The organism is Pseudomonas sp. SCT, from assembly GCF_003864275.1.
In the GTDB taxonomy this organism is placed as follows: Bacteria; Pseudomonadota; Gammaproteobacteria; order Pseudomonadales; family Pseudomonadaceae; genus Stutzerimonas; species Stutzerimonas stutzeri_AE.
Genome location: NZ_BDJA01000004.1, coordinates 390684 through 490130, shown reverse-complemented (window position 1 = coordinate 490130; position 99447 = coordinate 390684). Strand labels below are relative to the sequence as shown.

Sequence of the window (99447 nt, the reverse complement as noted above, 5' to 3'; positions counted from 1 at the left end):
TGGGGTCCGGGTGGCGAAAACGTAAGAAATACTCGTCGAATTGATTGTTTTTTGATCATTTGGCGAGTTTAAAAGTTGCGCTAGGTGGTATGCCGGGGAAATACATGGCTACTTCAGACCATCCCTAGACATGCTTGCCCGTGAAGATCGCAACGGACGCCTGTTCGTCGATCCCGGTACGGCGGCATTCGTCGATCTGTCCAAGGTCCGTTTGCTGCGCTGCGGCGTCGATACGGTCCGTCAGCTGTACCGCGGGCTGATCCGACCGGAAATCATGGCGCTGTTCGAGAAGCCGGGCGCGATGGTCGAGTTTGCTGGGGAGATCTGGCACGCCGGGCGTGTGGGCCGTGACTCTGGCTACCAGTACAAACTCCAGAACGCCGACCTTGGGTTCATCCTGCTCATCAAGAACTTCAACGCCAAGCTGGAACAGATCGGCCCTCACCTGAAAATCGAGGTGTCACCGCACGCGATCGACGCGCTGTCGCCTGAGCGCCTGCAAGAGCGGATGGACTACTACGCCGCCGCCGTGATGACCCACCGCGAACGCAACCAGTGCGCCGTCCATCTGGCGTTGGATCTTCAGGGCTGGAAACCGCCAGTGGATCTGGTCGCCCGCCTGCATTGCCGGGCCAGAACACATCGGGATATCTCGGGCATCAATCAGGTGGAGTGGGCGACCAAGTCCAGCGTCTACGGTCGCGGGGAAACGTCCATGTTTGGCTCGGCCGGTGGGGTGCAGCTGTGCATCTACAACAAGACCGAACAGGCCCGCGCAACGGACAAGCTCGACTACTGGGAAAGCGTCTGGCGTCGCCGGGATTCGTTCGATGCCAAAGATCCCGAGAACTACAACCCAGCCCAGGACGTGTGGCGCGTCGAGCTGCGTTACCACCATTCGATCATCCAGCAGTTCGCCAGCGGCTCGGTAGACGTGACGACTGGCCAAGCCATCGACACGGACTCCTTCGCAGCGTTCTCGGCACACCTCGACGGCCTGTGGCGCTATGGCCTGAGCCAGTTCAAGCTGCTCGCCCGCCCCGGCTACTTTGATCCGATCTGGACGCTGATGCGTGACGACGCGCGGGTCGATCTGCCGGTCGATTCCCTGGTCGATGAGACGGAGTACAAGCGGTACTACAAAACCTCTCGAGGCTTCTCAGGCAAGAACGTGGAACTGTTCCTGGGAAACTTCGTAAGCCTGCTGGCACGGGAGCGAGTGGGCGCTAAGAAAGCATTCGAGACCTTGAAGCAATGGGATTGCTGGCCGGTCATCCGGGATCACTACGCCGCCAAGGATATGAGCGAGCGGGATCTTTATAAGCACATCAAGAACCTGCTCGAGGAGCGGCATGTGAGGTGGGGCAGGGCGATCTGATGGCCATCGGGCAGCTGCCTGACGGGCGCTGGAAAGTCGATGTAGAGCCGATCAAGGGCAAGCGCTTCCGCAAGACGGTGAAGACCAAGGCCGAGGCGTTGCGATTCGAGGCAACCTGCCGTGCCAAGGTGATCGACAAGCCAGACTGGACGCCCAAGCCCAAGGACAGACGCCGGTTGCTGGATCTGATCGACCGTTGGCGGCTGCTGCACGGGCATGCGTTGAGCGATGTTGACCGTACGGAACTGGTCTTGAAACGGATGGCTCGGGAAATGGGCAACCCGATAGCCAGCCAGCTTACCGGCGCAACCTATACGGCCTATCGCGCGGCCCGTCTTGCCTCCGGCATCAGCGGCAAAACGGTGAACATCCAGTTCGGGCACCTGTGCGCTGTGTTCAACATGCTCCGCCAGTTGGGCGAGATCGACTACGAAAACCCGTTGGCCTCGGTGAAAACACTCAAGCTTCAGGAACGCGAACTGACGTACCTGAGTGATGCCCATATCGACCGGCTGTTTCGCGCCATCCAGGAACACTGCCGCACGCCTCACACGTACATGGTCGCCACCATCTGCCTCGCTACGGGCTGCCGCTGGGGAGAAGCACAAGCGCTCCGGCCGGAACGGGTGAGGGATGGTCACGTGCTGTTCGTGAACACCAAGGGCAAGCGCCGACGCTCCGTGCCGATCGATCAGGCATTGCATGACCGCATTCACCAGCACTTCCAGGAACACGGCCTGTTCACCAACTGCCGCGACAGCTTCGACTACGCGGTGAAAATGTCTGGCCTGAAGCTACCAGTCGGCCAGAAGACGCACGTTCTTCGACACACGTTCGCCTCTCACTTCATGATGAACGGTGGCAACATCCTCACCCTGCAAAAAGTCCTCGGCCACGCCTCGCTGAACATGACGATGCGCTACGCACACCTCGCGCCGGACTATCTGAAGGATGTGATTAAGCTCGGCCCGATTCGGGGTTTTCGACACTTCTTCGACACCCAAGCCGAGGCCGCTCCGTTCGAGTAGCTGGAGGCCGCGTAGTTCGGGGCTTTCAGAGCGGGAATTGGCGGAAGGCAGTGAGAGTCGAACTCACCCGGGAACGGCTGCCGTCCCCAACCGGGTTTGAAGCCCGGCCGCACCACCGGGTGCGATTGCCTTCCTTATCTTGTCGAGACGCCGAAGAGGAAGCGGCGACCAGCCTAACCCAGGCCAGACTGGATCGCCAAGGCGCAGTCTTGGCGGACTTTGCGTTCGTTGCCGAAGCGGCGGGTGAGGCCGATGCGGTCGAAGTGTTCGAGCAGCTGGATGCTGCGTTTGCGGCCGAGCTGGATGCGGTCGCGGAAGGCGGCGGCGCGGATGACGCCGCTTTGTGCTTCCAGTTGCAGTACATGCCCCGCGAGTTGGCGAATAGTGAACTCGGGGTAGAACAAATCTTTCACCACCTGTTGCAGCAGGCCGAGGCGGGCGAGTTTGCGTAGCAGGTTGCGCATCTGCGTTTCGTCGACGCCGAGGTCGCGGGCCAGGTCGCGGACCCAAGGTGGGTCGAACTGGCCGGCTTCGAGCAGCGGCCACAGGCGTTCCTTCAAACCTTCTTCCGCATCGCTCAGGCGCACCCGGTGATCGGGGCGGTGCAGCCACGGGCCGCTGGTTTCGATGCGGCCGGCGGCCAGTGCCTGTTCCAGCAGGGCGATAAATACCGGTCGTTCCAGCTGCGGCAGGGCGTAGCGACGCAGGCGGTCGCGGTCGGGGCCGAGTTCGTCGGGTTGTTCTTCGTGAAAACGTTGCAGGGCCGCGAGCAGGGTGGTGTCGAGTTCGCTCCAGCGGGCCTGATCGAATAGCCGCGGGCCGAGCCGGGTGCCGACTTCCACTACGCCGTGCGGCAGCCGCCAGCCTTCGCGCGGGCGGTTGAACTGGCGTTCCAGGCTTTGCGGATCGATGCCATTGGTGGCGCTGGCGAGCAGCGGCGGCAATGCCTGCTCCAGGCTCGGCTGGTCGAGGGCGCGAAGCTGTTCCAGCCGTGCGGCGCGGCGGCGATTGCGTGGCGGTGCGTACGGGTCGAGCACTCGGCCGCCGCCAAGGGTGCGCTGGGCGGATTGATCGCGCAGGACGATGCGATCGCCATGCACGGCGTGGCTCGGTGCGTTCAGCAGGAGCTGCGCAAAGGCGTGTTCGCCCGGCGCCAGGCTCGCATCTTCGAGCAGGGCGACGCGCGCGGTGACGTCCTGGGCGCCGAGATGCACGTGCACTGGCGCCCAGTGCTTGAGTTCGTGGGCTTCGCCGGGCAGCAGCTGGAAGTCGATATCGATGCGTTGCGTTGGCGCGTGCAGCAAGGGGTGCAGTAGCCAGTCGCCGCGATGGATCTGCTCGACGGCCAGGCGCTCGCCGGCAAGATTCAGCGCCACCCGCTGGCCGGCATAGGCTTCGTCCGCTTCACGGTTCTGCGCGTGCAGGCCGCGGACGCGCACGCGTTTGCCGGCGGGGCTAAGCAGCAGCTCATCGCCAACCTGCACGCGCCCGGCAAAGGCGGTGCCGGTGACCACCACGCCGGCGCCAGTGACGCTGAAGGCACGGTCAATGGCCAGCCTGAAGTGGCCGCTGTCGCCGCGGGCGGCGGTGCGGACGGCTTCTTCGATCAGCGCGGTGCGCAGAGCGTCGACGCCATCGCCGCGAATGCTGGAAACCGGAAAGATCGGCGCGCCGGCCAGTGGCCCGGCGACCAGCAGGGCTTCGATCTGCTGCTGCACTTCAGCGATGCGCACCGGCTCGACGCGGTCAATCTTGGTCAGCGCCACCAGTGCGCGGCGGATACCGAGCAGTTCGACGATGGCCAGGTGTTCGCGGGTCTGCGGCATGACGCCGTCATCGGCCGCAACGACCAGCAGCACGCAGTCGATGCCGCTGGCGCCGGCCAGCATGTTGTGCACGAAACGCTCGTGGCCCGGCACGTCGATAAAGCCGGTGAGGCTGCCTTCACCGAGCTCGGCGTAGACGTAGCCGAGGTCGATGGTAATGCCGCGCTCGCGCTCCTCGCGGCGGCGGTCGCCCTGTTGCCCGGTGAGGGCCTGCAGCAGTGCGGTCTTGCCATGGTCGATATGGCCGGCGGTACCGACGATCAACGGGCCAGCTCCTCTTGCAGGTGCGGTAATTGCTGGAGGAATGCCGGTTCGTCATCGAGTTGGCGCAGGTCGAGCCAGAGGGCGTCGTCATCGATGCGCCCGAGTACCGGGATCGGCAGGCAGCGCAGGGCTTCTTCCAGCTGGCGAAGGCTGCGACCGCGCAGGCGCTTGGGCTGCTGCGGGCGGATGCACAGCGCTGCGCTGGGTAGGCGTGCCACCGGCTGCGCGCCGCTGCCGATCATGCCCAGAGCATCCACAACAGCGACATTCCAGCTTTCCCCGAGCACGGCGGCCAGCGCTGGGGCGATGCGTTCGGCCTGGGCGCGGATCTCCGTCTGCGGGCGACTGAGCAGGCGCAGGCTGGTGAGGCGTTCGGCGAGGCGGTCGGGGTCGCGATAGAGGTTGAGCACCGCTTCCAGCGCAGCAAGGGTCAGCTTGTCGACACGCAGGGCGCGCTTGAGCGGGTTCTTCTTGATCTTCTGAATCAGCGCCTTGCTGCCGACGATCAGCCCGGCCTGCGGGCCGCCGAGCAGCTTGTCGCCACTGAAGGTGACGATATCGGCGCCGTCGCGCAGCGCTTCCTGCACGGTCGGCTCCTTCGGCAGACCCAAGCGTGAGAGGTCGAGCAGGCTGCCGCTGCCGAGGTCTTCCAGCAGCGGCAGATCGTGGGCATGGGCGATGCGCGCCAGTTCGGCGGTGGCGACGCTGGCGGTGAAGCCCTGCACGCTGTAATTGCTGGTGTGCACGCGCATCAACAGGCCCGAGCGCGGGTTGATCGCCGCTTCGTAATCCTTGGCGTGGGTGCGATTGGTGGTGCCGACTTCATGCAGCTTCACGCCGGCGCGGGCCATGATGTCGGGGATGCGAAAGGCACCGCCGATCTCGATCAGCTCGCCGCGGGAAATGATGCCTTCCTTGCGTGCGCCGAGGCTGTTCAAGGCCAGCAGCACGGCGGCGGCATTGTTGTTGACCACGGTGACGGCCTCGGCGCCGGTCAGCTCGCGGATCAGCCCTTCGATAAGGTCGTCGCGATCGCCGCGCTTGCCGGTGGCGAGATCGAATTCCAGATTGAGCGGATAGCGCGCGGCAAGGGTGATCGCCTCGATGGCTTCATCCGGCAGCAGCGCGCGCCCGAGGTTGGTGTGCAGCACCGTGCCGGTGAGGTTGAACACCCGGCGCACGCGGCTGCGGTGCTGGTTGGCCAGGCGTTCGCCGGCGCGCCCGGCGAGCACCGCTTCGGACAGTTCCAGCGCGGCCAGCTGGCCATGGCGAGCGGGCTCGCGCAATTCATCGAGCAGGTCGCGCAGGGTGTTCAGCAATGCCTGGCGGCCGTAGCGCTGCTGCAGCGGTTGGCAGGCCGGGTCACGCAGCAGCTTGTCGACCGAGGGCAGGTGGCTGCTGCTCATGCATCGTCCCCCGGTGCCAGCAGCAGATTGGGCGCGTGACGCTGGAAGCCCTGCTCGGCCAGCAGCATGTCCAGGTCCAGAGTGGCGAGGTCGGCCGAGAGGCTTTCACCATCCGGCGCCAGGTCGAGATAGAGCTGCTTGAGGTAGCTGTTGCACTCGGGGCAGACCTCGGCCTTGACGCCCTGAGGCGAGCCTTCGAAGTGCAGGTAGTCGAGCTTCTTGGTGCTGCGGCAGTGGCTGCATTTGACCCGCACGTAATGCCACTCGCAGGCACACAGCGAGCAGACCAGATAGCGCAGGCCGTTGAGCTGGCCGCGATGGCGGATGATGCCGGCCATGGGCGGCGCGCCGCAGCAGGGGCAGTGGGTCTGGTCTTCGCGCTCGCGCAGGTCGGAGAGGTCGAGCTGCAGCAGCCGGTGGCTCCAGGCCAGTTGCAGGGCGGCGCCGAGAAAAGGCACCAGCGCCGGCGGCAGGCTGTCGTACTGGCCGCTGACCAGTGCCACGGCCCAGGCCTTGCGCTGGCCGCTCTCGGCCTCGCGCAGTTGCCTGATGGCCGCGACTACCGCGGGATTTTCCGGCACCACGAAGGCATCCAGCCAGGCATCCAGCATCGTCAGCCAGGCATCGTCGCGGACCAGGGTGTCGGCAGCCAGCGGCGGCAGGTTGTGTTTGAGGCTTTCACGGGTGCGGTGTTCGTCCAGCGGCGGCATTGCCGGCGGGTTGTCCAGCACCTGCTGTTGCGCCTGGCAGACCGCGGCCAGCAGGCGCAGGTAGTCGGCGAATGGATGGCCTTCAGCGAGCTTGCTGAAACGTTCGCTGCGCAGAGCGAACAGATCGCGCGGCGGCAGGTTGGTGAAGGGTGGTTTGCTGGCCGCGGCTTCGATCTGCCCGGGCTCTAGAATGGTGCCTGCCACGCAGGACTCCTTTTCTTGTGGTTATGCCGAACAGCATAGTCCGTCAGCGGTTGTCGCTCGGCTTTCGATGGTGCGCGTCGCCGAAGATTCCCGCGCGCGCACGGGAATCTCCGGTTGAACAGCGGTGCCGCTTATTTGCGTTCGGTGATCTCCCGGTACCAGGCTGGATGGTGCTTGCGTGCCCAGGCGCGGCTGACGGTGCCGTAGAGCATCGAACCCATCGAACCCTTGATCCAGATGGCGGCGTAGATGTGCACGATGATGCTGACGATCAGCACGAAGGCGGCGATGGCATGCAGCAGGCTGGCCCAGCGCAGCGAGACGATGCCGAAGAAGCTGCTGAAGTACTCGCGCCAGATGACGATGCCGCTGAGCAGCAGCACCAGCATGCTGAGGATCAGCACCCAGAACAGCACCTTCTGCCCGGCGTTGTAGCGGCCGACTTCCGGCAGTTTGTCTTCGCGGTTGTGCACCACGTCGTTGATTTGCCTGAGCCACTGGCGATCCCGCGCCTCGATGCGGTTGTGCCCGGCGAAGCGGATCGCCAGCCAGAGGAAGAAGACGAACATCGCGACCCCGATGAAGGGGTGCAGGATGCGCGTCCAGGTGCCGCCGCCGAACAGCCCGGAGAGGCCGAACAGCGCCGGATGGAACAGTGCCAGGCCGGACAGCGCGGCGAGCACGAAGAGAATCGCAACGATCCAGTGGTTGGTCCGTTGCGAGGGGTTGTAGCGTTCGATCTCGTTGTTGTTCATCGTTGACTCCTTGAGCGAGCGGACTCCGAGGGCGGCCCCACGAACGGGGCCGCGCGGTCAGGGTCGCGGCTCCTTGGGATCGACCACATGCACCGAAGGATCGACCTGGTGCACCACGGGCTCGCTGAGTTCGGTCTTGTCCTCGTCTTCCTCGACGCGGATCGGGCCGACCCGCGTGTAATGGAAGAAGCCGGCCAGCACCGCCGCGCCCATGCCCAGCAGGGCTAGGGGCTTGGTCACGCCTTTCCACAGGCTGACCAGCGGGCTGATGGTCGGCTCGTTCGGCAGGTCGCTGTACAGCGAGGGCTGATCGGCATGGTGCAGCACGTACATCACGTGCGTACCGCCAACACCATCGGGGTCGTACAGGCCGGCCTGGTCGAAACCGCGCTCCTTGAGATCGGCAATGCGCCCGGCGGCATGCTCCTTCATGTCCTCCTTGCTGCCGAAGACGATCGCCCCGGTGGGGCAGGTCTTCACGCAGGCCGGCTCAAGTCCGACGGACACGCGGTCGGAACAGAGCGTGCACTTGTAGGCCTTCTTGTCCTTCTCGGAGATGCGCGGGATGTCGAACGGGCAACCGGTGATGCAGTAGCCGCAGCCGATGCAGTGGTCCTGGTTGAAGTCGACGATGCCGTTGGCGTACTTCACGATCGCCCCCGGCGCCGGGCAGGCCTTGAGGCAGCCAGGGTCCGCGCAGTGCATGCAGCCGTCTTTGCGGATCAGCCACTCGAGGTTGCCGCTGCCGGGGTTCTCGTACTCGGCGAACTTCATCACCGTCCAGGATTCGGCGGTGAGGTCGATCGGGTTGTCGTAGGTCCCGTTGCTGGTGCCGACATCGTCACGCAGGTCGTTCCATTCCGAGCACGCCACCTGGCACGCCTTGCAGCCGATGCACTTGGAGGTGTCGATCAGTTTCGCCACTTCGCCGATCTCGCGGATCGACGGCCGCTCGGTGGTTGTGGCGGAGCGGGCAATCACGTCTTGAGTAGCCATCATGCCTTCTCCACGTTGACCAGGAACGACTTGAACTCCGGCGTCTGGGTGTTGGCGTCACCGACGAACGGCGTCAGCGTGTTGGTCAGGTAGCCATTGCGCGCCACCCCGGCGAAGCCCCAGTGCAGCGGGATGCCGATCTGGTGCACCGTTTGCCCGTCCACCGTCAGCGGCTTGATGCGCTTGGTCACCACCGCTACCGCCTTGATATAGCCGCGGTTGGACGACACCTTGACCCGCTCGCCGGCGACGATGCCCAGTTCCTTGGCCAGCACCTCGCCAATCTCGACGAACTGCTCGGGTTGGGTGATCGCGTTGAGCCGGCAATGCTTGGTCCAGAAGTGGAAGTGCTCGGTGAGCCGGTAGGTGGTGGCGGCGTAGGGGAAGTCCTCCGCCGTGCCGAACAGCTCCATGTCGTTCTTGAACACTCGCGCCGCGGGGTTGCTGATCGCCAGCGCGTTGCCTGGGTGCAGCGGGTTGCGCCCGATCGGCGTCTCGAACGGCTCGTAGTGCTCGGGGAATGGCCCCTCGTTCATCTTGTCCACGGCGAACAGCCGCGCCACCCCTTCGGGGTTCATGATGAACGGGTTCATGCCGTCCTCGGGCCGCGAGTCGACCTTGAAGTCCGGCACGTCGGTGCCGCCCCACTTGCCGCCGTCCCACCAGACCAGGCGTTTCTTCTGCTTATCCCACGGATTGCCCGCGGGGTCGGCCGAGGCGCGGTTGTAGAGGATGCGCCGGTTGGCCGGCCAGGCCCAGGCCCAACCCAGCGTCTGGCCCATGCCGTAGGGGTCGGCGTTGTCGCGCCGGGCCATCTGGTTGCCGGCCTGGGTCCAGGAGCCGCAGAAGATCCAGCAACCGCTGGAGGTCGTGCCGTCGGCGCGCAGCAGGCCGAAGCCGGGTAGCAGCTCGCCGGCCTTGGCCACTTGTGCGCCGGTTTGCAGATCGAAGACGTCGCTCAGGGCTTTGCCGTTGTACTCCTGGGCAATTTCCTCGGCGCTCGGTTCTTCCGGCTGACGATAGCCCCAGTCGATGTTGAGCAGCGGTTCGGCATAGGCGCCGCCTTCCTTGCGGTACAGCTCGCGCAGCCGATGGAACAGCCCGCCCATGATCACCACGTCGGTCTGCGCCTGGCCTGGCGGCTCGGCGGCCTTCCAGTGCCATTGCAGCCAGCGTCCGCTGTTGACCAGCGAGCCATCCTCCTCGGCGAAGCAGGTGGTCGGCAGGCGGAACACCGTGGTCTGGATGCTGGCGGTGTCGACGTCGTTGTACTCGCCGGCATTGCGCCAGAACTCCGAGGTCTCGGTGGCCAGCGGGTCCATGATCACCAGGTACTTGAGCTTGGCCAGCGCGGCGCTGACCTTGGCCTTGTTGGGGAACGAGGCGATGGGGTTGAAGCCCTGGCAGAAATAGCCGTTCACCTGCCCCTGGTACATCATGTCGAACACCTTGAGCACGTCGTAGCCAGGGATATCCAGCTTCGGCAGCCAGTCGTAGCCCCAGTTGTTCTCCGCCGTGGCGTTCCTGCCGTACCAGGCCTTCATCAGGCTGACGTGGAATTTCTCGTAGTGCTGCCAGTAGGACAGCTGCCCCGGCCGTAGCGGCTTGGCGGTGCGCTTGGTGATGTAGGCGGTGTAATCCTGCTCGGCCTCCAGCGGCAGGGTCATGTAGCCCGGCAGCAGGTTGGAGAGCAGGCCCAGGTCGGTCAGGCCCTGGATGTTGGAGTGCCCGCGCAGGGCGTTCATGCCGCCGCCAGGCATGCCGATGTTGCCGAGCAGCAGCTGCACCATGGCGCCGGTGCGGATCATCTGCGAGCCGACCGAATGCTGCGTCCAGCCCAGGGCGTACATGATGGTCATGACCTTGCCCGGGGCCGAGGTCTCGGCAATGGTTTCCCAGACCTGCAACATCTTGTCCTGCGGCGTGCCGCAGATATTGCTGACCACCTCCGGCGTATAGCGGCTGTAGTGCTGCTTGAGCAGATTGAACACGCAGCGCGGGTGGGTGAGGCTCTTGTCGACGCGGGCAAAGCCGTCCTCGTCCAGCTCGTAGCTCCAGGCGGACTTGTCCGGATAGCTGCGTTTCTCGGCGTCGTAGCCGTTGAACAGGCCATCCTCGAAGCCGAAGCCTTCCTTCACGATGAACGAGACGTCGGTGTAGTTGACCACGTACTCGTGCTGGATCTTGTCGTTTTCCAGCAGGTAGTTGATCAGCCCGCCGAGAAAGGCGATGTCGGTACCGGTGCGGATCGGTGCATACATGTCGGCCACCGAGGCTGAACGGGTGAAGCGCGGATCGACCACCACCAACCGCGCCTTGTTGCGCGCCTTGGCTTCGGTGACCCACTTGAAGCCGCACGGGTGCGCTTCGGCGGCGTTACCGCCCATGATCAGGACCAGATCGGCGTTCTGGATATCACTCCAGTGATTGGTCATGGCTCCACGGCCAAACGTCGGGGCAAGACTTGCCACCGTCGGGCCGTGTCAGACACGTGCCTGGTTGTCGAACGCCAGTATGCCGAGTGATCGAACCACCTTGTGGGTGATATAGCCGGCCTCGTTGGATGAAGCCGAGGCGGCGAGGAAACCGGTAGTCAGCCAGCGATTGACCGTCTGGCCCTTGTCGTTGCGCTCGATGAAGTTGGCATCGCGGTCGTCCTTCATCAGTCGGGCGATGCGGTCGAGGGCTTCGCTCCACTCGATGCGCTTCCACTCGTTGGTGCCGGCTTCGCGGACTTCCGGATGGGTCAGGCGGTTGGGGCTGTGGACGAAGTCGAGCAGGCCCGCGCCTTTCGGGCAGAGGGTGCCGCGGTTGACCGGGTGATCGGAGTCGCCTTCGATGTGGATGATGTTCTGCGCGACGTTCTTGCCGCCGCTGCCCTGGCTGTAGAGGATCAGCCCGCAACCGACGGAGCAGTAGGGGCAGGTGTTGCGGGTTTCACGGGTGTTGGTCAGTTTGAAATGCCGGATCGACTCGGCATATGCCGTCGGTGGGGCCATGCCCAATGCCGCCATGCTCGACGCCCCAAGGCCTACACCGCAGACCTTGAAGAACTGTCGACGGTTCATATCCATCGGTGGTTCTCCTTTCTTATCAGGCTGGAACGCCGATGCTTTGCCGGCGTCTGCCAAAGAGCTTAGTCAACATTGGAAGAAGCGAAGGATTAATTCGGTCTTTCGCTTCTAGCCACTCCGCGCGGAGTTTGGTTCGGCGCGAAGTCCTGCGGTTCAGGGGTTGGCCGGCATGGACAACTGGTTCTTCCAGTCCCGCGGCGACAGGCCGGAGTGCGCCTTGAACGCCCGCGAGAACGCAGCTTCGCTGCCGTAGCCGACCTCGGCCGAGATCATCTTCAGTGGGCGGCCACGGCGCAGTGCCTTCTGTGCCAGCCGCACGCGCCAGCCCTGCAGGTACTGTCCCGGCGTGGTGCCGACCGTCTCGCGAAAGGCTGTGGCGAACACGCTGCGCGACATCCCGGCGACACCGGCCAGCTCCTCGAGCGTCCAGTCCTGCGCGGGCGCCTCGTGCATCGCCACCAGGGCATTGCGCAGCCGCGGGTGCGCCAGCCCGGAGAGCAGTCCGCCATTCACCGCGTCGCTTTCCATCAGCTGGCGCAACACCTGGATCATCACCACTTCGAGCAGGCGCTCGACCATCGCCACACGCCCGCAGCGCTGCTCGAAGGCTTCTTCGAACAGCAGCGTCAGCACCGGCTCGGCGCCCCAGACCTCGTCGAGCGGCAGGCAGACGACATCGGCCAGGCCTGACGCGATGGGGTTGCTGGCGCCGCCCTCGAACGACAGGTTCGCGCAGACCATGTCTGCCTGCTGCCCGGCGGCGACAACAAAGCGATGCGTCAGTGGTCGCGGAAACAGCAGCAGGCTGGGGCGCTCGACCTGCAGCTTGTCCCTGCCGTGATGCACCTCGACGGCACCGCTGCGCACCAGATGCAGCTGCCCATGCACACCATCGCTTTGCAGCGTGTTGATGCCGCACAGCGGCCCGGTATTGAACACCTGTGCGCTCATCGGGAAATGCGTCATCAGAGCGGCGAGCCTGTCAGCCATCTTCGTACTCCTGATCATGTTTTCCGGATTTTACGTCACCAATAGTTTTCCGTGGTGAGCAGAATAGCTCTCACCGGGCAACAACGCCCTGGCCTACCGACAGAACAGGAACCGTAGCCATGACCATCGAAAAGATTCTCTACACCGCCACTGCAACCGCCACCGGCGGCCGTGAAGGTCGCGCCAGCTCCTCCGACCAGGCGCTCGACGTGCAGCTGTCCACGCCGCGTGAACTGGGTGGCGCCGGCGGCCCCGGCACCAACCCCGAGCAGCTGTTCGCTGCCGGCTACTCAGCCTGCTTCCTCGGCGCTTTGAAGTTCGTCGCCGGCAAGCAGAAGGTCGCCCTGCCGGCCGACACCCGCATCACCGGCAAGGTCGGCATTGGCCAGATCCCCACCGGCTTCGGCATCGAGGCCGAGCTGACCATCGCCGCGCCCGGCATTGCCCGCGACGTGTTGCAGGGGCTGGTCGAACAGGCCCACGTGGTCTGCCCGTACTCCAACGCCACCCGCGGCAACATCGACGTAACGCTGCTCCTCGCTGACTGATCCAGACCGCCCCCAAACCTACGAACAGGAGACTCACGCCATGAATGCCATCATCCGCACCTTCACCCTCCCGCTGCTGGCCATCGCGATGCAGCCAGTTTTCGCCGCACAACCGGAACAGGCCACGCAACCGACATCCGGTGTCGCCAGTGCCCGCACCGCCAGCACCGTCACCACCGCCGACGGCGTGCAGCTCTACTACAAGGACTGGGGCCCGAAGGACGGTCCGGTGGTCACCTTCAGCCACGGCTGGCCGCTCAACTCGGACAGCTGGGAATCGCAGATGCTGTTCCTTGCATCCGAGGGCTATCGGGTGGTCGCCCATGACCGCCGCGGTCATGGCCGTTCCAGTCAGCCGTGGGAAGGCAACGACATGGATCACTACGCCGACGACCTGGCCGCGGTGATCGAAGCGCTCGATTTGAAGGACGTCACCCTGGTGGGCTTCTCCACCGGTGGTGGCGAGGTGGCCCGCTACATCGGCCGCCACGGCACCGAACGGGTAAAGAAGGCCGTGCTGGTCAGCGCCGTGCCGCCAATGATGCTGAAAACCGCGGATAACCCGGGTGGCCTGCCGCTGGAAGTCTTCGACGGCATCCGCAAGGCCTCGCTGGAGGATCGCGCGCAGCTGTATCTGGACCTCGCCTCCGGCCCGTTCTACGGCTTCAATCGTCCAGGCGCCAAGGTTTCCCAGGGGCTGATTGACAACTGGCGTGCCCAGGGCCTGCAGGCCGGGCACAAGAACACCTACGACTCCATCGCTGCATTCTCGGCCACGGACTTTCGCGGCGACCTGAAGAAGTTCGACGTGCCGACGCTGGTGATCCACGGCGACGATGACCAGATCGTGCCGCTGGACAGCTCGGGCAAGGCGTCCGCTGCATTGGTCAAGGGCGCGAAACTGATCGTCTATCCCGGTGCGCCGCACGGCCTGACCGACACCCACAAGGAGCGCTTCAACAACGATCTGCTGGCCTTTCTCAAGGAGTGATGTGGAGCGGCTCGCAGCACCGCGCCACTTGCCGCTTAGAAACGACAAACCCCGCCGAGTGGCGGGGTTTGTCTGTGGTCTGCCGGGGCAGACCGTTTCCTGCGTTACGTCGATCAGGCGTTCTGGCGGATACCAGCGACCAGCCAGGGCTGGTTCTCGCCCTGGGCACGCTCCATGCGCCAGCTTTCGCTGAACGGCTCGCCCTGGTCGAAGCGCGAGGTCTTCGACACACCGCTGAAGGTCAGGGTGGCAGTGGTCTTCTCGGCATCGTCGTCGACGCCGTCGAGCTGGATCTGCAGATCGTCGATGTAGGTCGACTGATAGGCATCACCGATCTCGGCGCGTTCCTGCTTGAGGAAGCCCAGCAGCTGCGGAGTGACGAACTCGGAGATCTTGTCCATCTCGTTGGCGTCCCAGTGCTGCTGCAGCGAGAGGAAGTGCTCGCGGGCTGCAGCGACAAAGCTCTGCTCGTTGAGCCAGGCTGGGGCGTTGATCACCGGAGCGGCGGCAACCGGGGCGGCGCTGCCACCGAAGATGGAGGTCGCCGGCTGCTGCGGCATTTCACGCTGCATCGGTGCATGGCCAGCCATGGCCGGCTGCTGCTGGCGACGGCGGGCGGCGAGGAAGCGGAACAGCAGGAACGCGATCACGCCGAAGATCAGGATATCCATGAACTGGATGCCTTCGAAGCCGTCGCCCATGAACATCGAGGCGAGCAGGCCACCGGCGGCCAGACCGGCCAACGGACCGAGCCAGCGCGAAGCACCGCTGGCGGCGGCGGGCGTCTGACGGCCTGCCTGATTCGGCGCGGCCTGAGTCTGCTGGGGCGCCTGGCGGGTCTGGTGGCTCGGTGCCGAGCCGAAGCTCTTGCCGCCGCCGAAGCGCTTGGCGTGGGCGTCGAGCGCGAAGGTCAGGCTGATACACAGCGCCATGAAAATGCTAAGCACACGTTGCATTGAGTGTTCCCGCTGAAAAGAGTGGAGTACGCGCGCCATCCTGCCGAGGCGGGCAGGGGTTGGCCAGGGGCAGTATGTTACCGGCTTTTGCTTGCGACCGTTGGTCGCGCCTGGACTGGCCAGATGGGGTGGTGCGGTTGCGAAAACGGAGCCTCGCGGCTCCGTTCTTCCGGCCGCTGGATCAACGCCAGTTGTACAGCTCCTTCTCGGAGATCTCGTGCATCGGCTTGACTTGCTCCTGGAAGGCCTTCATCGAGGCCCAGATGCGACCGTTCAGCTCGCTCTGCGCGGCCAGCTCGCCAAGCACCAGTTCCGATTGCTCCTGCATGGCGTCGAGCACTTCGTCGGGGAAGCGCTTGAGCTCGACGCCCTGCTGCTTGAGCTGCTCCAGTGCCAGGGCGTTGTTGTAGACGTAGTCATCCATCATGTCGCGGCTGGCCGCGCGGGTCGCCTCGGTGAGGATGGCCTGCAGGTCCTCGGGCAGGGTGTCCATTGCCTTCTGGTTGACCAGCAGCTCCAGCACCGCCTGCGGTTCCTGCCAGCCCGGGTAGTAGTAGTACTTGGCTGCCTTGTGCAGACCGAACGCCAGGTCGTTGTACGGGCTGACCCAGTCGGTGGCGTCGATGGCGCCGGTCTGCAGTGCAGTGAACACTTCGCCGCCGGGCAGGTTCACGGTGGTGGCACCGAGGCGCGCCAGCACTTCGCCGCCGAGGCCCGGCATACGAATCTTCAGCCCGCGCAGGTCGCCCAGCGCATTGATTTCCTTGTTGTACCAGCCGCCCATCTGCATCCCGGTGTTGCCGACCACCATCGGCTTCACGCCGAAGGGTGCATAGGCCTCTTCCCAGAACTTCTGGCCTTCGCCGCGGCTCAACCAGGCGTTCATCTCGATGGCGGACAGGCCGAACGGTACCGAAGTGAAGAACTGTGCGGTCGGCACCTTGCCTTTCCAGTAATAGGCGGCACCGTGACCCAGTTCTGCGGTGCCGCGGGAGACGGCATCGAACACTTCCAGCGCCGGGACCAGCTCGCCGGCGGCATAGACCTTGATGGTCAGGCGGCCGTCGCTCATCACCTTGACGCGGTCGGCAAGGCGTTCGGCGGCGGTGCCCAGGCCCGGGTAGTTCTTCGGCCAGGCGGTGACCATTTTCCAGGTGTAGGCCTTGGCGGGTTCGCTGGCGGCTTGTTGGCCGGCGTTTTCGACTTTCTTGTCGTCATTGCAGCCGGCAAGGCCGAGGGTCGCAAGCAAGGCAGCGGCAGCACCGAACAGATGGCGGCGTTTCATGGGTCGGTTTCCTTGGTCTTTCTTGTTGGTATGAGGCGTTGACGTTAGCGTCAACCTCATAGGGCTTCAAGTTTTGCGTAACTGAGCATCAGCCATTTGCTGCCCTCATCTTCGAAATTCACCTGCACCCGCGCCTGGGCGCCGGAGCCTTCGAAGTTGAGGATGGTGCCTTCACCGAACAGCGAATGGCGTACGCGCTGGCCGAGACTGAACGGCGTTTCCGGCACGCCGGCACCGTCGAACAGTGACGAGCCGCTCATGCTCTTGCCGCTGAAGGAGCGCGTTACGGTGTTGCTCAGGCGGACTTCCTGCACCAGCGCCGGCGGGATTTCGCGGACGAAGCGCGAGATCTTGTTATAGGTCTCGCTGCCGTAGAGCCGGCGGGTTTCGGCGTAGGTGATCACCAGCTGCTGCATGGCGCGGGTAATGCCGACATAGGCCAGGCGGCGTTCCTCTTCCAGACGGCCGGATTCCTCCAGGCTCATCTTGTGCGGGAACAGGCCTTCTTCCATGCCGACCAGGAACACCAGCGGAAACTCCAGGCCCTTGGCGCTGTGCAGGGTCATCAGCTGCACGCTGTCCTCGTGGTCGCCGGCCTGCTGTTCGCCGGCCTCCAGCGAGGCGTGGTCGAGGAAGGCGGCCAGCGGTGACTGGATGTCGTCGTCCTCTTCGCTGTAGCTGTCGAAGGCGCGTGCAGCGGAGACCAGTTCCTCGAGGTTTTCCACCCGCGCCTGGGCCTTCTCGCCCTTCTCGTCGCGGTGATAGGCCAGCAGCCCGGACTGCTCGATGACCAGCTGTGCCATGTTGTGCAGCTGCATGCCTTCGACTTTCAGCGCCAGGGTGTCGACCAGCTCGACGAAGCCATTCAGCGCACTGGCAGCACGGCCGGAAACCGCCTTGGTGCCGACCGCCTGATGCAGCGCCGCCCACATCGACAAGCCTTGCTCGCGCGCCAGCTGGCGCAGGCATTCGACGGTCTTTTCGCCGATGCCACGGGCCGGCACGTTGATCACCCGCTCCAGCGCCGCGTCGTTGTCGCGGGTCTGGATCAGGCGCAGGTAGGCCATGGCGTTCTTGATTTCGGCGCGCTCGAAGAAGCGCTGGCCGCCATAGATGCGGTAGGGAATCTTCTCGCGCAGCAGCGCCTCTTCCAGCACCCGCGACTGGGCGTTGGAGCGGTAGAGGATGGCGATCTCGCTGCGGCTCATGCCGTCGCGAATGGCCTTCTCGATGCTCTCGACCACGTAGCGCGCTTCGTCGTGCTCGTTGAAGGCGGCATACAGGCTGATCGGCTCGCCCTCGCAACCGGAGGTCCAGAGTTCCTTGCCGAGACGGCCCTGGTTGTTGGCGATCAGCGCGTTGGCGGCCTTGAGGATGCACGCGGTGGAGCGGTAGTTCTGCTCCAGGCGGATGGTTTCGGCGTCGGGGAAGTCCTGGCTGAACTGATGCAGGTTCTCAATGCGCGCGCCACGCCAGCCGTAGATCGACTGGTCGTCGTCGCCGACCACCATCAGGCTTTCGCCACCCTTGGCCAGCAGTCGCAGCCAGGCGTACTGCACGGCGTTGGTGTCCTGGAACTCGTCGACCAGTACGTGACGGAAGCGCCGCTGATAGTGCTCGAGCAAGCCCGGATGGTCGCGCCACAGGTCCAGAGCGCGCAGCAGCAATTCGGAAAAATCGATGACGCCGGCGCGGACGCAGGCCTCTTCGTAGGCTTCGTAGATCTTCAGCTGGGTGGCGAGGAAGAGGTCGCCGCCGGCCTGGATGTTGCGCGGGCGCAGGCCTTCATCCTTCTGCGCGTTGATCCACCATTGCGCCTGGCGTGCCGGCCAGCGCTGCTCGTCGAGGCCGAGTTCGCGGATCACCCGCTTGACCAGGCGCTGCTGGTCGTCGGAGTCGAGAATCTGAAAGTTCTGCGCCAGCTTGGCTTCCTGCCAGTGTGCCCGCAACAGGCGGTGGGCCAGGCCGTGGAAGGTGCCGACCCACATGCCCTGCGGGTTGACGTGCAGCAGCTGCTCGATACGCTGGCGCATTTCGGCGGCAGCCTTGTTGGTGAAGGTCACCGACAGGATCGAGTGCAGCGAGGCGCGTTCAACCTGATTCAGCCAGGCGATCCGGTGCACCAGTACGCGGGTCTTGCCCGAGCCAGCGCCAGCCAATACCAGTTGACGTCCCAGCGGCGCGGCCACGGCCTGGCGCTGAGCATCGTTGAGGGAATTCAGGAGGAGAGAGAGATCGTCGTGCATCGCGGCATTCTATTGGAAATGCCTGCGCTGCGCTCGCCCTGTGGTCTGTTGTCGCGCCGTTTTCAGGTCTGCAGAGCGCACCCTGTGGGCGGCTGAGAGGCATGCATCAGCCTGCGTCCACCGGTCGGCGAATGTGATGTTCAACACTTTTTCCGACGTGTCGCCGTATGACGCAACGCTAGCAACGTGCCATTATCGCCCGTGGTTCCGAGGAGCTTCATTCGGGTGCAGTCACTATTAGAACAACAGTCATGACCGATTCCATTCGAGCCGCTTGCCCTGCATCGGCCCAGCCTTTGCCAGATGCGCAAGCCCTCTGCGACCAGACCGCCGAGCGTACGCGTCTGCTCTATCGCGGTTCCCGCATCCCCGCCGTACTGCTGTTGCTGACCACTCTGGTCTGCGGCGTCGTGCTGTGGGGCGAGCAGGCCGGTGTCGAGCTAGGTGTCTGGCTGGTATGGATGCTCGGCTTGGGTCTGTTGCGACTGCAGCAGGTAATGGCGTTCAATCGCGCCAGCCCCGAGCTGCAGGCCGCGCCGCACTGGCGCTGGCGCTTCATGCTGGGCAGTGCGGCGTCTGCCCTGAGTCTCTGTTACGCCATGGTCGCGCTGGTTCCAGCCGATGCCTTTGTCACCCAGGCGCTGCTCTACGGATTGATCGGCTCGGTGGTGGTGGCTGCCAGTGTCGCTTATGGCGTCAGCCTGCCGGCTTTCTTCAGTTTCGCCGTGCCGAGCCTGTTGCCGACCGGTTTGCTGCTGATCAACAGCGGTCATCCGCTACAGCAGGGTTGGGGCCTTTTTGCGCTGATCGTGCTGGCGACGCTCAGCCTGATTGCCTGGCAGATCAGCCGTCTGCTCAGCGACGGCCTGGAGCAGCGCTGGGACAAGCTGCAGCTGATCGAGCGGCTGGAGAAGGTCGGGCGCGATTCCGAGCGGCTGAACGTCAGGCTGGCCAATGAGGTCGAGCAGCGTCGTCGCGCCGAGCAGCAACTGCAACGTGCTTATGACGGCCTCGAGCAACGGGTTGTCGAGCGAACCGCAGAGCTGGCTCGGGCCGCCGAAGAGCTCGGCGAGAGCGAGGCCCGGCTGAATCTGGCGTTGGATGCGAGCGGTCTCGGCTTGTGGGACTGGGATCTGCAGCACAACCGCGTGCATCACTCCCGGCTCGAGGTGGTGTTTGGCGTGGGGCTGGAGAAGCGCTACGCCGAGGACGGCTCGCCGCTGCCGGACGTTCACCCGCAGGATATGCCGACCGTGCACGCCACGCTGATCGCGCACCTGAAGGGCGAAAGCGAACAGTTCGCCGTCGAGTACCGGGCGGTGCGTGCTGACGGCAGTGAAATCTGTATCGAGGACCGCGGTCGAGTGATCCAGCGTGATGCCTCCGGCCGCGCGCTGCGCATGATCGGCACCCGCCGCGACATTAGTGATGTCCGCCGCCAGGCCGAGCAGCAACGCCTGGCCGCCACGGTGTTCGAGGCGGCCAGCGAAGGCATGGTGATCATGGACGCCAATTACCGGGTGCTGGCCGTCAATGACGCGTGCTGTGCGCTCTCCGGCTATGAGCGCGAGGAACTGCTCGGCCGCAGCATCGCGCGAATCGCCGGCACGCCGGAAAGCCAGCGCCAGTACGAGGCGATGCGCGACGCGCTGGAGCGCCATGGCCACTGGCAGGGCGAGCTGATCGAGAAGCGCAAGAGCGGCGAGGTCTACCCGCAGTGGGTGCAGCTGCGCGAGGTGCGTGATAGCGACGACAGCGTGACCCACGTGGTCGCCTTCATTTCCGATCTCAGCGTACGGCGCAAGATCGAGGAGCGCCTGCGCTACCTGACCCACTACGACGACCTCACCGGACTGGCCAACCGCGGCCTGTTCAAGGAGCGTCTGCACGAGGCCTGCCAGCGCGTACGGCGTAACGGACGCAACATGGCAGTGCTGTACATCGACCTGGATCGTTTCAAGTTGCTCAATGAGAGCCTTGGTCATGAGGCGGCGGATGCGTTGTTGCGCGAAGTCTCGCGCCGACTTTCCACGACCCTGGCTGAAGCCGACACCATCGCACGGCTTTCTGGTGACGAGTTCGTCGTACTACTGGATGCCTATGGCAGCCTCAGCAGCCTGGCGCACCTGGGTAGCCGGCTGCTGCAGCGAATCCGCAAGCCGATGGTCATTGATGAGCAGGAGCTGGTGATCAGTGCGTCCATCGGCGTCAGCCTTTTGCCGGATAACAGCCGCGACGCCGAGGCGCTGCTGCGCCAGGCGAATATCGCCATGCAGCAGGCCAAGCACCTGGGCGGCAACACCTTGCAGTTCTTCACCGATCGGCCACAGGCCTCGAGCATGCACTATCTGCAGCTGGAAAATCAGCTGCGCAAGGCGCTGGAGGTCGGGCAACTGGAGGTCTTCTACCAGCCGCGGCTGAGTCTTGCCGACGACAGCCTGGAAGCGGCCGAGGCGCTGGTGCGCTGGCGCCACCCGGAGCTGGGACTGGTTGCACCGGCGCAGTTCATTCCGCTGGCCGAGGAAACCGGGCTGATCATCCCACTCGGCGAGTTCGTGCTGCGCGAGGCCTGCCGTCAGGCGCGTCAGTGGCAGCTGGACGGGTTGGCCGAAATCCGCGTGTCGGTGAACCTTTCGGTCAAGCAGCTGCGCCAGGGCAACTTCGTCAGTCTGGTGCGCCAGGTGCTGGAGGAAACCGGGTTGCCGGCAACGATGCTGGAACTGGAGCTGACCGAAAGCCAGTTGCTCGATGACATCGACAACGCCATCAGCATCAGCGAACAGCTGCGCGCGCTGGGCGTGCGGCTGGCCATCGACGACTTCGGCACCGGCTTCTCATCGTTGAGCTACCTCAAGCGCTTCCCGGTGGACTACGTGAAGATCGACCGCTCCTTTATCAGCGAGCTGGAGCATTCCAGCCAGGATGCAGCGATCACCCGGGCGATCATCGCCATGGTTCACAGCCTGGAGCGCAAGGTGGTGGCAGAAGGGGTGGAAACCCAGGCGCAGATGGACTTCCTCAAAGCCAACCAGTGCGACGAGATTCAGGGCTATCTACTCAGCCCGCCGGTGCCGGCCGCACAGTTCGCCGAATTACTGCGCTAGCGGCGACGCGGTAACGCGCCGCTCGTAGCGGTCTCAGCCGCGGGTGGTGCTGCCTTGCAGCTCGCGCATCAGCAGCGCGTAGCGCAGGTCCACGTCTTCCGGCACCGGCAGGTAGACCGTGTGACCGTCGCCCGGAGCTACCTCGATGGCTTCGCCGCGCTTGTTCTCCAGCTGCTCCAGGCGCAGGTTGAGGTTGCCCTGCGGGGTCATCAGTTCCAGCTTGTCGCCAACCGCGAAGCGGTTCTTCACCGTCACTTCGGCCAGGCCGTTGCGGCGTTCGCCGGTCAGCTCGCCGACGAACTGCTGGCGCTCGGAGAGCGAGAAGCCGCGTTCGTAGTTCTGGTATTCGTCGTGCACATGGCGGCGCAGGAAGCCCTCGGTGTAGCCGCGGTGGGCCAGCGATTCGAGGGTGTCCATCAGCGATTTGTCGAACGGCCGACCGGCGAGGGCGTCGTCGATGGCCTTGCGGTAGACCTGCGCGGTACGTGCCACGTAGTAGTGGCTCTTGGTGCGGCCCTCGATCTTCAGCGAGTGCACGCCCATCTGCACCAGCCGCTCGACATGCTGCACGGCGCGCAGGTCCTTGGAGTTCATGATGTAGGTGCCGTGCTCGTCCTCGTAGGCGGACATGAATTCGCCCGGACGGCTGCTGTCTTCGAGCAGGAACACCTCATCGGTCGGCGCACCGACGCCGAGGGTCGGCTCGGAACGGCTAGGCTCGGCCGGTTGCACGACGATCGGCTCGTATTTGTGCACGATGTCGCCGACCTCGTTTTCCTTCGCCTCGTGGGTCTTGTACTCCCAGCGGCAGGCGTTGGTGCAGCTGCCCTGGTTGGGGTCGCGCTTGTTGATGTAGCCCGACAGCAAACAACGGCCGGAGTAAGCCATGCACAGCGCGCCGTGGACGAACACTTCCAGCTCCATGCCCGGCACCTGTTCGCGGATCTCGCCAATCTCCTCCAGCGACAGCTCGCGGGAGAGGATCACCCGGGAGACGCCCTGGCTTTCCCAGAACTTCACCGTGGCCCAGTTCACCGCGTTGGCCTGCACCGAGAGGTGGACGGTCTGCTGCGGGAAGTGCTGACGAACCAGCATGATCAGGCCGGGATCGGACATGATCAGCGCATCCGGCCCCATCGCCACCACGGGCTCCAGATCCTTGATGAAGGTCTTCAGCTTGGCGTTGTGCGGGGCGATGTTGACCACTACATAGAACTGCTTGCCCAGCGCATGCGCTTCGTCGATGCCGAGCTTGAGGTTGGCGTGGTCGAACTCGTTGTTGCGCACGCGCAGGCTGTAGCGCGGCTGCCCGGCGTATACCGCATCGGCGCCGTAGGCGAAGGCGTAGCGCATGGATTTCAGCGTGCCGGCAGGCGACAGCAGCTCGGTGCGGTAGGGGGTGCTCATGGCGCGTGACTCGCAGGAGGGCATCGGAGAAGCGCGGCATTTTACTGCGCTTGCCGGCCGATTGCGCGTCGTCCGCGATATTTGGAACGCGGCGAGGGTGCCCCGCCTGGGCGGGGCACCGAGGGTCAGGCGGCAGACGCTTCCTTGAGCATCTGATAGAGACGGTCCTTGAGCTGCAGTTTCTCCTTCTTCAGGTTTTCCACCTCGCTGTCGGTGCCGGGCACGATGTGCGCTTCGATATTCTTGACGCGTTGGTCGAGCTCGTTGTGCTCATCGAACAGGCGGGCAAAGGTCTTGTTGTCGGCCTTGAGACGGGTGATCAGGTCGCGGTACTCGGGAAACATGGCAACTCCTGTTTTATGGATGAGCCGGTGAGCAGATCAGGCGTAAAGCGTGACCTGCTTCTTGTCTCCATAGTCATCCTGCGCGGGCGCTGCGGTATTGATCGGCGTCATGCGCCGGACAGCGAAACGCCGGGACGAGCCCGGCGTTTCGGGTGACGCTGCGCTTAGGCTGCGGCGATCACGTCGCCGTGGTTTTCCGGCTCGATCAGCGCGCGGTGCAGCGCGGCGATGGCGGCATCGTAGTCCTCTTCATTGACCACGCACTGCATCTCCACCTGACGGATCGACTGGTGGATCGCCTGGATGCTGATGCCGGCCTCGGCCAGGGCGGCCACGGTCTTGGCGAGGATGCCCTTGACCTTGAGGTCCGAGCCGATCGCCGAGACGATGGCCAGGTTGTGCACCGTGACCTCGGCGGCCGGGTAGTGCTCCTCGATCAGCCGGGCGGCGCGGTTGATCAGCTTGCGCGAGCCGGAGGCGTAGTAGGTGATGCTGTTGGCGTCGGAGTCCTTGTTTACCACGTAGAGCTTGAGCTGCTTGAGCAGCTTGCTGATCTCCATGTCGTGGCTGATATCGCCGAGCATGTCCTGATCGAACACCTCGATGCCGAAGACGTCCTTGCGTCCAGCGATGATTTCCACGCAGGGCTTCTCGGACTTGTAGTCCTGGCTGATCAGCGTGCCGCCGTGCTCGGGCTCGAAGGCATTCTTGATGCGCAGCTCGACACCGGCACGGCGCAGGGTCTTGGCCGCGCGCGGGTGGATCGCTTCCATGCCGAGGTTCGACAGCTGGTCGGCGACGTCGTAGTTGGTGCGGCCGATGGTCACCACCTTGTCGGCACCGACCAGGTTCGGGTCGGCGGAAGAGAGGTGGAATTCCTTGTGAATGATCGCCTCATGGGCACCGGTGGCGGCGGCGATCTGGGCGAAGGTGATCTCGCTGTAGCCGCGGTCGTAGGTGTTCATCAGGCCTTCGGCGCAATGCGTGTAGCCGGTGGCGACGACCAGTTCGCGGCTCAGGTCGAAGCCGGCGAAATGGCTGGCGATCATCTCCTCGAACGGCAGCGGCGCTTCCTGCTGCCAGCCGGTGAGGTCGGCCAGGCGCGCGTTGACGCCGCGCTGCTTGAGCGCCAGCACCGAGTTGAAGGCGCTGTGCGCTTCGCCAAGGGAGGCAAGCATCTCGCGCACCTTCATCAGGTGCTCGGAGAGCTGGAAGTGGCCGTAGGCACAGAGCTTCTGCAGGCTGTGCATGCACTCGCTGGCATCGTCGATGCGCGAGTTGATGAACTGGTTGGCGGCGTGCAATTCGTACTCGGAGCTGAACAGCTCGGCGTTCTTTTCCAGCATGCGCTGGCGCACCTGTTCCAGCGCTTCGCGCCAGGCGCCTTCGTTCTGCGCATCGGCAAAGCGCTGGTAGACACCGGGTTCGCCGGTCTTCTTGTGTTCCAGCAGCAGGTTGGTCATGCCGCTGTAGGCCGACACGACGAAGATGCGCTGATACAGCGCCGCGCCTTCCCGGCGGCCGATGAGGATATTGTCGAGGACTTCCTCGAAGCGGCTCATCGACGTGCCGCCGATCTTTTCTACGGTATGCATCGTTATATTGCGTCCGAATCTGGCAGGCCGTTGACGGGCCCGGCGCGGCTGGCGCACCTGTCGATCAACGAGCTGAAAATGAATTCATCCCTGGGCCGGTATGAGCGTCGGCCTAACCGGGAAACGGGCCCGTCATCAGACGCGCCCGATCGCCTCAGAGATACTGTTGCGGCTGAATTTCCAGCGGCTTGAATTTCTCGCGCTCGGCGACGAAGGCCGGACGGGGTTTCTGCTCGCAGAATGGCGCCAGCACGGCATTATCCACGTGGTTGTAGACGTAGAACAGATTGCTGCGGGCGCTGGGAGTGATGTTGCCGTTGGAGCCGTGCATGGTGTTGCAATCGAAGAACACCACGCTGCCGGCCGGGCCGGTGGCGCAGTCGATGCCGAAGCGGCTGGCCAGCTCGCTCAGGCTGTTCTGGTCGGGGATGCCGATCTCCTGTTTGCGCAGGGATTTCTCGTAGTGATTTTCCGGCGTGGCACCGACGCAGCGCACGTAGTGCTTGTGCGAACCGGGCATGAGCATCAGCGGGCCGTTGTGCGGCTCGTTGTCGGTCAACAGGATCGAGCAGGACAGGCAGCGCATGCGCGGCATGCCGTCCTCGACGTGCCAGGTCTCGAAGTCCGAGTGCCAGTAGAACTCCTTGCCGGTGAAGCCGGGTTTGAAGTTCATCCGCGACTGATGCACGTACAGGTCGCCGCCGAGGATGAAGCGGGCGATGCCGGCGGTGCGCTCGTCAGCGGCCACGCGGGCAAACAGTTCGTTGTCGCTGTGGATGTCGAACACCGAGCGGATCGCGCCGCTGTCGGGTTCCTTGATGGTCTTGCCGGAGCCGGCGACGGCCGGGTCCTGGCGCATGCGCTCGAGTTCGGCGCGAAACAGCGCGACTTCGTCGGCGCTGAACAGATTGGGGATGACCAGGTAGCCGTCGCGCTCGAAGCGTTCGATCAGCTCTGCCGCGATCGGCGCATTCTCCAGGTCGCTGCGGTAGACGACCGGATCCAGGCGTTCCTGCCAGCTGGGCTGGTCTTCCTGGCGCGAGGGATACAGGTCGGCTTGCATAGGGTTCACGCATACCTCCTTTCTTGTAATGGCGGGGCGGCGCGGCGGCCGCCCCGGTTGACCGCTATCAGACGGTTTCGGCCTCCAGCGGATAGACGCCGCTTTCGTCATGCACTTCGCGGCCGTTGAGCGGCGGGTTGAACACGCAGGCCAGCTTCATGTCTTCGCTGCCGCCACGCAGCAGGTGCTCGTCGTGCTTGTCCAGCACATACAGCGTGCCTGGCTCGATCTTGTAGATCTTGCCGTCGGCAATGGTCTCGATCTCGCCATTGCCGCTGATGCAGTACACCGACTCGAAGTGGTTCTGGTAGTGGATGTGCGTCTCGCTGCCGGCGTAGATGGTGGTGATGTGGAACGAGAAGCCCACCTGGTCGTCCTTGAGCAGCATGCGCGTGCTGTCCCAGGTGCCGGTCTGGCTGTGGACCTTGCGGTCGGTCTTTTCGCACTCGGCGAGGGTTCTTACAATCATTGCGAATACCTCAGGAAGCTTGGTTTTCGGTCTGCTCGCTCATCACGGCGGCGAAGGCCTTGTCGAGGATGGCGAGTGCGCGGTCGATCTGTTCTTCGCTGATGATCAGCGGGCAGAGGCACTTGACCACTTCGCTGTGGGCGCCGCTGGTCTCGATCACCAGGCCGTTCTCGAAGGCGTGGCGGCAGACCGCGGCGGCGATGTCGCCATCCGGGCAGCTGATGCCGATCATCATTCCGCGGCCCTTGAGGTACAGCGAATCCGGGCCGTGGCGACGGATGATGCGCTGCATGCCGTCGGCGATGCGCTTGCCCTTGGCCTTCACGCTGTTGGCGAACGCGTCGTTCTGCCAGAAGTGCTCGACGGCCGCGGCCGCGGTGACGAAGGCATGGTTGTTACCGCGGAAGGTGCCGTTGTGCTCGCCCGGCTTCCACTGGTCCAGCTCCTGGCGCAGCAGCACCATGGCGAAAGGCAGGCCGTAGCCGGACAGCGACTTGGACAGGGTGACGATGTCCGGCTGGATGCCCATTTCCTCGAAGCTGAAGAAGGTCCCGGTGCGGCCGCAACCGGCCTGGATGTCATCGACGATCAGCAGCATTTCGTGCTTGCGGCAGAGCTTCTCGAGCTTGCGCATCCACTCGGTCGACGCGGTGTTCAGACCGCCTTCACCCTGCACCACCTCGACGATCACCGCGGCCGGCTTGTCGATGCCGCTGGACGGGTCGGAGAGCAGCTTGTCCATCATGCCGATGGTGTTGGTCTTGTCGCCGAAGTAGTTGGCGTACGGCATGCGGCTGACGTCGGTGAGGCTGATGCCGGAGCCACCACGGTGATGCTGGTTGCCGGTCGCGGCCAGCGCGCCGATGCTGCAGCCGTGGAAGCCGTTGGTGAAGCTGATGATGTTGTTGCGCCCGGTGACCTTGCGCGCCAGCTTCATCGCCGCTTCCACCGCGTTGGTGCCGGTCGGGCCGGTGAACTGCATGCGGTAGTCGCCCATGCCGCGCGGCTCGAGGATCAGGCGGTTGAAGGTTTCGAGGAAACGCTCCTTGGCCGCGGTGTACATGTCCAGGCCGTGGGTGATGCCGTCGTTCTCGATGTACTCGAGCAGCGCCTGCTTGAGTACCGGGTGGTTGTGCCCGTAGTTGAGCGTGCCGGCACCGGCGAGGAAGTCGATGTAACGCTTGCCGTCCTGGGTGACCAGTTCGGCGCCCTGGGCCTGGTTGAAGACCACGGGGAAGGAACGGCAGTAGCTACGAACCTTGGATTCATTCAGTTCAAAAGTTTTCATGCGTGCTCCTTGAGCTCTTCTTCTAGATGGGAAACGGTGAACGGGCCGGCGCGGTAGAGCACCTCGTCCTCGTGCTGACCGCCAAAATGCGCGGCGCGGGAAAACAGCGTGCGCGTGGTGCAGTCAGCGTCGAGGCGGTCGAAGGCCCGCTTGAACAGCGCCTGGGATGCCGCGTTGTCCGGCGAGATGGTGGTTTCCATGAAGCGCACGTCGTGCTCACGGGCGACCCGAGCGGTCAGCGCCAGCAGCATGCGCAGGGCCAGGCCCTGACCGCGCATCGAACTGTCGACGGCGACCTGCCAGACGAACAGGGTGTCCGGACGGGAAGGGGGGCGGTAACCCGAGATGAAACCAACCAGTTCGCCCTGAGCGTTCTCCGCGGCGATGCCGGTATCGGCGAAATCCGAACACTGCAGCAGGTTGCAGTAGACCGAATTGGTATCGAGGGGCTGGCAGCGCGCCACCAGCTGATGCAGGTTGTAACCGTCGCCGTCGGTGGGGCGACGGAGCACTACGGTGGGGAAACTCAAAACAATGCCTTTGGGGTTGTTGATTGAATTCCTTTTTAGGGTAGGCATATCGCGGACATATTCTCAACCCGAACTTCCCAATATGCGAAGTGCGGAGGCGTGTATATATCGCTGCAGCCCGCGTGATAGCGGCGATGGCGAGGAGACTGTTTCAGTCTGTTTCTTTTTGCTGCATCGGAGTTGCTCTGATACTTGCCGGGCTTGCCCGGGAAGTTCGATGGCGGAGAATTGCAAAAGTTCTTCGATAAACGAGCTGATGCCGCTGGAGGCTGCATTCGTGCTGGGTTGCGCCTTCAGGCTGGCGCCGCGAATGTCCCGTCGGTACGAGCAGTCATTGGTAGATCGAGAGCGACGGAGTGCAGTGCTCTATATCGGTGAGTAATCGGCTCCTGAGCGCTGCTAATTACGCACGGTGCGCGGCCGATTATATTCAGGAGATATGTCGTGAATATGAAGGTCGATAATGACGCGGCAATGCTAGTTGCTCAGGCTAGTTGCCGCTGTCATATTCACCGGCTTTCGGAAAGTACCTATATCCGCTCTATCCCGCGTAATACGGGCGCTGTGGCGAAGTTGCGAGCGAGTTGCTCAGGCCGCCTTCACTGCCACCAGCGATGACCCTGCCGCTCGATGAACTGATGGGCCTGTTCCGGGCCGTCTTCGCCAGCGGGATACGGCCGCGGTTTGCGGTAGTAGCTGCCCCAGCCGCGCAGAATCGGGTCGACCCAATTCCAGGCCGCCTCAACCTCGTCGCGACGCATGAACAGGGTCGAATCGCCTTCGATCACATCCAGCAGCAGCCGCTCGTAGGCTTCCCAGCGCCGCGTGCTGCTGAAGGCATGCGCCAGGTTCAGGTCCAGCTCCACGGGCTCGAGCTGCATGCCCTTGCCTGGCGCCTTGGCCATTAGCTGCAGGCTGATGCTTTCTTCCGGTTGCAGACTGATCACCAGGCGATTCACTTCGCCCTTGCTGAACAGCAGATGTGGCACCTGCTTGAAGGTGATGATGATTTCCGAGCGCTTGCGCGCCATGCGCTTGCCGGTACGCAGGTAGAAGGGCACGCCGGCCCAGCGCCAGTTGTCGATCTCGGCCTTCACCGCGACGAAGGTTTCGGTGTCACTGTCGTTGTCGATGTTGGGCTCGAAGTAGTAGGCCTGCACGTCGTGGCCGCCGATGCGACCGGCGCCGTATTGGCCGCGCACGGTCTTGTCCAGCACGTCGTTGCCGGTGATCGGCTTGAGCGCTTCGAGCACCTTCACCTTCTCGCCACGGATGTGTTTGGCGTCGAAACGCACCGGCGCTTCCATCGCCACCAGGCAGAGCAGCTGCAAGAGGTGGTTCTGCAGCATGTCGCGCATGGCGCCGGCGTTGTCGTAGTAGCCGCCGCGGTTCTCCACGCCGAGGGTTTCGGCGACGGTGATCTGCACGTGGTCGATGTGCCCGGCGCGCCAGATCGGCTCGAACAGCGCGTTGGCGAAGCGCAGCGCCATGAGGTTCTGCACCGTCTCCTTGCCCAGGTAGTGGTCGATCCGATAGATGCGTGACTCGGGGAACACCGCACCGATCGCTTCGTTGATCTCCAGCGCCGAATCCAGCGAGTGGCCGATGGGTTTCTCCAGCACGATGCGCGCATCGTCGCCGGCCAGGCCGGCGCTCTGGAGATTGACGGCGATCGGCTCGAACAGATCCGGCGCGGTCGCCAGGTAGTACACCCGGACACGACCTTCAGCCTGGCCGAGGTGCTGGGCCAGGCGCACGTAGTCGCCGCGCTGGGAGGCGTCCATGGCGAAATAGTCGAGGCGTTGGGCGAAGGCCTGCCAGGTGTCCGGGCTGAAGTCGGCACGAGCGACCTGGGCGCGGCAGTGGCGTTCGGCCAGGGCCAGGTAGCCGTCGCGATCGAGCTTCTTGCGCGCCAGGGCGAGGATGCGCACGTCGGCGTGCAGGCGACCGTCGCGGTGCAGGTGGTAGAGCGCCGGCAGCAGTTTGTGCAGAGTCAGGTCACCGGTTCCGCCGAACACGAGCATGTCACAGGAAATCGACACAGAAGCACTCCTAGAGGCCAAAAAATGGGCGGCATGGCGAGGCTTGTAGTATAACTACCGCCCCACTACAACCCGCTGACGACCGAGCGGCGCCTGTCGCGCCTGAATCGGCCCTCAGAGTGAGCATAGCGAGTCCGCAACGTGAATCTGCTGCAACACATCGCCCAGTCGAGAAGCCTGCTACGGAAGTCGGAGTTGAAGGTGGCCGACCATGTCCTGCTCGATCCGGCGTCGGTGATGCACAGTTCCATGGCTGACCTGGCCCATGTGGTCGGGGTCAGCGAGCCGACCATCGTGCGCTTCTGCCGCGCCATCGGTTGTCTGGGATTCCAGGATCTGAAACTCAAGCTGGCGCAAAGCCTGGCTGCCGGTGCCAGTTTCGGTCAGTTCGCCATCAGCGAGAACGACTCGGTGGCCGACTTTGCATTGAAGATCTTCGACACCACCCTGCACACGCTGATGGAAGTGCGCGAGCGGCTCGACCCCGAAGCGCTGCAGCGCGCCATTGCGGCGATGGCCAAGGCCGAGCGCGTCGAGTTCTACGGCTTCGGCGCCTCCGGCGCGGTGGCCACCGATGCCCAGCACAAGTTCTTCCGCCTGCTGCTGTCGGCTGCCGCCTATTCCGATCCGCACATGCAGGCCATGTCGGCGGTGACGCTCAAGCCCACCGATGTGGCGATCTGCATCTCGCAGTCGGGGCGCTCGAAGGATCTGCTGATCACCGCCAACGTGGTGCGTGAGTCCGGTGCGACGCTGATCACCCTCTGCCCGAGCCAGACACCGCTGGCCGAGCTGGCCACCATCAACCTGGCCATCGATGTGCAGGAAGACACCGAGATCTACACCCCGCTGACCTCGCGTATCGCCCATCTGGTGGTGATCGACGTGCTGGCGATGGGTGTCGCGATGGCGCGCGGGCCGAGCCTGGTCAACCACCTCAAGAGCGTGAAGCGCAGCCTGCGCAGCCTTCGTCTGTCGCCGCAGAAGGTCAAGTCGCACGACGACTGAGCGGTGCCGCGCTTTTTCATCGGCGCGTCATGGCGCTGACTTCAGGTTGTCATTCCTGGCGTCGATGCTGATCTCCCGTTACCTGTTCTGGGAGATCACTCATGCTCCGGCACACCGACGACACCAGCCAGCTCGACAGCAAGTCCCGCCGCAAACAGCAGGATGAGCGCCGCATGCGGTTTCGCCGCGCCATCGAGAGCTATACCGAGCAACGCCAGCTGCATGCCGAGCTGAACGACTACGCCGATGCGCTGGTGCTCAGCTCGTTGCGGCAGTCGTCGGCGAGCCGGCGAAGCGCTCCGCCAGCACACTGATCTGCGCGCGCTCTTCACGGAGGAAGGCGAAGAACGCCTGAGCCACCGGGCTCAGGCGTTTGCTGCGCGGATGCACCACGCACCAGCTGCGATACAGCGGCAGCTCCGCCACCGGCAGCTCGCGCAACAGCCCGCTGGCCAGTTCGAGGTGCACGGCGTGCCGCGGCAGCAGTGCCAGGCCAAGGCCTGCCACCACGCACTCACGCAGCGCGTCCAGCGACGCGACCTGGATGGTCTGGGCGAAATGCGCGCGCTTCTGGCGCAGATAGTCTTCGCCGGCCCGCCGTGTGCCTGAGCCAGGCTCGCGCACCAGCAGCGGATAGCCGGTGAGGTCCTGCAGGGAAAGCGTGGCTGCGTGGCACAGCGGATGTCCGGGTGGCGCCACGGCGATGATCGGGTTGTTCAGAAAGGGCATGAACTCCAGATCCATGTCGGTGGGCACCTGGGACATGATCAGCAGGTCGTCACGGCTGACCGACAGGCGCTTGACCGCCTGAGCATGGTTCACCACCACCAGTTGCAGGCTGACCTCCGGGTGCAGGCGCTTGAAGGCGGCGAACAGATGCGGCGTGATGTACTTGGCGCTGGACTCCACGGCAAGGTTGAGCTGGCCCTGCAGCGAACCCTGCAGATCCGACAGCTGCATGTCGAGGCTGTCCAGCCGGCCGAAGATATCGGTGCTGGCGCGCTGCAGCGCGTCGGCGGCATCGGTGAGGTAGAGCTTCTTGCCGACGTACTCGAACAGCGGTTGCCCAACCAGTTCTTCCAGCTGTCTGATCTGCAGGCTGACGGCGGGCTGGGTCAGCGCCATTTCTTCGGCGGCGCGACTGTAGGAGAGCGTCTCACAGACGGCGCGGAATACCTGAAGCTGGCGCAATGTCATGCGCATCAGTGATTTTCGCATCACGTTCTCTGCTTTTTATTGAATTTCGAAGCTGCATGCGGTCGCTACGGGAGCGTTGACCGTTCGGCCAGGAAAAGGCTTGTGTGCCGCTATGTATAAGTAATTACTTATTATCAGGCAAACAATTATTCATTTTCAGTAATCACCCCGTGGGGCGTAGGGTGAAGTGGCTCGTTGCAAATGCGAGTGATCATGACCCGCACGCGGGTTGCCTGCTCAACGATCCGAGGGAAGACAGCGTGATCAAGAAGCTGCTGATCGCCAACCGCGGGGAAATCGCGGTGCGCATCGTTCGCGCCTGTGCCGAAATGGGTGTCCGCTCGGTGGCGGTATTTTCCGAAGCCGACCGCCATGCCCTGCATGTCAAACGTGCCGATGAGGCACATTTCATCGGCGAGGACCCGCTGGCCGGTTACCTGAACCCGCGCAAGCTGGTGAACCTGGCGGTGGAAACCGGCTGTGATGCACTGCATCCCGGCTACGGTTTCCTCTCCGAAAACGCCGAACTGGCAGATATCTGCGCCGAACGTGGAATCAAGTTCGTCGGTCCTTCGGCAGAAGTCATCCGCCGCATGGGCGACAAGACCGAAGCGCGGCGCAGCATGATCAAGGCCGGCGTGCCGGTCACGCCTGGCACCGAAGGCAACGTCAGGGACCTCGCCGAGGCGTTGCGCGAAGCCGAGCGCATCGGCTATCCGGTGATGCTCAAGGCCACCTCGGGCGGCGGCGGTCGTGGTATTCGCCGCTGCAACTCGCAGGCGGAGCTGGAATCGGCCTACCCGCGAGTCATTTCCGAGGCGACCAAGGCCTTCGGCAGCGCCGAAGTGTTCCTGGAAAAGTGCATCGTCGAGCCCAAGCATATCGAGGCGCAGATCCTCGCCGACTCGTTCGGCAACACCGTGCACCTGTTCGAGCGTGACTGCTCGATCCAGCGGCGCAACCAGAAGCTCATCGAGATCGCCCCCAGCCCGCAGCTGACCCCCGAACAGCGCGCCTACATCGGCGATCTGGCGGTGCGCGCGGCCAAGGCGGTGGGCTACGAGAACGCCGGCACCGTGGAGTTCCTGCTCGCCGATGGCGAGGTGTACTTCATGGAGATGAACACCCGGGTGCAGGTGGAGCACACCATCACCGAGGAAATCACCGGCATCGACATCGTCCGCGAGCAGATCCGCATCGCTTCCGGCCAGCCGCTGTCGGTCAAGCAGGAAGACATCCAGCATCGCGGCTTCTCCCTGCAGTTCCGCATCAATGCCGAGGACCCGCGCAACAACTTCCTGCCCTGCTTCGGCAAGATCACCCGCTACTACGCCCCCGGCGGCCCCGGCGTGCGCACCGACACGGCGATCTACACCGGCTACACCATTCCGCCGTACTACGACTCGATGTGCCTGAAGCTGGTGGTCTGGGCGCTGACCTGGGAGGAGGCGCTGGCCCGCGGCTCACGCGCGCTGGACGACATGCGCGTGCAGGGCGTGAAGACCACCGCCACCTACTACCAGCAGATTCTCGCCAACCCGGATTTCCGCAGCGGCCAGTTCAACACCAGCTTCGTCGACAACCATCCGGAACTGCTGAACTACTCGATCAAACGCAAGCCGGGCGAACTGGCCCTGGCCATCGCCGCCGCCATCGCTGCCCACGCAGGCCTGTGAGGAACGCATCATGACTGCCCAGAAGAAAATCACCGTTACCGACACCATCCTGCGTGACGCCCACCAGTCCCTGCTGGCCACCCGCATGCGTACCGAAGACATGCTGCCGATCTGCGACAAGCTCGACCGCGTCGGCTACTGGTCGCTGGAAGTCTGGGGCGGCGCCACCTTCGACGCCTGTGTACGCTTTCTCAAGGAAGATCCCTGGGAGCGTCTGCGCCAGCTCAAGGCCGCACTGCCCAATACCCGCCTGCAGATGCTGCTGCGCGGGCAGAACCTGCTGGGCTACCGTCACTACAGCGATGATGTGGTTGAAGCCTTCGTCGCCAAGGCGGCGGCGAATGGCATCGACGTGTTCCGCATCTTCGATGCGATGAACGATGTGCGTAACCTGGAAACTGCGATCCGTGCGGTGAAGAAAAGCGGCAAGCACGCCCAGGGCACCATTGCCTACACCACCAGCCCGGTACACACCGTCGAGCTGTTCGTCGAGCAGGCGCGGGCCATGCGCGACATGGGCGTCGACTCCATCGCGATCAAGGACATGGCCGGCCTGCTGACCCCGTTCGCCACCGGCGATCTGGTCCGTGCACTGAAGGCCGAGATCGATCTGCCGGTGTTCATTCATTCCCACGACACCGCCGGTGTCGCCAGCATGTGTCAGCTCAAGGCCATCGAGAACGGCGCCGACCATATCGACACCGCCATTTCCTCCATGGCCTGGGGCACCAGCCATCCTGGCACCGAGTCGATGGTCGCCGCGCTACGCGGTACGCCCTACGACACGGGCCTGGACCTTGAGTTGCTGCAGGAGATCGGCCTGTACTTCTATGCCGTGCGCAAGAAGTACCACCAGTTCGAAAGCGAATTCACCGGCGTCGACACTCGCGTGCAGGTCAACCAGGTGCCGGGCGGGATGATTTCCAATCTCGCCAACCAGCTCAAGGAGCAAGGCGCGCTGCACCGCATGGACGAAGTGCTGGCGGAGATTCCCAAGGTGCGCAAGGACCTCGGCTACCCGCCGCTGGTTACGCCGACTTCGCAGATCGTCGGCACCCAGGCGTTCTTCAACGTGCTCGCCGGCGAGCGCTACAAGACCATCACCACCGAGGTGAAGTACTACCTGCAGGGCCGTTACGGCAAGGCGCCGGCCGCGGTCAGCGAGCACCTGCGCTTCCAGGCCATCGGCAGTGAGGAAGTGATCGAATGCCGTCCGGCTGATCTGATCGCGCCCGAGCTGGACAAGCTGCGCAACGAGGTTGGCGCGCTGGCCAAGAATGAAGAGGACGTACTGACCTACGCGATGTTCCCGGACATCGGGCGCAAATTCCTCGAGGAGCGTGAAGCCGGTACGCTGCAACCCGAGGTGCTGTTGCCGATTCCCGGCACCGCCGCGGCGCCGGCTCAGGGTGGTGTGCCCACCGAGTTCGTCATCGATGTCCATGGTGAAACCTATCGGGTCGACATCACCGGTGTCGGCGTCAAGGCCGAGGGCAAGCGACACTTCTACCTGTCCATCGACGGTATGCCGGAAGAGGTGGTCTTCGAGCCACTCAACGCCTTCGTCGGTGGCGGCGGCAGTCAGCGCAAGCAGGCCAGTGCGCCCGGTGATGTGAGCACCACCATGCCGGGCAACGTGGTCGATGTGCTGGTCGCCGTTGGCGATCAGGTGAAGGCCGGGCAGACGGTGCTGGTCAGCGAGGCGATGAAGATGGAAACCGAAATCCAGGCACCGATCGCCGGCACGGTGAAGGCGATTCACGTCGCCAAAGGTGACCGGGTGAACCCGGGAGAAGTCTTGATAGAGATCGAGGCCTGAATGAAGGGTTGCCTGGCGTTGCGATCACGCCAGGTCAGGGCTGATCCGGGCCATCGAGCCGCGCCGTGCGAGCCGCACGGCGCGACGAGCTGATCGGCGCTGGCAGCAGGTCCCCTTTGGGAGCCCGGGTGGCTCCTTTTTTTCGAGCCAATGTCTACCAGGGAGCGGTTCAATTTCCGAGCTGTGGAGAATGTAGATGGGTATCGACCCGGTAGTGCTGTTCTTCGTCTTCGGCCTGTTCGCCGGGCTGGTGAAGAGCGAGTTGAAATTGCCCCCGGCGCTCTACGAGACGCTGTCTATCGTGCTCTTGCTGGCCATCGGTCTGCACGGCGGGGTGGAACTCGCCGAGCAGGCCAGTGCCGCGTTGCTCGGCCAGTCGCTGCTGGTGCTGGCGCTCGGTGTGCTGTTGCCGATCCTGGCCTTCGTCCTGCTGCGCGGCCTGCGCTTCGACCGGGTCAACGCAGCGGCGGTAGCCGCGCACTATGGTTCGGTGAGTGCCGGTACCTTCGCGGTGGTAGTGGCCTATCTGGCTGCGCGGGAGATCTTCTTCGAGAGCTATATGCCGCTGTTCGTGGCGATCCTCGAAATCCCGGCGATCCTGGTCGGCATCCTGCTGGCCAAGGGCGTCTCGCGCGAAACCGACTGGAAGGAGCTGGGCCGCGAAATCTTCCTTGGCAAGAGCATCATGCTGCTGCTGGGTGGCCTGCTGATCGGCGCGATTGCCGGCAAGGAGGCGATCAAGCCGCTCGAACCCCTGTACACCAGCATGTTCAAACCGGTGCTGGCGTTCTTCCTGCTGGAGATGGGCCTGATCGCTTCTGGCCAGCTGGGTTCGCTCAAGCGTTACGGCATCAAGCTCGCCGCTTTCGCCCTGATCATGCCGCTGATCGGCGCGCTGATCGGTGCCATGCTGGCGCGCTTCATGGGCCTGTCGCTCGGCGGTACGGCGATGCTCGCCACCCTGGCGGCGAGTGCGTCCTACATCGCGGTGCCGGCGGCTATGCGTCTGGCGGTGCCGGAGGCCAATCCGTCTCTGTCGCTGACTGCTTCGCTGGGCATCACCTTTCCGTTCAACATCCTGATCGGCATACCGCTCTACCTGGCCCTGGCCGAGCGGCTGATCGCCTGGGGGTTCTGAGATGAACGCGCACAATCGAACGCTGCTGACCGTGATCTGCGAAGCCGCGCTGGAACACAAACTGGTCGCCGACCTGAAAACCCTTGGCGCGCCCGGCTGGACGCTGTCGGATGCCCGCGGTAGCGGCAGCCGCGGCGTGCGCAGTGCAGGCTGGGACACCGACGGCAATATCCGCGTGGAGGTGATCTGCAGCCGCGAGATCGCCGAGCGCATTGCCGAGCACCTGCAGGCCCGCTACTACGAACATTTCGCCATGGTCTGCTACCTCGCCGAGGTTGCCGTTTTGCGCCCCGAGAAGTTCTGAATCGTCTGTGATGCCCCTCGAACGGCGGACGTCCACCTTCGACCCAGGACCGATGGAGCTGCCGATGCAAGCCCTGCTGCAGGAGATTCTCGACGAGGTGCGCCCGCTGCTCGGGCAGGGGCGCGTGGCCAGTTACATCCCGGCGCTGGCGGACGTCCCGGCCGAGCAGCTCGGTATCGCCGTGTGCAGTGCCGATGGCGAAGTGTTCGAGGCCGGCGACGCGCAAACGCCGTTCTCGATCCAGAGCATTTCCAAGGTCTTCAGCCTGGTGCAGGCCATCGGACACCGCGGTGAATCACTGTGGGAACGCCTCGGCCACGAGCCGTCCGGCCAGCCGTTCAATTCGCTGGTGCAGCTTGAGTTCGAGCGCGGCCGGCCGCGCAATCCGTTCATCAACGCCGGTGCGCTGGTGATCTGCGACGTCAATCAGTCGCGCTTCGCCACCCCTGAGCTGTCGATGCGCGATTTCGTCCGGCATCTGTCCGGCAACCGGCAGATCGTCTCGGACACGCGCGTTGCCGAGTCCGAATACCAGCACCGTGCACGCAACGCCGCCATGGCTTACCTGATGCAGGCCTTCGGCAATTTCCACAACGATGTGGAGGCAGTGCTGCGCAGCTACTTTCATCATTGTGCGCTGCGCATGAACTGCATCGACCTGGCCCGGGCCTTCGCCTTCCTCGCCCGCGAGGGCAGCTGCCCGCAGAGCGGTGAGGTGATCCTGGCGCCGCGTCAGGCCAAGCAGGTCAATGCCATCATGGCCACCAGCGGTCTGTACGACGAGGCCGGCAACTTTGCCTACCGCGTCGGCCTGCCCGGCAAGAGCGGCGTTGGTGGCGGCATCGTTGCGGTGGTGCCGGGGCGCTTCACCGTTTGCGTGTGGTCGCCGGAGCTGAACGCTGCCGGCAATTCGCTGATCGGCATGGCCGCGCTCGAGGCGCTGTCGCAGCGCATCGGCTGGTCGGTGTTCTGATGCGCCGCAACCCGTTAACCCTATGGAGAGAACCGAGCAATGAATGACGACAGGAGGAGCGAAACCGCTCAGGAGGCCCTGGAGCAGATCGTTTCCGGAGTCCGGCGGTTTCGTGAAGAGGTCTACCCCGAGCAGCGCGAGCTGTTCAAGAAGCTCGCCCACGAACAGACGCCCAGGGCCATGTTCATTACCTGTGCCGATTCACGGATCATCCCCGAGCTGATCACCCAGAGTTCGCCTGGCGACCTGTTCGTCACGCGCAATGTCGGCAATGTGGTGCCGCCCTACGGGCAGATGAACGGCGGTGTTTCGACGGCCATCGAGTTCGCCGTGATGGCCCTCGGCGTGCAGCACATCATTGTCTGTGGCCATTCCGATTGCGGCGCGATGAAGGCCGTGCTCAACCCCGCCGAGCTGAAGCGCATGCCGACCGTGAAGGCCTGGCTGCGCCATGCCGAGGTGGCGAAGATCGTCGTCGAGCAGAACTGTGGCTGCGCCAACCACAACACCCTCGGCATCCTCACCGCGGAGAACGTGGTGGCCCAGCTCGATCATCTGCGCACCCATCCGTCAGTAGCGGCGCGGCTGGCCAGTGGTCAGCTGTTCATCCACGGCTGGCTGTACGACATCGAAACCAGCGCCATCCGTGCCTACGATGCCGAGCGTGGCGAATGGCGCGTGATCGGCGACGGTCCGTTGCCAATGGCCACGCCGCGGCCGCGCTACCAGCAGAGCTGAGGCGCAGCCGTAGGCCTCAGCGGCTGCCGGCGAGGGTTTTGCTGCGGTTCTGGATCAGGTAACACAGATCCGGTGTCTTGCTGCAACCGGCGTAGCCCTCGGCAATCACTTCGTCGAGGGCGTTCTGCAGGCGGCTGACGACCTCCTCCGGGGTGTCGGGACTGAGCGCCAGGTACATGGGCTCGCTGCGATAGCTCAGCACCACCTGCAGCTGGCTTTCATCGACGCCCTGCTGCTGGGCGTAATAGCGCCATACCGGATCGGCCACCGCCCACAGGTCGATGCGTCCGGTCAGCAGTTTGCGCAGGTTCTCCGCGTCGTTGAGGCTGTTGCTGGTGGTGATGCCCTGGCTTTCCAGGTGCAGGCTGACGCTGCCATTGGCGTGGCCGCCGATCTGGTAGCCCTGGGCCTGCGCCAGGCTGTCGAACTTCAGACCCTTGCCGGCCGGCGCCAGCAGCACGCTGTCATGGTGCGCCAGCGGGCCGACCCACTTGAACAGTCCGGCGTTCTGCGGCGTTCGCGCCACCGAGAACAGGCCGTGGGCGGACTGCTGGCGGGTCTGCTCGTAGAGCCGGTTCCACGGGCCGCGCAGGGTCAGGTTGTAGGCGATGCCGGCACGGCGAAAGATGTCGCGCACGGTATCGGCATCGATCCCCTGCACGTCGTCGCCACGGGCGAAACTCTTGCTGTTGGGACCCATGTTGAAGGGCGGGAAGGTATCGGTCTGCAGGGTGATTGCGTAATTGGCGGGCAGCTCGGCCTGGGCGGCGAACGCAGCGCTGATGAGCAGGGCGAACAGCGCCCCGGCAGTTCGGGATCTGGCCATGGCATCGGCTCCTTGACGCTTTTTTATTTGTTGTTGGCGCGAGCAAGGTTAGCGGTGCCGGGCCACTCCCGCCACCCGGCAGCACCCGCGCTGCGCGGCAGCGCGCATTCTGCAGTGGCGGTGGTTGTCAGTCGGCCATTTCGCCGCAAAGGTCACGGCAGAACCAGTGCTCGATCTGAGCCTGGTCGAGACCGGCGCCGAGCAGGGCGAAGAGCTTGCCCAGCGCCGCTTCGCGGGTCATGCCGCCGCCCGAGATCAGGCCGGCATCGCGCAGGCCACTGCCGGTGGCGTACACCCCGAAATCGACGTGGCCGCCCGGGCACTGGCTGATTGCCGCCAGCACCACGCCCTGTCCGTGCGCCGTGCGCAGCGCTTCGACGAAGTCGGCGTCACCGGCCGGACCGGTACCGCTGCCATAGCACTCGAGCAGCAGCGCCTGGGCACCACTGGCGACCAGCGCGCGGACCTGCGCAGCGCCGACGCCGGGATACAACGGCAGCACCACGACCTGCGCCAGCTGCTGCGGCAGCAGCAAGGGCGGGCGTTCGCCGACCACTGCGGCTGAGCGTTTGCGCGGCGCTTCGGCAAAGGCATCGAAGGCGTCGCTGCGCAGTTTGCTGACCCGCGCGCCGTGCAGCAGCACGTCATTGAAGAACAGACGCACGCCCTCAACGCGACCCGCCTGCAATGCGCGCATGGCGCCGAACAGGTTGGGCCAGGCATCGCTGCCCTCGCTGCCGGCCGGCAGCATGGCGCCAGTCAGCAGTACCGGTACTTCCAGATCGAGTAGCAGGAACGACAAGGCCGCGCTGCTGTAAGCCAGGGTGTCGGTGCCGTGCAGCAGCAGGACCGCGTCGCAACTGCCTTCAGTGACGGCCTCGCGAATGGTCCGTGCCATCTGCAGCCAGTGGCGCGGCTGCATGTCGGCGCTATCGAGCAGCGGCTGCAGTTCCTGAAACGTCCAGTTCGGCAGCGGCCCCGGCTCGCGGACCTGCTGCTCGCGCATGCGGGCTTCGAAGCCGGAGGCTGGCATCAGTCCGGCGGCGCTCTGTTGCATGCCGATGGTGCCGCCGGTGTAGAGCACCAGCAGGCGTTCGATTGATTGGTTCACACGCGCTCCTCGCTCGTTCGGCGCAGGCCATCAGGAAAACAGGCGGATGGGGCCAGCCCCGTGCGCAGTTGCGCAGAGGGCTGGCCGGTCGCGTCGGAGCGTTTAGCGGCGCTCGGTCTCTGGCGTGGCGGGCATGTTCGCCTTCCACACGGCCGGGTCGAGATCCAGGTCGGCGAAGTCTTTCGGGTCGAGCACGGGTTGCTCGATACCGGCGCGGATCTGCCGATCATAGTCGCGCATCAGGCGCAGGCCGACCTTGAACAGCAGGGCCACGGCGATCAGGTTGGCAATCGCCAGCAGGCCCATGGTCACGTCGGCGAAGGCGAACACGGTGCCCAGGTCCTGCACTGAACCCCAGAGCACGAGGATCACCACGAGAATGCGATAGATCACCACCGGCATGCGCTTCTCGGTGAAGAAGCCCAGCGCGTTCTCGCCCAGGTAGTAGTTGTAGATCAGTGTGGTGAACACGAACAGCAGGAGCGCGACGCTGACGAACACCCGGCCCCACTCGCCGACGACGGCGGCCATGGCGTTCTGGGTCAGCACCACGCCGGCCTGGTCCATACCCGGCTCGTAGACACCGGAGAGCAGGATGATCAGCGCGGTGCAGCTGCACAGGATGATGGTGTCGATGAACACCGAGAGCGACTGCACGATGCCCTGCGCCACCGGATGCTTGACCTCGGCAACCGCAGCGACGTTGGGCGCGCTGCCCAGGCCCGCCTCGTTGGAGAACAGGCCGCGCTTGACGCCCATCAGGATCGCCGCGCCGATGCCGCCGGCGAACGCCTGCTCCAGACCGAAGGCACTACGGAAGATCAGGCCGAAGGTTTCCGGAATCGCGCTGAAATTGCTGCCGATGACGAACAGCGCCATGGCCAGGTAGGAGAACGCCATGACGGGTACCAGCACGTCCGCCCACTTGGCGATACGGCGGATGCCGCCGAAGATGATGCCGGCGATCACCACGGTCAGCGCGATGCCGCTGGCCACGGTCGGCACGCCGAAGGTGTCATGCAGCGAGCTGGCGACGGTGAACGACTGCACGGCGTTGAAGCCGAAGCCGAAGGTCATCAGCAGCAGGATCGAGACCACGATGCCCAACCAGCGCTGACCGAGGCCATGCTGGATGTAGAACGCCGGGCCGCCGCGGTAGGTGCCGTCCGGCTCGCGACGCTTGTACAGCTGCGCCAGCGAACACTCGAAGTAGCTGGTCGCCATACCCACCAGCGCCACCACCCACATCCAGAAGATCGCGCCCGGGCCACCGAGCATGATCGCCACCGAGACGCCGGCGATATTACCGGCACCGACCCGGCCAGCGACCGAGAGCATCAGCGCCTGGAAGGAAGAGAGTTGTCCCGGCTGACGCTCGAAGGCGTGGCCGAAGATCGTGAACATGTTGCCGAAATAGCGGAACTGGACGAAGCCGGAGCGAATCGTGAAGAGCAGACCGAGGCCGATCAGCATGACGATCAGCAGCTTGCTCCAAATGAGGTCATTCAGAAGGTCGAGCATGGCAATGTTCACCTTGTTGTCGTTGTTAGGGTGCCGGCGCGCGCCGCTGCGCCGTGCAAGCGGGGGATGTTTCAACAGTAGCGGCGGTAGGACAATTTCGCAGGTGGCCGCGATGTGGCGCGACCTGATGCTAGAATGGCGGCACTCGCGCCAAACTTCAGGGCATCCCTGTGACTTCCCATCTCGCCGAAAACCTCAAGTTGCTCTGCAGTCACTACCGCTCGATTGCCGAGGTGTGTCGCAAGCTGGCCATCAATCGAGCGCAATTCAACAAGTACCTGGGCGGGCAGAGCCGCCCGACACCGTTCAATCTCAAGCGCATCGGCGATTTCTTCGGCGTCGAAGGCTACGAGCTGGAGATGCCGCCGGAACAGTTCGCCCGGCTGGTCGGCGCCCGTCATCCGGAAGCCCAGGCGCAGCCGCGAACCGACCCGCTGCTGGCGCTGCTGCAGCCACTGCGCGAGCACGCCACCAGCCTGTCGCGCTACTGCGGTTACTACTTCGAATACGCCAACTGCATGTCGGTACCGGGCAGCATCCTGCTGTCGCTGGTACACCTGCGCGAGGAGAACGGCCTGTACCTGTTCGAGCGCCAGGAGCGCCAGGAACGCGCCAGTCCGACCCTCGGCGACGCCGAGGACTGGGTGCGCTGCCGCTATCTGGGTGCCGCGTTCGGCCTGCAGGACCGACTGTTCCTGATCGACTACGAATCGCTGACGCTCAACGAGATGAGCCAGACCATCCTCATTCCCAGCTTCAAGAGCCGCATCACCCGGCTCAACGGCCTGAAGACCGGCGTCTCCTCGGGCGACCGCCGCACGCCGGCGTGCACCTCGGTGGTGTGGGAATACCTGGGTCGCGAGATCAACCGGGTCAGCGCCTATCGCCAGGTGATGCTCTACAGCCCGGACGACCCGCGCATCGACCTGGACATCCGCGAGCGCCTGTCGACGCCGCATGTGGAGAACGGGCTGTTCGGCATCGAGTGAAGGCTCAGAGGATCTTGCGGTACTGGATGAAGCCCGAGCGTTCGGCGATGCGGTCGTAGAGCATACGCCCCGTATAGTTGGTCTCCTGGGTCAGCCAGTGGACGCGCGAGGCACCAGCGGCTGCGGCCTCGGCGTAGACGTGCTCGATCAGCGCCCGACCGATGCCTTTGCCGCGGGTGCCCTCGGCCACGTAGAGATCCTGCAGGTAGCAGTAGTCACCGCGGGTCCAGCAGCTGCGATGGAAGATCCAGTGCACCAGGCCGATGGCGTGGTCTTCATGCCAGGCCAGTGCAGCATGCATAGGCTCGGCTGGATCGAGAAAGCGTTGCCAGGTGAGGTCGCTGGTCTGCTCCGCAATCGCAGCGGCGTAGAAGCGTTGGTAGTTCTGCCAGAGTTCTCTCCAGACAGCGTGGTCGGCAGCGGTGATAGGGCGGATGTCACTCACGGTGCATTCCTCTTCAGTCGGTGATGGGCATGCGCGCGGCCAGGGCCTGGTCGCGTGGATCGAGCGAGGCGGCCAGACCCTGGCGAACCCCGGCCTGGTCCGCCGGCGAGCGGTTCTGCCCGAGCTTCCACTTGCCCTTCAGCCGGCGAATCGGCAGGGCGAAGCCGACGATGGCGCGCAGCATGGCGTCCAGGTAGTCGTCTGGTGCATCGCTTACGGCCCAGGGCTGTGGGCGGCTGGCTTCATGCTGATCGCTGAGGCGGCTGACGATCTGCAGCAGGCTGTCGCGGTCGTCGATCAGCCGCACTGGGCCGCGGGCATGCACGGCGATGTAGTTCCAAGTCGGTACGACCTTGCCGTGCTCTGCTTTGGCCGGATACCAGCTGGGGCTGACGTAGGCGTCAGGGCCGCTGAACACGGCTAGCGCTTCGCAGCCGTCCGGCAGCTCGCGCCAATGCGGATTGGCCTTGGCGAAGTGCCCGTAGAGCGTGCCGAACTCGCCTTCGTCCGGTTCCAGCAGCAGCAGCGGCAGGTGGCTGGCGAGGACACCGTCCGCTCCTGCGCTGGTGAGCAGGGCGAACGGCGTGGCGCGCATCTGACGATGCAGTTCATCACGATCATCCTGGCGAAAGGCGGCGGACAGGTACATGGCGACAGTCTCTGGCGTGGTGGCGTCATGCTAGGCAGGATATTGGCCCGCTGTAAGATCCATTACTTGTGACTTTGATAGAGCCAATGCGACCTATGCCGACCACACCCCCATTGCCCGTCGATCTTTCCGGCATTTGTCTGGAGCGCAGTCAGGGGCTGACACGCCAGCTCTATCAGGCCCTGCGCGAGCGCATCCTCGACGGACGTCTGGCTGGAGGAAGTCGGCTGCCGGCCGGTCGCGATCTGGCGGCATTGCTGGCGGTGTCACGCAACACCGTTACCCGGGCGTTCGATCAGCTCTACGCCGAGGGCTACATCGAAGGCCGGGTAGGCGATGGCACCTACGTGGTGGAACTCGGCAGCGCGCGGCCGCTGATGCAGCCGCCTGCTTCCGGGGTAGTGCCGACCGAGGCGCTGTTGCGCCTGCAGCGCAATCACCTTGCGCTACCCGTGAGCGGTGCGCCGAGGGCCTTTCGCATCGGCGTGCCGGCCTTCGATCTGTTCCCCTTCGAAACCTGGGCGCGGCTCACGGCGCGCTTCTGGCGCAAGCCATCGCCAGCGCGCCTGGGTTATGGCGACCCGGCGGGTGAGCCTGCCTTGCGCGAACTGGTAGCGGCCTACCTGCGCAGCAGCCGCGGGCTGAACTGCGATCCGTCCCAAGTGGTGATTACCTGCGGCGCGCAGCAGGGCATCAGCCTCTGCGCCCAGCTGCTGGTGCAGCCTGGTGATCGCGTAGCGCTGGAAAACCCCGGCTACCGCGCCGCCGGCCATGCCTTCGCCGTGGCTGGCGCCGAGCTGTGTGGGGTCGCGGTGGATGGCGAGGGACTGGATACCGCCGCCCTCGCGCAGATCGAAGGCTGTCGGCTGGCCTATGTCACGCCCTCGCATCAGTACCCGACCGGTGTGACCCTGTCGCTGGCGCGGCGCCTGGAATTGCTCGCGTGGGCCGAACGCAACGAGGGTTGGATCGTCGAGGATGACTACGACGGCGAGTACCGTTACAGCGGCACGCCGTTGACGCCTTTGGCGGCGCTGGACCGGCAGGGGCGGGTGCTCTACGTCGGCACCTTCTGCAAGATCACCTTCCCCGCGCTGCGCCTCGGCTACCTGGTGTTGCCTCCCGGCCTGGCCGAGGCCTTCGCCCGTCGCCGCGCATTGGATATTCGTCACTCGGACATTAGCAGCCAGATGGTGATGGCGGAGTTCATCGCCGCCGGCCATTTTCAGCGTCACGTGCGCCGTATGCGCCAGGCCGCCCGGGTGCGCCGCGACACCTTGCTTCAGCATTGGCCAGAGGCGATCCCTGGTTGCGGCGCGTTGCCGGCGGTGGATGCCGGGCTGCATCTGTGCGTGCCGGTGCACGGCCAGACCCGCGAAGCCGAGCTGGTTGCCGCGGCGCGAGCGGCGGGGGTGGAAATGAACGGGCTGGGCGACTACTGGCTGGACGGTCAGGCGCCGAGAGGCGCACCGGGCGGTCTGGTGCTGGGTTTTGCGGCGGTTCCGGAAGTGGAAATCATCGCCGCGCTGCAACGCCTGCGTCACGCCTGGGACCTGCCGAGCTAGCGGCAGGTCTCCAGACGGCGCTCACTCCTTGTTGCTGGCGTCGTACACCGCTCGGTCGAGCTCCTGCTCGCTACGACCGACCAGGGTGGTGGTCATCAGGTCGCCGGCGACGTTCACCGTGGTGCGCGCCATGTCGAGGATGCGGTCGATTCCGGCGATCAGCGCCACGCCTTCCAGCGGCAGGCCGGCAGCGGTGAGCACCAGGCCGAGCATGATCAGCCCGGCGCCGGGGATGCCGGCGGTGCCGATGGAGGCCAGCGTCGCGGTGAGGATGATCATCGCGTACTGCCCGGCACTGAGGTCGATGCCGAAGGCCTGAGCGATGAACAGTGCGAGCACGCCCTGATAGATCGCGGTGCCGTCCATGTTGATGGTCGCGCCCACTGGCAATACGAAGCCGGCCACACCTTCCGATACGCCGAGGTTCTTGCGTGCGCATTCGATGGACACCGGCAGCGTGCCGGAGCTGCTCGACGTACTGAATGCCACCGCCAGTGCCGGGGCGATGCCCTGGAAGAAACGCAGCGGGTTGAGCCGCGCCAGCAGGCCGAGCAGGCCGCCGTAGACCAGCAGGACATGGGCGATGCTGGCCAGGTAGATCACGCCGATCACGCCCGCCAACGGCAGCAGTACTTCGGCACCGTGGCTGCCGACCACACCGGCAGTGAGGGCGAAGACGCCGATGGGCGCGACGCGCATCACCAGGTCGGTGAGCTTGTAGAAGGTTTCGGCCAGCGCATCGAACAGGCGCACCGCCGGCGCGCCGCGCTCGCCGATCAGGTTGATGCTGACGCCCAGGGCGATGGCGAAAACGATGATCTGCAGGATGTTGCCTTCGGCAAAGGCGGTGACCGGGTTGGCCGGTACCAGGCCGACCAGGATCGACACCAGCGAGGGCGCCTGCTTGGCCTGCTCGCTGCCACTGGCAACCATGTTCATCCCCTCGCCGGGGCTGAACAGCGCGCCGAACAGCAGGCCGATGCTGACCGCGAAGGCAGTGGTCACCAGATAGATGGCGATGGTCTTCAGGCTGATGCGGCCAAGCTTGGCGCTGTCCTGCATCGAGGTGATGCCAGCCACCAGCGAAACGAACACCAGTGGCACGATAAGCATCTTGATCGCATTGAGAAACAGCGTGCCGATCGGTGCCAGTAGTTGCGCGTCTGCGCCAAAGGCCATGCCGGCGGCGACGCCGAGGGCCAGGCCGATGAGGATCTGCTGCCAGAGCGGCAGGCGGACGAGCAGGCGCAGGGGAGCGGAGAGGGTCGTACTCTGAGTCATGGGTTTTCCTGTTGTTTTTATTGTGCGAACGGGCCGGGCTGGCGGCCCGTAAAGCAAGCGCCCGGCTATCTGCCGGGCGCAGTGTTGATCAGACCGCCAGTGGTGCCAGGCGTGGCGCGATCATGTTCTCCGGGCGCAGGATCTCGGCCAGCATGGCGTCGTCGAGCAGCCGCTCTTCGCGCACCAGCTCCAGCACGCTGCGACCGCCGAGCAGCGCCTCGCGGGCCAGGCGGGTGCTGTTGTCGTAGCCGATATAGGGATTCAGCGCGGTGATCAGGCCGATGGAGCTTTCCATCAGCTCGCGGCAGCGCGCTTCGTTGGCGGTGATGCCTTCGATGCAATGCTCGCGCAGCATGTCCATGGCGCGCTGCAGCAGACGGATCGAATCGAATAGCTTGTAGGCGATCAGTGGCTCCATGACGTTGAGCTGCAGCTGTCCGCCTTCGGCGGCCATGGTCAGCGCCAGGTCGTTGCCGATCACTTCGAAGGCGACCTGGTTGACCGCTTCGGGGATTACCGGATTGACCTTGCCCGGCATGATCGAACTGCCCGGCTGGCGCGGTGGCAGGTTGATCTCGTTGAAGCCGGTGCGCGGGCCGCTGGAGAGCAGGCGCAGGTCGTTGCAGATCTTCGACAGCTTCACCGCCAGGCGCTTGAGCATGCCGGAGAACAGCACGAACGAGCCCATGTCCGAGGTGGCTTCGATCAGGTCAGCGGCCTGGCGCAGCGGCTGGCCGCTGATCTCGGCCAGGCGCTGCACGGCGATCGACTGATAGCGTGGATCGGCATTGATGCCGGTGCCGATCGCGGTGCCGCCGAGGTTTACCTCGAGCAGCAGTTGCGGGGCGAAACCGCGCAGATGCTGCAGGTCCTCGCCGAGGGTGGTGGCGAAGGCGTGGAATTCCTGGCCGAGGGTCATCGGCACGGCGTCCTGCAGCTGGGTACGACCCATTTTCAGCACGTGGGCAAAGGCGTGGCCCTTGCCGGTCATTGCCTCGCAAAGGCTCTCCAGGCTGGCCAGCAGCGTATCGTGGCCGAGCAGCAGGCCGAGGCGAATGGCGGTGGGATAGGCGTCGTTGGTCGACTGCGCCATGTTCACGTCGTTGTTCGGGTGCAGGTACTGGTACTCACCCTTGGCGTGGCCCATGGCCTCAAGACCGAGGTTGGCGATCACCTCGTTGGCGTTCATGTTGGTCGAGGTGCCGGCACCGCCCTGGATCATGTCCACCACGAACTGCTCGTGGAATTCGCCGCGGATCAGGCGCGCACAGCCCTGGCTGATCGCCACGTGCTTGGCCTCGGGCAGGTAGCCCAGCTCGCGGTTGGCGTCCGCCGCCGCCTGCTTGACCATCGCCAGGGCGACGATCAGCTTCGGGTAATGTGCCAGCGGCACGCCGGAGAGGCGAAAGTTGTGCAATGCGCGCAGGGTCTGGATGCCGTAGTAGGCGTCGGAAGGAACGGGGAGGGTGCCAAGCAGGTCTTTTTCGACTCGCGATGATGCAACTTCGGACATGATGGTAATGTGGCTTCGGTAGGCGCAGGCAGTGCTGCAGTGCGCCTAAAATAAGGCTTTCAGGGGTTTGGCGGCCAATGCCGTTACCGGCTGCCCTATGCCGAAACGGCATAACGTGGCTGTGACTTTGTACTGGGCGCAATCGTATCGAGGGATGTTCAGGTGAATCTGGAAACCAAGTGGCTGGAGGATTTCGTGGCGCTGGCGGCGACCCGCAGCTTCTCCCAGGCCGCGCAACGCCGCTTCGTCACGCAGCCTGCGTTCAGCCGGCGCATCCGTTCGCTGGAAGAGGCACTCGGCCTGCAGTTGATCAATCGTTCGCGCACGCCGATCGAGCTGACCGAGGCCGGCCAGCTGTTCCTCGTCAGCGCACGCAACATGGTCGAGCAGCTCGGCGAAGTGGTGCGCCATCTGCACCACGTCGAAGGCCAGCAGGGCGAGGTGCTGCAGATTTCCGCGGCGCACTCGCTGGCGCTGGGCTTTTTCCCGGCGTGGATCGCCGGCCTGCGCCACGATGGCTTGAACATCGCCACCCGGCTGATCGCCACCAACGTCGGCGAAGCCGTGCATGTGCTGCGCGAAGGCGGCTGCGACCTGATCCTCGCCTACTACGACCCGGATGCCGCGCTGCAGCTCGATCCGGAGCTGTTTCCCTCGCTGCACCTGGGCCGCACCGAGATGCTGCCGGTTTGCGCGGTGGGGCCGGACGGTGTGCCGCTGTACGACGTCGACAGCGGGCAGACCGTGCCGTTGCTGGCCTACAGTGCCGGTGCTTTCCTCGGCCGCTCGGTCAATCTGCTGCTGCGTCAGCGCGCACTGCGTTCGACCACGGTCTACGAGACGGCGATGGCCGACAGCCTGAAGAGCATGGCATTGCAGGGGCTCGGTATCGCCTGGGTGCCGCGGCTCAGTGTCGAACCCGAACTGCAGCGCGGCGAGCTGGCGGTCTGCGGCAGCGAGCAATGGCGCGTGCCTTTGGAAATCCGTCTGTATCGCTGCTCGCTGATGCGCAAGGGCGCGGTGCGACTGCTCTGGCGGCGACTGGAGGCCCGGGCTGCCGCGCTCTCGTGAAAAGGCTCTATCTAGGCGGCTAGCGCGCAACAACGAAGCTTAAGTTCGCCTACGGTCTTGGAACGGGCGGTTATCGTGAGTCGAACTGCACACATTTTGTTGCGCAACATTGGGCAACTTTTCGCCGTCTCGCTGTCCTAGGTGTGCAATCCGTGCCATGGCCCGGCCGGATCTTAGCCAAGGACAGACAGCGTGACCCACGACCTAGATTTGGCCGTGCCCCGTTCGGGCGCGGCCTCCCCAGTGCTGGGCGATGCCGCAGCGAACGCCGGAGCAACCACCCTGTACGCTGCGCTCGCCCGTGCTGCCAGCATGAAGCCCGAGCAGCCGGCTGTGGTTTCGACCCGCTTCGCGCCGCTGGACTACCGTCGACTGCATCAGCTGATCGATGAAACCCGCCTGCAGTTGCGCCAGGCTGGCTTCGGTCGCGATGCACGGATCGGCATCATGCTGCCCGAAGCGCCGCAAGCGGCCGTTGCCATCGTTGCCATAGCTTGCGCTGCTGTTGCGGTGCCGATCGATCCGCGCCTCGGCCCGGCCGAACTGGACCAATTTCTCCAGCAGCTGCCGCTCGATGCGCTGCTGATCGGCAGCGACAGCGAACAGGGCCAACGGGCTGCCGAACGCCACGGGCTGGCATTGATCAAGGCGGAGCCGGCCGAAGATGGCACGCCGGCGCTGCTGCTCGACATGCCGGGCGCCGCGCAACCGGCCGCCGACGAACTGCCGCTGCCTGACGCTCCGGCATTCATTCTGCGCAGCTCCGGCACCACCGCCCTGCCCAAGCTGATTCCCTTCAGCCATCGCAACATGCTGACCGCTGCGCGCAAGTGGCAGCGCTGGTTCGGCCTGGATGGCGGCGACCGCTGCCTGTGCGTGTCGGCGCCGTATTATTCCCACGGGCTGAAGGTCACCATCCTGACACCCTTGCTCGCAGGCGGCAGTGTCGCCTTCCCGCTCAGCCCGGCGGTGGTGGACCTGCACGAGTGGTTCGACGCCCTGCGCCCCACCTGGTATTCCGCCGGTCCGGCGTTGCATCGAGCGGTCCTGGAAGCTGCCACTACCTACCCCGAAGGCCTCGGCGCGCACCGACCGCGCTTCGCCTCTTCCGGCGGCGCGCCGCTGGGACAGGACATCATTGATGCCTTCGAACAGGCCATGGGCTTCCCGCTGCTGGAGCATTACGGTTCCAGCGAGGCAGCGCAGATCGCCGTCAATACCCCCGCGGAGCGCAAGAATGGCAGCGTAGGCCGACCCTGGCCGGAAACGCTGAGCATCGTCGACGAGGATGGCCTGCCGGTGCCGACCGGCCAGCGCGGCGAAATCCGCGTGCGCGGCGCAACGGTCATGCCCGGCTATCTCGGCGATCCCGCGCTGAATGACATGCTGCGAGAGGGCTGGTTCCACACCGGCGACATCGGCAGCCTCGACGAGCACGGCTTCCTCTACCTGCACGGGCGCCTGCGCGAAGTCATCAACCGCGGTGGCGAGAAGGTCAGCCTGCCGGAAGTCGACGCGGCTTTGCTGCGCCATCCGGCGGTGGCGGATGCCGCCGCGTTCGCCGTGCCGCATCCGCGTCTCGGCCAGGACGTGGCCGCGGCGGTCGTGCTGCATCCGCAGATGGGTGTCTCGCCCAGTGAACTGCAGAACTTCCTGCGTGGTGAGCTCGTTTATTTCAAAGTGCCGCGGCGCGTACAGGTCGTCGATGCCTTGCCGCGCGGGCTGACCGGCAAGGTGCTGCGCCATCACTTGGCGGATGCATATGTCGAACAGCGCAGCGAGCGAGCCCGTCAGGCCGGCGCCAGCGAGGCCGCCTCGCCGCTGGAGCAGGAAGTGCTGGCGCTCTGGCGCCGCCTGCTGAAAACCGAAGCGGTAGGCCCGCAGGACAACTTTCTCGATTGCGGCGGCGATTCGCTGCTGGCTACCGAGATGCTGACCGAACTGGAGCAGATGCTCGGCCGCGTGATTCCCGAGTCGGTACTGGTGGAGGCCGAGACCGCACGAGAGCTGGCCGAGCGCCTGGAAAATCTCGCGGCGCACGTTATCCCGGTCATCGACTTCAACGCGCAGCCGGGGCGGACGGCGTTGTTCTGGTTCCACGGCGATTTCGCCCATGGCGGTTACTACATCCGCCGCCTGGCCAGGCTGCTCGGCTCTCAGCAGCCGCTGACCGCCATTGCCCCGCACGGCATGGGCGACGAGCCGATTCCCGAATCGGTGCAACAGATGGCCCGCGAGCGCCTGCCGCTGATCCTCGAGCGTCAGCCCGAAGGGCCGTATCGCATTGGCGGCTACTGCAACGGCGCGCTGGTGGCCTTCGAAGCGGCTCGCCTGCTCGTGGAAGCCGGACACCGCGTGGAAATCGTCGCGCTGATCGACCCGCCCACCGCCAATGTGCGGCCCTGGTCGCGAGCGATCCTGCGCACCCTCGACCGCGTGTTGCCGGATAGCTATCTCGCCCGTGCCTACGAGGCGCTGAGCCGCTTCGGCGAAACCAGCAAATGGCCCTACCCGAAGCGCCTGGCCAACCTGGCCTGGAAGCTCACGCACCGCGGTACGCGCATGGTGCAGCAGCGGCTGGCCGGCGAGGTGGCGCCGCCCCCCACGGCGCGGGACCGCGAAGTGCGCGTGCGCTTCCTGCAGTACTCGCTGGTGATGGCGCGCTACCTGCCGCAGCGCATCGATGCGCCGGTGGTCTATTTCTCTGCCGATTACACCAGCCGGGCCTGGCGCAACATGGGCGCGAGCTTCGAAAGCTACGACGTCCTCGGCGGTCACCACCGCTGCGTCAAGGATTACACCGCCTCGATCGCCACCCCGCTGCGCGCACTGCTGGAGGATTCGGCAGCGCCGATGCCAGCTCAGAGCGGTCTGAGGCATCCGGCCAAGCGTGATGGTCTGGTGCCTTGATCATGACTCTGGCTTCGCATATCCGTCGGCGGCCTGCACGGCCGCGGCCCCCGGTAACAGGAGTAACCGCATGAAGCGCTCCATCGCCACCGTGTCTCTCAGCGGTACTCTGCCGGAAAAACTCGAGGCCGCAGCGGCCGCGGGGTTCGACGGTATCGAACTGTTCGAGAACGATCTGCTGTACCACTCCGGCAGCCCGCTGGACGTTCGCCGGCGCTGCGAGGCGCTGGGGCTGGCCGTGACGCTGTTCCAGCCATTCCGCGATTTCGAGGGCTGCCCGCGCGAGCGGTTGCAGCGCAATCTCGACCGCGCCGAACGCAAGTTCGATCTGATGCAGGAACTCGGCGCCGAGCTGATGCTGTTGTGCAGCAACGTGCAGGCCGATGCGCTGGGCGACCGCGAGACGCTGCTCGGCGACCTCGGCCTCATCGCCGAACGGGCTGGCGCACGTGGTCTACGGGTCGGCTACGAGGCGCTGGCCTGGGGCCGGCACATGAAGACCTGGCGCGATGTCTGGACGCTGGTGCAGCAGGTCGACCATCCGGCGCTGGGCGTGATTCTCGACAGCTTCCATACCCTGGCCCTGGGCGACGACCCGAGCGGCATCGTCGAGATTCCCGGTGAGCGGATCTTCTTCGTGCAGCTGGCCGACGCGCCGGTGCTGGCCATGGACGTGCTGGAGTGGAGCCGACATTTCCGCTGCTTCCCCGGCCAGGGCGAGTTCGATCTGGCGGGCTTTCTCGCGCCGGTGCTGCAGGCCGGCTACAGCGGTCCGTTGTCGCTGGAGGTGTTCAACGACGGCTTCCGTGCCGCACCGCCGCGTGGCATCGCGGCCGATGGCTTACGTGCGCTGCGGCACCTGGAAGAAAAGACCGGCCAGCGACTCAGCGCTTCGGCGCCGTCCGCAGCCGTCGTACCGGCGCTGTTCACGGCGCCAGCGGCACCGCGCTACGAAGGCATCGATTTCCTCGAGTTCGCGGTGGACGAACCGCACGCGGTGCGCCTCGGCAGTTGGCTGCAGCAGCTCGGCTTTGCCCACGTCGGCCAGCACCGCTCGAAAGATGTGCAGCTGTTTCGTCAGGGCGAAATCAACATCGTGCTCAACGCCGAACCCTATTCCTTCGCGCACAACTACTTCGAGGCACACGGCCCCTCGGTGTGCGCCATGGCGCTGAAGATCGATGACGAAGCATCGGCGCTGGCGCGTGCCTGCGCCTTCGGCGGGCAGCCCTATCGCGGGCTTATCGGGCCGAACGAGCGGCAGATTCCGGCGGTGCGCGCGCCGGACGGCGGCCTGATCTACCTGCTCGAATCCGGGGCGCCAGGACAGAGCAACTACGACATCGATTTCCGCCTGCACGCCGTGACACCCGCGGGCGCCGGCCTGCAGCGGATCGATCACATGGCCACTGCGCTGCCGGCCGAGAGTCTGGCCAGCTGGGTGCTGTTCTACCGTAGCCTGTTCGATTTCGAGGCCGACGACGAGCTGCTGCTACCCGATCCCTATGGCCTGATGAAATGCCGCGCCATGCGCAGCCCTTGCGGCCGGGTCCGCCTGCCGCTGAACACCTCGCAGGATCGCGACACGGTGATCGCCCAGGCGCTATCCAGCTACCGCGGCGCCGGCGTGCACCATGTGGCGTTCGCCTGTGACGATATCTTCGCCGAGGTGGCCCGCGCGCAGGCGGCCGGCGTGCCGCTGTTACAGATCCCGCGCAACTATTACGACGACCTGGCCGCGCGTTTCGACTTCGACGACTCGCTGCTCGCCGAACTGGCGCGCTACAACGTGCTGTACGACCGCGACGCCGAGGGCGGCGAGCTGTTCCACGTCTATACCGAGCCGTTCGAGGGGCGCTTCTTCTTCGAGATTCTGCAGCGCTGCAACGGCTACGCCGGCTACGGGACGGCCAACGTGGCGGTGCGCCTGGCGGCGATGGCCAAGCAGTGTCGCCGCGCTGCACCGGCCGCGACCGCTCTGGCCAGCGCCTCCTGAAACCGCGGCGGTGCATGCGGCAAAGGTGATGGTTTGCCGCCGCGGCTGCGGTGCTATGATCGCGCCCCTGCCGCGCCTACTGCTGATGGCGTGCCTTGCGCGGTTGCTGGAGCCCAATCGTGCCCATCCCAAAACCAATCGGCTTGCGTCAATGGATCTGGCGAGCCTTCGTTCGCAGCGCGCTGATTCCGCTGGTCCTGGTGGAAACCGCGTTGATCGCGATCTATCTGCTGACCAACGGCGCGATCCGCGACGCGCAGATCGACCATCTGCGCCAGACCGCGCTCAATGACCTGCAGGCGTCGGCCAGCCTCGAATCGCGCCTGATCAGCGAGCAGCTTGCCCAGGTCGGCTCGCTTACCCAGCTGTACCGCAACCTTACCGCGAAGGCATTGCACGACGGTGCGCCTGCGCCGTTGCCGGAGCTCGCCCTCAGCCCCGACGGCGTGCGCTACAGCCCCGACGATAACGGTGGCGCGGCGGTGTTCTATTCCGGCGCGACGCCAGCCGAGCAGCATGACCTGCAGAAGATCGCCAGGCTGCGTCAGCTGGAACCGCTGATGAAGGAAATCGAGACGCGCAACCCACTGGTTGCCAGCCTGTATTTCAACAGCTGGGACAGCTTCAACCACATCTATCCGTGGTTCTTTACTCTCGAGCAGTACCCGGCAGATATGGATATCCCCAAGTACAACTTCTATTACCTGGCCGATGCCGGGCACAACCCGTCGCGCGATGTGGTGTGGACCGACGTCTACCTGGATCCGGCCGGTCATGGCTGGATGATGTCGGCGATTGCGCCGGTCTATCGCGATGACTTCCTCGAAGGGGTGGTCGGCATCGACATCACCGTCAGCCTGATTCTCGAGCAGATCGGCCAACTGCAGGTGCCCTGGGGCGGCTATGCCATGCTGGTCAGCGACGACCTGTCGATCATGGCGCTGCCGGAGCCCGGTGAAGTGGACTTTGGCCTCGCTGAACTCACCGATCACTCCTACCTGGAGGCGATCCGCAGCGAGATGTTCAAGCCGGAGGACTTCCAGCTCGATCGCCGTCCTGAAACGGCGGAGTTGGCCACGGCGATATCCGGCGCCCCGAGCGGTGTGCAACGGGTGATGCTGGGCGGCCGGCCGCAGCTGGTGGCCTGGACGACCGTCGCGCAAACCGGTTGGCATCTGCTCGCGGTGGTCGATGAGGCGGCGGTGTTTCGCCAGACCAACGCCCTGGCCAGCCGCTACCAGCAGATCGGCTACCTGCTGATCGCCGGGCTGGTGCTGTTCTACATCGGCTTCTTTGCCGTCATGTGGCTGCGCGCACGCCAGCTCAGCCAGGCGCTGCTGGCGCCCATCGCGGGGATCTCCCGGATGCTTGGCGATATCGGCCTCGGTCGCTGGCGACCGGAACCGGTGCATGCGCCGATCCTCGAACTCGACGAGATGTCCCGGCATACCCAGGACATCGGCAGTCGTTTGGCCCACAGCGAATCGGAACGCTGGGAGGCGCAGCGGCGTCTGGAGCTGGTGCTGGAGAGCGCGACCGAGAGCCTCTGGGAATACGACATGCCCAATCACACGCTGCGCGTGCGCGGCAGCATGCTGGGCCGTTTCGGCCTGCCGACCGGCCGCCTCAGCGACAGCGAATTCCGTCAGCGCATCCACCCGGATGACCTGCCGCAGGCGCTGGCGCAGATCGAGCGCGTCCAGCAGGGGCTGCAGCAGCGCTACGAAGCCGAATACCGCTTCGCCGATGCGCTGGGCGAGTACCACTGGCTGCTCAGCCGTGGCCGGGTCCTGGAGCAGGACCCGCAAACCGGTGTGGCGCGGGTGCTGGCTGGCACCCATGTGGATATCGATGCGCTCAAGCGCGTCGAGGGCGAACTGCGCGCGGCAACCCTGCAGGCGCAGGCCGCCAGCGAGGCGAAGGGGCGGTTGCTCTCGGGCATCAGCCACGAGCTGCGCACGCCGCTCAATGCGATCCTCGGCTTCGCCCAGCTGATGCGCATGGATTGCGATGACAGTGGCCAGTCCGAAGCGGCCGAGTACCTCGACGAGATCCTGCTCGCCAGTCGGCACCTCAACCAGCTGCTGGGCGAGATCCTCGAATGGTCCAGTCTGCAGAAAGAGCGTCCGCAGCTGGAGCTGCAGCCGGTGGGTGTGTGCAGCCTGATGCGCGAATGCGCCGAGCTGGTTGCCCTGGAAGTCCAGCAGCGGGGTTTGCAGCTTGATCTGAACCTGCCGGACGACAGCCTGCTGGTGCTCGCCGAGCCGCGCCGCCTGCGTCAGGTCCTGCTCAACCTGCTTTCCAACGCGATGAAGTACAACGTACCCAACGGTCATATCAGCCTGCGCGCCGAAAGCAGCCCGGAGCACGTGCGCATCCTGGTCGAGGACACCGGCCTGGGCATCGACCCGGCGCAGCAGGCGCAGGTGTTCGAGCCCTTCCAGCGGCTCGGGCGCGAAAACAGCATGATCCAGGGCACCGGTATCGGGCTGTCGCTGTGCCTGGAGTTCGCCCGGCTGATGAACGGTCAACTGGGGCTGCACAGCGAGCCAGGCGTGGGCAGCCGCTTCTGGATCGAATTGCCGCGCGTGGTGCCGGCGCAGCTCCAATAGCGCCGGTCGTGCGGGGTACTGGCCGGTCACGCCTTGCGCTATACTGCGCGGCTTTCGCGCGAGCGCCCGAGGCTGCTTGGCGACCACCCAGGCCACGCTCTTTTGCGTGGTTTGTTGTTCTTGACGCGCCCGCGGGCGCCCGATGAGAGGCACGACGATGAGCGCACTGGTAGGCGTGATCATGGGCTCCAAGTCCGACTGGTCCACCCTGAGCCACACCGCCGACATGCTGGAAAAGCTGGGCATCCCCCACGAAGTGACGGTGGTTTCCGCCCACCGCACCCCGGACCTGCTCTTCCAGTACGCCGAACAGGCCGAAGCCCGTGGTTTGCGCGTGATCATCGCTGGCGCTGGCGGCGCTGCCCATTTGCCGGGTATGTGTGCGGCCAAGACGCACCTGCCGGTGCTTGGCGTGCCGGTGCAGTCGTCGATGCTCTCCGGGGTCGATTCGCTGCTGTCCATCGTGCAGATGCCGGCCGGCGTGCCGGTCGCCACCCTGGCCATCGGCAAGGCCGGCGCGATCAACGCCGCGCTGCTCTCGGCGAGCATCCTCGGGCACGAGTTCCCCGAGTATCACCAGGCTCTGAAGAAATTCCGCGACGAGCAGACCCAGAGCGTTCTGGATTGCCCGGACCCGCGCGACTGAGCCGCCTGCGCCGGCTGTCTTCGCCAGACGCGGCGAGGTCTGTCGGCGGGTATAAACTTGCTTTCCTGCGCCGCAACGCGTGCGCTTGATCTGCCGCCTACTGAAGGGCCGTTGCTATGAAAATTGGTGTGATAGGTGGCGGCCAGCTGGGCCGCATGCTGGCGCTGGCGGGCACCCCGCTGGGCATGAACTTCGCCTTCCTCGACCCGGCTCCGGATGCCTGCGCGCAGGCCCTCGGCGAGCACATTCGCGCCGACTACGACGATAAGGATCATCTGCGCCGGCTGGCTGACGAAGTGGATCTGGTGACCTTCGAGTTCGAGAGCGTACCGGCTGAAACCGTGGCCTTTCTCTCGCAATTCGTGCCGGTCTACCCGAGCGCCGAATCGCTGCGCATCGCCCGTGATCGCTGGTTCGAGAAATCCATGTTCAAGGATCTCGGCATCCCTACGCCGGAGTTCGCCGACATCCAGTCGCAGGCCGACCTCGACGCCGCGGTGGCCAGCATCGGCCTGCCAGCCGTGCTCAAGACCCGCACCCTGGGTTACGACGGCAAGGGCCAGAAGCTGCTGCGCAAGCCGGCCGATGTGAGCAATGCCTTCGCCGAGCTGGGTAGCGTGCCGTGCATCCTCGAGGGCTTCGTGCCGTTCACCGGCGAAGTCTCGCTGATCGCCGTACGCGGGCGTGATGGCGAGACCTGCTTCTATCCGCTGGTACACAACAGCCACGAGGGCGGCATCCTGCGGCTGTCGGTGGCCAGCAGCAACCATCCGCTGCAGGCGCTGGCCGAGGACTACGTCGGTCGCGTGCTCAAGCAGCTGGACTATGTCGGCGTGCTGGCCTTCGAGTTCTTCGAAGTCGATGGCGGCCTGAAGGCCAACGAGATCGCCCCGCGCGTGCACAACTCCGGGCACTGGACCATCGAAGGCGCCGAGTGCAGCCAGTTCGAGAATCACCTGCGCGCCGTCGCCGGCCTGCCTCTGGGTTCGACCGACAAGCTGGGCGAGAGCGCCATGCTCAACTTTATCGGCGAAGTGCCGCCGGTGGAAAAGGTCATCGCCATTCAGGACTGTCATCTGCACCACTATGGCAAGGCCTTCAAGGCCGGGCGCAAGGTCGGCCACGCCACGCTGCGCTGCCCCGATCGCGCCACGCTGGACCGGCAGATCACCGCTGTCGAGACGCTGATCCCGCATTCCTGACGCCCGGCCGTCAGGCTTCGGCGAACCGCCGCAGAGCCCTCGGGTCCATTGGTTACCCACCTTCGGACCTGAGGAGATTATCCATGGGCATCATCGGCACCATCATCATCGGCCTGATCGTCGGTCTTATTGCGCGCTTCCTGAAGCCCGGCGACGACAGCATGGGCTGGATCATGACCATCCTGCTGGGTATCGGCGGCTCGCTGCTGGCGACCTACGGTGGCCAGGCGCTCGGCCTCTACCAGGCGGGTGAGGGCGCAGGCTTTATCGGCGCCGTGGTCGGTGCGATCATCCTGCTGGTCATCTACGGTATGGTCACCAGTCGCAAGCATTGATGCACCGCGGGGCCGCGCCCTGCGGCCCCGTTCTCTCTCATGTAGTTGCCCTATGCGCAAATCCCTCCTTTCACTGTTCTGCTGTCTCGCATTCGCGTCCACCGTTCATGCCGCACCGGCGGAGCTCGACTGGTTGGAACTGATGCCGCCCGAGGATCGCCAGGCGCTGGAGGAGATGCCCGAGATCGACCACGCGACGCCCGAGGATCTGGGTTTCAGCGACCAGGGCGGACTCAAGCAGGACGCCGGGCTGCCGGCGGTGATGTATTCGGCGAAGACCGTTGCCGAACTGAACGGCCGCGAGATCCGCCTCGGTGGCTATCCGGTGCCGCTGGAGAGCGACGAGCGCGGGCGCAGTACCGAATTCTTCCTGGTGCCCTATCCCGGGGCCTGCATCCACGTACCGCCGCCGCCACCGAATCAGATCGTGCTGGTGCGCTACCCGAAGGGCATCGCCCTGGAGGACATCTACGCGCCGCTGTGGGTCGACGGTCGCCTGCAAATCGAGCCGGTCAGCAACGATCTGGCCGATGCCGCCTATGCGCTGGAAGCCGCGGCAGTCGAGCTGGTCGACGAAAGCGACTTCTGAGCCACAGGCAATGACGCTTCCCACCGAGATACGTCAGGCGCTGCGCGAGGTTGCCGCGCACACCGATGGCATTGATCGACCGGTCTACCGGGCATTCGAGCGTGATCCGCTGGAGCCGATCATCGGGCTTGGCGACGCCGATGCGCCGCTCTGCTTTTTCGGCCGTGATCCGGGCCGCGAGGAGGTCCGCCATGGCGAGCCCTTCATCGGCGCTGGAGGGCAGATCGTCCGGCGTGTGCTGTATCGCCACCTGCACGGTGAGCAGATGCCGGATTTCGAGGCCGGACGGGCGCTGGGGCGGGACTATTTCTGGATCAACACCGTGCCGTACAAGCCGGTCGGCAACAAGGCCTGGTCGATGGCGGTGAAGCGCCGTTTCCATCCGCTGATGCGTCAGCTGCTGGTCGACAGCTGGCACGGCCGGCAGATCGTCACGCTCGGCCGCGAGGCGTTTTTCTGGTTCGGCATCGACCAGCCGCGCGCAGAGCGTCAACGGCTGGAGGCCTTCTGGCAGCGTGAGGAGCGCTTCAGCGCCAGCCTGGATATCGAGCTACAGGACGCGCAGGGGCGGAGCCGAACCTTCAGCCTGCATCCGCTGCCGCATCCCTCGCCGCTGAACCAGACCTGGTTCAAGCGCTTTCCGGAACTGCTCGAAGCGCGGCTGCGCCAACTCGACGGGCAGCTAAAACCTTAGTCGCTGACCTGATTGCTGGTCTGCCCGGCCTGCCAGGCCGCGACGTTGCCCAGGGTGGTCCCGGCGATGGCGGCCAGCGCCTCCTCGGTAAGAAACGCCTGATGCGCGGTGACGATCACGTTAGGGAACGACAGCAGCCGCGCCAGCACATCGTCCTGCAGCGGCAGGCCGGAGTGATCCTCGAAGAACAGCCCGGCTTCTTCCTCGTAGACATCCAGACCCAGATAGCCGAGCTGGCCGCTCTTCAGCGCGCCGATCAGCGCCGGCGTGTCGATCAGCGCGCCGCGACCGGTGTTGATCAGCATGGCGCGTGGCTTCATGGTCGCCAGGCTCTGCTGGTTGATCAGGTGGCGGGTCTGCTCGCTGAGCGGGCAATGCAGGCTGACGATATCGCTGCTGGCCAGCAGCGCGTCGAGCGCCACGTAGCGCATGCCGAGGCGTTCCAGTTCGCCATTGGGGTAGGGGTCATAGAGCTGCACCTCGCAGCCGAAACCGAGCATGATTCGCGCAAACACGGCGCCGATCTGGCCGCTGCCGACCACACCGACACGCTTGCCGACCAGATCGAAACCGGTCAGCCCCTGCAGCGAGAAATTGCCTTCGCGGGTACGGTTGTAGGCGCGTGGCAGGCGCCGATTGAGCGCCAGGATCAACGCTACGGTGTGCTCCGCCACCGCATGCGGCGAATAGGCGGGCACCCGCACCACCGGCAGGCCGAGGCGCTGCGCGCAGGGCAGGTCGACATGGTTGTAGCCGGCCGAACGCAGCGCGATCAGCCGCGTGCCGCCGGCCGCGAGCTTCTCCAGCACGGGGGCCGAAAGCACGTCATTGACGAACGGACAGACCACCTCGGCGCCCGCCGCCAGTGCAGCGGTATCCGGGTCGAGGCGCGCCTCGAGGAAATGCAGATCGAAGCCATGCGCCTGATTGGCGGCCAGGAAGCTGTCGCGGTCGTAGGCCTTGCTGCTGAACAGGGTGATGCGCATCGGGATGCCTCGCTGGGAAGGACGACTGCCGACAGGGTGCGGCAGTTGCCCATCAAGGCCAAGTAACTTCCGTCGCTCGGCCTGTTTCAGCTTGTGTAGCGTCGCATCAGCCGGTCTGCTGTGCGGCAGCGGGGCGTACCGCCTGCCCCTTGGGTTGAAAGTACAGCGTCGCACCACGCTGCACACCGACCAAGCTGGCGTGGTCGTTGCCGACTTCCGCCTCGATTGGCTCGGCCTGACCGGCCACCTTGAGCGTGACCCGGGTCAGCGCACCAAGCGGGCGGATATCGCGCACTTCGCCAGCCAGGTGCTCGGCCACCGCTTCGCGACTCAGAGAAATCTCGTGCGGGCGGAACAGCACGCTGCGTTCAGCGTCCAGCTGCAGGCGATTGGCATCGCCGAGGAAGTGATAGACGAACTCGCTGGCCGGGTTGGCGTAGACCTCTGCCGGCGTACCGATCTGCTCGATCACGCCCTTGTTCATCACTACGATACGGTCGGCGACTTCCATCGCTTCTTCCTGATCATGGGTGACGAATACGGACGTCAGATGCACGTCCTCGTGCAGGCGGGCCAGCCAGCGGCGCAGTTCCTTGCGCACCTTGGCGTCCAGCGCACCGAAGGGTTCGTCGAGCAGCAGCACCTTGGGCTCGACCGCCAGCGCGCGGGCCAGGGCGATGCGCTGCCGCTGGCCGCCGGAGAGTTGCTCGGGGTAACGGTCGGCAAGCCAGTCGAGCTGCACCAGGCCGAGCAGTTCATGGACCTTCTCAGCGATTACCGCATCGCTCGGGCGCTGCTTTTTCGGCTTCATGCGCAGGCCAAAGGCAACGTTTTCGAACACGGTCATGTGGCGGAACAGCGCGTAGTGCTGGAAGACGAAACCGACATTGCGATCGCGCACGTCACGGCTGGAGACATCCTCGCCATGGAACACGATGCTGCCGCTGTCCGGCGTTTCCAGCCCGGCGATGATGCGCAGCAGGCTGGTCTTGCCGCAGCCGGATGGGCCGAGCAGGGCAACCAGTTCGCCGCTCTGGATGTGCAGGTTGATGGCGTTCAGTGCCTGGAACTGGCCGAAGCGCTTGTTGATGTGGCTGATTTCGATCGACATGGTCATTCCTCGGCGTTTGCATGCAGGCGGGCGATACGCGACTCGCTCCACTGCTTGAGCAGCAGGATCACCAGCGCCAGGCCCAGCAGCAGGCTGGCCACGCTGAACGCGGCGACATGGTTGTATTCGTTGTAGAGAATCTCGACGTGCAGCGGCAGCGTGTTGGTCAGCCCACGGATATGCCCGGAGACCACCGACACCGCGCCGAACTCGCCCATGGCCCGCGCGGTGCAGAGCACCACGCCGTAGATCAGCCCCCATTTGATGTTCGGCAGGGTGATATGCCAGAACATCTGCCAGCCGCTGGCGCCGAGCAGCCGCGCGGCTTCTTCCTCGGTGCTGCCCTGTTCCTGCATCAGCGGGATCAGCTCGCGGGCGACGAAGGGCACGGTGACGAACAGCGTCGCCAGCACGATGCCCGGCACGGCGAAGACGATCTGGATGTCGTGATCACTCAGCCATTCGCCGAAATAGCCCTGGGCGCCGAACAAGAGCACGTAGATCAGCCCGGCGATCACCGGCGAGACCGAGAACGGCAGGTCGATCAGGGTCACCAGCAGGCTCTTGCCGCGGAACTCGTACTTGCTCACGCACCAGGCGGCGGCGACGCCGAACACCAGGTTCAGCGGCACCGAGATGCCCACGGCGAGCAAGGTCAGCTTCAGCGCGGCGAGCGCGTCGGGCTCGAAGATGGCGCTGAAAAAGGTGCCGAAGCCCTGCTTCAATGCCTCGCTGACGACGATCAGCAGCGGCAGCAGCAAGAACAGCGCGAAGACCAGCCAGGCAGCGACGATCAATAGCCGACGGCCAAGGGCGTTGCCGCGTCGTGTGGCATTGGCGGTGCTGTTTGCGGTCACCGATAGGGAAGCGGTAGTCATGTCGGTGGCCTCGTCAGGAGAGCGCGATGCGGCGCTGCAGCAGGTTGATGAGCAGCAGCAGGACGAACGACACCACCAGCATCAGCACGCCGATGGCCGTTGCACCGGCGTAGTAGTACTGATCCAGCTTGACCATGATCAGCAGCGGCAGGATCTCGGTCCTCATCGGCATGTTGCCGGCGATGAAGATCACCGAACCGTACTCGCCGACGCCGCGGGCAAATGCCAGGGCGAAGCCGGTGAGCCAGGCGGGAAGCAACGCGGGTAGCAGCACGTGACGAACCACCTGTAGCGGACGCGCGCCGAGGCAGGCTGCGGCTTCCTCGACTTCCCGCGGGATGTCGGCCAGCACCGGCTGGATGGTGCGCACCACGAAGGGCAGGGTGACGAAGGTCAGCGCCAGGGTGATGCCCAGCGGGGTGTAGGCAATCTTGAAGCCCAGGTCGGTAGCGAACTGACCGATCGGCCCGTTCGGTGCGTACAGCGCGGTCAGCGCAATGCCGGCCACCGCGGTGGGTAGGGCGAAGGGCAGGTCGATCATCGCCTCGATGATCTTGCGGCCAGGAAAGCGATAGCGCACCAGCACCCAGGCCAGCAGCGTGCCGATGATGCCGTTGAGCACAGCGGCGACGAAGGCGGTGCCGAAGCTGAGTTTGAGTGCCGCCAGTACACGCGGCACACTGACGATGGCGATGAACTGCGCCCACGAGAGTTCGGTGGTCTTGAGAAACAGCGCACCCAGGGGAATCAGCACCAACAGGCTGAGGTACACCAAGGTGTAGCCCAGCGTCAGCCCGAAGCCGGGTATGACGGAGGAGGTTCGGGACATGGACGTTGCCTTTATTCGAGCGACTGGCGTGACGAGCGCAGCCTGCAGGGTGCAAGTCGCGTTTCACTTCCACCATCGCCCTCTTGGTGGGAGCGATGGTGGATCGGTGAAGCGCGATCCACCCTACGAACTGCCGAGCAAGGTGTCAGCTGAAGCGAAGCGTGTAGGGTGGAAGTCGCTTTTTACTTCCGCCGGCGGCCCTCTCCGGGGGCGACGGTGGATCGATGAAGCGCGATTCACCCTACGAAGCCACGGCTTACTGCGTCTGGTAGATCTGGTCGAAACCCCCGCCATCATTGAAGAACTTCGGCTGCGCGGTCTTCCAGCCGCCGAAGTCCCCGTCGATGGTGACCAGCTTCAGCGCCGGGAACTGGTCCCTGAACTCGGCCGCCACGCTTGCGTTGCGCGGCCGGTAGAAGTTCTTCGCGGCAATGCGCTGGCCTTCCTCGCTGTACAGATAGTTCAGGTAGGCCTCGGCGACTTCACGGGTGCCCTTGCGCTCGACGTTCTTGTCGACCACGGCTACCGGCGGCTCGGCGAGGATCGACAGCGAAGGCGCGATGATCTCGAAGTTTTCGCCGCCCTGTTCCTTCAGCGCCAGGAAAGCTTCGTTCTCCCAGGCCAGCAGCACGTCGCCGATGCCGTTGTTGACGAAGGTGACGGTCGAGCCGCGGGCGCCGGTGTCCAGTACGGGCACGTTCTTGTACAGCGTCCCGACAAACTCTTGCGCCTGCTCTTCCGTGCCGAATTTCTGCTGCGCATAAGCCCAGGCGGCCAGGAAGTTCCAGCGCGCACCGCCGGAGGTCTTCGGGTTCGGCGTGATCACCTCGACGCCTGGCTTGACCAGATCATCCCAATCCTTGATGCCCTTCGGGTTGCCCTTGCGCACCAGGAACACGATGGTCGAGGTATAGGGCGTGCTGGCGTCCGGCAAACGGGTCTGCCAATCCTCAGGAATCAGCTTGCCGATACGCTGCAACTCGTCGATGTCGCCGGCCAGCGCTAGCGTCACCACGTCGGCACGCAGCCCATCGATGACGGCACGGGCCTGCTTGCCCGAGCCGCCGTGGGACTGTTGAACCTTGATCGGCTCATGGCCTTGGGCTTGCCAGTGCTTGTTGAAGGCGTCGTTGAATTCCACATAAAGCTCGCGCGTCGGGTCGTAGGACACGTTGAGCAGGGTGTCGGCGGCCAACGCGTGGCTGCCGATCAGCGCGCTCGCCAGGGCGGCGAGGGCGAAGCGACGAATGGACATGGTGCAGCTCCTGAAAAAACTAAATTTGGTATGTGTTGGCGCTTCAGGTGCGGTCGCGTGAGTCACGCTCGGAGACAGGCAGAGCGAGGCAGAAGCCAGCCTGAGCTGGTTGCTACGTGGATTGCCTGTGTCAGGTGGTTTTCAGCGATTCGATTAGGTCCGCATTCGCGGACGACAGCTGCAGTACCGGTGCGTGTTCATGGTCTCGGCTCGTTTCATGGTCACGCCCTCCGGTGGTCCAGTCGGGCTGATGGATGGGGTAGGAAGGTCAGGCGTTCTTGGCGGTCGGCTGCAGGCGAAACTTTTCCTTGCGCTCGATCTGCACCACTTGGCCGTTGTGCACGGTGATTTCCACCGAGCCGAACTTGAGGCCGTGCAAGGCACTGTGGATCTCGCGCAGGATGCTGGCTTCGTCCTGCCCCTCGAGGTTGCGAATGGTCGCGGTCATTTCTGTTCTCCGTGAAAGCCTTTCGTGACGGCCGAAACGGCCGTAGCCAGCAAGGCGTGAAGCGGATAATAGGGAAAGCTTAAATATTCTTAAAAATATTGTTTAAGAACATTTATAGATCGCTAAGGAATAAATCGGGTGCAGCTGAGAGGCGTGCTCGATATGCTGATATAGAATAACTAAAGAATTTCTTATTCTTTTTCAGTTAGCTCTGCGTCTGCCTAGACTGGCCACCATGAATCACAGGAGGCGCCGATATGCGCAGCATCCGTTATCTGATCGTGCCGGGCTGGCACGGCTCGCCCGATGAACACTGGCAGAGCCATTGGTATCGAACCCTGCCGGGCAGCGCACGGGTGGAGCAGCAGGACTGGTTCCTACCGCGCCGCGAAGACTGGGTCGCCGAACTGCAGCGCAGCCTCGCTGCCAGTGCCGAGCCGGTCATTCTGGTGGCGCACAGCCTGGGCTGCGTCACCGTTGCGCACTGGGCGGCGCAGGCGCCTGCGCCGCTGCTGCAACGGGTGCGCGGTGCCTTGCTGGTGGCACCCGCGGATGTCGAACGCAGCGGCTGCCCGGAAGCGTTGCACAACTTCGCGCCGATCCCCCGCCAGCCTCTGCCATTCGCCAGCCTGCTGGTCGGTTCGGACGACGACACCGCCGCGAGTGCCGCACGCGCTATTGAAATGGGCCACGACTGGGGCAGCGAGACCACGATCCTGGCTGGTGCCGGACATATCAATGTGGCCTCCGGGCATCGGCGCTGGGAGCAGGGCTTCGCCAGCCTGTACCGCTTGCAGAGCCGGATCGAGCGACAGGCGCAACGGCGCGCCTGAATCGCTATCAACCAACGCAGCAACCCACGCAAGACAGGAGAACGAAGATGAGCATCCGCCTCGGCGATATCGCCCCCGATTTCGAACAGGATTCCAGCGAAGGCCGCATCCGCTTCCACGAGTGGCTGGGTGACAGCTGGGGTGTGCTGTTCTCGCACCCGGCCGACTTCACCCCGGTGTGCACCACTGAACTGGGCTTCACCGCCAAGCTGAAGGACGAGTTCGCCAAGCGCAACGTCAAGGCCATCGCCTTGTCCGTGGACCCGGTGGATTCGCACATCAAGTGGATCGACGACATCAACGAGACGCAGAACACCCGCGTCAACTTCCCGATCCTGGCTGACGCCGACCGCAAGGTCTCCGAGCTGTATGACCTGATCCACCCGAACGCCAACGACACCCTGACGGTGCGTTCGCTGTTCGTCATCGACCCGAACAAGAAGGTGCGCCTGACCATCACCTACCCGGCGAGCACCGGGCGCAACTTCCACGAGATCCTGCGGGTGATCGATTCGCTGCAGCTGACCGACAATCACAAGGTTGCCACCCCGGCCAACTGGCAGGACGGCGATGAGGTGGTGATCGTGCCCTCGCTCAAGGACGAGGAGGAAATCAAGCAGCGCTTTCCCAAGGGCTATCGCGCGGTCAAGCCGTACCTGCGCCTGACGCCGCAACCGAACCGCTGAGACAGGATCCCAGCTGGGCGGTTAAGGCTTGGTCAGCCCTCGCTGCGTCGCGGATCGGCGCTGCGCGGGTAGGTGCGCTCTTCCTGAATGCTGCCGTCCTTCTTGTGGATCTTCACCGACGCCGTCTTGCCCTCAAGAAACGCAGCGGTCACTTGCAGCATTTCGTCCTTGGTCGCGGCGCTTTTCGAGGCGCGCGTCGCCCCCTCCTTGCGCAGCTCCCAACCCGACTCGGTGGCACTGATGTGATAGTTGTTCATGTGCGGCTCCTCTGTATGGGTTGCGTTTTTAGAGTGCTGTGCAGAGGAGCGGTTCGGTGAGGCGGCTTATGCGTTGACCAGCGACGTGATGCCGACCAGCAGCTGATTCAATGGGCGTCTATCGCAGAGAGCGGGGGGAGGGGACACAGCTGAAAACTGGCGGAACGACCCTTCGACTGAATCGTCCTGCCGCCCGCGGGTTATCGCGAGGCATCGGGTCGGCCTGGGATGGCTTGAACACCACCCCTGGCCAATGCGCCATCCTGCTCGGCTGACGCGCTAGATGAACGCCTGCCGCGATACGCCACGCGGCAGGCGATTGCGCCCCGGCAGCTGCTCCAGACGTTTCAGCCATTCGGCGCGCGCGGAGAGGACGGAAGCCGGCTTCGCCGCCGTTTCGGGCGCAGTCGGAGCGGCTTTGACTGCCGCTGCGGGTGTACGCGTTGCAATCTTCGCTACCGCTGCAGGAGCCACCGGTGCGGTTTTCGCCGCCACCTCGGGTGCAGCTGCCGCAGTCTTCGCCGCCTTAGCCGCAGCCCGCAGTTCAGCGAGGCTAGGCGTCTTGCGCACCGGCTCGCTTACCGCCTTTTCCACGCTGCGCAGGCAGAGCTTGCATGAAACCTGAGTGGCGTCCGCCGAACTGTTCAGGCTCGAACCCGTGCGCCCACATGCGACATTGCCATTGGAGGCGGAGTAATGAATCACCAACGTTCTGTCTCCTGAATTTCGGGGCGCGGGATTCTACACGCTCAGTTCACTCAGGCAACGCGGCGGGTGAAAACTTGCAGGAGGACGATGCCGAAGCACAGCGCAGAAACGAAAAAGGCCCGCATTTCTGCGAGCCTTTAAATCGTGGTGCCGGCACCAGGAGTCGAACCCGGGAGCTACTGATTACAAGACGGTTGCTATGATCGTTTTTTGAGCATCATGCCGTTTCAGACTGTTTAGCTGAAGCCCTTGTTATACGGGGCTTGTGGCTTTTTCTTGTTTCGCGTCGTTTCGTCATGTAACGTTCAGCACAACCAATTACGTTGACCAAACGTTGACCATGAACAAGCGCGCTCCCTCCTTTGTTAATGACCAGATGCTGAAAGGCATGAAGCCCGGCTGCAAGCCTCTGACGGAGAGCCTGCCCGGGCGAGGTAGTGGCGCGATCATGTTCAAGCGGCCTGGCGATGGCGCGCCTGCTGCATTCTTTCGCTACTACCTGGACGGCAAGCAGAAGCTACTCAAGATCGGTGACTATCGCTCAACCCATCGGGCGACTGGTATGACTTTGATCGAGATTCGAGACAAAGCGCGAGCTATGTCTGAACGGCTACGTCATGAACCAGATCTGCGAGCAGCTATAGAGGCAGATGACGCGTTCAAGGAAGCCGAGCGCCAGGAGCGCATACGCCAATTTGAGGCACTGAAGCAGAAGCAGGCCGACGAGGCTGCGCGAGGAAGCGTTGCGGATTTGCTTGCTGATTACTTGCTAGCGCGTAGCGGGAAGGTCGGTGAGCGCCAGTTGGCTGAATGGCGTCGTGTAATCGAGGCGGACATTCCTGCCTCAATCCAGAAGCTCAAGTGCGATGCCGTGACGCCCGCCACTGTCGAGAAGATCCTGACCCCGATCTGGAAGCGTGGCGCGACGAGCCAGGCAGAGAAGGTCCGCGCCTTTCTGCGAGCCGCTTTTCAGTACGGACTTACCGCCGAGCACACCATCGGCAGAGCCAGCGGCAAGCGCTTTGGTTTAGCGCTCAACCCGGTGGACGCGGTGAAGGTTGAGCACGCAACGAGGTCTGTTGAGCGGGCGCTAAGCGATGCTGAGCTGAGCAAGTTCTGGCACACCATCGAGATAACCGAAGGCGTCGGCCCGGTCATGGCGTTGCTGTTCAAGTTTGTTATCGCAACTGGCGGGCAGCGCATCGCCCAAGTCGCCAGGGAGCCTTGGTCGAGTTTCGATGTGGATAAGAAGGTCATGCGCCTGATCGACGTAAAAGGCCGGGGAAGCGTGAAGCGCGTTCACTTGGTGCCGCTAACCGATCGCGCCGTCGAGATTCTGGAAGACGTGTTCGAGATAAATGGCGAAGAAAACTGGCCTTGGACTTCTACCGGTAAGGCACCGTTTGTAGTGACCAGCTTTACCCATGCAATTGCTGATTGGTGCCGCTCGAAGCACGCCGTCATTGATGGCAAGCGAATCGAGCGATTCACCCCGAGAGACTTGCGGCGTACCTGCACGCAACTGATGCAGCGGCACGGTATACCTGACGAGCAATCGGACCTATTGCAGAGTCACGGCCAAACTGGCGTCGTGGGGCGGCATTACCGGAATAACCCAGAGGCCTATCTGCCGGCGAAGATCGAAGCGATGGAGGCGTTCGAGGCGGCACTCGCTGCGCAACTGAAACATCTTGATACAACTTCCTGACACCTTCCAGTAATGGCCCGTGGGTGTGTCTGGGTGTGTCTGGGTACATCTGGGGCTATTTTCGGTTCGCTCCTACGGCACTAACAGGGCGCAAGTTTTAGACACAATGAAAATATGCACTTTGAAACAGCGTAGCGGCACAAGTAACATCGTGATCACTGGCTAGGCATACAGCGACCGCGTGAAACACCAGTCACACCACGGTGCCGCGCGCGAGCAGTAGGATTTGCAGACAAAGAAAAGCCCGGTAGTGGAATACCGGGCTGATCCGGGTAGGACGGTGGAACGTCCACGTTGCAAACCAGCTAGCTAGTTAACAACCCCGAGGGGAGAAGCTTTTGAGAGGGCTTCAGGTATACGGTTAGTATACCGAGTAGACTTTATTACCCCAGCTGTTATGCGTCAATGCATAGCGTCTGATGGGTAGTCCACTCACCTCTCGGTTTTTTTTCAACTCCAGTTGGAGAAACCGATGCACACATCTAAGCCCCTGATGGGCACCTTCAAGCCAGCCGCGCACTTTTGCGAGCATCTCGAAATCAGCCGCACCACTTGGTGGCGCTGGACAAAAACGCCTGGATTTCCTGAGCCGATTCGGTTCGGACGCTCTGTCCGCTGGCCAATCGAGTCTGTTGAGCGCTTCCTGACCCAACAGGAGGCCTAAGCCATGATCTATTCACAACCCTGCAATCTGGCGGGGACGGGATCGGCTTGCCATCCGATTGACCAAGTGTTGTCCCGACTGGACAAAGTGAAGGCAAACGGCGCTAGCAAGTGGAAGGCCTGCTGCCCTGCGCATGATGACCGTGACCCTAGCTTAAGCATCCGCGAAGCAGATGACGGGAAAGTGCTTTTGCATTGCTGGTGCGGCTGTTCAGCCCGTGACGTTGCGGCTGCTATTGGTTTGGAGCTGCGTGATTTGTTTCCCGGGAAATATCAGCAGCGGCGAGGGCCGAGCAAGGCTGCCATTGAGCACGAGCGCCGTATCGTCAGCATCGGTCTTTCTCTACTCGCACAAGGGGCGAAGCTGCCGCAAACCGACCTTGATCGTTTGGATATCGCACGTCGCCGGCTAGCGCGACTGGAGGCCTGCCAATGACCGCCGCTCAGGATCTATATGCGGACCAATGGGGCGGGATGGTTGCCAGCCTGCCAGCCTTTGCCGCTGAAATGCCGGATCACGCACTGGCTGATTATCTAAGTCCCGGCACAGTTCCTATGCCATTGCCGACCGGGCTTTCTGCCGCGATGGCTTGGGATGACGAGCTGCTGCCGAAGGAGCTTAGGTACTTCGTCAGAGACGTTGCCGACCGCACTCAATGCCCGCCTGATTTTGTGGCTGTGGCGCTGGTTGTTGGAATCAGCGCCGTGGTAGGCCGCAAGTTCAGCATCCACCCGAAGCAGCACGACGACTGGGAAGTCGTGCCGAATCAATGGGGCTGCATTATCGGCAGGCCGTCCGCGATGAAGTCGCCAGCGATGAAGCAGGCACTACGCCCACTTGCGGCGCTGGAGGCGAAAGAGCGGGAGCAGCATAAGGCGGCGATGACCGAGCACAAGGCGGCTGGCGAGATGCTAGAACTTGAGCGCAGGTCGTCCAAGGAAAAAGCAAAGAAACTGGTGACCAATGGCGACAAGGCCGGTGCACTGGCAGAGCTGACAAGGTTCGCGGATGACTTGCCGCCCCCGGTGCCGCGCCGGTACATCGTCAACGACGCAACGGTCGAGAAGCTAGGGGAGCTGCTGAACGAAAACCCCAACGGTCTCCTGCTGGTGCGTGACGAGCTGGGCGGATGGCTCGCTACGATGCAAACAGAGGATGGCGCAGTTGGTCGCGCCTTCTACCTAGAGTGCTTCGACGGCAACGGATCTTTTGTTTACGACCGGATTGGGCGCGGAACCGTGTTTATCGAATCCTGTTGCCTCTCGCTGATCGGTGGCATTCAGCCCTCGCGTATCGCGCCACTGGTGCGCGGGGCGGTCACTGGTGCGCTGGATGATGGTCTTGTTCAGCGCCTGCAATTGGCGGTATGGCCGGATGACGACAAAGAATGGTCTTTCGTGGATCGCTGGCCAAACCAGGCCGCCAGGGAGCGTGTCGAGGGCGTGATTCATCGCCTGGACCAAATGCCAGACGATCCTCGTCATGCACTTCATTTTGTGCCGGAAGCGCAGGAGCTGTTCAACGCTTGGTATACGGAGCACATGCTTGAAATCAAGCGCGACGAGATTCATCCGGCGTTGCAATCGCACTTCATGAAGATGCCGCAAACCATCGCTGGACTTGCTTTGCTGTTCGGCCTAATCGACGGTGGAATCGAAGCTGTAGGACTTCAAGCGACCGCTCGGGCGCTGGATTGGGCCGACTATCTCAAGTCCCATGCATGTCGTTTGTATGGTGCCGCGATCAACGCTCCGCTCATGGCTGCGAAGCTAATCCAAGAGCGAAAGGACAAGCTGCCCGAGCCGTTTACGCCGCGCGACGTCTTGCGTAAAGGATGGGCCGGTTTGGAGTCCCTGGACGCGGTAAATGAGGCTATTGCGATCCTCAGCGAGCATCACATCGTCATTGGCTATGAGGTCGCTGGGGAGAAGGGCGGGCGGCCGTCGAGGCGGTACGTTTGGCGGAGGACTGCATGATGGGACGGTGGATGCAGAAAATCCAAAAAGGGGCCGATGCCGTACTGACAAAACCGACACAACCTAGTTTTGTCAGTTCTGTCGGTAGCCCATCCGGCGATTTTGAGAAAAAGCAGGCTGCGAACGACCCACTAACCCCGCAGCAAGTTGGCTGGCTGGCATCCGTCGCGTCTCTGCTGGAAGTGGCAACCAACCATCTAGTTGAAGGCGGCTTCATCGACCGATACGACTTAGACGAGCAGCTTGATGCGGAGCCATCGGAAGTGGCGCGCCTGATCCGATCTGACCCCCGCTGGTACTAACTCACCAACGCGGCTGTATGGGACCAGGGGGGGCGCCGCAGCCGCAGCTCAAGGAGTAACAACCATGACTCAACAATCAATCGCGTCTCGCGTAGGCCCAGCCATGACCAGCGCCGAACTACTCGCCCAAGCTGGCATTGAGGTCGGACAGGTGCTGTACAGCGTCAAGGTACGCTTTCCCGATGGCGGGCTGGCTCAGCAATTCCCCGGACTGACCGTTTGTGGCGTTGCCGTCGAGGTGATGGAGCGACTGAAAAAGGAATACCCCAACGCCAGCGTGAACCTGATCCGCTACGGTGTAGGCATCGAGAATCGAGCAGAAGCTGAGGCGCTAACCGAGAGGACGAAGGAGGCCATCATCGACGCAAGAGACAAGGAATATTCCGGTCGTGCTCTGCTGCAAGAGCTGGAGTTCTGGACACCGACCGACAGAGGCGCCCCGGCGCACTGACCAACCAGCGACACCGAACCCCGCCACCGAGCGGGGTTTTTTATGCCCGCTACAACGTGCGTCACCTACCTGTCAACGATTAGTTGCGTCGCACACTGTATGTATGTACAGTATTCGTGCATGTCATCTAACTTTACAGGTAAGACACCGATGAAGATTTCCGCCCTACGCGAGCAGCGCTCCGCCAAGGTCGCCGCCATGAAAACCCTGGTAGATGCCGCAGACGCCGAAGGCCGCGATCTGTCTGCCGACGAAACCAAGCAATTCGACACCCTCAAGACCGAAGAGCGCGCCCTGTCCGCTCAGGTTGAGCGCGCCGAGTACCTTGGCGAAGTAGAACGCCGCGCCGCTGGCACTCCGGTATCGGGCGCACCCTCTGCCGACTTCGAGCGCCTGGCTGACTCCGTAAGCGTCACCCGCGTGATCCGCGCTCAGATGGAAGGCCGCAGCCTGGACGGCGCCGAGGCTGAATATGCTCGCGAAGCTGAACGCCGCAGCGGTCGCAAAGCCGAGGGCGCCTTCGTACCCTTCGCCAGTCTCGAGAAGCGCGCCAACACCACCGCGACCGCGCCTGAACTGGTAGGCACCGACCATCGCGCTCAGGACTACATTGGCCCGCTGCGTGAGGCTCTGCTGGCTCGCCAGATGGGCGTGCGCGTAATGACCGGCCTGCGTGGCAATGTCGCTATTCCGAAGTTCGGCAGCGGCCTTGAAACCGGCTGGGTTACCGAAGGCCAGGCCGTGCCTGAAGCCGAGATGAGCTTCGATCAAGTCACCCTGACCCCGAAGCACGTCGGCGGCAAAACTGAGATGAGCCGCCAGCTCATTCAGCAGAGCGCCCCGTCTATCGAGCAACTGGTGCGCGAGGATCTGAGCTTCTTGATCGCCAAGCAAATCGACGCCGCGATCATCAACGGTTCCGGTCTGGCTGGGCAGCCGCTGGGCATCCTGAACACGGTTGGCATCCAAGCCGCTGGTGATGTTCCGACTACCTGGGCTGGCGTTCTGGCGATGCTGGAAATGCTCGACGATGTGGATATCAGCAACGGTCGCTGGCTGACCACTGCGGCTATCCGCACCGCCTTGGCTGGTGCTGAGAAGGTCGCTGGTTCCGGTTCGGGCTTCCTGTACGACAACGGCGCTATGGCTGGCCTGTCCCTGGCTGCTAGCAAGAACGTCCCGGCCGGCAAGCTGATCCTCGGTGACTTCAGCCAGGTCATGCTGGGCGTCTGGTCCGAAGTGGACATTCTGGTGAACCCATACGCTGAGCCAGCCTACAGCCGTGGCGGCATTCAGGTTCGCGCGATGGCCACCGTCGATACCGCCGTGCGCCACCCGCAAGGCTTCGTCGTAGCGACCGAGGTCTAATCAATGGAACGGCGCGCAAGCAATGGGCTGAAGCCTGACGGACGCAAGCTGACCGGCTATGCCGCTCGGTTCAACTCTGAGACGGACCTGGGCGAGTTTGTGGAAGTCATCCGCCCCGGTGCCTTCACCCGGACGCTTGCCGCCGCTTCTGCTGGAAACATCCGGGCGATTTACGAGCATGACGGCAAGTCGCTGCTCGGTCGCCTGGGTGCCGGCACTCTGCGACTGTCCGAAGATTCCGAGGGCCTGGCGTTCGAGCTGGACCTTCCCGACACCACCCTAGGCCGCGATCTGGCCGAGCTGGTGAAGCGTGGCGACGTGGCCGGCTGCTCGTTCGGGTTCTTGCCCGTGCGCGACACCTGGACCGAAGGCGCCAAACCTGTCCGCGAATTGCGCGATGTGGACCTGTTCGAGGTCACCATCACCGCAAACCCCGCCTATAACGCAACCAGCGTCCAAGTTCGTAGCAAATTGCCGCGCTCGGTTCGCCTTGCCCGTCTGTATCTGGAGGCCTGCCAGTGAAATTTCCGCGCCTGTTCAAACGATCCAGCCCCGAGCCGACGACCCCGGCATTCGACACCTACTACGACCGCCTGACGGGCTTTCCTGGCGTGGCCGGTGTAGACGTGAACACCACGACCGCCGAGGGCATCAGCGCCGTCTATGCCTGCGTGGCGGCCATCAGTGAGACGGTGGGCAGCCTGCCGCTCGACGTGTACCGCAACACCGAAGACGGACGCGAGAAGGCGAAAACCCATCCCCTCTATCGTCTACTGCACGATGCGCCGAACAACTACCAGACCGCCCTGGAGTTCCGCGAGCAGATGCAACGTCACGTCCTGCTGCGTGGTAATGCCTATGCGGAAATCGTGTGGAACCCGAACGGTTCGGTGAAAGCCCTGCTGCCGCTGCACCCCGATAGCGTGACCGTGCTGCGCTCGAGCCTGGGCAATCTGGTCTATGACCACGTTGACGGCAAAGGCAACCAGCGCCGCCTGCTGGCCGATGAAGTCCTGCACCTGCGATACCACTCCGACGATGGAATCCTGGGCCGCAGCCCGATCCAAGTAGCCCGCGACACTATCGGCCTGGCCCTGGCCGAGCGTACCCACGGCGCCAAGATGTTCGAGCAGGGCACCAAGCTATCGGGCGTCATCGAGACACCACCCGGCACCACGAAAGAGCAGGCCGGGCAGATCCGCGAAAGCTGGTCCGCTGGTCAAGCCGGTATCGCCAACCACGGCAAGACCGCCGTCCTGCCACAAGGCGCGACGTTCAAGACTGTGAGCATGACGCTAGAGGATGCCGAGTGGATTGAAGCCCGGCGCCTGTCCATCGTCGAGACAGCCCGTCTGTTCCGCGTACCGCCCGTGATGATCGGGGATATGGAGGCCGCGAACTATTCGAACGTGGTCGAGCTGGCCCGCTTCTTCGTGACCAACACCCTGCGCCGTCATCTCGTGATGTGGGAACAGGCGATCAACCGGGCGTGCATTACCAATCCGGCGTTCTTCGTCGAGCACAACGTGGAAGGTCTGCTGCGTGGCGACAGCCTTGCTCGAGCCAACTTCTACCAGCGCGGCATTGAAGACGGATGGATGCTCCGTTCTGAAGTGCGCCGCATTGAAAACCTGCCAGCCATCGAGGGTATCGACGATGCGCAAACTGAAAATGCAACGCCTGCCACTGGAAGACCGAATGCACAACCCGATGCTGCCGATCAGGATGCACAGGCCAAAGGGGCAGCAGCATGAAGAAGAAACGCACGCTGAGCCTGAACAGCAGCGCCTGGAAGCAGCTCCGCGCCGAGGTGCTGGCCAGTGAGCCGCTGTGCCGTATGTGTGCCGCCCGTGGTCTTGTCGTGCCAGCCACTGACGTGGACCACATCGAGGACAGCCGCGAGGACTACACCGACGACAACAGTCGGGAGAATTTGCAGAGCCTGTGCCACGACTGCCACTCACTCAAGACAGCCGCGAGCATGAACAAAAGCGTGTTCCTGGGCTGCGACGTGAACGGGATGCCACTCGACCCGGCGCACCCGTGGAATCGAGCGGAAAAATCACCAGCAACCGCTGGCGAGAAGACCGCCCCCTCCCTGCTTTTTTATTGCTAAGTGCCATGAAAACGACCCCACGCCGCCCCCGCTCAGACAGTGCTAGAGCCGCTGTAGCAGCCGCTCAGGCCGTTGCGCTTGGACCTATAGCGCCGCCTGCGTTTGTGCGCGTAGGGAAGGCAGCCAGACCGTTTTGGGACGCCATCGTCACCGCCCGCCCGCGTGATACTTGGACCGATGCTGACTTGATCCTGGCCGGAAGCCTGGCCCGTGCCTATGCCGACATCGAGGCGCTGCAAGATGCCATCGACCGTGACGGGCTGCTGGTGGACGGCAAGCCGAACCCCGCCTGTGATCTGCTCGACAAGATGAGCCGCCGCGCCCTGGCGACTGGCCGGCAACTCAAGGTCGATACCATCGCCACCGTGGGCAAGGCTCAGAACATCCCGAAAGGCGCCGAACTGGAGCGAGACGCCCGCGCTCAGCTCGACGACGACCTGATCCCAACCCTGGCGACGATGCAATGACCAGGGCCGAGAAGATCATCAGCTTTTGCGAGAAGTACCTCGTGGTGCCGGAAGGTGCCGACGTGGGCAAGCCGATGCGCCTGGCTGAGTTTCAGAAAGAGTTCATCCGAGCTGTATACGACAATCCGGCCGGCACACGGCGCGCCATCTGCTCGATAGCGAGAAAGAACGGAAAATCCGGGCTGATCGCTGGCCTGATCCTGGCGCATCTGGTCGGGCCGGAAGCCAAGCAGAACAGCCAGCTAGTGTCGGGCGCTATGAGCCGTGACCAAGCCGCCCTGGTGTTCAACCTGGCCGCAAAGATGGTTCAACAGTCGCCGGCCTTGTCGAAGATCGTCCGCATCGTGCCGAGCGGGAAGCGCCTGCTAGGTCTGCCGCTGAATACCGAGTTTCGCGCACTGGCCGCTGACGGCAGAACGGCACACGGCCTTTCCCCGGTGCTCGCCATTCTCGACGAGATAGGGCAGATCCGCGGGCCGCAGTCCGACTTCGTGGATGCCATCACGACCAGCCAGGGCGCACACGCCGACCCGCTGCTGATCGCTATCAGTACCCAAGCGGCGAACGATGCCGATCTGCTGAGCCAGTGGATCGACGACGCCAAGCAGTCGAAAGACCCGCGCATCGTCTGCCACCTGTACGCCGCTCCGAAGGGCTGCGACCTGCTGGACGTTGAAGCGTGGAAAGCGGCCAACCCGGCGCTGGGCCTGTTCCGCTCCGAAGACGACCTGCGCGAGCAGATGCAGCAAGCGGCGCGGATGCCGTCTATGTCCAACACCGCCCGGAACCTGCTGCTGAATCAGCGCGTGAGCCTGGACAGCCCGTTCATATCGCCTGACGTGTGGATGGCCTGCGATGCCGAGCCGGAACCCTTCGACGGTCCCGTTTATGCCGGCCTGGACCTGTCCGCCCGTACAGACCTGACGGCGCTCGTGCTGATCGGCAAAACGGCTGGCGTCTGGCAGGTTCGCCCGTACTTCTGGACGCCCGAGCAGGGCATTTTCGACCGCGCCAAGAAAGACCGCGCCCCGTATGACCAGTGGGCCGCCGAAGGCTATCTGCGCACGACACCTGGCGCGACGGTGGACTATGAAGCCGTGGCCGCCGATATGGCTGAGATCCTGTCCGACGTGGATATTCAGGCCGTGGCGTTCGACCGCTGGCGTATCGACATTTTCAAGAAAGAACTCGACCGCCTGGGTCTCGATCTGCCGCTAGTGCCGCACGGCCAAGGCTTTAAGGATATGGCCCCCGCGCTCGACGCCCTGGAAGCCGAGCTGCTGAACGGACGTGTCGCCCACGGCAACCACCCGGTGCTGACGATGTGTGCCGCCAATGCCGTAGCGGTAAAAGACCCGGCCGGCAGCCGCAAGCTCGACAAATCACGCCGCACGGGCCGAATCGACGGCCTGCAAGCCCTGGCAATGGCAATGGGCGCCGCCCAAGCCGCAGCCGCCCCCTTTGAGATTGATACCGAGGTGTTCTTCGTATGATTACCGTGGCCGAAGCCAAACAGCACCTGCGCGTCATGCACGCAATGGAAGACCCGCTGATCCAGCTCTATCTGGACGCCGCAACCCGGCACGTCGAGCAGTACCTGGGCGAAGACCTGCCAGACCCAATGCCCGAGGCAATCCAAGCCGCAATTCTGCTGCTGACGGGCGACCTGTACGTCAACCGGGAGCGCCAGTCCGACCGCCCGATTCACGAAAACACGGCTTACCAGCTCCTGCTGGCGCCGTATAAGTCGATGGCGGTGCTGTGATGAATACCGGACGCCGCCGTCATCCCGTAGAGGTTCAGGCCTATACCTCGACCCAAGATCCGGTTACCGGGGAAATGATTCAGGGCTGGGCAACCATCGGTATCGAATGGGCAAGCATCGAGGGTATCAACGGGCGCGAGTTCATCGCCGCAGCGGCTGAGCAATCGGCCACGACGACGCGAGTCATCATCGGCTACCGCGACGACCTGACCACGGCGCACCGCCTGGCCTACCACGGCAAAAAGTACAACCTGAAAGCCATCCTGCCCAACAACACGCGCACCGAGCTGGTGTGTATGTGTGAGGTCGGCTTGATCTGAACCACGGGCCGGCGTGGCAAACCCTAGAGGGCAAAAAAGTTGGGCCGGATTGGTTTGGCGGTTTCCAAGTGAGAAATAACCGTCACTGTTTCGCGTGACCGCAGCCTGGGCGGGCCTTCGGGATAAGCCAGGACGGGGATTAGACGGGTAGTGCCTCGTTTCAGAAAAACCCCGTCACGCTGTGCGGCCGAGAATCCTAGCCCCACTTTGGGGTTGGCCGGTGACAGTAACCGCCCGCGTTTGGGCACAAAAAAACCCCGCCTGCGTGATGCTGTGCGGGGTTTTTCTTTGGCAGCGCGCTAACGTTGACCCTTGCATTGACCTATACAGAGGTCGCTGGGATAACGTTGACCGCCAATTCAAGCTAAACGCTTGATTTATATGGTGCCGGCACCAGGAGTCGAACCCGGGACCTACTGATTACAAGTCAGTTGCTCTACCAGCTGAGCTATACCGGCAATTGAGGGTCGCCATTATATCCATTGCGCGCGGCGAGTAAACCGTTTGATTACGGTGACTTGCAGCCCGTTATTCAGGCCGCTTCACATTCTTCGTGGCTCAATCGCGCTCGGCGAGCAGCAGCAGGTTCCGCGGGGTCAGTTCGCTTGTGCAGAACGTGCCCAGGCGAACCCGGTAGCCCTTCTCATCCAGTAGCAATGCGCGATCGAGCAGCAGCCAGAGCTCCAGCGGCCGGCGGAACAGGCCGCGTACCAGTTCCAGGTTGCGGACTTCGGCCAGGCGTTGCCAGCCGGCACGTTCCAGCGCTGCCCAGTCCTGTTCGCCAGGTGCTGGTAGTTGCTTGAGCGCAGCGAGGTCGCGGCAGTACTCGGCGAAATCTTTTTTCAGCCAGGCGCTGGGTAGCGACGGCGTCGGCAGATAGTCGCCCTGCTGGCGCAGGCGTCGTTGCAGCATGTCGAACGCCAGCCGCCAGGCCATGGATTGATCGCGGTTGCGCCGCTCGCGGGCGCCAGCGGTGACGGTTTCGCTCAGCGGCAGACCGAGATCGTCGCGGCTCAGCAGCAGCGATGACGCCCTGGCCGCCTGCGACAGCGGGGTGTAGTGCTGGTCGGCGGTGCGGTTGTAGCAGCAGGGCGCCACCGCGAGCTGGCGGCATTGTGTGTCGATGGCCAGCTGCAGCAGCCGGACATGCAGGTCGCCACAGGCATGCAGCGCGACTGGCGTGTGGAAGGCGTGCAGCTGTTCGGCAGCGCTGGCGGCCAGTACGTCCTGGCAGCGATGATTTGCCGCGATGCCGAGGCGCTGGCTGAGTTGCGTGCCCGCTTCGACCAGGGCCTCGTCCCATTCCAGGCAAGTCAGCGCGGCTCCGTCGCGGGCCAGATGACGCCCGAGGTGCCCTTTGCCCGCGCACCAGTCCAACCAGTGAAGCGGCTTTTCGCGAAACCGCAGGCGCGCGCCAAATGCCTGGATCTGCAGCGACTTGCGTCCCGGCACGTCGACGCTTTGCCGGTGATCGGCAGGGTGCCAGTGGTCGGCCGGTAACTCGTCGGTCTGGCTCAGCTGTTGGGCAATGGCGGCCAGTTGCGGGAAGGGCGCGGGTGCGGCCAGAGTGGCCGGCTGGTTATGCGCAGCCTCGGCATCGGCCAGCGAGCGGCCACGGAGCCAGGCGGCGAGTTCGGGGTGGTCGGCTTCCCAGGGCAGTGTTCGGCACACGAACGGGCGCGGCCGCCATAGCGACTGATGCTCGGTGAGGAACTGGTCCAGCGCATGGAAGCGCTGGTGCAGGCTGGGGGCAGTTGACATCGGCGGGACAGGCGTTCGGCTGGGAGCCGATTGTAGCGGTACGGTACGGCTGAAAGCACAACGCCCGTCGTCGACGGGCGTTGCTGGGCGGGTATTACTTGCCGTAGACCTGTTCAGGCAGCCAGGTGACGATTCCCGGCCACATGTAGGCCACCACCAGCATACCGATCTGGATCGCAATGAACGGCAGCACACCTTTGTACATCACGCTGGTAGGTACGCTGCGTGGCGTGACGCCGCGCAGGTAGAACAGCGAGAAGCCGAACGGCGGGGTAAGGAATGACGTCTGCAGGTTGATCGCAAACATCACGCCGAGCCACACCGGGTCCAGGCCCATGGCGAGCAGGATCGGGCCGACGATGGGCACCACGACGAAGATGATCTCGATGAAGTCGAGGATAAAGCCCAGCAGGAAGATGACCAGCATCACCACCAGGAAGGCGCCAAGCACACCGCCAGGCAGCGAGTGCAGCGCATCCTCGATCAGCGCTTCACCACCGAAACCGCGGAATACCAGGGAGAACAGCGAGGCACCGATGAGAATCAGGAACACCATCGAGGTGATCTCGGTGGTGCCGAAGGCGACCTGCTTGAGCTGGCTGAAATTCAGCTGGCCCTTGGCGATCGACAGCAGCGTCGCGCCCAGCGCGCCGATCGCGGCGGCCTCGGTGGGCGTGGCGTAGCCAGCGAGAATCGAGCCAAGCACTGCGGTGATCAGCGCCAGCGGTGGCAGCAACGCACCGATCAGCTTGCCCCATTCGATCGGCCCCAGCTCTTCCTGCGGCAGGGCGGGTAGCTTCTTCGGCTGGAAGATGGCGACGGCGATCAGGTAGAGGATGTACATGCCGACCAGCACCAGGCCCGGAATCAGCGCGCCGACGAACAGATCCCCGACCGAGACGGTCTTGGGCGAAAAGATACCCATCTTCAGCTGCGCCTGCTGGAAGGCGCTGGACATCACGTCGCCGAGCAGAACCAGGATGATCGATGGCGGGATGATCTGCCCTAGGGTGCCGGTGGCGGCGAGGGTGCCGGTGGCAATGGCCGGGTCGTAGCCGCGACGCAGCATGGTCGGCAGTGCCAGCAAACCCATGGTGACTACGGTGGCGCCGACGATGCCGGTACTGGCAGCGAGCAGCGCGCCGACCACGCAGACCGAGATCGCCAGGCCGCCACGCATGGTGCCGAACAGCCGCGACATCGACTCCAGCAGATCTTCGGCGACGCGGGATTTCTCCAGCATCACACCCATGAAGACGAACAAGGGTACTGCCAGCATCGTCTGGTTGTTCATGATGCCGAAGATGCGATTCGGCAACGCGTGCAGGTAGCCGACGTCAAAGGAGCCGGTGACCACGCCGATACCGGCGAACAGCAATGCCATGCCACCGAGGGTGAAGGCGACCGGGTAGCCCGACATCAGGGCGAAGCAGATGCTGATGAACAGCAGGATGGCCATGATCTCACCCATGCTTCACCTCCGCTTCCGGCAGGCGACCGGCGATGCGATAGCCCGCCTTGATCAGGTCGGAAACGGCCTGCAGGGCGAGGCTGGCAACCAGCAGCAGGATGATGCTTTTCTGCAGGTAGACGAACTTCAGCCCGCCGGACTCATTCGAGCCCTCCAGCGTCGACCAGGAATTGCTGACGTAATCCCAGCTGTTCCAGCCAAGGAACAGGCATACCGGCAGCAGGAACAGCAGGTGGCCCACGCCGTCTACGGTCGCCTGCCGGCGGCCACTGAACTTCTGATAGAAGATATCGACGCGCACGTGACCGTTGCGCTGCAGGGTCCAGGCGGCAGCGCCCATGAACACCAGCGCGTGGCCGTACATCACCGCTTCCTGCAGGGCGATTGCGCCAATGCCGAAACCGTAGCGCAGCACCACCACGATGGCGGTGCCGATGACAAGAAACAGGGTGATCCAGGCACATAACTGGCCGAGGCGCATGTTGCACGCATCGATGAGGCCAGCCACGCGCAGCAGAGGCGAGGGGCTGTGGGACATTTGTAGTCCTTCTTAGTAGACGCAAGGTTGGCGGGAGCGGCGATTCTTGCAGCACTGGCGCTTGGCAGCAATCGGCCTACGACTTTTAGCTTATACGCTAGGCTTGAGACGCCGGAGGCTCTAATGTTAGTCGAGCCCGGAGTGCCGTCTGCGCATCCGGCGCAGGTTTCGCCGCATGCGCCCGTCAGCCAGCGTGGCATTGGGCGTACACGGAATGAAAAGAACGCGGCGGTCCGGCAAAAAAAGCGTGGCCTTGCCGTTGCGCAATAAGAACAAATAACAAGGAGTAACCGCATGAAACGTCGTGACATTCTCACCGCCGCTGGCGTAGGCCTGGCGGCCACCGCTCTGGCTGGCTGCAATGACAAGAGCGACAAGCCGGTAGCGGGCGAAAGCAAGCAGGCCGAGCAGCAGACATTCAACTGGAAGATGGTCACCTCCTGGCCGAAGAACTTCCCCGGCGTCGGCGTAGGCGCCGAGCGCTTCGCCAATCTGGTCAACGAGATGAGCGGTGGCCGGCTGAAGATCAAGGTCTATGCCGCAGGCGAACTGGTTCCGGCGCTGGAAGTATTCGACGCGGTATCGCGTGGCACGGCCGAAATGGGCCATGGCGCGCCGTACTACTGGAAGGGCAAGGTGCCGGCCGCGCAGTTCTTCTGCGCCCTGCCGTTCGGCCCGAACGCCCAGGAAATGAATGCCTGGCTGCATCGTGGCGGCGGCATGCAGCTCTGGGAAGAGGTCTACAAGCCCTACGGCGTGCTGCCGATGGCCTGTGGCGCCACTGGCGTGCAGACCGCGGGCTGGTTCAACAAGGAAATCAACTCGGTTGATGATTTCAAGGGCCTGAAGATGCGTACCCCCGGCCTGGGCGGCGAAGTGCTGACCAAGATGGGCGGGACCGTGGTGAACATGCCGGCCGGTGAAATCTTCACTGCCCTGCAGACCGGCGCGATCGACGCCACCGAGTGGATCGGACCGTACAACGACCTGGCGCTGGGTCTGCACAAGGCGTCCAAGTACTACTACACGCCGGGCTGGCAGGAACCGAACGTCACGTTCGAACTGGACGTGAATCTCAAGGCCTGGGACACGCTGCCGGATGATCTGAAAGCCATCGTTCGTGCCGCCGCCCGCGACGTCAACGGCGACATGCTCGACGACTACAACGCTAAGAACATGGAAGCGCTGGAGCAACTGCGCGAGCAGGGCGTGGAAGTGCGTCGTCTGCCGGATGAGGTGCTGGCGCGCCTGAAGGAAGTTGCCGCCGAAGTGGTCGATGCTTCCGCCAAGGCCGACCCGGTCGCGTCCAAGGTGTGGGAGCAGCAGAGTGCCTATCTCAAGCGGCTGTATGACTATGCCGAGCTGAACGAGAAAGACATCTACAACATCCGCGGCTGATTTCTGCTGGATGCAAAAACGCCACCCCGGCAACGGGGTGGCGTTTTTTTATGCGCTAGCGGAATCGGTTGATGTGCGGGTTCCGTCGATCAGCTTTCCAACGTGGCGTTCAGGCTGATGCGGGCGTTGAGCACCTTGGACACCGGGCAGCCTTCCTTCGCCTGGTTGGCGATCTGCTGGAACTGCGCCTCGTCCGCCCCCGGGATTCGTGCCTTGAGGGTAAGGTCGACCGCCGTGATGCTGAACCCTTCGCCATCTTTGTCGAGCGTGACCTCGGCGCGGGTGTCGATGCGTTCGGCAGTGAGCCCGGCCTGGCCGAGCATCATCGACAACGCCATGGAGAAGCAGCCGGCATGAGCGGCACCGATCAGCTCTTCCGGATTGGTGCCGGGCGCGCCTTCGAAACGGGTGTTGAACCCGTAGGGATTGTCCTTCAGCGCACCGCTTTCGGTGGTGATCGTGCCTTTGCCGTCTTTCAGGCCGCCTTGCCAGACGGCGGAAGCGCTCTTCTTCATGAACTGTCCTCGCGTAGGTGGGTGGATGGTTCAGTGCGTGCCGGTCAGTGGGACTGCTCGGCTGCCAGAATGGCGCTCGCCAGCTCCATGTCGGTTGCCTGCAGTTGCGGCTGTTCGCTGCGCAATTGCTTGAGCATGGCTTCCAGATACGGACCGCGGATTTCACCGTTGCTGGCGACGAAGCTGCCCGCTTCTTCGCGCGCCGGGATCACCAGCTTGTTGTCCTTGAACGTCAGGTAAGTCGATGCGGTGGTCGCCCCTGAGGACAGGATGTCACGTACCAGGCCATCGGCCATGACGCTGCCGATGGGGGCCAGGGCCAGGGTGCACGCCACCAAAAGTGTCTTGCGCATGAGCGGAACCTCCGTGCTGTCGTACTTCTGAGAGTGCGATGCGCGGACGAGAGTTCCGGTTGCCGCTCAGCTTGCGCCGTCGATGAGTTTGCGAATGCGCGCAGCCAGAATGTCGATGCTGAACGGCTTGGGCAGGATGTCCATGCCCGGGCCGAGGAAGTCGTTGCGCATCTCCTCGTCGGGCACGTAGCCGGTGATGAACAGCACCTTTAGCTCAGGACGGTGCTGGCGGGCACTTTCCACCAGCTGCCGTCCATTGAGGCCCGGCAGGCCGAAATCGGTAATCAGCAGATCGAGGTGCTGCTCGCTGTGCAGATGAGGCAGCGCGCTGCCGGCATCACAGGCTTCCAGCACCTGATAGCCAAGCTCGTTCAGAACTTCCACGACGAGCATGCGCACTGCCGCTTCATCCTCCACCACCAGCACGGTCTCGCCGTGCATGGCGCTGGGCACCTCCGTTTGCTGTTGCGGCCCGGGTGGCGGGGCATCTTCTGCCTGGTTGCGCGGCAGGTAGAGGATGACCTGGGTGCCTTCGCCCAGCCTGCTGTCGATGCGCACATGGCCGCCGGTCTGCTTGGCGAAGCCGTAGACCATGGATAGACCGAGGCCGGTGCCCTGGCCGATCGGCTTGGTGGTGAAGAACGGATCGAACGCCTTGGCGATAGTCTGCGCGGACATGCCGGAGCCATTGTCGGTGACGCTGAGCACCACGTAATCGCCTGGCTCCGGTGCGTCCGGTTGGTGATGCTGGATGCGCACATTGCAGGTGTTGACGCCGAGCCGCCCACCGTCAGGCATCGCGTCCCTGGCATTGATCACCAGATTGAGCAGCGCATTCTCCAGCTGATGGCCGTCGGTATAGGCGATCCAGGCATCGGACTGCAGTTCGACTTCCAGCTGGATATGCTCGCCCATGGTGCGACGCAGCATGTCTTCCATCGACACCACCAGCAGATTCACATCGACAGGCTTGGGGTCCAGCGACTGCCGCCGCGCAAATGCCAGCAGGCGATGCGTAAGGGCGGCAGCGCGGTTGGCCGATGTGGTGGCGGCGTCGATGTAGCGGTCCAGATCACCGGTCACACCGTTGGCGACGCGCCGCTGGATCAGGTCGAGGGCGCCGAGTACGCCAGTCAGCATGTTGTTGAAATCATGCGCCAAGCCACCGGTGAGCTGACCGATGGCTTCCATCTTCTGCGCGTGGCGCAGCGCATCCTCGGCTCGCTCGCGTTCGGCCATTTCGATATGCAGACGGCTATTGATCGCGGCCAGCTCGCGGGTCCGCTCGGCTACGCGGCGCTCGAGGCTGTCGTTGAGTTCGCGCAGCGCCTCTTCGGCGGCGACTTGGGCAGTAACGTCGGTATTGGTGCCGAACCAGTGGGTAACCTGGCCGAAGTCATCGCGAATCGGCAACGCGCGTGAGAGGAACCAGCGGTATTTGCCATCCTTGCCGCGCAACGGAAAGGTTTCTTCCCAGATCGAGCCGATGGCGAAGGCGCGCTTCATCGACGCGCTGACCCGCTCATGGTGATCAGGGTGGTTCACGGCACGCCAGCCCAGGGCGCGCATGGCCTCGCTGGTGGTGCCGGTGTAGTCGTACCAGCGCTTGTTGTACCAGTAGATGCGCCCGCCGGGATCGGCCATCCAGGCGAACTGGCTCATGTTGTCGGCCAGGGTACGGAACTGCTCCTCGCTTTCGCGCAGGGCGCGCTCGGCGCGCATGCGCTCGTCGGCGGTCCAGGCGCGGTCGGCGACTTCGCGGATGAACGAGATGTCGTCGTCGAACCAGCCGCGCGGCTGTTCCTCCAGCAGCATGAACACGGCGGAAAGGCGTCCCTGCTCGAACAGCGGCACGCAGACGAGGCTGCGAATCTGGCTTTCGGCGAAGTTCTCGGCGTGACTGGCGGTGCGGGCGTCGTGCAGCACGTCCTCAATCACCACCAGTTCGTTTTCCTGAAGATCGTAAAAAAAATCTCCGTAATCGGCGAAATTGACCACCTCGGTGCTGCTGTCCGAGCTGCCGTCGCTCCAGTAGCGTTCGATGGTGGCGCGCTGGCTGGAGGCGTCGACGCTGGCGAACAGCACGCGCGAGACACCGGTGGTGCGCCCGATCACGCTGACCGCGGCATGGGCAATGGTCTGGCTGTCATGCTGCTCGCGCAGCAGGTCACCCAGTTCGATCAGTGCCGTTTGCCGTTGCTCGGCCTGCTGGCGGTCCCTGATCTGCTCTTCGAGCATCTCGTTCATGCGCAGCATGCGCTCGGCGGCATTGCGCTCGGCGGTGATGTTGCGCGCGGTGCCGAGAATGCGCACCGCACCGCTGGCGTCGAACAGCCGGCGACCACGATTGGCCAGCCAGACGAACTCGTTGATGCGGGTATCGAAGATCCGGTAGTCGAGCTGGAACTCGCCGTCGCCTTTTCCGGCCAGGGTGTCGCCCAGCGCCTTGAGCAACTTGCCGCGATCGTCCGGGTGCACCCGGGCGAGGATTTCGTGCACGTCCAGTCCTGGCTGGTCCGGCGGTATCCCGGCCATGGCCTTGAGCTGGGTATCCCAGTGCAATGAATGATGACTGTCGCGGTATTCCCAGACGCCAATCGAGGCGATCTCGTTGGCCAGGCTGATGCGCTGCTCCGCGTCGCGCAGTGCCTTGTTCGCCCGTATGCGCTCGGCGGCACCGCGCAGACGTTCCAGCACTTCGCGGGCCAGGGCGATGTCGTCCGGGCTCCAGGGCTGTGCCTGGCTGCGGGCGAAGATGAGCACTGCGTGCGGCTTGGTAGCCTCGATGGTCGGCAGCTCGCTGATCAGCAGCGTGGCGCTGGTCAGGCTCTGGTGCAGGGCCTGTGCGGCGTCGGGCACGATGATGTGCTCATGCGGCAGCCGGGCGAGCAGCTGCACAGCGTCCGCCTGCAGCATGTGATGACCCAGACGGCTTGGGGCATCCGCCGCAAGCCACTCCTGCTGCACGATCAGCTCGTCATTCTCGACATGCCCCCAGGCGATGCAGTCGCAACGGGTCAGGCGCGCCAAGCGTTCGTCGAGCACGCAGCAGAGATCGACACGTTCATTTTCGGCTTGCAGGCAGTCGCTCAACTCCAGCAGAAAGGCCTGCAGCGCCTGATGCTGGGTACGCTCGCTGATGTCGCTGAACGTGCAGATCGCGCCCTGCAGTTCGCCGTCGCGGTAGATCGGCGCGACGCGATACTCCACCGGCAGGCTGCTGCCATCGACGCGAAAGAACAGCTCGTGTTCGACATGGCGAGGTTCGCCGGTGATCGCCGTATGCTGGATCGGGCAGTCCTGGACCGGGTAGGGGCTGCCGTCGGCATGGCTGTGGTGGATCAGTTGGTGCAGTTGGCGGCCAAGTACCTCGTCCCGGCTGGTGAAGCCGAGCAGGTTGAGAAATGCATCGTTGCACAGGGTCACCGCCCCGCTGCGGTCGATGGAGTAGAAGCCTTCGTTGGCCGAGTCGAGCAGCAGGCGGGTAAAGGCTTCGCTTTCCAGACGCTGCATTTCCGATCGCCGGCGACTGTCGACGTCCTGCGCCACACAGATCCAGTGCAGCAGGCTGCCGTCCGCGTCGTAGACGGGTGCGGCGTTGGCCTGAAACCAGCGCAGGCTGCCATCGACATCTTGTAGCGGCAGCTCGAGCCGACACGGCAATTCGCGACCCATGGCCTGCCGCCATTGTTCGACGGTCGCCTCGCGCTCGCTGGCGGCAATCGCCGCCAGCCAGCCTTCACCGAGCGATTGCTCCTCGTCGAGTCCGGTGAACTCGCACCAGTAGCTGTTACAGAAACTCAACTGTCCCTGCGCGTCGCACTGCCAGACCATCTGTGGGCTCAGATCGACCAGGGTGCGGTAGCGCTCTTCGGTTTGGCGCGCGCGAGCCTGTTGCAAGCGGCTCTCGGTGAGGTCGCGCAGAATCTTCACGAACCCCCGCGGGCGGCCATTGGCCAGTAGCGGGGTGAGGATGCCGCTGCCCCAGAAGCGTGAGCCGTCGCTGCGCTGGTGCCAGCGCTCATCGATGGCTCTGCCTTGCTCGAGCGCTGTGCGCATTTCCTGTTCGTCGACGCTACGTGCGCGGTCCTCGTCGGTGAAGATCATGCTGGCGTGCTGGCCGATGGCTTCTTCGGCGGACCAGCCGAGCAGCAACTGTGCACCGCTGTTCCAGCTGGTGATGTAGCCGTTCGGGTCGGTAGCGAGGATGGCGTAATCCTGGGCGCTGTCGATGATCTGCCGGCTGCGCTCCTCCTCGGCGCGGAGCCGGCGCAACTCCAGCAATGCCATCACCTGCCGTGCCACGGCCTGCAGCTGTGCGGCCTGGCGCGCCGTCAGCTCGCGAGGCTGATGATCGCAGACGCAAAGGGTGCCCAGCGCCAGGCCGTCGTCGTCACGCAAGATGGCCGCGGCATAGAAGCCGGCAATCTCTCCATCGCCAAAACGTGGCAATTCCAGTTGGGTGGACGTGTCGTTGGCGCAATGCACCACCAGCGGTCCGGCTTGCAGAATGGCCTCGGCGCACAGCGCACGTTCGCGCGCCAGCGGTTGCTGCGCCAGGCCGATGGCGGCCTTGCAATGCTGAAACTGCGCATCGATGAAATGAATAGCCGCAGCCGGACAGGCACACAGCTGCGCAGCCATGGCGGCGAGCTCGGCAAAATCCGCGTCGGAGGCGTCGTCCAGCGCGGGATAGCGAGCCAGTGCGGCCAGCCGTTCAGCTTCGTTCCAGGTCGCTGCGGGGGCGCTGTAATCGGCGTTCAAAATGTCCTGCTCGGCTGTCCATGGCGCTGAGTAATTCAGACGGGTCACGAAAGAGAACCCTCGGCAGCGAGAGCCGCTGTCGAGGGGTCAGCAAAAGACTACGCCGAGGGCACGAGGTTCAGACGGCAGGCGAGAAAATCCCCGACGAACGGCGCGGTCTTTGGTCGACCAGTAGGCTGTTTTCCGATCAAAGCCGCCGGGCGGCGTTCAATGCCTGCAGCAGCGCGGCATCGCGCTTGTAGATGTCCGGGCGGTATACAGGGCGGCCATTTTCGTCGGTGTCGGCTGTCCAGTAGGCCATCAGGATCGGCGTCGGGCGCGCCAGTCGATATTCGTGCGTCTTGCCGGTCTGCAGCAGTGTGGCAACGGTTTCCCGTTCGCCGGGCTCGAGCAGCAGGTCAGCCAGCTGCATGGCGGCTTCAACCCTTACGCAGCCGGAGCTGAACGCCCGCGAGGCACGACCGAACAACGGTTGGCTCGGTGTGTCGTGCAGGTACACGGAGAACGGGTTGGCGAAACGGATTGCGACCTGGCCAAGCGGATTGTCCGGGCCGGCATCCTGGCGCAGGAGGATGCCGTGCGGGTTGTTCCAGTCGACGCTATGCGGGTCCAGGCTGTTGCCCTGTGCGTCGAGAACGCGCATCTGGTGGCGCGCCAGGTAGCCGACGTCCTGACGGATCAGGGGCAGCTTGTCCTGACGCAGGATGGTCGGTGGCACCGTCCAGGTGGGGTTCAGCGTCAGGCGCGTGACTCGTGATTTGAGTGGCGGAGTCTGGCGTGCCTCGCGGCCGACCTGGGTACGGGTCTGCCAGAAGGGGCAGCTGTCGCGGAAATAGATCAATCGCGCGCCGGCGATATCCACCAGCAGCGACTGCGGCTCGAGGTCACGAGTGATCCAGCGCAGCCGCTCGAGGTTGATGCGCAGCTGGTCCAGACGGCTGGCCGGGCTGACGTTCAGCGCGGCCAGCGTGGCGGCTCCGACGATGCCGTCATCCTCGAGTCCGTGCTGCAACTGGAAGCCCTTCACCGCCTCGACCAGCTCGTCGTCGTAACGCAGTTCCATGGCTGGCGTACTGCCGGCGCCGGCGAGCAGCAGTTCGCGCAGCAGCGGCACCCGCGCATCGCTCATCCCCGGTCGTAGCGTCGGGCCGGCCGGCACGGGTCGCCAGGCGGGCAGCGAGTTCTGACGTGCCGCTGCATAAGCGGCACGCAGATCGCGGTAGAGCGCATGCTCCGGGCGGGCACGATCGAAGGCACTCGGTAGGCCGCTGAGGCCTTGTACGGCGATCTGCACCAGCGGCCCGGTATCATCAGGCTCCGGCAGGTCGGGACTGCGCCAGATCGGCTCGACGACCGCCTGCCGCAGGCGGCCATGGGACAGGTGATAAAGCGCTTCAAGGTAGGCATGGCTGGCAAGGATATCGCTGCACTCGCGCTGCAGCAGCGCGGGGGAGGGTCGCTGCAACTGCGCGCGAATGCGTTCCGGCTGATACTGGGCCGGGTCAAGGCCATCGTCCGCCAGTGCTGCGAGTTGCTGCAGCAGGCCGTCGAGCATGGCGTAGGCATTCCACACCGGCTGGTGGTGCACCGCTTGGTAGAACGCCGAGAGCCGCTGCAGCGCGGCCGGTTCGAGCCTGCTCGGCAGTGAAGGGCAGCTCTGCGGCAGGCTTTGCAGCGCGTCAGCCAGTGGTGTCGGCTGGGTGGCGACTGGCTCGGCGACGGCTGCGCCCGCGATGAGGCAGAGCCAGATGGTCAGACGGGGTGCACATTTTTTAACCAATGTTTCGCTCCAGACCGTTCCGGTGGCTGCTAGACTGCGCCCTTGTGAGGCTGTGGCCGCGGCAGCGCCGCTGGCCGCGCGAATCATAAAAACATATCGCGCCGGATATGGGGTGCTCGTTCGTCCCGCCCGGCTTCGTGTGCGCTGCTGCTGCGGCGAGTATAAGGCGCCGGCCGGACAGGAAGTCGTCACGCCGTGCCCGATGAGGTTGCTTGCTCATGATGTCCATGCTTCGACGCGCCTGCCTGGCTGCAGGTCTTTTCGTCTTCGTCTCGCCTGTATGGGCGGCCAACGCCACGTATCAGCCGATGGTCGACAGCCTCGCCCGGCTGGCACCGAAACTCGATAAGCAGGTGCTGACCCACGCGGTCGCTGCCATGCAGTGTGCGGTCAACAATGGCGCGAGTGCCGCCCAGCGCCTGGCGGTGATCGACTTCTCGCTGCCTTCCAGCGAACGCCGGCTATGGATATTCGACCTGGAGAAGGAGCAGCTGCTGCTCGAGGACCTGGTCGCGCATGGACAGAAATCTGGCGATAACCACGCCACCAGCTTTTCCAACGCGGTGGGCAGTCATCAGTCCAGCATCGGTCTGTTCCGCACCGCTGAAAGCTACAGCGGCAAGCACGGCTACTCGCTGCGTATGGATGGACTGGAACCGGGCATCAATGATCGCGCCCGCGAACGGGCCATCGTCATTCATCCGGCCGACTACGTGAATCCGTCCTGGATCGCCACCCAGGGCCGTATCGGTCGCAGCCAGGGTTGTCCGGCGGTACGGCCGGAAGTGGCGCGGATGGTGGTCGATAGCCTTAAGGGCGGCCAGTTCATGTTCTCCTGGTATCCCGACCAGCAATGGTTGCAGTCTTCGGCCTACCTCAACTGCAAGCCCAATCAGGTGGCGAGCATTCTCGCGGTACGCTCGGGCGGCTGATTCAGCGCTCGGCCCGTCGCAAGGCGGCGTCATCCGCGCAACTGCGCGCGCTGACGCAGGCGCGGCGCGAGCTGGCGTAGGGTGGATCACGCTGCACCGATCCACCGGACGGTGTTGTGGTGGACGTAAAAAGCGCCATCCACCCTACAAACGCCTTGAGCCTTCGGCTATTTCTGCTCGCTTTGCGGCGTCACCCGTAGCACTTCTTCGACGGTAGTCAGGCCGGCTGCGATCTTCTGCGCGCCGGATAGACGGAGGCTGCGCATACCGTCCTTGAAGGCCTGACGGCGCAGGGCGACGATGTCGGTGTCGGCAGTGATCAGCGGCTTGATCGCATCGTTGAGCAGCATGATTTCGTAAACACCGGCACGCCCGCGGAAGCCCGTGTCGCGGCACTCCAGGCAACCCACCGCCTGCTGTGCGGTGGTCGGCAGCGGGGCATTCCAGGGTTTGGTCAACGCGCTCCAGTCGTCTGCATCGAGCTGCATCGGCGCCTTGCAGTGCGGGCAAAGCGTACGCACCAGGCGCTGGGCCATGACCCCGAGCAGCGTCGCCTTGAGCAGGTAGTGCGGCACACCCAGTTCCAGCAGGCGGGTAATGGCGCTGGGCGCGTCATTGGTGTGCAGGGTGGAGAGCACTAGGTGACCGGTCAGCGCGGCCTGGATGGCCATCTCGGCGGTTTCCAGGTCACGGATCTCGCCGATCATGATGATGTCCGGGTCCTGGCGCATCAACGCGCGCACGCCGCTGGCGAAGGTCAGCTCGATATTGTGCTGCACCTGCATCTGGTTGAAGGCGCCCTCGATCATCTCGATCGGGTCCTCGATGGTGCAGACGTTCACCTCCGGTGTCGCCAGCTGCTTGAGCGTGGTGTAGAGCGTGGTGGTCTTGCCCGAACCGGTCGGCCCGGTGACCAGGATGATGCCGTTGGGCTGGCTGGTCATGCTCTGCCAGCGGCGCAGGTCGTCGGCGGAAAAGCCCAGCTGGTCGAAGCCCTTGAGCAGCACCTCGGGGTCGAAGATGCGCATCACCATCTTTTCGCCGAAGGCGGTGGGCAGCGTCGACAGGCGCAGCTCGACTTCGCCGCCATCCGGCGTCTTGGTCTTGACCCGGCCGTCCTGCGGCTTGCGCTTCTCGGCGACGTTCATCCGGCCGAGGGACTTCAGCCGGCTGACCACCGCCATCGTGACCTGCGGTGGAAACTGGTAGACGTTGTGCAGCACGCCATCGATGCGAAAGCGCACGGTGCCCTGCTCGCGTCGGGGTTCGATGTGGATATCGCTGGCGCGCTGCTGGAAGGCGTACTGGAACAACCAGTCGACGATGTTGACGATGTGCGAGTCGTTGGCGTCCGGCTCCTGGTCGCTGGCGCCGAGGTTGAGCAACTGCTCGAAGTTGCCGACGCCGCTGATCTTCTGGTCCGTGCCGCTGGCGCCGCTGACCGACTTGGCCAGGCGATAGAACTCGACGGTGAAGCGCTGAATGTCGCTCGGGTTGGCCACCACGCGCTTGATCGGGCGCTTGAGCACGTGGGTCAGGTTGGCTTCCCAGCCATGCATGAAGGGCTGGCTGCTGGCGATGGTCACGGCGCTGCTGTCCACTGCCACGGCGAGTATGCTGTGGCGCTGGGCGAAGGCGTAGGACATCAGCGGCGTGACCGCGGCGACGTCGATCTTCAGCGGGTCGATGCGCAGGTACGGCTGGCCGGCGCGCTCTGCGAGCCAGACGGTCAGTGTTTCCAGATCGAGCTTCTTGCCGGGCCGCTGCAGATCGTCGAGCTGCTGCGCGGCGAGGAATTCCAGCGGATGCTGCTGGTTGGCCACTGCGCTGCGGCGGACCGTCAGGCATTGCTCGGCGCTGTCCTGTGCAACCCGCCCCTGGGCGACCAGCTCGCGCAACAGATCGTTGAGATCGAGTGGACGGTCCTGGGCGGGGGCGTTCAACACGGACATGGGATTCCTTCGATGCGGCGGCGGGAAAATCCAAGCTTGCCGCTAAATGCCCGGCGTTGTCTGCCGCCGGGATTCAACTTTGTGCAGCCTGCTCGGTCCTGCCGTTTATTTCTCCAGCAGCTTCCAGGCCTTGAGCGTCCAGACCAGGTGCGCCTGCTCGACGCGCCGCTCCAGCGCGTCCTCGACCAGTGATTGCCGGGCCAGTTCGTGCAGTTTGGCCAGCTCGCCGTACAGACGATCGACCTCAGGCAGCTCCAGCACGCCGCGGGCGAGGTGCAGCCAGACCAGCAGACGCTCCATGCGCGGGCTCTGTTCGGCGAGGTCCTCGGGCTGCTGCTGGTAACGCGGCAGTTGCAGCGCCTTGGCTTCTTCGGCCAGCAGATGCAGCAGCCACTTGCCCAGTTCGGCCGCACCCTGACGATCGCCGCGGGCGTTGCGGCCTTCGGTCCAGCTGCGTTGCAGCAGCCACAGCGAGGTTTTCAGCGACAGCAGGCCCCAACGGGTCTGGCGCAGTTCTTCGGCGAACTGTTCCGGCGCCGCCTTGCGCACGCCCTCGTCGTCCTGGCCGGCTTCGACTCGTGGGCGCCAGTCCTGGATCAGCGCGTCGAGGAGCTCGCGCAGTTCACGGCTGCTGGCGCGCGGGGCGGCCTGGCCGAGGCTGCCGAGCAGCGCGCGCAGTTCGATCAGCTGCTGCAGCCACTCGCCGAGCAGTTTCCAGCGGCCATTGAAACGGTACTGTTCGGCCAGGCGCTGGCTGTTGCCCAGCAGCTGCCAGCCCAGCGCGACCACCGCGTCGTCCAGCGGCATAACGACATCGAGTTCCGGCGCCGGCAGCTGGAGGTTGTAGCCATCGGCGTCGTGCAGGCGATAGCCGCGTTCAGCCTTGCTGATATCGCAGGGCATCAACGGCAGGTCGGCAGCGAGCTCGGCAGCCAGCTCCAGCAGCGCTTCGGGATCGCCCTGGCGCAGCTCCAGTTCCAGCTCGCAGATTTCCTCGGACTGTTTGCCGGCCTTGACCTGGCCCAGGTCCAGCGCGGCCTCGATGATCACCTTGGTCTTGCCACGGCCCCAGGCGATCTCGGCCTTCTCGCGAACGAAATCGGTGGTGAAGATCGGTTTCAGGGTCTTCTTGTCCAGTTCGGCGAGGCTGGCCGGCCAGCAGTCGTCGCCGAGCTTCTTGGTATCGAGCTTGGCCTTGTCCAGATACCAGTCCCATTCGTTGCGCTCGGAAAGGCCTGCGACACTTTGACCGCGGCTCTTCAGGGTCTGGATGAACTGCTCGCCATCGCGACGCAGGCGCAACGCGACGCGGGCCTGGGCGAGCGCGCGGTCTGCAGTGTCGTAGTACTGGTTGAACAGCTCATGGCGCGACCAGCCGCTCTTGTTGCGCTTCTTCAGCAACGGGTGTTCGCGCAGGGCGAGCAGGGTTTCGCGGCTGGCGCGTAGCTTGATTTCGGTTTCTTTCTGCATGATGCCGACTGGGTGCCTATGATGTGTTGGTGTTGCCGCCTGATGACACACGGTAGCAGGCGTGATGGCCTGTCCGTATACTTGCCGCCTCTTTCAAGCCGGGGCTTTACCCTATGCCAGTCAATCCTTTCGTCAGCTTGTTCGGACGTTCGCCAATCGGCCCGATGCAGCAGCATATGGCCAAGTCGCATGAGTGTGCGGCGAACCTGGTACCGCTGTTCCAGGCGGTCATGGCCGAAGACTGGGAGAAGGTCGAGCAGATCCAGCAGCAGATGGCGCAGCTGGAAAACGAGGCCGACAAGCTGAAGAAGAGCGTCCGCCAGCACCTGCCGAAAAGCCTGTTTCTGCCGGTGCCGCGTTCCGATCTGCTTGATCTGCTGAGTGTACAGGACAAGATCGCCAACCGTGCCAAGGACATCGCCGGCCTGATGCTGGGTCGCTGCATGACCATCCCGCAGCCGCTGCAACCGCAGATGCTGGCCTATGTGCAACGCACCGTCGACGCCAGCGCTCAGGCGCTCAAGGCGCTCAAGGAGCTGGACTCGCTGCTGGAAACCGGCTTCAGCGGCCGCGAAGCCACTCTCGTCGAAAAAATGGTCGAGGAGCTCGAGGAAATCGAGCGTGAAACCGACCGCATGCAGATCACGGTTCGCCGTGCGCTGTTCAATCTGGAAAAGGATTTGCCAGCAGTCGACGTGATCTTTCTCTACAAGATCATCGAATGGATCGGTGATGTAGCCGACCGCGCCGAGCGCGTCGGCAACCGTCTGGAACAATTGCTGGCGCGCTAAGGCGCCAGCGTCCTTTCTGGGTTCAACAGGTAATTCTTATGTCCTTTATCGCGGATTACGGCTTCGTACTCCTGGTGCTCGCCTGCATGTTCGGTTTTTTCATGGCCTGGGGCGTGGGCGCCAACGACGTGGCCAATGCCATGGGCACCTCGGTAGGCTCCCGCGCGCTGACCATCAAGCAGGCGATCGTCGTGGCGATGGTCTTCGAGTTCTGCGGTGCGTATCTGGCCGGTGGCCAGGTCACCGAAACGATCAAGAGCGGCATCGTCGACGCTTCGGCCATTCCGCCGGAACTGATGGTGCTGGGCATGATGTCGGCACTGCTGGCAGCCGGTACCTGGCTGCTGATCGCCTCGATCAAGGGCTGGCCGGTATCGACCACGCACTCCATTGTCGGTGCGGTGATCGGCTTCGCCGCCGTCGGCATTTCCGTGGATGCGGTGCACTGGAGCGGCGTCGGCCCGATCGTCGCCAGCTGGGTCGTCTCGCCCATGCTCTCGGGCACCATCGCCTTCGGTCTGTTCATCAGCGTGCAGCGCCTGATCATCGATACCGATGAGCCGTTCCAGAACGCCAAGCGCTTCGTCCCGCTGTACATGTTTCTCACCGGTTTCATGGTCGCGCTGATGACGCTGTCCAAGGGCCTCAAGCACATCGGGCTGGATCTGAGCAGCGGGCAGAGCTTCATGCTGGCAGTGGGCGTCGGTGCACTGGTGATGCTGATCGGTGTCGCCTTGCTGACGCGGATCAAGGTCGATGTGGAGGCCGACAAGGCGTTCCACTTCTCCAGCGTGGAGAAGGTCTTCGCCGTACTGATGATCTTCACCGCCTGTTCCATGGCCTTCGCGCATGGCTCCAATGACGTGGCCAATGCGGTTGGACCGCTGGCGGCGGTGGTTGGTGTGCTGCAATCGGAAGGCGCTGCTGTCATCGGCGCCAAGGCCGCTGTGCCGGGTTGGGTGCTGCTACTGGGCGCCGTCGGTATCGTCATCGGTCTGGCGACTTATGGCTACAAGGTGATCGCCACCATCGGCAAGCAGATCACCGAGCTGACGCCGAGCCGTGGTTTCGCCGCCGAACTGGCCACCGCCACCACCGTAGTTGGTGCCTCGGCCATCGGCCTGCCGGTTTCCACCACCCATACGCTGGTCGGTGCGGTGCTCGGTGTGGGCATCGCTCGCGGTATCGGTGCGCTGAATCTGGGCGTGGTCGGCAAGATCTTCATGTCCTGGCTGGTCACCCTGCCGGTGGGGGCGGGCCTGGCCATCGTGTTCTTCCTCATTCTGC

General features: G+C 64.1%; 86 protein-coding genes and 2 tRNA genes (1 of these 88 cut by a window edge). 43 read left to right on the top strand and 45 right to left on the bottom strand.

Annotated features, from left to right (window positions below; all coding sequences use genetic code 11):
* Positions 1-130 precede the first annotated feature (130 nt).
* A complete protein-coding gene (locus BHD08_RS13415; protein ID WP_125022840.1) occupies positions 131-1378 on the top strand; it encodes a hypothetical protein in 1248 nt (415 codons plus the stop codon).
* A complete protein-coding gene (locus BHD08_RS13410; RefSeq protein WP_125022838.1) occupies positions 1378-2406 on the top strand; it encodes a tyrosine-type recombinase/integrase in 1029 nt (342 codons plus the stop codon). Before BHD08_RS13415 ends, BHD08_RS13410 begins: the two co-directional genes overlap by 1 nt.
* Before the next feature lie 38 nt (positions 2407-2444).
* On the opposite strand, the gene BHD08_RS13405 is transcribed toward BHD08_RS13410, so the two are convergent.
* The 8 genes from BHD08_RS13405 to BHD08_RS13365 all read right to left on the bottom strand — a co-directional run bounded on the left by BHD08_RS13405 (position 2445) and on the right by BHD08_RS13365 (position 12631).
* Positions 2445-2540 (bottom strand) — tRNA-Sec (locus BHD08_RS13405).
* 39 nt (positions 2541-2579) lie between these two features.
* Positions 2580-4496, bottom strand: a complete 1917-nt coding sequence (gene selB, locus BHD08_RS13400; protein WP_125022835.1) for a selenocysteine-specific translation elongation factor — start codon at positions 4494-4496, stop codon at positions 2580-2582.
* Positions 4493-5902 (bottom strand): L-seryl-tRNA(Sec) selenium transferase, encoded by a 1410-nt coding sequence (gene selA, locus BHD08_RS13395; RefSeq protein ID WP_125022833.1) that lies wholly within the window; start codon positions 5900-5902, stop codon positions 4493-4495. The genes selB and selA overlap by 4 nt, the downstream gene beginning before the upstream one ends.
* Positions 5899-6816, bottom strand: coding sequence for a formate dehydrogenase accessory protein FdhE (fdhE, locus tag BHD08_RS13390; RefSeq protein ID WP_125022831.1), 918 nt, complete (start codon positions 6814-6816; stop codon positions 5899-5901). Before fdhE ends, selA begins: the two co-directional genes overlap by 4 nt.
* A 131-nt stretch (positions 6817-6947) precedes the next feature.
* Entirely contained in the window at positions 6948-7571 is a 624-nt protein-coding gene (locus BHD08_RS13385) for a formate dehydrogenase subunit gamma (protein ID WP_125022829.1), read from the bottom strand.
* A gap of 57 nt (positions 7572-7628) precedes the next feature.
* A complete protein-coding gene (gene fdxH, locus BHD08_RS13380; protein WP_038664631.1) occupies positions 7629-8567 on the bottom strand; it encodes a formate dehydrogenase subunit beta in 939 nt (312 codons plus the stop codon).
* Positions 8567-11641 carry a formate dehydrogenase-N subunit alpha gene (gene fdnG / locus BHD08_RS13375; protein WP_015278738.1) on the bottom strand — a complete coding sequence of 1025 codons (3075 nt, stop codon included), beginning with the start codon at positions 11639-11641 and terminating at the stop codon, positions 8567-8569. Before fdnG ends, fdxH begins: the two co-directional genes overlap by 1 nt.
* A 153-nt stretch (positions 11642-11794) precedes the next feature.
* On the bottom strand, positions 11795-12631 hold the full coding sequence (locus BHD08_RS13365; protein WP_125022827.1) for an AraC family transcriptional regulator: 837 nt from the start codon (positions 12629-12631) through the stop codon (positions 11795-11797).
* A gap of 119 nt (positions 12632-12750) precedes the next feature.
* Here BHD08_RS13365 and BHD08_RS13360 point away from each other — a divergent pair, with 119 nt between their 5' ends.
* Entirely contained in the window at positions 12751-13179 is a 429-nt protein-coding gene (locus BHD08_RS13360) for an organic hydroperoxide resistance protein (protein ID WP_125022825.1), read from the top strand.
* Positions 13180-13219: 40 nt separating this feature from the next.
* A complete protein-coding gene (locus BHD08_RS13355; RefSeq protein ID WP_125022822.1) occupies positions 13220-14170 on the top strand; it encodes an alpha/beta fold hydrolase in 951 nt (316 codons plus the stop codon).
* 113 nt (positions 14171-14283) lie between these two features.
* Here the strand turns inward: BHD08_RS13355 and BHD08_RS13350 are convergent, their stop codons facing one another.
* The 3 genes from BHD08_RS13350 to uvrD all read right to left on the bottom strand — a co-directional run bounded on the left by BHD08_RS13350 (position 14284) and on the right by uvrD (position 18657).
* Positions 14284-15126 carry a Tim44 domain-containing protein gene (locus BHD08_RS13350; RefSeq protein WP_125022820.1) on the bottom strand — a complete coding sequence of 281 codons (843 nt, stop codon included), beginning with the start codon at positions 15124-15126 and terminating at the stop codon, positions 14284-14286.
* Positions 15127-15307: 181 nt separating this feature from the next.
* Positions 15308-16411: a TRAP transporter substrate-binding protein gene (locus BHD08_RS13345; protein WP_125022817.1), complete on the bottom strand. Its 1104-nt coding sequence runs from the start codon at positions 16409-16411 to the stop codon at positions 15308-15310.
* Between the two features lie 56 nt (positions 16412-16467).
* The gene (uvrD, locus tag BHD08_RS13340) at positions 16468-18657 is read right to left on the bottom strand and encodes a DNA helicase II (protein WP_125022815.1); all 2190 of its coding nucleotides are present in this window, start codon (positions 18655-18657) and stop codon (positions 16468-16470) included.
* Positions 18658-18908: 251 nt separating this feature from the next.
* Here uvrD and BHD08_RS13335 point away from each other — a divergent pair, with 251 nt between their 5' ends.
* Entirely contained in the window at positions 18909-21761 is a 2853-nt protein-coding gene (locus tag BHD08_RS13335) for an EAL domain-containing protein (RefSeq protein ID WP_125022814.1), read from the top strand.
* A gap of 33 nt (positions 21762-21794) precedes the next feature.
* Here BHD08_RS13335 and yegQ read toward each other — a convergent pair whose 3' ends face one another.
* The 8 genes from yegQ to zwf form a co-directional block, all read right to left on the bottom strand.
* Positions 21795-23168, bottom strand: a complete 1374-nt coding sequence (gene yegQ / locus BHD08_RS13330; RefSeq protein WP_125022812.1) for a tRNA 5-hydroxyuridine modification protein YegQ — start codon at positions 23166-23168, stop codon at positions 21795-21797.
* A gap of 125 nt (positions 23169-23293) precedes the next feature.
* Positions 23294-23512, bottom strand: a complete 219-nt coding sequence (locus tag BHD08_RS13325) for a YdcH family protein (protein ID WP_015278729.1) — start codon at positions 23510-23512, stop codon at positions 23294-23296.
* A gap of 164 nt (positions 23513-23676) precedes the next feature.
* Positions 23677-25107, bottom strand: coding sequence for an aspartate kinase (locus tag BHD08_RS13320; RefSeq protein ID WP_125022810.1), 1431 nt, complete (start codon positions 25105-25107; stop codon positions 23677-23679).
* Positions 25108-25261: 154 nt separating this feature from the next.
* Positions 25262-26170, bottom strand: coding sequence for an ectoine hydroxylase (thpD, locus tag BHD08_RS13315; RefSeq protein WP_041756814.1), 909 nt, complete (start codon positions 26168-26170; stop codon positions 25262-25264).
* Positions 26171-26237: 67 nt separating this feature from the next.
* Complete coding sequence (locus BHD08_RS13310) at positions 26238-26639, bottom strand: ectoine synthase (protein WP_125022809.1); 402 nt, start codon at positions 26637-26639, stop codon at positions 26238-26240.
* A gap of 10 nt (positions 26640-26649) precedes the next feature.
* Entirely contained in the window at positions 26650-27927 is a 1278-nt protein-coding gene (gene ectB / locus BHD08_RS13305; protein ID WP_125022807.1) for a diaminobutyrate--2-oxoglutarate transaminase, read from the bottom strand.
* Positions 27924-28439 (bottom strand): diaminobutyrate acetyltransferase, encoded by a 516-nt coding sequence (ectA, locus tag BHD08_RS13300; protein WP_177412679.1) that lies wholly within the window; start codon positions 28437-28439, stop codon positions 27924-27926. The genes ectB and ectA overlap by 4 nt, the downstream gene beginning before the upstream one ends.
* A gap of 617 nt (positions 28440-29056) precedes the next feature.
* Positions 29057-30481: a glucose-6-phosphate dehydrogenase gene (gene zwf / locus BHD08_RS13295; protein WP_218567509.1), complete on the bottom strand. Its 1425-nt coding sequence runs from the start codon at positions 30479-30481 to the stop codon at positions 29057-29059.
* A gap of 159 nt (positions 30482-30640) precedes the next feature.
* Here zwf and hexR point away from each other — a divergent pair, with 159 nt between their 5' ends.
* Together hexR and BHD08_RS13285 are read left to right on the top strand one after the other, a co-directional pair.
* Positions 30641-31507, top strand: coding sequence for a transcriptional regulator HexR (gene hexR / locus BHD08_RS13290; protein ID WP_015278722.1), 867 nt, complete (start codon positions 30641-30643; stop codon positions 31505-31507).
* Positions 31508-31608: 101 nt separating this feature from the next.
* Positions 31609-31821, top strand: coding sequence for a PA3496 family putative envelope integrity protein (locus tag BHD08_RS13285; protein WP_015278721.1), 213 nt, complete (start codon positions 31609-31611; stop codon positions 31819-31821).
* Here BHD08_RS13285 and BHD08_RS13280 read toward each other — a convergent pair.
* Positions 31766-32710, bottom strand: a complete 945-nt coding sequence (locus BHD08_RS13280; protein WP_177412678.1) for a LysR family transcriptional regulator — start codon at positions 32708-32710, stop codon at positions 31766-31768. The two genes, BHD08_RS13285 and BHD08_RS13280, sit on opposite strands and share 56 nt — an antisense overlap.
* Positions 32711-32964: 254 nt before the next feature.
* Here BHD08_RS13280 and BHD08_RS13275 point away from each other — a divergent pair, with 254 nt between their 5' ends.
* The 6 genes from BHD08_RS13275 to BHD08_RS13250 all read left to right on the top strand — a co-directional run bounded on the left by BHD08_RS13275 (position 32965) and on the right by BHD08_RS13250 (position 39352).
* Positions 32965-34380 carry an acetyl-CoA carboxylase biotin carboxylase subunit gene (locus tag BHD08_RS13275; protein ID WP_015278719.1) on the top strand — a complete coding sequence of 472 codons (1416 nt, stop codon included), beginning with the start codon at positions 32965-32967 and terminating at the stop codon, positions 34378-34380.
* A 10-nt stretch (positions 34381-34390) separates the two neighbouring features.
* Complete coding sequence (gene oadA / locus BHD08_RS13270; protein ID WP_125022799.1) at positions 34391-36199, top strand: sodium-extruding oxaloacetate decarboxylase subunit alpha; 1809 nt, start codon at positions 34391-34393, stop codon at positions 36197-36199.
* A 196-nt stretch (positions 36200-36395) separates the two neighbouring features.
* Positions 36396-37337 (top strand): sodium-dependent bicarbonate transport family permease, encoded by a 942-nt coding sequence (locus BHD08_RS13265; protein ID WP_015278717.1) that lies wholly within the window; start codon positions 36396-36398, stop codon positions 37335-37337.
* Between the two features lies 1 nt (position 37338).
* The gene (locus BHD08_RS13260; RefSeq protein ID WP_015278716.1) at positions 37339-37641 is read left to right on the top strand and encodes a DUF3240 family protein; all 303 of its coding nucleotides are present in this window, start codon (positions 37339-37341) and stop codon (positions 37639-37641) included.
* A 64-nt stretch (positions 37642-37705) separates the two neighbouring features.
* A complete protein-coding gene (glsB, locus tag BHD08_RS13255; protein ID WP_015278715.1) occupies positions 37706-38614 on the top strand; it encodes a glutaminase B in 909 nt (302 codons plus the stop codon).
* A 39-nt stretch (positions 38615-38653) separates the two neighbouring features.
* The gene (locus BHD08_RS13250; RefSeq protein ID WP_125022797.1) at positions 38654-39352 is read left to right on the top strand and encodes a carbonic anhydrase; all 699 of its coding nucleotides are present in this window, start codon (positions 38654-38656) and stop codon (positions 39350-39352) included.
* A gap of 16 nt (positions 39353-39368) precedes the next feature.
* On the opposite strand, the gene BHD08_RS13245 is transcribed toward BHD08_RS13250, so the two are convergent.
* From BHD08_RS13245 to BHD08_RS13235, 3 genes are all read right to left on the bottom strand, one after another.
* Positions 39369-40178, bottom strand: coding sequence for an ABC transporter substrate-binding protein (locus BHD08_RS13245; protein ID WP_125022795.1), 810 nt, complete (start codon positions 40176-40178; stop codon positions 39369-39371).
* 127 nt (positions 40179-40305) lie between these two features.
* The gene (locus BHD08_RS13240) at positions 40306-41289 is read right to left on the bottom strand and encodes an asparaginase (protein WP_125022793.1); all 984 of its coding nucleotides are present in this window, start codon (positions 41287-41289) and stop codon (positions 40306-40308) included.
* Between the two features lie 102 nt (positions 41290-41391).
* On the bottom strand, positions 41392-42810 hold the full coding sequence (locus BHD08_RS13235; protein WP_125022790.1) for a sodium:alanine symporter family protein: 1419 nt from the start codon (positions 42808-42810) through the stop codon (positions 41392-41394).
* A 170-nt stretch (positions 42811-42980) separates the two neighbouring features.
* Here BHD08_RS13235 and BHD08_RS13230 point away from each other — a divergent pair, with 170 nt between their 5' ends.
* Positions 42981-43799 (top strand): helix-turn-helix transcriptional regulator, encoded by an 819-nt coding sequence (locus BHD08_RS13230; RefSeq protein WP_125022788.1) that lies wholly within the window; start codon positions 42981-42983, stop codon positions 43797-43799.
* Between the two features lie 4 nt (positions 43800-43803).
* Here the strand turns inward: BHD08_RS13230 and BHD08_RS13225 are convergent, their stop codons facing one another.
* Together BHD08_RS13225 and BHD08_RS13220 are read right to left on the bottom strand one after the other, a co-directional pair.
* Positions 43804-44244 carry a GNAT family N-acetyltransferase gene (locus BHD08_RS13225; RefSeq protein WP_125022786.1) on the bottom strand — a complete coding sequence of 147 codons (441 nt, stop codon included), beginning with the start codon at positions 44242-44244 and terminating at the stop codon, positions 43804-43806.
* Between the two features lie 13 nt (positions 44245-44257).
* Positions 44258-44893 carry an FMN-binding negative transcriptional regulator gene (locus BHD08_RS13220; protein WP_125022784.1) on the bottom strand — a complete coding sequence of 212 codons (636 nt, stop codon included), beginning with the start codon at positions 44891-44893 and terminating at the stop codon, positions 44258-44260.
* A 95-nt stretch (positions 44894-44988) separates the two neighbouring features.
* Here BHD08_RS13220 and BHD08_RS13215 point away from each other — a divergent pair, with 95 nt between their 5' ends.
* On the top strand, positions 44989-46458 hold the full coding sequence (locus BHD08_RS13215; protein ID WP_125022782.1) for a PLP-dependent aminotransferase family protein: 1470 nt from the start codon (positions 44989-44991) through the stop codon (positions 46456-46458).
* 21 nt (positions 46459-46479) lie between these two features.
* On the opposite strand, the gene BHD08_RS13210 is transcribed toward BHD08_RS13215, so the two are convergent.
* Both BHD08_RS13210 and BHD08_RS13205 read right to left on the bottom strand, forming a co-directional pair.
* On the bottom strand, positions 46480-47739 hold the full coding sequence (locus BHD08_RS13210; protein WP_125022780.1) for a dicarboxylate/amino acid:cation symporter: 1260 nt from the start codon (positions 47737-47739) through the stop codon (positions 46480-46482).
* 88 nt (positions 47740-47827) lie between these two features.
* A complete protein-coding gene (locus BHD08_RS13205) occupies positions 47828-49252 on the bottom strand; it encodes an aspartate ammonia-lyase (protein WP_125022778.1) in 1425 nt (474 codons plus the stop codon).
* 162 nt (positions 49253-49414) lie between these two features.
* On the opposite strand from BHD08_RS13205, the gene BHD08_RS13200 reads away from it, so the two are divergent.
* The 9 genes from BHD08_RS13200 (at position 49415) to BHD08_RS13160 (ending at position 61307) form a co-directional block, all read left to right on the top strand.
* Positions 49415-50323: a LysR substrate-binding domain-containing protein gene (locus tag BHD08_RS13200; protein ID WP_125022776.1), complete on the top strand. Its 909-nt coding sequence runs from the start codon at positions 49415-49417 to the stop codon at positions 50321-50323.
* Positions 50324-50515: 192 nt separating this feature from the next.
* Positions 50516-53233, top strand: a complete 2718-nt coding sequence (locus BHD08_RS13195; RefSeq protein WP_125022774.1) for an AMP-binding protein — start codon at positions 50516-50518, stop codon at positions 53231-53233.
* A 70-nt stretch (positions 53234-53303) separates the two neighbouring features.
* Positions 53304-55229: a bifunctional sugar phosphate isomerase/epimerase/4-hydroxyphenylpyruvate dioxygenase family protein gene (locus tag BHD08_RS13190; protein WP_125022772.1), complete on the top strand. Its 1926-nt coding sequence runs from the start codon at positions 53304-53306 to the stop codon at positions 55227-55229.
* Positions 55230-55348: 119 nt separating this feature from the next.
* Positions 55349-57841, top strand: a complete 2493-nt coding sequence (locus BHD08_RS13185) for an ATP-binding protein (RefSeq protein WP_125022770.1) — start codon at positions 55349-55351, stop codon at positions 57839-57841.
* A 157-nt stretch (positions 57842-57998) separates the two neighbouring features.
* On the top strand, positions 57999-58487 hold the full coding sequence (purE, locus tag BHD08_RS13180; protein WP_177412675.1) for a 5-(carboxyamino)imidazole ribonucleotide mutase: 489 nt from the start codon (positions 57999-58001) through the stop codon (positions 58485-58487).
* A 116-nt stretch (positions 58488-58603) separates the two neighbouring features.
* Positions 58604-59689 (top strand): 5-(carboxyamino)imidazole ribonucleotide synthase, encoded by a 1086-nt coding sequence (locus BHD08_RS13175; RefSeq protein WP_125022766.1) that lies wholly within the window; start codon positions 58604-58606, stop codon positions 59687-59689.
* Positions 59690-59772: 83 nt separating this feature from the next.
* Positions 59773-60024, top strand: a complete 252-nt coding sequence (locus BHD08_RS13170) for a GlsB/YeaQ/YmgE family stress response membrane protein (RefSeq protein WP_003297756.1) — start codon at positions 59773-59775, stop codon at positions 60022-60024.
* 52 nt (positions 60025-60076) lie between these two features.
* Positions 60077-60613 carry a DUF3299 domain-containing protein gene (locus tag BHD08_RS13165; RefSeq protein WP_125022764.1) on the top strand — a complete coding sequence of 179 codons (537 nt, stop codon included), beginning with the start codon at positions 60077-60079 and terminating at the stop codon, positions 60611-60613.
* Positions 60614-60623: 10 nt separating this feature from the next.
* Positions 60624-61307: a uracil-DNA glycosylase family protein gene (locus BHD08_RS13160; RefSeq protein WP_125022762.1), complete on the top strand. Its 684-nt coding sequence runs from the start codon at positions 60624-60626 to the stop codon at positions 61305-61307.
* Here BHD08_RS13160 and BHD08_RS13155 read toward each other — a convergent pair.
* The 6 genes from BHD08_RS13155 to oscA all read right to left on the bottom strand — a co-directional run bounded on the left by BHD08_RS13155 (position 61304) and on the right by oscA (position 66814).
* Complete coding sequence (locus BHD08_RS13155) at positions 61304-62293, bottom strand: 2-hydroxyacid dehydrogenase (protein WP_125022760.1); 990 nt, start codon at positions 62291-62293, stop codon at positions 61304-61306. The two genes, BHD08_RS13160 and BHD08_RS13155, sit on opposite strands and share 4 nt — an antisense overlap.
* A gap of 106 nt (positions 62294-62399) precedes the next feature.
* Entirely contained in the window at positions 62400-63404 is a 1005-nt protein-coding gene (locus BHD08_RS13150) for a sulfate/molybdate ABC transporter ATP-binding protein (RefSeq protein WP_125022758.1), read from the bottom strand.
* 2 nt (positions 63405-63406) lie between these two features.
* The gene (gene cysW, locus BHD08_RS13145) at positions 63407-64282 is read right to left on the bottom strand and encodes a sulfate ABC transporter permease subunit CysW (RefSeq protein WP_125022756.1); all 876 of its coding nucleotides are present in this window, start codon (positions 64280-64282) and stop codon (positions 63407-63409) included.
* A 13-nt stretch (positions 64283-64295) separates the two neighbouring features.
* Positions 64296-65111: a sulfate ABC transporter permease subunit CysT gene (gene cysT / locus BHD08_RS13140; RefSeq protein ID WP_125022754.1), complete on the bottom strand. Its 816-nt coding sequence runs from the start codon at positions 65109-65111 to the stop codon at positions 64296-64298.
* A gap of 256 nt (positions 65112-65367) precedes the next feature.
* Positions 65368-66366 carry a sulfate ABC transporter substrate-binding protein gene (locus tag BHD08_RS13135; protein WP_125022752.1) on the bottom strand — a complete coding sequence of 333 codons (999 nt, stop codon included), beginning with the start codon at positions 66364-66366 and terminating at the stop codon, positions 65368-65370.
* A gap of 268 nt (positions 66367-66634) precedes the next feature.
* Entirely contained in the window at positions 66635-66814 is a 180-nt protein-coding gene (gene oscA / locus BHD08_RS13130) for a sulfur starvation response protein OscA (protein WP_125022750.1), read from the bottom strand.
* Positions 66815-67071: 257 nt separating this feature from the next.
* Here oscA and BHD08_RS13125 point away from each other — a divergent pair, with 257 nt between their 5' ends.
* Both BHD08_RS13125 and BHD08_RS13120 read left to right on the top strand, forming a co-directional pair.
* On the top strand, positions 67072-67647 hold the full coding sequence (locus tag BHD08_RS13125; RefSeq protein WP_125022748.1) for an alpha/beta hydrolase: 576 nt from the start codon (positions 67072-67074) through the stop codon (positions 67645-67647).
* Between the two features lie 47 nt (positions 67648-67694).
* Positions 67695-68333: a peroxiredoxin gene (locus tag BHD08_RS13120; protein WP_003284022.1), complete on the top strand. Its 639-nt coding sequence runs from the start codon at positions 67695-67697 to the stop codon at positions 68331-68333.
* 32 nt (positions 68334-68365) lie between these two features.
* On the opposite strand, the gene BHD08_RS13115 is transcribed toward BHD08_RS13120, so the two are convergent.
* A complete protein-coding gene (locus BHD08_RS13115) occupies positions 68366-68590 on the bottom strand; it encodes a DUF2188 domain-containing protein (RefSeq protein ID WP_125022746.1) in 225 nt (74 codons plus the stop codon).
* 279 nt (positions 68591-68869) lie between these two features.
* Entirely contained in the window at positions 68870-69298 is a 429-nt protein-coding gene (locus BHD08_RS13110) for a hypothetical protein (protein ID WP_125022744.1), read from the bottom strand.
* 340 nt (positions 69299-69638) lie between these two features.
* Between BHD08_RS13110 and BHD08_RS13105 the strand changes: the two genes are divergently transcribed.
* From BHD08_RS13105 to BHD08_RS13040, 13 genes are all read left to right on the top strand, one after another.
* Positions 69639-71006 (top strand): site-specific integrase, encoded by a 1368-nt coding sequence (locus tag BHD08_RS13105; protein ID WP_256678690.1) that lies wholly within the window; start codon positions 69639-69641, stop codon positions 71004-71006.
* A 667-nt stretch (positions 71007-71673) separates the two neighbouring features.
* Positions 71674-72105, top strand: a complete 432-nt coding sequence (locus BHD08_RS13095) for a virulence-associated protein E (RefSeq protein WP_125022740.1) — start codon at positions 71674-71676, stop codon at positions 72103-72105.
* Complete coding sequence (locus BHD08_RS13090; RefSeq protein ID WP_177412674.1) at positions 72102-73646, top strand: YfjI family protein; 1545 nt, start codon at positions 72102-72104, stop codon at positions 73644-73646. The genes BHD08_RS13095 and BHD08_RS13090 overlap by 4 nt, the downstream gene beginning before the upstream one ends.
* Positions 73647-73657: 11 nt before the next feature.
* Positions 73658-73948 carry a hypothetical protein gene (locus BHD08_RS13085; RefSeq protein ID WP_125022738.1) on the top strand — a complete coding sequence of 97 codons (291 nt, stop codon included), beginning with the start codon at positions 73658-73660 and terminating at the stop codon, positions 73946-73948.
* A 64-nt stretch (positions 73949-74012) separates the two neighbouring features.
* Entirely contained in the window at positions 74013-74399 is a 387-nt protein-coding gene (locus tag BHD08_RS13080; protein ID WP_125022736.1) for a hypothetical protein, read from the top strand.
* A 150-nt stretch (positions 74400-74549) separates the two neighbouring features.
* On the top strand, positions 74550-75767 hold the full coding sequence (locus tag BHD08_RS13075) for a phage major capsid protein (protein ID WP_125022734.1): 1218 nt from the start codon (positions 74550-74552) through the stop codon (positions 75765-75767).
* Positions 75768-75770: 3 nt separating this feature from the next.
* Positions 75771-76289 carry an HK97 family phage prohead protease gene (locus BHD08_RS13070; protein ID WP_125022732.1) on the top strand — a complete coding sequence of 173 codons (519 nt, stop codon included), beginning with the start codon at positions 75771-75773 and terminating at the stop codon, positions 76287-76289.
* Positions 76286-77521 (top strand): phage portal protein, encoded by a 1236-nt coding sequence (locus BHD08_RS13065; protein WP_125022730.1) that lies wholly within the window; start codon positions 76286-76288, stop codon positions 77519-77521. Before BHD08_RS13070 ends, BHD08_RS13065 begins: the two co-directional genes overlap by 4 nt.
* Positions 77518-77883 carry an HNH endonuclease gene (locus BHD08_RS13060; protein ID WP_125022727.1) on the top strand — a complete coding sequence of 122 codons (366 nt, stop codon included), beginning with the start codon at positions 77518-77520 and terminating at the stop codon, positions 77881-77883. Before BHD08_RS13065 ends, BHD08_RS13060 begins: the two co-directional genes overlap by 4 nt.
* A gap of 185 nt (positions 77884-78068) precedes the next feature.
* On the top strand, positions 78069-78350 hold the full coding sequence (locus BHD08_RS23225; RefSeq protein ID WP_256678689.1) for a hypothetical protein: 282 nt from the start codon (positions 78069-78071) through the stop codon (positions 78348-78350).
* A complete protein-coding gene (locus BHD08_RS13050; RefSeq protein WP_125022723.1) occupies positions 78347-79843 on the top strand; it encodes a terminase large subunit in 1497 nt (498 codons plus the stop codon). Before BHD08_RS23225 ends, BHD08_RS13050 begins: the two co-directional genes overlap by 4 nt.
* The gene (locus tag BHD08_RS13045) at positions 79840-80115 is read left to right on the top strand and encodes a head-tail connector protein (RefSeq protein ID WP_125022721.1); all 276 of its coding nucleotides are present in this window, start codon (positions 79840-79842) and stop codon (positions 80113-80115) included. The genes BHD08_RS13050 and BHD08_RS13045 overlap by 4 nt, the downstream gene beginning before the upstream one ends.
* On the top strand, positions 80115-80435 hold the full coding sequence (locus tag BHD08_RS13040) for a phage head closure protein (protein ID WP_125022719.1): 321 nt from the start codon (positions 80115-80117) through the stop codon (positions 80433-80435). The genes BHD08_RS13045 and BHD08_RS13040 overlap by 1 nt, the downstream gene beginning before the upstream one ends.
* A 382-nt stretch (positions 80436-80817) precedes the next feature.
* Here the strand turns inward: BHD08_RS13040 and BHD08_RS13035 are convergent.
* The 4 genes from BHD08_RS13035 to BHD08_RS13020 all read right to left on the bottom strand — a co-directional run bounded on the left by BHD08_RS13035 (position 80818) and on the right by BHD08_RS13020 (position 84205).
* Positions 80818-80893 (bottom strand) — tRNA-Thr (locus BHD08_RS13035).
* 100 nt (positions 80894-80993) lie between these two features.
* Positions 80994-82196 carry a methyltransferase gene (locus tag BHD08_RS13030; protein WP_125022717.1) on the bottom strand — a complete coding sequence of 401 codons (1203 nt, stop codon included), beginning with the start codon at positions 82194-82196 and terminating at the stop codon, positions 80994-80996.
* A 94-nt stretch (positions 82197-82290) separates the two neighbouring features.
* A complete protein-coding gene (locus BHD08_RS13025; protein WP_125022715.1) occupies positions 82291-83667 on the bottom strand; it encodes a TRAP transporter large permease subunit in 1377 nt (458 codons plus the stop codon).
* Positions 83660-84205, bottom strand: coding sequence for a TRAP transporter small permease subunit (locus BHD08_RS13020; protein ID WP_125022713.1), 546 nt, complete (start codon positions 84203-84205; stop codon positions 83660-83662). Before BHD08_RS13020 ends, BHD08_RS13025 begins: the two co-directional genes overlap by 8 nt.
* 294 nt (positions 84206-84499) lie before the next feature.
* Between BHD08_RS13020 and BHD08_RS13015 the strand changes: the two genes are divergently transcribed.
* Positions 84500-85603 (top strand): TRAP transporter substrate-binding protein, encoded by a 1104-nt coding sequence (locus tag BHD08_RS13015; RefSeq protein WP_015278662.1) that lies wholly within the window; start codon positions 84500-84502, stop codon positions 85601-85603.
* A gap of 89 nt (positions 85604-85692) precedes the next feature.
* Here BHD08_RS13015 and BHD08_RS13010 read toward each other — a convergent pair whose 3' ends face one another.
* The 4 genes from BHD08_RS13010 to BHD08_RS12995 form a co-directional block, all read right to left on the bottom strand.
* Positions 85693-86118 (bottom strand): OsmC family protein, encoded by a 426-nt coding sequence (locus BHD08_RS13010; protein WP_015278661.1) that lies wholly within the window; start codon positions 86116-86118, stop codon positions 85693-85695.
* A 44-nt stretch (positions 86119-86162) separates the two neighbouring features.
* Complete coding sequence (locus tag BHD08_RS13005) at positions 86163-86471, bottom strand: DUF2388 domain-containing protein (RefSeq protein ID WP_015278660.1); 309 nt, start codon at positions 86469-86471, stop codon at positions 86163-86165.
* Between the two features lie 66 nt (positions 86472-86537).
* A complete protein-coding gene (locus BHD08_RS13000) occupies positions 86538-91235 on the bottom strand; it encodes a PAS domain S-box protein (protein ID WP_041756804.1) in 4698 nt (1565 codons plus the stop codon).
* A gap of 187 nt (positions 91236-91422) precedes the next feature.
* A complete protein-coding gene (locus BHD08_RS12995) occupies positions 91423-93015 on the bottom strand; it encodes a murein L,D-transpeptidase (protein WP_125022711.1) in 1593 nt (530 codons plus the stop codon).
* A 218-nt stretch (positions 93016-93233) separates the two neighbouring features.
* On the opposite strand from BHD08_RS12995, the gene BHD08_RS12990 reads away from it, so the two are divergent.
* Complete coding sequence (locus BHD08_RS12990) at positions 93234-93947, top strand: murein L,D-transpeptidase catalytic domain family protein (RefSeq protein WP_125022709.1); 714 nt, start codon at positions 93234-93236, stop codon at positions 93945-93947.
* A 167-nt stretch (positions 93948-94114) separates the two neighbouring features.
* On the opposite strand, the gene BHD08_RS12985 is transcribed toward BHD08_RS12990, so the two are convergent.
* Both BHD08_RS12985 and BHD08_RS12980 read right to left on the bottom strand, forming a co-directional pair.
* A complete protein-coding gene (locus tag BHD08_RS12985) occupies positions 94115-95899 on the bottom strand; it encodes a GspE/PulE family protein (RefSeq protein ID WP_125022707.1) in 1785 nt (594 codons plus the stop codon).
* Positions 95900-96004: 105 nt separating this feature from the next.
* Positions 96005-97369, bottom strand: coding sequence for an inorganic triphosphatase (locus BHD08_RS12980; RefSeq protein ID WP_125022705.1), 1365 nt, complete (start codon positions 97367-97369; stop codon positions 96005-96007).
* 113 nt (positions 97370-97482) lie between these two features.
* On the opposite strand from BHD08_RS12980, the gene BHD08_RS12975 reads away from it, so the two are divergent.
* Both BHD08_RS12975 and BHD08_RS12970 read left to right on the top strand, forming a co-directional pair.
* Positions 97483-98160: a TIGR00153 family protein gene (locus BHD08_RS12975; protein WP_015278654.1), complete on the top strand. Its 678-nt coding sequence runs from the start codon at positions 97483-97485 to the stop codon at positions 98158-98160.
* 38 nt (positions 98161-98198) lie between these two features.
* Positions 98199-99447: the 5' portion of an inorganic phosphate transporter gene (locus tag BHD08_RS12970; RefSeq protein ID WP_015278653.1), read on the top strand. The gene runs 17 nt beyond the window's last position; only the first 1249 of its 1266 coding nucleotides appear in the window; its start codon is at positions 98199-98201; the stop codon falls past the right edge of the window.

Coding starts and splice junctions, on each gene's coding strand:
- BHD08_RS13415 (WP_125022840.1), top strand. CDS start 131: ATGCTTGCCCGTGAAGATCGCAACGGACGCCTGTTCGTCGATCCCGGT.
- BHD08_RS13410 (WP_125022838.1), top strand. CDS start 1,378: ATGGCCATCGGGCAGCTGCCTGACGGGCGCTGGAAAGTCGATGTAGAG.
- selA (WP_125022833.1), bottom strand. CDS start 5,902: ATGAGCAGCAGCCACCTGCCCTCGGTCGACAAGCTGCTGCGTGACCCG.
- BHD08_RS13385 (WP_125022829.1), bottom strand. CDS start 7,571: ATGAACAACAACGAGATCGAACGCTACAACCCCTCGCAACGGACCAAC.
- fdxH (WP_038664631.1), bottom strand. CDS start 8,567: ATGGCTACTCAAGACGTGATTGCCCGCTCCGCCACAACCACCGAGCGG.
- BHD08_RS13365 (WP_125022827.1), bottom strand. CDS start 12,631: ATGGCTGACAGGCTCGCCGCTCTGATGACGCATTTCCCGATGAGCGCA.
- BHD08_RS13360 (WP_125022825.1), top strand. CDS start 12,751: ATGACCATCGAAAAGATTCTCTACACCGCCACTGCAACCGCCACCGGC.
- BHD08_RS13355 (WP_125022822.1), top strand. CDS start 13,220: ATGAATGCCATCATCCGCACCTTCACCCTCCCGCTGCTGGCCATCGCG.
- BHD08_RS13350 (WP_125022820.1), bottom strand. CDS start 15,126: ATGCAACGTGTGCTTAGCATTTTCATGGCGCTGTGTATCAGCCTGACC.
- BHD08_RS13345 (WP_125022817.1), bottom strand. CDS start 16,411: ATGAAACGCCGCCATCTGTTCGGTGCTGCCGCTGCCTTGCTTGCGACC.
- uvrD (WP_125022815.1), bottom strand. CDS start 18,657: ATGCACGACGATCTCTCTCTCCTCCTGAATTCCCTCAACGATGCTCAG.
- BHD08_RS13335 (WP_125022814.1), top strand. CDS start 18,909: ATGACCGATTCCATTCGAGCCGCTTGCCCTGCATCGGCCCAGCCTTTG.
- yegQ (WP_125022812.1), bottom strand. CDS start 23,168: ATGAGCACCCCCTACCGCACCGAGCTGCTGTCGCCTGCCGGCACGCTG.
- BHD08_RS13325 (WP_015278729.1), bottom strand. CDS start 23,512: ATGTTTCCCGAGTACCGCGACCTGATCACCCGTCTCAAGGCCGACAAC.
- BHD08_RS13320 (WP_125022810.1), bottom strand. CDS start 25,107: ATGCATACCGTAGAAAAGATCGGCGGCACGTCGATGAGCCGCTTCGAG.
- thpD (WP_041756814.1), bottom strand. CDS start 26,170: ATGCAAGCCGACCTGTATCCCTCGCGCCAGGAAGACCAGCCCAGCTGG.
- BHD08_RS13310 (WP_125022809.1), bottom strand. CDS start 26,639: ATGATTGTAAGAACCCTCGCCGAGTGCGAAAAGACCGACCGCAAGGTC.
- ectB (WP_125022807.1), bottom strand. CDS start 27,927: ATGAAAACTTTTGAACTGAATGAATCCAAGGTTCGTAGCTACTGCCGT.
- zwf (WP_218567509.1), bottom strand. CDS start 30,481: ATGCTCGTGTTCGGCGGAACCGGTGACCTGACTCTGCACAAACTGCTG.
- BHD08_RS13285 (WP_015278721.1), top strand. CDS start 31,609: ATGCTCCGGCACACCGACGACACCAGCCAGCTCGACAGCAAGTCCCGC.
- BHD08_RS13280 (WP_177412678.1), bottom strand. CDS start 32,710: ATGCGCATGACATTGCGCCAGCTTCAGGTATTCCGCGCCGTCTGTGAG.
- oadA (WP_125022799.1), top strand. CDS start 34,391: ATGACTGCCCAGAAGAAAATCACCGTTACCGACACCATCCTGCGTGAC.
- BHD08_RS13265 (WP_015278717.1), top strand. CDS start 36,396: ATGGGTATCGACCCGGTAGTGCTGTTCTTCGTCTTCGGCCTGTTCGCC.
- BHD08_RS13260 (WP_015278716.1), top strand. CDS start 37,339: ATGAACGCGCACAATCGAACGCTGCTGACCGTGATCTGCGAAGCCGCG.
- glsB (WP_015278715.1), top strand. CDS start 37,706: ATGCAAGCCCTGCTGCAGGAGATTCTCGACGAGGTGCGCCCGCTGCTC.
- BHD08_RS13250 (WP_125022797.1), top strand. CDS start 38,654: ATGAATGACGACAGGAGGAGCGAAACCGCTCAGGAGGCCCTGGAGCAG.
- BHD08_RS13245 (WP_125022795.1), bottom strand. CDS start 40,178: ATGGCCAGATCCCGAACTGCCGGGGCGCTGTTCGCCCTGCTCATCAGC.
- BHD08_RS13235 (WP_125022790.1), bottom strand. CDS start 42,810: ATGCTCGACCTTCTGAATGACCTCATTTGGAGCAAGCTGCTGATCGTC.
- BHD08_RS13220 (WP_125022784.1), bottom strand. CDS start 44,893: ATGTACCTGTCCGCCGCCTTTCGCCAGGATGATCGTGATGAACTGCAT.
- BHD08_RS13215 (WP_125022782.1), top strand. CDS start 44,989: ATGCCGACCACACCCCCATTGCCCGTCGATCTTTCCGGCATTTGTCTG.
- BHD08_RS13210 (WP_125022780.1), bottom strand. CDS start 47,739: ATGACTCAGAGTACGACCCTCTCCGCTCCCCTGCGCCTGCTCGTCCGC.
- BHD08_RS13205 (WP_125022778.1), bottom strand. CDS start 49,252: ATGTCCGAAGTTGCATCATCGCGAGTCGAAAAAGACCTGCTTGGCACC.
- BHD08_RS13190 (WP_125022772.1), top strand. CDS start 53,304: ATGAAGCGCTCCATCGCCACCGTGTCTCTCAGCGGTACTCTGCCGGAA.
- purE (WP_177412675.1), top strand. CDS start 57,999: ATGAGCGCACTGGTAGGCGTGATCATGGGCTCCAAGTCCGACTGGTCC.
- BHD08_RS13175 (WP_125022766.1), top strand. CDS start 58,604: ATGAAAATTGGTGTGATAGGTGGCGGCCAGCTGGGCCGCATGCTGGCG.
- BHD08_RS13170 (WP_003297756.1), top strand. CDS start 59,773: ATGGGCATCATCGGCACCATCATCATCGGCCTGATCGTCGGTCTTATT.
- BHD08_RS13165 (WP_125022764.1), top strand. CDS start 60,077: ATGCGCAAATCCCTCCTTTCACTGTTCTGCTGTCTCGCATTCGCGTCC.
- BHD08_RS13160 (WP_125022762.1), top strand. CDS start 60,624: ATGACGCTTCCCACCGAGATACGTCAGGCGCTGCGCGAGGTTGCCGCG.
- BHD08_RS13155 (WP_125022760.1), bottom strand. CDS start 62,293: ATGCGCATCACCCTGTTCAGCAGCAAGGCCTACGACCGCGACAGCTTC.
- BHD08_RS13150 (WP_125022758.1), bottom strand. CDS start 63,404: ATGTCGATCGAAATCAGCCACATCAACAAGCGCTTCGGCCAGTTCCAG.
- cysW (WP_125022756.1), bottom strand. CDS start 64,282: ATGACTACCGCTTCCCTATCGGTGACCGCAAACAGCACCGCCAATGCC.
- cysT (WP_125022754.1), bottom strand. CDS start 65,111: ATGTCCCGAACCTCCTCCGTCATACCCGGCTTCGGGCTGACGCTGGGC.
- BHD08_RS13135 (WP_125022752.1), bottom strand. CDS start 66,366: ATGTCCATTCGTCGCTTCGCCCTCGCCGCCCTGGCGAGCGCGCTGATC.
- oscA (WP_125022750.1), bottom strand. CDS start 66,814: ATGACCGCGACCATTCGCAACCTCGAGGGGCAGGACGAAGCCAGCATC.
- BHD08_RS13125 (WP_125022748.1), top strand. CDS start 67,072: ATGCGCAGCATCCGTTATCTGATCGTGCCGGGCTGGCACGGCTCGCCC.
- BHD08_RS13120 (WP_003284022.1), top strand. CDS start 67,695: ATGAGCATCCGCCTCGGCGATATCGCCCCCGATTTCGAACAGGATTCC.
- BHD08_RS13115 (WP_125022746.1), bottom strand. CDS start 68,590: ATGAACAACTATCACATCAGTGCCACCGAGTCGGGTTGGGAGCTGCGC.
- BHD08_RS13105 (WP_256678690.1), top strand. CDS start 69,639: ATGAACAAGCGCGCTCCCTCCTTTGTTAATGACCAGATGCTGAAAGGC.
- BHD08_RS13095 (WP_125022740.1), top strand. CDS start 71,674: ATGATCTATTCACAACCCTGCAATCTGGCGGGGACGGGATCGGCTTGC.
- BHD08_RS13090 (WP_177412674.1), top strand. CDS start 72,102: ATGACCGCCGCTCAGGATCTATATGCGGACCAATGGGGCGGGATGGTT.
- BHD08_RS13085 (WP_125022738.1), top strand. CDS start 73,658: ATGCAGAAAATCCAAAAAGGGGCCGATGCCGTACTGACAAAACCGACA.
- BHD08_RS13080 (WP_125022736.1), top strand. CDS start 74,013: ATGACTCAACAATCAATCGCGTCTCGCGTAGGCCCAGCCATGACCAGC.
- BHD08_RS13075 (WP_125022734.1), top strand. CDS start 74,550: ATGAAGATTTCCGCCCTACGCGAGCAGCGCTCCGCCAAGGTCGCCGCC.
- BHD08_RS13070 (WP_125022732.1), top strand. CDS start 75,771: ATGGAACGGCGCGCAAGCAATGGGCTGAAGCCTGACGGACGCAAGCTG.
- BHD08_RS13060 (WP_125022727.1), top strand. CDS start 77,518: ATGAAGAAGAAACGCACGCTGAGCCTGAACAGCAGCGCCTGGAAGCAG.
- BHD08_RS13050 (WP_125022723.1), top strand. CDS start 78,347: ATGACCAGGGCCGAGAAGATCATCAGCTTTTGCGAGAAGTACCTCGTG.
- BHD08_RS13045 (WP_125022721.1), top strand. CDS start 79,840: ATGATTACCGTGGCCGAAGCCAAACAGCACCTGCGCGTCATGCACGCA.
- BHD08_RS13040 (WP_125022719.1), top strand. CDS start 80,115: ATGAATACCGGACGCCGCCGTCATCCCGTAGAGGTTCAGGCCTATACC.
- BHD08_RS13030 (WP_125022717.1), bottom strand. CDS start 82,196: ATGTCAACTGCCCCCAGCCTGCACCAGCGCTTCCATGCGCTGGACCAG.
- BHD08_RS13025 (WP_125022715.1), bottom strand. CDS start 83,667: ATGGGTGAGATCATGGCCATCCTGCTGTTCATCAGCATCTGCTTCGCC.
- BHD08_RS13020 (WP_125022713.1), bottom strand. CDS start 84,205: ATGTCCCACAGCCCCTCGCCTCTGCTGCGCGTGGCTGGCCTCATCGAT.
- BHD08_RS13015 (WP_015278662.1), top strand. CDS start 84,500: ATGAAACGTCGTGACATTCTCACCGCCGCTGGCGTAGGCCTGGCGGCC.
- BHD08_RS13010 (WP_015278661.1), bottom strand. CDS start 86,118: ATGAAGAAGAGCGCTTCCGCCGTCTGGCAAGGCGGCCTGAAAGACGGC.
- BHD08_RS13005 (WP_015278660.1), bottom strand. CDS start 86,471: ATGCGCAAGACACTTTTGGTGGCGTGCACCCTGGCCCTGGCCCCCATC.
- BHD08_RS12990 (WP_125022709.1), top strand. CDS start 93,234: ATGATGTCCATGCTTCGACGCGCCTGCCTGGCTGCAGGTCTTTTCGTC.
- BHD08_RS12985 (WP_125022707.1), bottom strand. CDS start 95,899: ATGTCCGTGTTGAACGCCCCCGCCCAGGACCGTCCACTCGATCTCAAC.
- BHD08_RS12980 (WP_125022705.1), bottom strand. CDS start 97,369: ATGCAGAAAGAAACCGAAATCAAGCTACGCGCCAGCCGCGAAACCCTG.
- BHD08_RS12975 (WP_015278654.1), top strand. CDS start 97,483: ATGCCAGTCAATCCTTTCGTCAGCTTGTTCGGACGTTCGCCAATCGGC.